The sequence below is a fragment of the Ralstonia sp. VS2407 genome, from assembly GCF_052950655.1.
Genome location: NZ_JBRFVG010000013.1, coordinates 1 through 115,343, shown reverse-complemented (window position 1 = coordinate 115,343; position 115,343 = coordinate 1). Strand labels below are relative to the sequence as shown.

The window sequence follows — 115,343 nt, the reverse complement described above, 5'->3', positions numbered from 1 at the left end:
TTCCGGCGGGAAATCACGCAAGCGATCGCCAAAGCGGCGCAACGCATCGACGCCGCGCCGGCGTGCCGGTTGATCCAGGTATTTATCTTGCGTAAGCCCGGCGGCCAAACGCACGGGTTCGCGCAGCGCATCGACCTGGAATATCTGGGTGCCACCAGGGGTTTCGTCGACGCGGCCGATCATCAGCCGGAAGCTGTTGGAGCCCATGTCGACAGCAGCCAGCAGACGGGGGGTGGGACTCATGAATGAAAACGGGAGAGGAGCAAAATCAGGGGCGCGGAGTATTGTCGTTCGAAACAATGCGCAACAAAATATGTCTTTATTGTGTCCCGAACGTGACAAATCCAATGTGTCACAAATTTGACACTGAATTATGAAAAAGTGGCCGGATCGTCATCCGTCTGAACACAACATGTCGACATTGCCCGCGGGCGATCTGCTCAATCGCGAACTGGGCATCCTGGAATTCAACGCCCGTGTGCTCGCCCAGGCTGCTGACCCGGGTGTGCCGCTGATGGAGCGGCTGAAATTCATCTGCATCGTGTCGAGCAATCTCGATGAGTTCTTTGAAATCCGCATTGCCGGATTGAAGGAACAGATGCGCGACAACCCTTCATCGGTCACGCCTGACGGGCTGTCGGTGCAGCAGGCTTTTGGCGTGGTCTCGGAGCGTGTGCGGCAACTGGTCGCGCAACAGTATGCCATGTTGCAGGACGAGATCCTGCCCTTGCTGGAGAAGGAAGGCGTCTTCTTCCACATGACGACCAACTGGAATGAAGCCCAGCGCGCCTGGTGCCGCAGTTTCTTCCAGCGCGAACTGGTGCCCATCCTGACGCCGATGGCGCTGGACCCGGCTCACCCCTTCCCGCGCGTGCTCAACAAGAGCCTGAACTTCATCATCGAGCTGTCGGGCAAGGATGCCTTCGGCCGTGAGGCTGAACTGGCCATCGTGCAGGCGCCGCGCGCCCTGCCGCGGCTTGTGCAGATGCCGCCGGAACTCTCGGGCTACCAGTACGGGTTCGTGCTGCTGTCGTCGTTCATGCAGGGCTTTGTGCATGAGCTGTTTCCGCAGATCGACGTACACGGCTGTTATCAATTCCGCGTGACGCGCAACTCCGACTTGTTCGTGTCGGAAGATGAAATCACGGACTTGCGCGAAGCGCTTCAGGGCGAACTGTCCACGCGCCATTTTGGCGACGCGGTGCGTCTGGAACTCGCGCACGACACATCGCCGGCACTGGTGGTGCGGCTGCTTCAGGAGTTCGGGCTGACCGATGCGGACTGCTACCGCGTCAAGGGACCTGTGAATCTGGTGCGCCTGCTGCAGGTGCCTGACATGGTCGACAAACCGGTGCTGAAGTACCCGCCGCACGTGCCGGCCACGGTGCGGCAGATCGCCAACAGCTCGAACGTGTTCGACGCCATCCGCCAGGGTGACATCCTGCTGCACCATCCGTACGAAAGCTTCACGCCCGTGCTGGAATTGCTTCAGCAAGCTGCGCGCGACCCGGACGTGGTTGCCATCAAGCAGACTGTCTACCGTACCGGCAACGAATCCACGGTGATGGAAGCGCTCATCAAAGCGGCGCGCAACGGCAAGGAGGTGACCGTTGTCGTCGAACTGCTCGCGCGCTTTGACGAAGAGACGAACATCAACTGGGCGGACCAGCTTGAATCGGCCGGCGCCCATGTCGTGTATGGCGTGGTGGGCCACAAGTGTCACGCAAAGATGTTGCTGGTGGTGCGTCGTGAGGTGTCCGGCAAGGGCAAGGCGGTCAAGCTGCGCCGCTACGCGCACCTGGGCACGGGAAACTACCACCCCAAGACCGCCCGCCTCTACACCGACTTCGGCCTGATGACGGCCAACGAGCAGATCTGCGAAGACGTGCATCACGTGTTCCAGTTGCTCACGGGCACGGGCGCGCAGATCAAGCTGCATCATCTGTGGCACTCGCCGTTCACGATGCACGACAACCTGATCGAGCACATCCGAGCCGAAGCGCGTGCCGCTCGCGCAGGCAAACGTGCGCGCATCATCGGCAAGATGAACGCGCTGCTGGAGCCGGCCATCATCGACGAGCTGTACAAGGCCTCGCGCGCAGGCGTGAAGGTCGACCTGATCGTGCGCGGAGTATGTGGCCTCAAGCCGGGCGTGCCAGGGCTGTCGGAAAACATCAGCGTGCGCTCCATCGTCGGGCGTTTCCTGGAGCACCACCGCGTCTATTACTTCCATGCTGGCGGCGAGGAAGTCGTCTATCTCTCAAGCGCGGACTGGATGGACCGCAACCTGTTCCGCCGCGTGGAAGTGGCGTTCCCCGTGCTCGACCGCAAGCTCAAGGCGCGCGTCATCAGGGAAAGCCTGCAGGTGCATCTGCGCGACAACGCGTCGGCGTGGGTCATGCAGCAGGATGGCAGCTACGTGCAGCGCCAGACGCGTGGCAAGCACGTGCGCATCAGCCAGCTGGAACTGCTGAACCACTTCTCGCCGCAGGCTGCCGCGGCGGCGGAGACGGCTGCCGCAGTGGCGGCGGCAACGGCTGCGGAACCGACGGTGCGCGCGCCGGTGGAGATCTCCGCGGGCTGATCCGCCAGCCCGTGCCTGCAAACAAAAACGCACGCTCAACAGCGTGCGTTTTTTTAGCGTTCAATGGATGGAAAGAACCAGCGTTCAGGCCACGCGCTCATCGGTAACACTGGCACTGCGCACCACCGTGCGTTCCGGCGGGAACACGGCGCGGAAGGTGCTGCCCTTGCCGTGCTCGCTGGTCACCTGCAGTTCCCCACCGTGGCGTGACAGCACGTGCTTCACAATGGCCAACCCCAGCCCGGTGCCGCCGGTGTCGCGTGAACGGCTGCGGTCCACGCGATAGAAACGCTCGGTCAAGCGCGGAATATGTTCGGGCGCAATGCCGATCCCCGTGTCGGTGACGGAGTACACCGCGTGCCCATCACGCACGCCCCAATCCAGGCGGATCGTGCCGCCATCCGGCGTATAGCGCACCGCGTTGGATGCCAGATTGCTGAACGCGGAAAGCAATTCAAGCTCGGCGCCGCACACGCTCACGGCTGGGTCGCATGTCATGCTGACGGTGTGCCGGCCCGCAGACAGCGCTTCGATATCGTGCTGGAGCTGCAGCATCATGCGTTGCATCGGCACGGGCGCCAATGACGGAGGCTCGGAATTGCCTTCCAGCGTGGCGAGCGCCAGCAAGTCTTCCACCAGATGCTGCATGCGCATGGCCTGCGTATGCATCATGTCCAGGTAGCGCCTCTTGTCTTCTTCCGGCAGCGGTAGGTCGCGCACCGTCTCCAGAAAACCCGAGAGCACGGTCAGCGGCGTCTTCAGCTCGTGCGAGACGTTGGCCACGAAATCGCGGCGCATCGCTTCGGTGTTCTCCAACTTGGTGATGTCCTGCGACACCAGCAACTTGCGGTCTTCGCCATACGGCAAAATCTGGGCAGAAATGATGCTTTGCTTGTGCGGGCCCACGTCATGCATGGTGAGCGGCTCCTCGAACTCGCCGCGCGCCAGGTAGCGCACGAACTCCGGTCGGCGAATCAGGTGGGTAATGCGTTGACGCAAATCACGCTTGGCAGACAGGCCGAAGTGCTCTTCCGCCACCGCGTTGCACCATTCGATCTGGTCTTCGCCGTCAAGCATGAGCACGCCGTTGGGCGAGGCCTGGATGGCCTGGATGAAGCGGCTGTGCTGTTGCTCAACCTGCAGCACCTGGGTGCGCCAGGCCTTCATCAACCGGTGCAGGCGGTAGTAGACCTCGCCCCACAGACCCAGCGCGCTGGGGATCTCGCCATAGGCGGGCGAGTCCAGCACGCGCCACAGGCGTTGGATCTGATAGATGTAATAGAGGAGCATCGCCAGCAGCATGGCACTGAGCACGGCCAGCGCAACCACGTGGTCGACGAAGAGATAGAGGCATGCCGTGACAATGCCCATAAGGGCGGCAAAGACGGCAAAGCGGGTCCAGAAGACGTTCATGAAGGCATTCTAAGCGCTGGACCGCGGCGGACGTGTGAACGCGCGATGGATCCCCCGCTCGCGCGCTCGTCTGACTGCTACGTTATTGCCCCGGATTGCGCGCCAGGCGATAGCCGCTGCCGCGCACGGTTTCGATCATGTTGCTGTAGCCACCCGGAGCGAGCGCCGCGCGCAGACGCTTGATGTGCACATCCACCGTGCGCTCTTCCACGAACACATGGTCGCCCCACACTTGGTCGAGCAGCTGCGAGCGGCTGTGCACGCGCTCCGGATGCGTCATCAGGAAATGCAGCAATCGGAACTCCGTCGGACCGAGATCCAGCTTGATCGGGTTTTCTGCCTCGACGTTCGTGGCCGTCACACGGTGCGTGGCCGGGTCCAGCTTCAGACCGTTGATGGCCACCACGTCGTCGGTCAGTTGCGGCGCCCGGCGGCGCAGAACCGCCTTGATGCGGGCCAACAATTCCTTGGGCGAGAACGGCTTCGTGACGTAATCGTCGGCGCCACTGTCCAGGCCCATGATCTTGTCCTGCTCTTCGCTGCGGGCCGTCAGCATGATGATCGGGATCTGGCGCGTGCGCTCGTTGGCGCGCAGCTCCTTGGCGAACATCACGCCTGACTTGCCCGGCAGCATCCAATCGAGCAGGACGAGGTCGGGCAGTACATCGCTCATCAGCGACAGCGCCTGCTCGGCGTTGTATGCGCGGATCGGGTAGTGCCCTGCGTGCTGCAGGTTGACGGCGATCAGTTCAGCGATCGCCGGTTCGTCTTCTACGACGAGAATACTGCTCGGCATGCTCACGTCTCCAGTCCTGCCCTTTTACTCACCCAGGATCTCGCGTTCCAGCGCTTCACGCGAAGCATGCCGGACGTCCGTTCCCTTGACGATGTAGATAATAAACTCGGCGATGTTCTTGGCGTGATCGCCAATACGCTCGATAGCCTTGGCAATGAACAGCAGATCCAGCGCCACCGAAATCGTGCGCGGGTTCTCCATCATGTACGTGATGAGTTCGCGCATGAAGCCGCGGAATTCCTCATCGATGGCCTTGTCTTCCTGCAGGATCGACACAGCAGCAGCGGTATCCAGGCGCGCGAAGGCGTCCAGCGCATGACGCAGGATGGTCGCGGCCATCTCACCCGAGCGCTCCACACCGGCGTAGTTCAGTGCATGTGCCGACGGGTCTTGCATGATGCGCTTGGTGCGCTTGGCGATCTTCTCGGCTTCGTCGCCGGCACGCTCGAGGTTGGTGATGGTCTTGGAGATGGCCATCACCAAACGCAGGTCACGTGCGGTCGGTTGGCGGCGCGCGATGATGTTGTTGCAATCGCTGTCGATCTCGATCTCGAGCGCGTTGATTTCCAGCTCCACGGCCATGACTTGATCGCACATGGCGATGTCGAAATTGGCCAGCGCACGCATGGCGCGTGCAATCTGTGCTTCCACCAGACCGCCCATCTGCAGCACCTTGGTGCTGATGGAGGTCAGGTCGGTGTCAAACTGCGATGACAGATGCTTCTCAGACATCGGTTTCTCCTTGTCGCTTCAGCTTCAGCGTTGTTGCAGGTCAGCCGAAGCGGCCGGTAATGTAGTCTTCTGTTTCTTTGCGCTGCGGCTTGATGAAGATCTTTTCGGTATCGCCGAATTCGATCAACTCACCCAGGTACATGTACGCCGTGTAGTCGGAGCAACGCGCCGCCTGTTGCATGTTGTGCGTGACGATGACGACCGTGTAGTCGTCTTTCAGTTCGGCGATCAGCTCTTCGATCTTGCCCGTGGAAATCGGGTCCAGCGCCGAGCACGGCTCGTCCAGCAGCAGCACTTCAGGGCGGATGGCAATGCCGCGCGCGATACACAGACGCTGCTGCTGACCACCCGACAAGCCGTAGCCCGACTGGTTAAGCTTGTCCTTCACTTCATTCCACAACGCGGCCTTGGTGAGCGCCCATTCCACGCGGTCGTCCATTTCGGAACGCGACAGGCGCTCGAACAGCTTCACACCGAACGCGATGTTGTCGTAGATCGACATCGGGAACGGCGTCGGCTTCTGAAACACCATGCCGACCTTGGCACGCAACAGGGCGATGTCCATGCGCGAGGTCAGCAGGTTCTCGCCGTCCATGTTGATCTGGCCTTCGGCACGCTGCTCCGGATACAGCGCGTACATCTTGTTGAACGTACGCAGCAGTGTCGACTTGCCGCAGCCCGACGGACCGATGAACGCCGTCACCTGCTTCTCGGGAATCTGCAGCGAGATGTTCTTCAGCGCGTGGAACTTGCCGTAGTAGAAGTTCAGGTCGCGAACATCGATCTTCGGGCTTTGCGTGCGCACTTCGAGGGACGTAGCAGTCATGGTCATTTCTTGGTGAACAAGGCACGCGCAAGGACGTTCAGCCCCAGCACACCCAGCGTAATCAGGAACACCCCGGCCCAGGCCAATTGCTGCCACTCGGGGAACGGGCTCATCGCAAACTTGAAGATCACGGTCGGCAGCGTGGCCACCGGCTGATTCAGATCCAGGCTCCAGAACTGGTTGTTCAACGCGGTAAAGAGCAGCGGCGCGGTTTCACCGGCAATGCGCGCGATGGCCAGCAGCACACCGGTAATCACGCCGGCATACGACGCCTTGAGCGTAATCGACAGGATCATCTTCCACTTGGGCGTGCCAAGCGCCATGGCAGCTTCACGCATCGCGTTGGGCACCAGGTTCAGCATGTTTTCGGTGGTGCGTACCACGATCGGAATCTGCAGCAGCGCGAGTGCAAGCACGCCGGCGATACCCGAGAAGTGCTGCACGCGCGCCACCACGACGGCATACACGAACAGGCCGATCACGATGGACGGCGCCGACAGCAGGATGTCATTGATGAAGCGGGTGGCGCTCGCAAGCATTGAAGTCTTGCCGTATTCGGCAAGATAAATGCCCGCCAGGATGCCCAGCGGCGTACCGACCAGCGTGGCCATGCCCACCAGCAGGAACGACCCTGCGATGGCGTTGGCAAGGCCGCCTCCCGGGGTGTTGGGCGCCGGAGTCATCTCAGTGAAGAGCGACATCGACAGGCCGCCCACACCCAGCGAGAGCGTGGTCCACAGAATCCATGCCAGCCACACCAGACCGAAAGCCATGGCGGCAAGCGACAGCGCCAGCGCAATCCCGTTGACGTTGCGGCGGCGGGCCTGCAAGCGTGCCTTGACCTTTTCAGAGTCGGCGCGGACGGCAGGAATGGAAGACGTACGCATGGTGTTGGGTCTCATAGCGTCAGGCAGATCGCGTTGGTTCACTTTTGACCCTCGCTCTTCTGCAGGCGCAGAAGCAGCAACTTGGAGGCCGCCAGCACGATGAACGTGATGACGAACAGGATCAAGCCCAGCTCCATGAGCGCCGCGGTATGCAGGCCCTGCCCCGCTTCCGCAAATTCATTGGCCAGCGCCGACGTAATGCTGTTGCCCGGCGAGAACAACGATGGATCGGACAGCAAGTTGGTGTTGCCGATTACGAACGTCACAGCCATGGTCTCGCCCAGCGCGCGGCCCAGGCCCAACATCACACCGCCGATCACCCCCGCCTTGGTGTACGGCAGCACCACGTTCCACATGACTTCCCACGTCGTGCAGCCCACGCCGTAGGCAGATTCCTTGAGCAGCGTCGGCGTAATTTCGAACACGTCGCGCATCACCGCCGAAATGTACGGGATGATCATGATCGCCAGGATCACCCCAGCGCACAGCAGGCCGATGCCGATCGGCGCTCCTTGGAACAGCACCCCGATGACCGGGATCTTGCCGACGGTCGCGGCCAGCGGTTTTTGAAAGTATTCGCCGAAGATGGGAGCAAACACGAGCAGACCCCACATGCCGTACACGATGGACGGCACTGCAGCGAGCAGCTCGATGGCGGTACCCAGCGGTCGGCGCAGCCACGCCGGCGACAGCTCGGTCAGAAACAGCGCAATGCCGAAGCTCACGGGCACGGCAATGATGAGCGCGATCAGCGACGTGACCAGCGTGCCGTAGACGGGCACCAGCGCGCCATAAATATCGGAGGGTGGATCCCACTCCGAATTCCACAGGAACGACAGGCCGAATTTCTGAATCGTGGGCCAGGAGCTGATGATGAGCGAGATGATGATGCCGCCCAGCAGTAACAGCGTAACGATTGCGGCAAGGCGGGTCAGACCGCCGAACACCAGATCGCCAAGGCGGCTGGGTGCTCGCATACGGGAAGCGCCAGAGGAATCAGAGAGCGTGGCCATGAGGGAAACCGGTCAGCCGGGAAAGAAGCTTTTGAAATGGTGCGGGCGACCGATTCGTACCGCCCTCCCGCACCTTGTGCTGCACCTACTTACGAACCCTGATGCAGCAGGCAACCATCATTGGTTGTAGACAACCTTACCCGACGCATCCTTCACGCTCGACTTCCACGTTGCGCGGATCTGGTTCTTCACAGCGTCCGGCAGCGGCACGTAGTCCAGGCCCTTGGCAGCCTCATCACCACCCTTGTAGGCCCAGTCGAAGAACTTCATGACTTCAGCGCCCTGCGCCGGCTTGGCTTGCGTCTTGTGCAGCAGGATGAACGTCGCACCAGCGATCGGCCATGCGTCCTTGCCCGGTTCGTCCGTCAGGATTTGGTAGTACGACTTGCTCCACTCGGCGCCAGCAGCCGCAGCCTTGAAGGCTTCAGCGGTCGGTTGCACCACGGCGCCCGACTTGTTCTGCAGGTTCACGTACGTCATCTTGTTCTGCTTGGCGTAGGCGTACTCAACGTAGCCCACTGCACCACCCAGACGCTGCACGAACGCAGCCACGCCTTCGTTGCCCTTGCCACCCGTACCGGTGGGCCAGTTCACGGTCGTGCCTTCACCGACCTTGCTCTTCCACTCAGTATTCACCTTCGACAGGTAGTTCGTGAAGATGAACGAGGTGCCCGAACCGTCAGCACGGCGCACCACCAGGATGTCCTGGTCCGGCAGCTTGGCCTTCGGATTCAGCTTGGCGATGGCCGGATCATTCCACTTCTTGATCTTGCCCAGGTAGATATCACCCAGCAACTGGCCGTTCAGCGTCAGCTCGCCCGGCTTCACGCCCGGCAGATTGATCACAGGCACCACGCCGCCGATCACGGTCGGGAACTGGATCAGGCCATCCTTGTTCAACTCCTCGTCCTTCAGCGGCATGTCCGATGCGCCGAAGTCGACGGTCTTGGCGGTGATCTGCTTGATGCCGCCCGACGAGCCGATACCTTGGTAGTTCACCTTGGTTTGGGTCGCCTTGTTGTAGTCGGCCGCCCACTTGTTGTAGACGGGTGCCGGGAACGTTGCACCTGCGCCAGTGATGTCTATAGCAAATGCGGCACCAGCGAAAGCGAGTGCAGCCACGCCAGCGATTGCGGTTTTGACCAGTTTCATGAGTTCTCCAGAGGAGCGGTTGAGCGATGACAGATTTTTGACATCCGAACTTTAGGCGGCTTGGATGACAGTTCTGTGACAACACGAAAACTTCTCATAACTGACCTGCAGAGCATGAAAGTCGGCCCACGCGCATAAAAAAAGCGGCCCGAAGACCGCTTTCTGACTCGCTGACTCGACCGGGCAGGAACTTACTGCAACGTCGCGGCAAGACGCTCCGCATGTTGGTTGGCCAGCTCTGCGTCCTGCGCTTCCACCATCACGCGGACGACCGGCTCCGTACCCGACGGACGAATCAGCACCCGCCCCTTGCCGTCGAGCTCTGCCTCGCTGGTCTTCAGCGCCGCTTGCAGGCCAGCGTGCGATTTCCAGTCGAACCCCTTTTCGACCCGCACATTGATGAGCTTTTGCGGGAACAGGCGCACACCGTCCAGCATCTGGTCCAGCGTCTGGCCACTGCGACGCAATGCCGCAAGCACCTGCAGCGCCGAGATGATGCCGTCGCCCGTGCTGTGCTTATCCAGGCAGAGCAAGTGGCCCGACCCTTCGCCGCCCAGGAGCCAACCATTCTTCTTCAGCTCTTCCAGCACGTAGCGGTCGCCCACCTTGGCGCGCACGAATTCAACGCCCTGCGCCTTGAGCGCCAGCTCCACAGCAAGATTGGTCATGAGCGTGCCGACCGCACCCGGCACCGTCTGGCCCGCCGCGCGGCGCGCCTGCACCATGACGTAGAGCAGTTCGTCGCCGTTGTAGAGTCGGCCATTGCGGTCCACCACCTGCAGGCGGTCGGCATCGCCGTCGAAGGCCAGGCCGATGTCGGCCCCATGCTCGCGCGTGGCCTCGACCAACTTGCCTGGCGCCGTCGCGCCATAGCCGTCGTTGATGTTGCGACCATTCGGCTGGTTGCCGATCGACACGACGTCCGCACCCAACTCATGGAAGACGTGCGGTGCGATGTGATAGGCCGCGCCATGCGCGCTGTCCAGCACGACCTTCATGCCGAACAGGTTCAGGTCGCTGGGGAACGTGCTCTTGCAGAACTCAATGTAGCGGCCAGCGGCATCCTCGATACGACGGGCACGGCCCAACGCGTCTGAGGCTGCGTACTCCATCGGCCTTTCCAGCTCGGCCTCGATCTGCAGTTCGGTTTCGTCCGGCAGCTTGTCGCCGGTGGCTGAGAAAAACTTGATGCCGTTGTCGTAATACGGGTTATGTGACGCAGAAATCACCACCCCCGCCGACAGCCGCAGTGCGCGCGTGAGATACGCCACGCCCGGCGTGGGCAGCGGCCCGCTCATCAGGACGTCAACACCGGCTGCGGTAAAGCCCGCTTCCAACGCGGCTTCCAGCATGTAGCCCGACAGGCGCGTGTCCTTGCCGATCAGCACGGTGGGACGGCCATGGCCGTGCGCCTCTCCGCCATGAGCCAGCACTCGGCCTGCTGCATACCCAAGGCGCAACACGAAATCCGGCGTGATCGGGCTTTCACCGACACGCCCACGGATGCCGTCGGTGCCGAAATACTTCCTGGACATTGGGAGTCTCTCCTGGAGAATGTTTCTTTCTTTGTTTGTAAGGCGCCGGCCATCGCCGGGCAATCCTCTATTTGCTTGACCCCCCGCCGCGTGAGGCCGGGGCGGCTCTCAGGCGACTGGCGGATCGACGCGTTCATGACGCATCGCCCACCACAATTGAATCGCTTCCACCGTTGGCCGCACGTCGTGCACACGCACGATGAACGCGCCTCGCTCTGCGGCCAGCAATGCGGCCGCTACACTGGCCGCCACGCGCTCGGCCGGCGGTTTGCCACCCAGCACCGCGCCGAGCGTCGATTTGCGCGATAAACCAACGAGCAGCGGCAAACCGATCCGATTGAACTCCGCCAAGCGATTGAGCATGGTGAGATTGTGATCCGGCGTTTTGCCAAAACCAAATCCCGGATCGAGTGAAATACGCTCAGCCGCCACGCCAGCGGCCATCAGCGCCTCCGTTTGCGCACGCAGGAAGGTTTCAACCTCGCCCATCAGGTCGGCGTAGCTGGGCGATTCCTGCATCGTTTCAGGGTCACGCTGCATGTGCATGACGCACAGGCCCGCGTCGCCCTTGGCCACTGCTTCAATCGCGCCAGGCCGGCGAAAGCCCCAGATATCGTTGATCAGATCGGCGCCTGCATCCAGCGTGGCGCGCATCACCTCGGGCTTGTAAGTATCGATGGACAACGGTTTGCCGCATTCGCGGAGCGCCTCGACGATGGGCATCACGCGATCCAACTCGGCTTGCAGGCTCAACGGTTCGGCACCAGGCCGGCTCGATTCGCCGCCGATGTCGATCATGTCGACGCCTTCTGCGATCAGTTTTTCAGCATGGCGCAAGGCCGCATCGCGCGTGGCGTGCTGCCCTCCATCGGAGAATGAATCGGGCGTGACGTTGAGAATGCCCATAACCAGCGGACGCCGATCACGTGCGTAACGGAAACGTCCGCACTGGAAGTGCGTTGTGGTGGGATTGAAAGCGGACAAGATAGATAGACGGAAATGCTGCGCAGGACCGGAATGCTACGCCAGGCGTACCGGAAAACGCCAACAAAAAAGCCGGTGCGTTTGCACCGGCTTTTCTGTGTCACCGCCGGGGCGACAAACTAACGGGTCATCATCAGGCCGTGGCAGGCACATTGCCCGGGTTCACACCAGCCGGCGTACCACCACCCGGCGGGGTGCTGCCACCGCCGGTCGAGCCGTAGCGCGGCGGGCGCGGCGGCTTGCCGTCCATGATGTCGTTGACCTGATCGGCGTCGATGGTTTCCCACTCGAGCAGCGCCGCAGTCATGGCTTCAACCTTTTCGCGATTCGCTTCCAGCAGCCCCTTGGCCAGGGCGTATTGCTCGTCGACGATGCGGCGGATTTCCGAATCCACCTTCTGCTGCGTGGCCTCAGACACCGTCTTGGATGCCATACGGCCGAAGAAACCGTCCTGCTCCGTATCGACGTAGACCATGGTGCCAAGCGCATCGCTCATGCCATAGCGCGTCACCATGTCGCGGGCCATCTTGGTGGCACGTTCGAAGTCGTTGGAAGCACCGGTGCTCATCGCACCCAGGAACACCTCTTCTGCAGCACGGCCACCGAACAGAATCGCGACCTCTTCGAGCATCGTGTCCTTATAGGCATAGTGCTTGTCGTGCTCCGGCAGTTGCCATGTCAGACCGCCAGCCCAGCCGCGCGGCATGATCGTGACCTTGTGCACCGGATCAGCCTTCGGCAGGAGCTTGGCCACCACCGCATGGCCCGATTCGTGGTACGCCGTAGCGCGGCGTTCCTCTTCGCGGATCACAGCCGACTTGCGCTCCGGACCCATGAAGATCTTGTCCTTTGCATCTTCGAAGTCCTGCATGTCGACCACGCGCTTGTTACGGCGTGCAGCAAACAACGCAGCTTCGTTGACCAAGTTGGCCAGATCGGCACCCGAAAAGCCCGGGGTACCGCGCGCCAGCACCGATGCATCAACATCGTTGCCGATAGGCACCTTGCGCATGTGCACCTTGAGAATCTGCTCGCGGCCGCGAATGTCAGGCAGCCCAACGTAGACCTGACGGTCGAAGCGGCCCGGACGCAGCAGCGCCTTGTCGAGCACATCTGCACGGTTGGTTGCCGCGATCACGATGACGCCCGAGTTGGCCTCGAAGCCGTCCATCTCGACCAGCATCTGGTTCAGGGTCTGCTCGCGCTCGTCGTTGCCGCCGCCCATGCCCGCGCCACGATGACGGCCAACCGCATCGATTTCATCGATGAACACGATGCAGGGGGCCTGCTTCTTGGCGTTTTCGAACATGTCGCGCACGCGGGCAGCGCCCACGCCAACGAACATTTCAACGAAGTCCGAACCGGAAATGCTGAAGAACGGTACCTTGGCTTCGCCGGCAATGGCGCGAGCCAGCAGCGTCTTACCGGTACCCGGAGGGCCCACCAGCAGTACGCCGCGGGGGATCCGCCCGCCCAGCTTCTGAAATTTCTGCGGATCCTTCAGGAAGTCAACCAGCTCGACGACTTCCTCCTTGGACTCGTCACAGCCTGCCACGTCAGCAAACGTGACGCTGTTGTTGTTCTCATCGATCAACCGCGCTCGCGATTTGCCGAACGAGAAGGCGCCGCCTTTCCCGCCGCCCTGCATCTGCCGCATCATGTAGAACCAGAACACGATGATCAGCAACGTGGGGCCGAGGTAGTAAAGCGCGGTGAGAAGCACACCTTGCTCTTCTTCTGCCTTGCCGGTCACCTGCACGCCGTACTTCATCAGGTCGCCCACCATCCAGATGTCGCCGGGCGAGATGATGGAATATTTGTTGCCTTCGTTGGGCGTGACCAACAGCGTGCGGCCCTGGACTTCGACACGCTTGACCTTGCCGGCCTTCGCGTCATCCATGAATTGCGAGTACGTCACACCCTCTTGGGTGCGCGGCTTGTCGAACTGCTTGAAGACGGTGAACAGCACCAAAGCAATCACCAGCCAGATGGCCGCCTTCTGAAACCAGTTGTTATTCAAGGCGAGACTCCTTTAGAAATGCCTTGACGGGATGCTTGGCATTGTAATGCACGGACACCGCCGCGGGTTGATTGCCCGCAAGACCGAGGCACCACCGTGCTAGCAGGGGGCCCTCTGTGAGTATCGTCCGTCAGCCCGGTTGCTTGAGCTGCCGGCCCAACAGGAATGTTTCGGACGATTTGTCGCGGGAGGCTTTAGGCTTGCGCGGCGCAACGATCTTGAAATGGCGTTTGAACATCTCGACGATCTGACTATAGCCACTGCCGTGAAAACATTTGATCAGCAGTGCGCCCTCAGGTTTCAGGTGCGCCATGGCAAATTCCACAGCCAGTTCAGCGATGTGCTCCATACGCGCGGCGTCTGCCGACGCCACGCCTGAGAGATTGGGGGCCATATCGGACAAAACAAGGTCCACTTTGCCGCCGCCACTAGCTTCCAGCACGATTTCTTCCAACTGCCGGAAAACGTCGTCCTCGCGAAAGTCACCCTGGATGAAAGTGACGTCGGCAATGGCTTCCATTGGGAGGATGTCGATGGCGACGATTGCCCCATCGATACGGCCATCCTTGGCGCGCGGCGATGCGGCCAGCTTGTTGCGCACGTATTGGCTCCAGCTGCCCGGCGCGGCGCCCAGATCAACGATGACCTGGCCCGGCTTGATCAGCTTGTCCTGCTCATCAATCTCTTTGAGCTTGTAGGCAGCTCGTGCGCGATAGCCTTCGCGCTGCGCGAGCTTTACGTACGGATCGTTGATATGGTCGTGCAGCCACGACTGGTTGAACTTGTTCTTTGCCATCGAATTGGTTGCAATTTCGCCCGGATGTCGCGCCAAACATGGCAGCCAGGACTGGTTTTGGCGGATAATACGCGCCGTTTGTCTTTTTGCGCGATTCCGCCCTTATTTATGCCCGCCCTTATCCTCACCCCTGCCCAACGATCGGAACTGCGCTCCGAAGCGCACGCGTTGAACCCGGTCGTCATCATCGGTGCGGAGGGCCTGACCAAGGCCGTTCTGGCCGAAATCGACCGCTCGCTGGCGGCCCACGGGCTGATCAAGATCCGCGTCTTCGGCGATGACCGCGAAGCTCGGATCGAACTCTATGACACCATCTGCGCCCGGCTGCAGGCGGCCCCGGTACAGCACATCGGTAAGCTGCTGGTGATCTGGCGCGAAGGCCCGGCGTACCTGAAGGAAAACCAGCCGCGAGACCTCAAGCCGCCGCGCAAGACGACCGTTGGTGCCGGCCCGCGCTCGGTCACCGTGCGCAAGCCGAACCCGAACAGCGCGCGCCGTCCGAAGCCGGTCCGCCTGAGCGTGCTCGGCAACGAGCGCGTCACGGCCGGCGGCAACGTCAAGCGCGCGAAACCGCGTCAAACCAGCCAGAAAAAGAAAGCGCTGTCCTGATTCAATTCGGCACCGTACAGAAAACGACCGGCTTTCCAGCCGGTCTTTTTTTTGGCAGCAGGCGGCTTACCGAATACCGGCCGCCTTCCAGATCAGCGCCAACCCCAGCAGGCTCTGCACCAGATAGAACACACTCGATACGCCGTGCAGCATGCCAAACTGTGCGCGATAAGGCGAATCCCCCACCGCCACGCCGAGCGCATCGGCCTGTTCGCGCAGCGACGCCATGAAGGGCTGCAGGCCGAAATATCCCACCAGCACGCAAAGCAGCATCGCCAGGACAAGCCAGCGCAGCCGCCGGTATCCGGCCTGACCGCGACGCACCAGCGCCGTGGCAGCCAGCAGCAGCAAGCACCCTGTCGCCAAACCGATCCACGCTTGCGCATGAAACAACCGGCCGGCAATCGAGCCGGCCAACTGGCGATCATTCAGCATCGCAAACAGCGTCGGAGCGACGATGTAACCGATGGTCCAGAGCGAACCGCACCACACCGTGGCAAGCAACTGGAAGAAGCGCTGCGGCATGGCGGTTGCCTCGGATCGGGTTAGAGGTACTTGACGGCCAGGACTTCGTACTCGCGTTCGCCGCCGGGGGCAACCACGGTGGCGACATCGCCTTCGAACTTGCCGATCAACGCACGGGCGATCGGCGAGCTGATCGAAATCTTGCCGGTTTCCAGATCGGCCTCGTCATCGCCGACGATCTGGTACGTGACGGGCTTACCCGAATCCAAGTCTTCGAGGTCGATGGTGGCGCCAAAAACCACACGGCCATCGGCATCCAGCGAAGCCGGATCGATGATCTGCGCAGCGGACAGCTTGCCTTCGATTTCCTGGATACGGCCTTCGATGAAGCCCTGGCGCTCCTTGGCGGCATCATAGTCGGCGTTTTCGGACAGATCGCCCTGGGCGCGTGCCTCGGCGATGGCGTTGACAACGGCCGGACGCTCCTTGGTCTTCAGACGTTGAAGCTCTTCTTTCAGCATCTCGGCACCGCGCTTGGTAATCGGAATGGTGCTCATCGTAAGTAATTCGGAATCACAAAAAAATCAGCCGCTGCGAAGCGGGAGGGCGCGTAGCGCACACCCGCCTGACGGCGGCTGTCGTTGTTTTGACACGGACGCTCTAGTTTAGGCGAACCGTCCGGAGGCGGCAACTGCTCCTCTCCGGCCGGCTCACCGCGACGCTATGCCGCGTCGCGGGCCCTGAGGATGGGCTTACAGGGTGGCGTGCAGACCCTGCAGGTCATACACATCCAGGTGCTGCATGTGCTTCAGGCCTTCCACCGCGGCGCGCGCACCGGCGATGGTCGTGTAGTACGTGACACGCTGCGCCAATGCAGCCTGGCGGATGGAACGCGAGTCGGCAATCGCGGCACGCGTCTCGTCGACAGTCGTGAAGACGAGCGCGATCTCGCTGTTCTTGATCATGTCGACAATGTGCGGACGGCCGTCCTTCACCTTGTTGACCACGCGCACCGGAATGCCGGCGGCTTCAATGGCTGAAGCCGTACCGCGCGTCGCCACGATCGGGTAGCCCAGCGTATGCAGCGCGCGGGCCACTTCCACGGCTTGCGGCTTGTCGCTGTCCTTGACCGTCATGAGCACGGTGCCCTTCTCGGGCAGGCGCGAACCGGCGGCGAGCTGGCTCTTGAAGAGCGCCTCGCCAAAGGTCTTGCCCACACCCATCACCTCGCCGGTGGAGCGCATTTCCGGTCCAAGCACCGGGTCGACACCCGGGAACTTGTTGAACGGGAACACCGCTTCCTTCACGCTGTAGTACGCCGGCACGACTTCCTTTTCGATGCCTTGCGAATCGAGCGACTGACCGGCCATGCAGCGCGCCGCGACCTTGGCCAACGAGACACCGGTCGCCTTCGAAACGTACGGCACGGTACGCGACGCGCGCGGGTTCACTTCCAGCACGTAGACGATGTCCTCACCGCCCTTCTGCTGGATCGCGAACTGCACGTTCATCAGCCCCACCACGTTCAGCGCCTTGGCCATCGCAGCGGTCTGGCGCTTGAGCTCATCAACGGTGGCTTGCGACAGCGAATACGGCGGCAGCGAGCAAGCCGAGTCGCCCGAGTGCACGCCGGCCTGCTCGATGTGCTCCATCACGCCGCCGATGAAGACGCGCTTGCCGTCAGACAGGCAATCCACGTCGCACTCGATGGCGTCATTCAGGAAGCGGTCGAGCAGCACGGGGCTGTCGTTCGATACCTTCACGGCCTCGCGCATGTAGCGCTCGAGGTCGCGCGGCTCATGCACGATTTCCATCGCGCGGCCACCCAGCACGTACGACGGACGCACCACCAGCGGGTAGCCGATTTCTTCGGCCAGCTTGAGCGCTTCGTCTTCGGCACGCGCGGTGCGGTTGGGGGGCTGGCGCAGGCCCAGCTCGTGCAGCAGCTTCTGGAAGCGCTCACGGTCTTCGGCCGCGTCGATCATGTCCGGCGACGTGCCGATGATGGGCACGCCATTGGCTTCCAGGTCGAGCGCGAGCTTCAGCGGCGTCTGGCCACCGTATTGCACGATCACGCCGACCGGCTTTTCCTTGTCGACGATCTCGAGCACGTCTTCTAGCGTCACCGGCTCGAAGTACAGGCGGTCGGACGTGTCGTAGTCGGTCGAGACGGTTTCCGGGTTGCAGTTGACCATGATGGTCTCGTACCCGTCTTCGCGCAGTGCCAGCGCGGCGTGCACGCAGCAATAGTCGAACTCGATGCCTTGGCCGATCCGGTTCGGGCCACCGCCCAGCACCATGATCTTCTTGTTGCTGGTCGGCTCGGCTTCGCACTCGCCGTGCTCGGCCTCATAGGTCGAGTACAGATACGCGGTGTTGGTGGCGAATTCGGCAGCGCAGGTGTCCACGCGCTTGTAGACCGGGCGGACCTTCTCGGCGATACGCTTCTCACGCACGGCCTTGGAAGTCGTCTTCATCAGCTTGGCCAAGCGGCGGTCGGAGAACCCCTTCTGCTTGAGCAAGCGCAGCTCGGCAGCCGACAGGCTATCCAGCGTGCGCGCCTTGACCAGCGCTTCGGTCTTGACGATGTCTTCGATCTGCGCGAGGAACCACGGGTCGATGGACGTCTCTGCGTAGACCTCGTCGATCGACAGGCCCAGGCGGAATGCGTCACCCAGGTACCAGATGCGGTCCGGACCGGCTTCGCCGATCTCTTCGATGATCTCGTCGCGGTCGGTGGACTTTTCGTCCAGGCCGTCCACGCCGACTTCCAGGCCGCGCAGCGCCTTCTGGAACGATTCCTGGAAGGTCCGCCCCATGGCCATCACCTCGCCCACGGACTTCATCTGCGTGGTCAGGTGGCTGTCGGCCTGCGGGAATTTTTCGAACGCGAAACGGGGCACCTTGGTGACCACGTAGTCGATCGACGGCTCGAACGACGCCGGGGTCGCACCACCGGTGATCTCGTTCTTCAGCTCGTCCAGCGTGTAACCCACGGCCAGCTTGGCAGCAACCTTGGCGATCGGGAAACCGGTGGCCTTGGAAGCCAGCGCCGACGAACGCGACACACGCGGGTTCATCTCGATCACGATCATCCGGCCATCCTTCGGATTGATCGAGAACTGTACGTTCGAGCCACCGGTATCCACGCCGATCTCGCGCAGCACGGCCAGCGAGGCGTTACGCAGGATCTGGTATTCCTTGTCGGTCAGCGTCTGCGCCGGGGCCACGGTGATGGAGTCACCGGTGTGGATGCCCATCGGGTCCAGGTTTTCAATCGAGCAGACGATGATGCAGTTGTCGGCCTTGTCGCGCACGACTTCCATCTCGTATTCCTTCCAGCCGAGCAGCGACTCTTCGATCAGCAGCTCGTTGGTCGGCGAGAGGTCGAGACCGCGCTTGCAGATCTCTTCGAATTCTTCGCGGTTGTATGCAATACCGCCGCCCGTGCCACCCAGCGTGAACGACGGACGGATCACGATCGGGTAGCCGCTCGTGCCGGTTTCCTTGGCGATCTGCGACTGCACGGCCACGGCTTCGTCCATCGAATGCGCAATGCCGGACTTGGCCGAACCCAGGCCGATCTTGGTCATCGCGTCCTTGAACTTCTGCCGGTCTTCGGCCTTGTCGATGGCCTCGGGCGATGCGCCGATCAGCTCGACGTTGTACTTCTTCAGCACGCCGTGGCGGTGCAGGTCCAGCGCGCAGTTCAGCGCGGTCTGGCCGCCCATGGTCGGTAGGATCGCGTCGGGGCGTTCCTTGGCGATGATGCGCTCGACGACTTCCCAGGTGATCGGCTCGATGTAGGTCACGTCGGCCGTGTTGGGGTCGGTCATGATCGTGGCCGGGTTGCTGTTGACCAGGACCACCTTGAAGCCTTCTTCACGGAGCGCCTTGCAAGCCTGCGCGCCGGAGTAATCGAATTCACACGCCTGGCCGATGATGATCGGACCCGCGCCGATGATCAGGATGGTTTTGATATCTGTACGTTTTGGCATAACCCGCTCGATTCGATTAATTCAGTGTGGCCGTCGCCAGCTTGGCGGAAAAGCCGATAAACATGGCGCCGACGCCGCTGCTCATACCAGCAGACAAACGTCGTCGCGCGCGGAACGCCGCGGCCAGCCGCGCGCCCACGAAGATGATGGTGGTCAGGTACAGGAAGCTGCAGATCTGGCAGACCAGCCCCAGCACGACGAACGACACCACCGGCAGCGCGTAGTGGGGGTCGACGAACTGGATGAAGAACGAGATGAAGAACAGGATCGCCTTCGGGTTCAGCAGGCTGATAATCAGCGCCTTCTTGAAGGGATGCGATTCATCGGCCGGGACCGCGTTTTGTTCGACGGACCCGCTGGCCTTGCGCGCGCGCCAATTGCGCACCGCGCCACGCAGCATCTGCAGACCGATCCACGCAAGGTACGCCGCACCGATGTACTTCACGACGTAGAACAGCGCCGGACTCGCCTTCAACAGCGAAGCCACGCCCGCTGCCGACAACACCATCAGGATGGCATCGCCCAGAAACACACCGCATGCGCCCTGGTAGCCCGCGCGCACACCGCGTCGGGCCGCCACCGACAGCACGTACATCGAGTTCGGCCCCGGCAGCAGCACGATGAAGATCGTGCCGAGCAGGAAGGTCCAGAACTCGGTGATGCCGAAGTGGGCGAGCATGAAGGCGTTCATGACGATGCGATCTCGTAGGCTTTACTGCTTGGCTGCGTCCATCGCCGCGGTGAAGCGGTCGAACAGATACGCGATGTCGTGCGGACCGGGCGACGCTTCAGGGTGGCCCTGGAAGCAGAATGCCGGACGGTCGGTCAGCTCGAAGCCCTGCAGCGTGCCGTCGAACAACGAAACGTGCGTCACGCGGGCGTTGGCCGGCAGCGATTCCGGGTCCACTGCAAAGCCGTGGTTCTGCGAGGTGATGACCACGCGGCCATCCTGCAGATCCTTGACCGGGTGGTTGGCGCCGTGGTGGCCGGTCTTCATCTTGAGCGTCTTGGCGCCCACAGCCAGGCCCATGATCTGATGACCCAGGCAGATACCGAACGTCGGGAGGCGACGCTCCAGGAATTCCTTGGCAGCGGCGATCGCGTAGTCGCACGGCTCCGGATCGCCGGGGCCGTTGGAGAGGAACACGCCATCCGGGTTATGCGCCAGGACATCGGCTGCGCTGGTTTGCGCCGGCACCACCGTTACACGGCAGCCACGCTCGGCCAGCATGCGCAGGATGTTGAACTTGACGCCGAAGTCGTACGCGACCACGTGATACTTCGGGGCTTCCTGCTTGCCGTAGCCGCGACCCAGCTCCCATTCGGTCTGGGTCCATTCGTACGGCTCGGTCACAGATACGACCTTGGCCAGATCCATGCCCGACAGGCCCGGGAACGAACGCGCGAGGTCGATGGCCTTCTGCACGTTGTCTTCGCCGGCGAGAATGCAACCATTCTGGGCGCCCTTCTCACGCAGAATCCGAGTCAGCTTGCGGGTATCGATTCCGGCAATGGCGACCACCTTCTCACCCTTCAGGTAATGCGAGAGCGAGTGTTCCTTGCGGAAATTGGACGCGAGGATCGGCAGATCCTTGATGATGAGGCCGGCGGCATGGACTTTCGTAGCTTCGACGTCCTCACGGTTCACGCCAACGTTACCGATATGCGGATACGTGAGCGTGACGATCTGGCGCGAGTAGCTCGGATCGGTAAGGATTTCCTGATAGCCGGTGATGGCAGTGTTGAACACCACTTCGCCGATCGTATGACCGGCCGCACCGATGGAATAGCCACGAAAGACCGTGCCGTCTGCAAGCGCGAGGATGGCGGGCGGGAAAGACGGCAACACGGGTAGCTCCTGCTGGATTCACCCTGTGCCGACCTGATCACCTTGTCGCCGAAGCGGAATTCCGGCTGCGCGGAATCCGGGCCGTTCGCGCGTCGCGAGTCGGGCTGGGACAGAACTCACCAGAAATCACCGAGAAACGAGGCAGACGGGGCGGTAGGCGGGAGGTAGGAAGCGGTTGGCGCTAGGGTGATGGGTTTCTGAACTCAAACCCAACAAGTATACCCGGACACCGCAAAAAACTCAATAAAAGGAAGGACTTAACGGCGAGCGCCACCCGCATGGCGCCCTCCCGTCATGCCCTGACGCCCAGCTCCAAGCGGGCGAGAACGTCACGTTTGCAGTGCCCTACTCGCCTCGCATGGCAGCCTGCACCTGAGCCAATGCCGTGGGGTCCTCGATGGTGGTCAGATCGCCCGGGTCACGGCCCTCTGCTACGGCCTGCATTGCGCGGCGCAGCAGTTTTCCGGAGCGCGTCTTGGGCAAGGCCCCGACGAAGAATACGCGCGAGGGCCGCGCCACTGCGCCGAGTTGCGCCTCGACCGTGCGCATCAGTTCTCCCTCCAGGGCCAAGCGCCTCGCCGCCTCAGAAATGCGCGAGGCGTCACGCACGATGGCAAACCCCATCGCCACCTGCCCTTTGAGTTGATCTGCTACGCCGACCACCGCCACCTCGGCGATGGCCGGATGTGACGACAGACTCTCTTCGATCTCGCGGGTGCCGAGGCGGTGGCCTGCAACGTTGATCACATCGTCGGTGCGGCCGAGGATGGTCACGTAGCCCTCCTCATCACGCACACCCCAGTCGAAGCTCGAATAGATGTGCCGACCGGGAAACGCCGACCAGTATGTCTGCAGGAAGCGGGCGTCGTCGCCCCAGACGGTGGTCATGCAGCCTGGCGGCAGGGGCGCGGCAACGGCGAGGAGCCCCTTCTCGCCTGGGGCGCACGGCTCCCCGGTGGCCTCATCCAGGATGTCGAGCTTGTAGCCGTAGACCGGGAAGCCCGGCGAGCCGAGCTTTTGCTCGGAAGGCTCGACCCCTTGCGGAATGGCCAACATCGGCCAGCCGGTCTCGGTCTGCCAGTAGTTGTCAACGATGGGCTTGTGCAGGGCCTCGCCAATCCAACTGGCGGTGGGCTCGTCCAGCGGCTCGCCGGCAAGGAACAGGCGGCGCAGGCTCGACAGGTCATGCCGCTGTAGCAGCGCCGGATCCTGCTTCTTGAGCACGCGAATGGCGGTGGGGGCCGTGAACATCACGTTCACGCGGTATTGCTCGACGATGCGCCACCAGACGGCGCCGTCGGGGCGGATCGGCGTGCCTTCGTACATGACCGTCGTGAGGCCCGCGAGCAGCGGCGCATAGACGATGTAGCTGTGCCCGACCACCCAGCCAACATCCGACGCAGTGAACATCGTGTCGCCGGGCTGCGCACCGAAAATGAGCGGCATCGACGCAGCCAGTGCCACCGCATAGCCGCCGGTGTCGCGCTGCACGCCTTTCGGTTTGCCGGTCGTACCCGAGGTGTAGAGGATGTACGAGGGCTCGCTCGACTCCATCCATTCGCACGGCACATCGGCATTCGCATGCTCTGCCGCAAGCGTTGCGTAATCAACATCGCGCGGGTTGTGCTGCATGGGCGCCAGTTTGCGATCGACGAGCAACACGCGTTCAGGCTTGTGCGCCGCCAAGCCAATCGCCGCGTCAAGCAACGGCTTGTATTCGACTACCTTGCCTGCGCGCGAGCCCGCATCCGCACTGACGATCACACGCGGCGTAGCGTCGTCAATGCGCGTGGCGAGGCTGTTGGATGCGAAACCGCCGAACACCACCGAATGGATCGCACCGATGCGCGCACAGGCCAGCATGGCAAACGCGGCTTCAGGAATCATCGGCAGATAAATCAGCACGCGATCGCCGCGTTTGACGCCCAGCGCCTGCAGGCTCGCTGCCATGCGGTTGACCTCGCGATGGAGCTGGCGATACGTGTAAGTGGTCTCCAGGCCTGTCTCAGTGGAGACGTACACCAGCGCTGCTTGCTCGCCGCGCGTGGCGAGATGCCGGTCGACGGCGTTGTGGCAAAGGTTGGTGCGACCGCCCACGAACCACTTGGCGAACGGCAAGCGCGAATCGTCGAGGACTGCCGAATACGGCGTTTGCCACTCAATGCGCTGAGCCTGTTCGCCCCAAAAGCCTGCGGGGTCGTCAATGGAGCGCTGATACAGCGCGCGATACGCGGCGGACATGGGCATGACGTTGTCTCCTGGCCATCGTGTGCGATGGCTCGATCTTGATTGTGCTTGGATACACCTACTTTGCGGTCGCCAACTTACGCAGGTCTTACCGCCGCCCCAAAACAAAACGGCGCCCCGCAGGACGCCGTTTCTCTTGCCAGCCTCAGCGCTTCTTGCGCTTGGCCGAACTCGATGAGCTTGCCACCGGTTTGGCCTTGACCACCGGCTTGCCGGCCACCTTGGCAGTCGGCACGCGCGTAGTCGCGGCAGTGGAGCGCGCCGTCTTGGCCGACACGCGCATCACGCGCACATGCCCGCCACGACTGCCACCGCGCGCTTGCGGCAGCATCAGCACGACGCTATGCCCCTTGGGGATGGCATCGCCGGGGAGTTGGTTCCACGCACGAATCTGGGCGACGGACACGCCGTAGCGTCGCGACAAACCCGCAATCGTGTCGCGCTTGCCAGCGCGAACCACCACCTTTCTAAGATCAGGCATGTCGGGTTCGACCGCCATGGTGGCGTTCTCAGCCAATTCGGGGCTGATGTCGGGTGCGTTTTCCTGGGCGCCATCGGCACGCGGCACGACCACGGTGGAGCCGGCCTTCAAACGCATGCCCTTCGGAATGCGGTTGATCTCGCGAATGGTGTCGGGATCAACCTTCAGCCGCGCCGCCAACGCTTCCACACGCTCGCGGTTGCCGACCGTTACGGCCGTCCAGCTCGAAAGACCGCCATGATACGTATTCAGGTTGTACTGGAACGTTTCGGCGTTGTCGTAGGGCAGCAGGATCTGCGGGTTGGACGCGCCCAGGATCACCGGCCGGTTGAACGATGGGTTGAGCGCCTTGAACTCATCCATCGGCAAATTGGCCAGCTTGGCGGCCAGCGTCACATCAATATCGCGTGAAGTCGTGACGGTGACGAAGTACGGATGGTTCGGTATCTCGGGCAGAGTGACGCCGTAGCGCTCCGGGTTGGCGATGATGTTCTTCACCGCCTGGAGCTTGGGCACGTACATGCGCGTCTCGGCGGGCATGTTCAGGTTGACGTAATCGGTCGACAGCCCGGCTGCCTGGTTGCGCGCAATCGCCCGCGCCACCGCACCTTCGCCCCAGTTGTAAGCGGCGAGCGCGAGTTGCCAGTCGCCAAACTGGTCGTGCAGCTTGGATAGATAGTCCAGCGCAGCATCGGTCGAGGCAAGCACATCGCGGCGCTCATCCTGGAAGACGTTCTGCTTGAGGTTGTAGGTCTTGCCGGTGCTCGGAATGAACTGCCACATTCCAGCAGCTTTGGCGCTCGATACAGCCTGCGGGTTGAACGCACTTTCCACGAACGGCAGCAGGGCGAGCTCGGTGGGCATATTGCGCCGCTCCAGCTCTTCGACGATGTGATACAGGTACCGGTTGGAGCGGTCCACCATGCGCCGGAAGGCGTCCGGGCGCTGCGCATACCAGTCGGTACGATCGTCCACGGCCGAGCTTTGCAGGTCGGGCATGGAGAAACCTTGGCGAATGCGGGCCCAGAGATCCTTGGCCGGCCCTTTCAGGGACGCCACGGGCTGCTGATCGACATTGACGACCGGCGCTGGGGTCTGGCCGGTGGCAGTGGAGGCGCTGGTGCTGGCTGTGTCGGCGTTCGGCCCGGGGGCCGTTGCACAGGCCGCAAGGAGCAGACTGAGCACAGTTGCCGCAAGAAGTCGCACGGATCGCATCAAGTTCTGTGGGGTTAGGGCTAAAAATTGCCCCAGATAGTAAGAAACGCATCCGACCGCGTCAACCCGCGTTCACCCGGCGTGGCGCCTGCTGGATGCATCACATTGGCCGCGTCGTCGCCGCGCGCCGAGGTTTCTCAACGGAAATCGTTCTTCCACTGGCGCAACGCAGCGAATACCGCAACCGGATCATTCGCGTCGATACCCGCATGGCGTACCACGGCCTGCGTCACATTGGCGTCATCCGATCGCATGAAGGGATTGGTCGCGCGCTCGTGGCCAACGGTAGTGGGTACAGTCGAGCGGCCCTCGGCCCGCAACGCCGTTACCTCATCCTCCCAGGCCGCCAAGTCGGCGTTGCCAGGTTCGACTGCACGCGCAAAGCGCACATTCGATGCAGTGTATTCATGCGCGCAGTAAACACGCGTATCGGGAGCCAGCGCCGCCAGCTTGGCCAGCGACGCGCGCATCTGCGCAGGCGTGCCCTCAAAAAGCCGGCCGCAACCGGTGGCGAAGAGTGTATCGCCACAAAACAGGCTCGCCGATGCGGCATTACCCTGAAGGTGGCCCACATAGGCGACGTGACCGCTGGTATGGCCCGGCACATCGATCACCCGGAATGTGGCGGCCGGCTGCGCGAGCGTAACGACGTCGCCTTCGCGCACGGCCAGCGTGCGGCCCGGAATCGATTCACCCGCTGGGCCGATGACCGGCAGCGGCGCCCCCCCGGGATTCTCCGGATATGCCGCGAGCAGGTCGCGCACGCCGCCAACGTGATCGCCATGATGATGTGTGATTACAATGGCACCGAGCGCAAGCCCGCGTTCCTTCAGGAAACGCAGCACCGGTTGCGCGTCGCCCGGATCGACGACAGCCGCCACCCGACCATCGTGTAGTGCCCAAATATAATTGTCGGCAAACGCAGCGATCGCCTCGACCTCAAGCGCTACACCACGCGGCACACCACCCTGGACCATGTCCGACTCCTCTAACGATCGTCGCATTATAGATTGGCACCACTGGCTCGCCTCGCCGCCCGGGCAATACGTCCTGCGTTGGGAACAGGCCCAGTTCGATCGCACGGTGGCCGACATGTTCGGCTATCACGCGCTGCAACTCGGCCACCCTGGCTTTGGGGCGCTGCGCGAGAACCGCATCCCGCTGATCGCGCGTGTGGTGGATGACATCGACCCGACCGCCCCCACCGAAACGCTCGACCCTATGGACGGCGACCCCGCCGAATCCGCCGATGCGGCCGACGGAGAGCCGGACGCCACCACGCCCCAGCGCCAGGCCACACCGCGCGTCATCTGCCGCTATGACGAACTGCCCTTCGCGTCGCAGAGCATCGACCTCGTCGCCCTGCCCCACGTGCTGGAGTTCACGGACGACCCGCACGAAGTGCTGCGCGAAGTGGCGCGCGTGCTGATGCCCGAGGGGCGCCTGGTCATCACCGGCTTCAACCCGCTGAGCCTGTGGGGCATGCGACAGGGCATGCGGCGACTGGGCACGGAATCGTTCCTGCCTGCGCAGAGCCAGATGATTGCGTTCACGCGCCTGAAGGACTGGCTCAAGCTGCTCGGATTTGATATCGTGCGCGGCCGTTTCGGCTGCTACTGCCCGCCCAATCGCTCGGACAAATGGCTGCAGCGCACCGCGTTCATGGAAAAGGCCGGCGACCGCTGGTGGCCGATCTTCGGCGCGGTTTATATGCTGCAGGCTGTCAAGCGCGTGCGCACCATGCGCCTGGTTGGTCCGGCTTGGAAGACGCGCAAATCCCCGGCGCTGGTGCCAGCCGGTACGCCGGTCGCGACACCTTCGGGCTCGCATTCGACGAAGGCGCCATCGGCCACAGCGCGTGACGGCAAATCGGGCGCCTGATCGCGCCCCTTCCACTCACTGATCACCCATCGTTTTCTCAATGCAGGAAGTCACCGTCTATTCCGATGGCGCATGCAAGGGCAACCCCGGCCTTGGCGGCTGGGGCACCGTGCTCGTCTCGGGCAGCCACGAAAAAGAACTCTTTGGCGGCGAAACGCTGACCACCAACAACCGCATGGAACTGATGGCCGTGATCGAGGCGTTTCGCGCGCTGAAGCGGCCGTGCCGGGTGCAGGTGTACACCGATTCGCAGTACGTGCAGAAAGGCATCAGCGAATGGCTGGCCGGCTGGAAGGCGCGCGGCTGGAAAACAGCCGACAAGAAGCCGGTCAAGAACGACGACCTCTGGCGCACGCTCGACGAACTCGTCGCCGGACATGACGTGAGCTGGCATTGGGTCAAGGGCCATGCCGGCCATCCCGGCAACGAGCGCGCCGATGCGCTGGCCAACAAGGGCGTCGAGATGGCGCGCCAAGCCAGCGCCTGACGCGGCCACACAGTCGCCTACCTGCCCGCACAGCGCTGCGTCGGGATCTGCGGCGCATTCGCGGCGGTGGTCGTGATGTATTGCGGCTTGCCATCCTGCGCGTAGATCAATCGCAGCGGGCCGCGCTTGGAAAGGCCATCGTCAATATCCGCCTGCAGCAGGCCAGTCTGCGCCCATGAATCTCCACCGATGCTGCGCTTCTGCATCATGACGGGGCGATTCGTACCCGGTTCCCAGTTGGCCTGGCGCTCGGGCACGTAGCGGTTGGGCAACGTGCCATAGGCGTAGAGCTGACTCAGCGTGTCGGCGAGGTAACGTCCTGCTTGATCGTTGAACGTCGGCAGATCCTGGTTTCCGAGTTCAGCGCGGATGCGCTGCGCCTCCGCCATGCACGTTGGCGCGGCATTGTCGGCCGCGTGGGCGTAGGACATGCCGATCGCAATGGCTGCGGCGGCAAGCCACGTCAATGCGCGATACAGGCGGCGCGGGCGGGTGGTGGGAATCACGGACATCGGTTCGGTATGCATGCGAGTTTCTCCGGTGAAGTAACGTGGTGGTGAATCAGGACAGGAACAACTTGCGTTCGGCCTGACGACGCTTCGTCAGCCCCTTGAGCGGCTTGCCGCCTGCCTTGTCCCACAGCAGGAACTGGTTGGCCGCGCCGGCGTAGTCGCCGGCGTTGAGCTTGCGCAGCAGCGTTGACGAGCGCAGCCGCCCCGCGCCCAGGTTGAAGACGAACGACGCCAGCGCGTCGAACTGCCCTTGCGTGATCGACACGCGCACGGCCTTGGCAATGCCCTGCTCGGTGTCGGCCAGGTCCTTGCGCAGCAGTGCCTCCGCCTGCTGCTGCGAGATCGGCCCGTTGAAGGTCTCGCCGGGCCGAATCAGGTGGCCGTAGCCGATGGTCGGCTTGCCGACCGCATCCAGATACGTCGACAGACGCAGTCCTTCCGATTCCTTGATCAGCGCGAGGCCTCGCTCGCCGGTGGTACGCGGGTTGTGCTCAGTGCTCATCGCTTTTCTCCTGGGCCGTGCTAGGTGTGCCAGGGCCGTCGGAACCCGCAGCATTGGGCTGCGTGGGCCGTGGCACCAGTCGATTCGTGTATTCGTCGATCACGCGCATCACAGCTTCCGGCGGCTGCAGCGCGGTAAACTTCATCTCGATGTCGATGTGCTCGCTGTCGCGGCCCGTATCCCGCTTGGAATGCGGCGCCAGCGAGACGTAGAACCGGCCAACACCGCCCGTGGCTGCGCCGTGTAAGGGCAACGCTTCGGCGAGGTCGCTGCGCACGGTCATGTTCACCGTCATCTCATCGAGCGCGAGGCCACGCGGCATTGCCAGCGACACCAGCGGCAGCGCAAGCCGGTGCTGACTGTCGAGTGCAAGCTCTACTTCGCGGGCGACCAGCGTGCCGCTCTCGTCGGCATCGAAAAACTGGTCGAGCAACGCGGTGTACTGCTGCGCCAGCATCTGGTTGGCAGACGCGGCGGCGTGCTGCATGCCGCGCGTGATGTCGTCGAGCGTCAGGCCGTTCAAGCCCGGATGACCGTGGCTGTTGCTGCCACCACCACCGGCCCCGCCGCCCGGCGGCGACGAACCTGGCGGCGGCGCAGACGCATCGGACGCAGTCTCTGCAAACGGTGCGGCATCGGAATGCCCAGCGGGCTGCGCCGACACGGGTGGCGCTGGTGGAGCGCTGGCAGGCGGCGCTGGCGGTGTGGCGGGCGCTGACGACGCACGGTTATCGTCACGCCCGCGGCGGCTGAAGAGTTTGAACATGGTGTCGGGTCGGTCGGATCGATCAGATCAATAGGCGGCGCGCGGCGGGCGCGCACCGATCAGGACACCGGCCGTGGGGAGGCCGGCCGGCGTCCGTTACCGTAGCGGCTTAGGGATTGGCCGGAGCCGGGGCCGGCGCGTTGCCGCCAGCGGGCACCTTTTCGCCGATCATCGTGCCGTCGGTCGGCGTGGCCGGCAGCGGCTTGACGTCGTTCTCCTTGCCCTTGACGACCACGGGCTTGGTTGCCGCGTCAGTCAAAAATTCCATCACGCGCATCAGCGCTTCCGGCGGGTTCTGACGCTTGACCTGGGTGTGGAAGGAGTACTTGGCACGCGTGTCGGTACTGCGGGTCTGCTCCGACTTGTGCGAGGCGCGGCCCGACACCGACACACTGAACGGGCCCCAGCCGAGCTTGGCCTGGAACGACCCTTCCGCCTCGGTGCTGGACGACGATTTCTCCGACTGCGAAATCTCCAGCTCGAAGTCGATCGTGCCTTCTTCGATGGCGATCACCGGATGCACGACCGCGCACAGCAGCGGAATGCGCATCGTCTTCTGGATGGTGCCCTGCGACACGCCCTTCTCGTCGACGATGGTCTCGTCGTAGTCAAATTGCACCGCAACGGCTTTGCCGTTCTGAATACACACCTGCAGCAGAAAATCCGCATAGGATTTTGCCGCCGAGGTTTGCGCTGCGATCATTGCCTGCAGCGGCGCAGAGATCATCTTGTCGATCGGCAGCGCATTGATAACCGACCCGATAAGTCCGTTGTCCATTTAAAACTCCTCACATTGAATTATTTGGACGCACAGGTTTGTGTGCCCGAATCCAAAGTAAGAGTTTTTCCTGCGGGGTTCGATGCCTCGAAAGTCCCAGCCAAGGCCACGGAACAGCGGCCCAGTACGTGGCGATAGGCTGCCCGTGACTTTCGGCACTGAACTTCCGTTTCAATGCATCCGGATCGATCCCGCTCTACAAAATAATCGGTTTCACCGAAAACAATTAACTGAAGTACGAGGGGTCGATGAATATTCTGGTAATCGATAGCTTGCCGCTTTTTGCGGCAGGTGTGTCCAATGTATTGAATGCACTCGACGCGCAGGGTGTGTTTATCGATACTCACTACGCCGAGCAAATCGGACCGGCTTGCAGGCAAGCCGAACCCAGCGCTGTCGTGATGGAATGGAGCGCACAGGATGACGACGCACGGCAGCGCCTGTCGGAGTTGAAAGCGGTGTTGCCGGAAGTGCCTGTGCTGTTGACGGTGCAAGCGGTCGGCCGGCACGTGGTGGGCGATGCGCTGCGCTTTGGCGCGGCCGGCGTGGTCGACCGGCAGGCCACGGCCGACGTTCTGCTCGAAGCCCTGCAACGCATTACCTCGGGCGCGGTCTACTTGCCGCCCATCAGCAATCTCTCACCCGACGATCCGCGCCAAAGCCTGGGAGAAAGTCCGGTCGAACTCTGGCGCCGGCTCACGCCGCGGCAGCATGAGGTGCTGCAACTGCTTGCAGAGGGAAAATCCAACAAGCAAATCTGTCGCGTGCTGAACGTGGCCGAGGGCACCATCAAGAACCATCTGTACGCGCTGTTCCGGCAGATTGGCGTCAACAACCGGACTGAGGCCGCGCTCTGGCTCTCGCGCTGCAAGGCGAGCCTCGTCCGCGTGCAGATGTGCGCGATGTAGCGGCGCCCGCCTCCACTCGCCCGTGGCAGCCGGCCGCCTCGTCGGAGGCTACGGGCCCCAGGCTTCGCCCCAGTGAAAACACCGAGCAGACTCCATTGCATTCACGCAACCACGCCATACACTGCTTGGAAGGCAGCGCACGGTGCATCGCCGTTTTTTCATGGAGGCCGCCCATGGAGATCATCGAATTCCACACCAGCCCACCACGCTACTGCGCCGCGGATCTCACCCTCACCTGCACCGCCAGCGTCGACGGCACCCCCGCGTGCTATGCAGTGACGGCTGAAGCGCTCGAAGAGCATTTCGGCGCACGGTCGTGGCGGCGGGAAGATCTGCTGCAAGCGATGGAAACCCACCGTGGCACGATTGAAGACATGGCGCGCTCGCTGTTCAAGCTGACCGACTCGCACAACATCGTGCTGCGCAGCGGCCATTTCCGCTTCGGGATGTAGCTGCGCAGTGAGCAGCATGGCCGACATCTATGTCTGCCGCGAACAAAAAGAAGGCCAGCGCAAAGCTGGCCTTGTGGAAGCAGGCGCGAGCTAGTCAGGCTTGCACTCGTGCTTCATCTCGCGTCGCCCGTCTTCGTAGACCACCTCCAGCCGGCATGTGAAGCCCCATAGGCGTACGACGTGCCGCAGCATCTCTTCGTAGTTCGGCCCAAGCGGGCGTCGGTTGCTCTGCAGGTGACGCAGCGTCAATGAGCGATCGCCGCCCACGTCCACGTTGGTCACCTGGATGTTGGGCTCGATGTTTGAGAGGTCGTACTGCCCTGCCAACAACTCGCGGATCTTGCGATAGCCATCGTCGTCATGGATGGCGGTGACGCGCAGCCTGGCGTCGCGGTCGTCGTCGAGCACGGAGAACAGCTTCAGCTCACGGATCACGCGCGGCGACAGGAACTGCAGCAGGAAGCTCTCGTCCTTGAAGTTACGCATGGCGAAGTCGAGCGTCTTCTGCCAATCACTGCCGGCAATCTCGGGCGCCCAGCGGTAGTCCTCTTCGTCAGGGGATTCGCAAATGCGCCGGATGTCCTGGAACATCAGGAAACCCAGCGTGTACGGGTTCAGGCCGCTGTAGTACGGGCTGTTGAACGGCGGCTGGTAGATCACGTTGGTATGCGCCTGCAGCAGCTCGAGCATGAACGCATCGTTGACGAGTTTCTCGTCGTAGAGCTTGTGCAGGATGGTGTAGTGCCAGAACGTGGCCCAGCCTTCGTTCATCACCTTGGTCTGCCGCTGCGGATAGAAGTACTGCGCGATCTTGCGCACGATGCGCACGATCTCTCGTTGCCACGGCTGCAACTTGGGCGCGTTCTTCTCGATGAAGTACAGCAGGTTCTCTTCCGGCTCCGGCGGAAACTGCGGATCGGGCTCCGGGGCATCGTCGGCAGTTGCCAGCGCGCGTGCGCGGTGCGTGGGCAGCGTACGCCACAGGTCGTTCACCTGTGCTTCAAGATATTTCTCGCGCTCCGCCTGGCGGGCCTGCTCCTCGTTGATCGACAGCTTCTTGGGCCGCCGATAACGATCGACCCCGTAGTTCTGCAACGCATGGCAGGAGTCGAGCAGCAGTTCCACCTCCTGCTCGCCGTAGCGCTGCTCGCATTCGGCCACGTAGTTCTTGGCGAAAAGCAGGTAATCGACGATGGCGTCAGCGTTCGTCCACGTGCGGAACAGGTAGTTTCCCTTGAAGAAGGAGTTGTGGCCGTAGCAGGCATGCGCGATGGTCAGCGCCTGCATCGGCATCGTGTTCTCCTCCATCAGGTAGGCAATGCAGGGGTTCGAGTTGATGACAATCTCGTAGGCCAGCCCCATGAGGCCGCGCTGGTAGCCGCGCTCCGATGCAAGGAAGTGCTTGCCGTACGACCAATGGTTGTAGCCCAGCGGCAGGCCGGACGACGCATAGGCATCCAGCATCTGCTCGGCGGTGATGATCTCGATCTGGTTCGGATAGGTGTCCAGGCCGAAATCTGCGGCAATCTGGGCGATGCTTTGGTCGTAGCGCCTGATCAGCTCGAAGGTCCATTCCGAGCCCGTAGATAGGTAGGCCATGCTCGTTCCCGTTGGTCCATCACACAGGGTCACAGGTGGCGTGCTCGCCATGGCACACGCTGCCTCTGCACGGCGGCAGTGCCCAGCTGGGAGCAACCTGCTGCAGCCCGATCAGCAATCAGGCGGCGCGCTTCTGAAACAGCTCGTGCAACACCGGATAGATTTCGTCCGCCTTGAGAATGCGCTGCATCGCGAAGTTGTCGTGCCCAGCCTTCAACGTAAGATACTCCTCCCACAGGTTCTGCGGCTCCGTGGAGACCACCTCAACATAGGCGTAGTACTGAGTCAGCGGCAGGATCGACTCGCGCAGGATCTTGGCGCACAGCTCCGAGTCCCCAGCCCAGTTATCTCCATCCGAAGCCTGCGCGCAGTAGATGTTCCATTGGCTGGGCGAATAGCGCTCCTGAATCACTTCCGCCATCAGCTTGAGTGCGCTCGACACGACAGTGCCGCCAGACTCGCGGGAGTGGAAAAAATCCTCCTCATCCACCTCCTTGGCCACCGTGTGGTGGCGGATGAAGACGACGTCGATCCGTTCGTAGTTCCGCTTCAGGAACAGGTACAGCAACATGAAGAAACGCTTGGCCAGGTCCTTGCGCGACTCGTCCATCGAGCCGGACACGTCCATCACGCAGAACATCACCGCCTGCGCCTGCGGCCGCTTGCGCAGCACGCGATTGTTGTAGCGCAGGTCGAGCTTTTCAATGAACGGCACGCGATCCAGGCAGGAGCGCAGATGGCGCATCTCCTTCATCAGCTCTTGCGCACGTACGCTGTAAGGGCCGTCGTTTTCCAGTTCTTCGTTGTAGTGGCCTTCCAGCTCATGCAGCCGACGTTGATATGGGCTGGACAACGCAATGCGGCGACCGAGCGAGCTACGCATCGTCCGCAGAATCGACAGGTTGGACGGTGTGCCGTCGAGTGAGAACCCCGCGCGCACCTTGCGCACCTCCGCGATCTTGGCAAGGCTGCGCTTGGCGAGATCGGGCAACGCCATGTCTTCGAAAAAGAAGTTGAGAAAGTCCTCGCGCGAGAGCGTGAAGATGAAATCGTCTTCGCCCTCGCCCGAGTCGCTGGCCTGCGAGCCTGAGCCGCCGCTGCCCTGCTGCGGGCGGTCGAAGCTGTCGCCGCGAATGAACTCTTTGTTGCCCGGGTGAACGCCTTCTCGGCGCCCGCCCGAGCCGTGGTGGAACATGGGCTCGGAGATGTCCTTGACCGGAATGGACACCTGCCCGCTCTGCTCGATGTCCATGATCTTGCGACCCGTCACCGCCTTGGCCACCGCGCGGCGGATCTGGTCTCGGTAACGCTTGATGAAGCGTTGCTTGTTGACGGTGCTCTTGCCGCCACCGTTCTCCCGCCGATCAATGATCGTGCCCATGTGACTGCCCTCGATTGGAAGTTCGCTGGGTGTCCTTGCCCTCTCCTGACCTCCTTACGATGACTTCCTGACGCGCAGATACCACTCGACCAGCAAGCGCACCTGCTTCTGGGTATAGCCCTTCTCCACCATGCGGTTGACGAAGTTCTCGTGCTTCTCCTTGTCGTCATGCGACGACTTGGCATTGAACGAGATCACGGGCAGCAGATCCTCCGTGGTCGAGAACATCCGCTTCTCGATCACCGCGCGCAGCTTCTCGTAGCTGGTCCAGACCGGGTTCTTGCCTCCGTTCTTGGCCCGCGCGCGCAGCACGAAATTGACGATCTCGTTGCGGAAATCCTTCGGGTTGGAAATGCCCGCCGGTTTTTCCACCTTCTCCAACTCGTCGTTCAATGCGCTGCGATCGAGAATCTCGCCGGTGTTCGGGTCGCGATATTCCTGATCCTGGATCCACAGGTCGGCAAACACCACGTAGCGGTCGAAGATGTTCTGCCCGTACTCCGAATAGGACTCCAGATACGAGGTCTGGATCTCCTTGCCGATGAACTCCACGTACGGTGACGTGAGGTATTCCTTGATGTAGGACATCAGCTTGGATTCCGTCTCCGGCGGGAACTGCTCGCGCTCGATCTGCTGCTCGAGCACGTACAGCAAGTGCACCGGATTGGCCGCCACCTCCGTCCCATCGAAGTTGAAGACCTTCGAGAGCACCTTGAACGCAAAGCGCGTCGACAAGCCTGTCATGCCCTCGTCGATGCCTGCAAAGTCGCGGTACTCCTGATACGACTTGGCTTTCGGGTCGACATCTTTCAGGCTCTCGCCGTCGTACACACGCATCTTCGAAAAGATGTTGGAATTCTCGGGCTCCTTGATACGCGTGAGCACCGCGAACTGCGCCATCATCTTCAGCGTGTTCGGCGCGCACGGCGCGGCCGCCAGCGAGCTGTTGCGCAGCAGCTTGTCGTAGATCTTCACCTCGTCCGACACGCGCAGGCAATACGGCACCTTGACGATGTAGATGCGATCAAGGAACGCCTCGTTGTTGCGATCGGACTTGAAGCTCTGCCACTCCGCCTCGTTCGAGTGCGCCAGGATGACGCCATCGAACGGGATCGCGCCAAAGCCCTCCGTGCCCTTGTAGTTGCCTTCCTGCGTGGCCGTCAGCAGCGGGTGCAAGACCTTGATCGGCGCCTTGAACATCTCGACGAACTCAAGCAACCCGCGGTTGGCCAGACACAGCCCGCCCGAATACGAATACGCATCCGGATCGTCCTGCGGATAGTCCTCCAGCTTGCGGATGTCGACCTTGCCTACCAGAGACGAAATGTCCTGATTGTTTTCGTCGCCCGGCTCCGTCTTGGAAATCGCAATCTGCGACAGCACCGACGGATGCAGCTTCACTACGCGGAAACGCGTGATGTCGCCATTGAACTCATGCAGTCGCTTGACCGCCCACGGCGAGGCAATCGAGTTCAGATAGCGTCTTGGTATGCCGTAGTCCTCCTCCAGGATCTTGCCGTCTTCCTCGGGCGAGAACAGCCCGAGCGGGGACTCGTGAATGGGCGAGCCCTTGAGCGCGTAGATGGGGATCTGCTCCATCAACGACTTCAACTTCTCGGCGAGCGACGACTTGCCGCCGCCCGGAGGGCCGAGCAGGTAAAGAATTTGTTTGCGTTCCTCAAGGCCCTGTGCGGCATGCTTGAAGAAGGAGACGATCTGCTCGATCGTGTCCTCCATGCCGTAGAACTCCCGGAAGGCCGGATAGATCTTGATGACCTTATTGAAGAACAATCGCGACAGCCGAGGATCGTGGTGGGTGTCCACCAGTTCGGGCTGACCGATTGCGGTGAGCATGCGCTCGGCGGCGGTCGCATAGGCGGTCGAGTCTTTTTTGCAGATATCCAGATACTCCTGGATGCTGTACTCGTCCTCTTTGCGAGCTTCAAAACGCGTTGCGTAGTGGCGGAAAATATCCATATCTCCCCCGTAGATTTCTTCCCTACTCCACACCAACAAGCGAGAGCCAGGCTAGTTCTTGCGTGCGTTGCTGATTCCACTGTAGACGAATCACCGATGATCACAAGAACGGTTGAGAGCCTGGAACGGTGCACAACCGTTGCAATTGCGTTAGCGCTCGACAGCATGAAGTGCTAAACGGACCTTGCACGATGCATCAACACGCGTGCACCACGACGATCGGCTACCTCGAGCACAGCAGAAAGCGTACCTATGTCGCCTTCTCGGGCTCGCAGGTTGGTACGTAACCGATCCGCGCGAGTTCCCGCGCGCTCGGTGGAATCAGGAGGGGGATATCCCTGCGTTTTCGTGTCTCGCCAACTGTGGTATCGCGCATGGCGCGCAACAGCGACGCGACGCTTGTAGCGGCAGCTTTTCTCCCTGGGAGACAACGAAGCATTGCGCAACGCGTAAGGTGAAATGCGTTCATCGCCTCGCATGTGCCCACAACTCCGAGCCGCAGGACCGAAACGGATCCGACCGAAGGTGTCTCTTTTTTGCGCCAGAGGGAGTTTTGCCCGATGCGACAAAGACGCGGCCCGAAAAGCCCGCACGGAGAACGGACAAAGAAAAAGGCCCTCGGCATTTGCCTGAGGGCCTTTTAAGCGATTTCTCGCCAGTTTGGTGGGTGGTACAGGGATTGAACCTGTGACCCCTGCCGTGTGAAGGCAGTGCTCTACCGCTGAGCTAACCACCCGAATGCGGTGAAAACGAGATTATGGCTAAAAGGTGCGGCCGTGTAAATACCCTGGCCGCACATTTTTTTGATCAGGCAGCCGGCTGCACAGATTCCACAGGTTCACGCGTCCAGACGGTCTTGCCCCCGCTGGCCTTGTCGATCTCCTTGAGCACGCCGGCGTGCGCTTCGGCCTCCGCTTCGGTTGCCAGCAGCACCGGCAATTGCAACGCGCTCAGGTCGACGGCGACGGCCTCGGCCGATGCGCCCTCGCCCGACTCCAGCATGTCGATCACCAGCGTGTTCTGGCCGCGCGTCATGGCGAGGTAGACCTCGGCCAGCAGTTCCGCATCCAGCAATGCGCCGTGCAGCGTACGGTGCGCATTGCTCACGCCCAGACGGTCGCACAGTGCATCCAGCGAGTTGCGCTTACCGGGGAACATCTGGCGCGCCTCGCGCAGCGTGTCGATATGGCCCGACAGGTGCTCGCGGAAGGCAGGCAGGCCCAGGCGCTGGAATTCCATGTCGAGGAAGCCCAGGTCGAACGCGGCGTTGTGGATGATCGCCTCGGCGCCCTGCACGTAGTCGCGGATTTCGTTGACGATGTCGGCAAACTTCGGCTTGTCGGCCACGAACTCGTTGGTGATGCCATGCACGGCCATCGCGCCCGCGTCGATCTCACGTTCGGGGTTGATGTAGAAGTGCAGGTTGCGGCCGGTCAGGCGGCGGTTGACCATCTCCACGCAGCCGATTTCGATCACGCGGTCGCCGGTGGCGGCATTCAGGCCGGTGGTTTCGGTATCGAGAATGATCTGTCGCATCGCGCGCTCCCCTACTCTGACTGGATTACTTGAAGACGACGGTCTTGTGGCCGTTGAGCAGGATGCGGTGTTCGGCATGCCACTTCACGGCGCGCGCCAGCGCCACGCATTCCACGTCGCGGCCGACAGCGGTGAGCTGCTCCGGGTCCATGCTGTGGTCCACGCGCTCGATTTCCTGTTCGATGATCGGGCCTTCGTCCAGGTCAGCCGTCACGTAGTGGGCCGTTGCGCCGATCAGCTTCACGCCGCGCTCATGCGCCTGGTAATACGGCTTGGCGCCCTTGAAGCTCGGCAGGAATGAGTGGTGGATGTTGATGGCGCGGCCTTCCAGCTTGCGGCACAGGTCGTCGGAAAGTATCTGCATATAGCGCGCAAGCACGACCAGATCGATCTGCTGCTCCTGCGCGATTTCCCAGATGCGGGCTTCCTGCTGCGCCTTCTGCGCGTCCGTCGCCTGCAGCAACGGCAGGTGCATGAACGGCACGTCGTAAGACGCCGCCAGTTGGTAGAAATCGCGGTGGTTCGAGACGATGGCTGCAATCTCGATCGGCAGTTGGCCGGCGCGGGCACGGAACAGCAGGTCGTTCAGGCAATGGCCGATCTTCGAGACCAGGATCATCACGCGCGGCTTGACTGCCGCGTCGAACATGCCCCACTGCATGGTGAAACGTTCCCCGATCGGTGCAAAGCGGTCACGCAGCATGGCGAGGCCCAGCGGCTGGCCCTGCGGAACAAAATGCACGCGCATGAAGAAGCGGCCCGTGAATTCGTCGCCAAACTGGTCCGAATCGAGAATGTTGCAGCCCTGCTCGAAAAGCAGGCCCGACACGGCATGGACGATGCCCGGCTGGTCCGGACACGACAGGGTAAGAATGAAACCGGAGTGACTCATGAAGCGTTTTATGTATTGTTGTCGGACGCAAACCGCTGCGGCGCATGTGCCAAACCCAGGCGCGCCAGGGCGTCAAGGGTAACGAGCGTGGCGTCGACCGTCATCGCGAAGTCCGCCATGATATCAAGCGCCGCGTCGGGGCTGGCGCGCAGGTGGCCGGCGACCTCGCCGTCCTGATTGGCGGGGACGAAGCTGGCTGGCAACGTCAGGTCGAAGGCAAAAAGCGTCTCGCACTGGATACCTTCGGGCACTTCGCGCAGCACATCCTGCGTGCCGCGCGGCACCAGACGGGCTGCCAGTTCGGTGCCGATGCCCGCTTCTTCCCAGCATTCCTTTTCCAGCGCGCCACGCGCATCAAAGCCGTGGCCAATGCCGCCAGCAACGAGGTTGTCCCACATGCCGGGGTCGATCGGCTTGGTTTGGGCGCGGCGGGCCAGCCAGAGCGCCGGCTCGGCAGCCTCACCGCCGTCGATCAGGCCGTTCATGTGCGTCGCATAGGTTCGAATGCCGAAGAAGCGCGCGGCGGCGCGTTCGATCAGCGCCAGCGTGGGCGTGCCCCAGCCAGTGTTGACGGCGAAACGCTCGTCGCGCCAACCGCGCACGTGGCCGTCTTCCGCCAGGCGCATGACGACTTCGGCCAGCGCGGCGGTGCGCTCGGCCTCGCTGGCGAGCGTCTCCTGCAAATCGACCCGCTGCGCCGATACGTCGAACCACTGCGGCCAGCGCCCAAGCAGCGCAGCGCGCTCGCGACTCAGCCAGCCGACACGTTGTCCGGCAACAATCCACGGAACGAGTGCGTCAGCGTCGAACGCCTGCCGGGCGGCAAGGCCGTCTCGTATGCGTTGTATTCGCGGGTCGGTCATTTCTGCGCCCCATCATGTCGGGCGTGCATTGTGCTTTCCGTGCAGCACGGGTCGCGCGATAATGCGCCGTTAATACAAGCCGTCATCAGACTGGAGAAACAAGGATGGATGAAATCGACGAGCTGTCGGATCTGCCGACCCCGCGCTTTATCTGGGGCTTCGCCATTGCCGTCACACCGTCCGGCGAAGTGTCGCACGATGAATTCGAATATCTGACGCACACCCGCGCGCCGCGCTTCACCTGCCGCGTGGTCGAACTCGAAGACGCACCGGCCGAGCCGGAAGACGAAGGCGACATCGACGGCCGCATCGTCCACTTCGACAACCCCAAGCGGATGTTCTACATCACGGACTTGGGCCTGGCGCTGATGAACTTCACGCTGTTCGACAAGGTGGATAACAAGTCCAAGCTAAAGGATGCCTGCGACCAAGCCATCGCCGACTGGCTCACCCGCCGCGACTTCCTCGACTCCGAACCGGACGACGACGAGGATTGATCGCCTGATCGCCTAGCCCTGACCTGCGGCGCTGCCATCCTCGGCAAAGCGCAGGTCGGTCAGGCGCACATCGGCGTAGGAGCGCCCGGCATCCAGCAATGCCGAAACCTGCGCCTTCACCCGCTCTTTCTGAGCGCGCAGCGCACGCGGCGGCACGGTCGAATCCTGGCCCGTGTGGTGCAGATACAGCATCTTGTAGGTGAGCTGGCTCACCATCCACTGCCGCAGCACGCGGCGCCGGCCGGCATGGTCGGCTTCCAACCCATCGATCTGCCCAAGCAATGCGGAAAACGCCCGCGCCAGGCTTGCGGGCTCCGCTGACTCGCCAGCGATGCAACGTTCGGCCAGGGCGCGCGCTTCTGCGGGGGACATGGTGTCGTCGGTTTCAACGAAGCGATCTGTCGCCGGGTTCGGGCGCGGCGGTGCAGGCCGGCTTGCCAAGCGGGCAGACACCGCGGACAGCGCTTCCTGAGCACGGCGGATGGACGCGTCCAGCGATTCCGCATTGCCCGGCACGATGCCAATGGTGGTCGGCATGTCGCTGGATTCTTCGTCGCGCTTTTTGACGTCCATCGCTCCCTCCGGTAATCGCCCCCGGCTATGGTGCCGGGCTGGCGAAGCTGGATTGTAGAACGCGGCGCACATTTCACGACAAATGAACACAGAGGTTCCTTATTGCAAAAGCAGCGCAAACGGTAACGTGGCGTCACCAAGCCACCGTGCGCTGTTGGCGACGACCTACGCGATGCGGTCCCGCCACGGGTAAAATGCCAGATTGCGCTGCCAGCGCATGCAATCAATTGCTGACCGCCTCTGTGCGGCAAGGAAATCGCCTTGATCAAGTGGATTATCGTAGCCCTCTATCTGGGCTCCATTCTGTACGTGCACTTTCGCGGCAAGGTGCGCCTGAAATTCTGGCGCCAGATGTTCGACCACTCGGCCGTAGTCGCGCCGGTCAACTGCTTCATGTACGCGTTTTCGGGCGTGCCGCAGACGCCGTATGTGCCGGTCGAGCGCTTTCCGGATCTGGAAAAGCTGCAGGCCGCGTGGCCGCAGATCCGCGACGAAGGCCTGGCGCTCATCAACCTGCGCAAGATCAAGGCTGCCGAGAAGAACGACGACGCCGGCTTCAACTCGTTCTTCAAGAATGGCTGGAAGCGTTTCTACCTGAAGTGGTACGAAGCCCATCACCCTTCAGCTGAACAGCTCTGCCCCCAGACCGTCGCGCTGCTGCGTGACCTACCCAGCGTGAAGGCAGCGATGTTTGCCGAGCTGCCGCCGGGCGGCAAGCTGAATCCGCACCGTGATCCATTTGCCGGCTCGCTGCGCTATCACCTTGGCCTGTCCACGCCCAACGACGACCGCTGCTTCATCGAAGTCGACGGCGAGCGCCACAGCTGGCGCGACGGCCAGGGCGTAGTCTTTGACGAGACCTATCTGCACTGGGCCGAAAACGCCTCCGACAAGGATCGCCTGATCCTCTTCTGTGATATCGAACGCCCGATGAAATTCGGCTGGGCACAGCGCATCAACAAATGGCTGGGCCGCAAGGTCATGACTGCTGCCAGCTCGCCCAACGATGATGGCGACCAAACCGGCGGCATCAACAAGCTGTTCCGCTACGTGTGGGTGATGGGCCAGTATCGCCGCCGCTTCAAGGCATGGAACCGCAAGGTCTATTACGTGGTGAAGTTCGGCCTGATCATTGGCGTGGCAGCGTTGATCATCTGGATCTGACCGCCAACCCTCCCCCTCTCCTGCTTTGCACAAAGAACCGGCCTGAAGCGCCGGTTTTTTGTTGCGCGTGACAAAGCTACCTGCATTGCGGTCGGCTTGCGTTTTTACAAAGCAGTGAAGCAAAAGCGCCACATGGGGCACAAATCTCGCCTAATGTCAGGAATTGAGCGCTCCGGCGCTTATGCGATATGGCGGGCACGCCGCTTGCTCCACCTTGGTCGACACCCTTGCTCAATGCATGGGACCGAGTCAGAGCCGGGATGCGCGTGTGCCTGTGTCCCTCGTCAACAACAAAGACAGTGAGATCAATCGCCATGAAAAAGAACCTCATTAGCCGCCAGACCATCGTCACCCGCGCCGCCGCGCTTGCTGCTGTCGCACTGCTCGGTACCCAGATCGCGGCCTGTACCACGACCAGCCCCAATGCACAGGGCTCCGACGTGATGTCGTCCACCAACAAGCACGCCACCACCAACTCGCAGGCCGATTCCGTGCTCTCGCGCCTGTACACCACGGCCAACGGCTCCCGCGAGCTGGTCGGACGCGCCAAGGGCGTGCTCGTGTTCCCGTCGGTGCTGAACGCCGGCTTTGTGGTGGGTGGCCAATACGGCGAAGGCGTGCTGCGCACCGGCGGCGGGCGTCCGCTGGGCTACTACAACATCGCCTCCGCTTCGGTGGGCTTCCAGGCTGGTGCGCAATCGCGTGCGCTCATCATCCTGTTCATGACGGATGAAGCGCTGCAGAAATTCCAGGCTAGCCAAGGCTGGACAGCCGGCGTGGATGCCACCGTGGCGCTGGCAAAGATCGGCGCGAACGGCGCGGTCGATACCAACACCGCACAGCAGCCGATCATCGGCTTCAACCTGACCAACGCGGGCCTGATGGCCGGCGCGTCGATCGAGGGCACGAAGATCACGAAGCAGAACAACTGACCGGCGCTTCGCTGCACGCCAATGCCGCCGTCTCGTACGGCGGTTTTTTTTTGCGCGGAACCCGCATGAAGCGTTGCAGCAATGTTGCAGCCCTAGGGAAATCCGGAGGGGCGACGCGAGGCTTCTCAGCTAGCATCGTCCGGCCGATGCTGCGGTGCACGCTGCCGTATCGGCATACGACAAAACAATCACCCAGAAAAAAGGGGGAGACATGACAGGTCGCAACGCTGCGTTGCGCAGCGCCATTGCATGCGCGTGGCTGGCGGGATTGTTGCTGGCGTCTGGCCAGGCGATGGCCGAACCGGGCATCACCGACACCAAGATCGTCATCGGCCAGACCGCCGGCTTCACGGGCCCCGCCGGCGAGCAGGTCAAGGAGATGACGCAGGGCGCCAAGCTCTACTTGGATGCCGTGAACCGCGCGGGCGGCGTGAATGGACGCAAGATCGAGCTGATCTCGGAAGACGACGGCTTTGATGCGGCTGCCTCGAAGAAGCACGCGCACGCGCTGCTGCTCGATAAACAGGTCTTTGCCCTCTTCCTGCCGCGCGGCACCCCGAATACCGAGGCGATCATGACCGAAGCCCGGCCGGTGGGCGCGCCGGTGGTGGCGCCGTCCACCGGTGCCTCAACGTTCTTCGATCAGCCCGATCCGCTGCTCTTCGTCGTGCGCGCGAAATACCAGGCAGAGATTGCCGAGCTGGTGCATTACTTCGACACGCTAGGCTTGCGACGCCTCGCGCTGGTCAACGTGAACGACACCTTCGGCAAGGACACCGAGATCGGCTTCAACAACGCCACGAAAAAGCTTCCCGCCGACGCGCACAGCATCCTCACCGTCGACCGCCTGAAACCGGACGTCGCCAAGGCGGCCGCAGACGTTGGCAAGTTCGCGCCGCAAGCGGTGATCCTGGCCTGCCCGGGCACGACTGCGCGCGCCATGATCGAGGCGCTCAACAAGCAAGGCACGGTGACGCAGATTGCGGCGCTGTCCAACAACGCCGGCTTGGCGTTTGCGAAATCGCTCGGGGCGCTGGGGCGCGGCGTTGTGATCTCACAGGTGATGCCGTCACCGGTGCGCTCGACCTCATTGCTGGGACGGGAGCTGGAGTCCAGCGCGAAGTCTGCCGGCGTGACGCCGTCGTACGCGATGATGGAAGGCTACGCAGCCGCGCGCGTGCTGGTCGAGGGGCTCAAGCGTGCAGGCAAGTCGCCCACGCGGGCCAGCTTTGTCTCGGGGCTGGAATCGGCCGGCACGATCGACCTGGGCGGCCTGGAAGTCCACTACGGTCCAAACCTGCGTAAGGGATCGAACTATGTCGAGCTGACAGTGATCGGGCCGAACGGCACCTTCGTGAAATAGATGTGGTTGCGCTGCGGTGCAGCCTGCCTCGGCAGTTGTTGCACCGCAGGAAATAGCGGTTGCCAGCGAAAAACGCATGAGTACATAAGAAAATACTATTTGGAACTCGCATACTGCCTCTACCAGAATGCACGAACTACATGCATGACTGGGATCAAACAGGCGGATGGAACTCCGACAACTCGAAGCGTTTGCCGCGGTCATGTCGACCGGCAGCGTCACCGCGGCGGGCAAGCTGCTGGGACGCTCGCAGCCCGCCATCAGCCGGCTCATCCAGGATCTGGAAGCTGAAATCGGCTATGCCCTGTTCACCCGCGCGGGGCCGCGCGTCTCGCCGACGGAGCAAGGTTTCCTGCTGTACGAAGACGTTGAGCATACGCTGATCAGCTTACGGCAGATCCGCACGCGTGCCGAAGAAATCGCGCGCGGCGAGGCACGCCCGCTGCGCCTGGCAGCGACGTCCGCGTTGGCGGCCGGCTTGCTGCCCGCGGCCTTGGCCGATGAGCCGGAACTCGCGCAGCACATCCAGATTCGCAGCGCCTCGCCCGAGCAGGTTGTGCACGCGGTGCTCACCGGCGCGGCAGACCTTGGCCTCAGCAGCCTGCCGCTGGAGCATCGTGGCGTCACCGTGCACTGGATCGGCGAAGCGGCGTGCGTGGCTGCCGTGCAGACACACGACCCGCTCGCCGCCGGCAAGCGCGTCGCATTGGCCGATTGCGCCCGACAGCGCATCATCACCATGCACAACCCCTATCGATTGCGCCGACGCCTGGACCAAGCGCTGGCGAAGGCCGGCGTGGAACCCACCGCGCTCATCGAGACGAACGCCTCGCTGAATGCGCTGACCGCCGTGCGTGCGGGCCTGGGTGTCGCGTTGCTGGAGCCCGTGACGGCGTACGGCGTGCCGATCGACGGCGTGACCGTGCGCCCGATCGACGCCGACATCCCCTTCTTCTTTGGCGTGATCACGCCTGAGGCCAGGCGGCCCTCGGCGGCGGTGACCTCACTGACCGACGCCCTCGCGCGCGCGGCACAGCGCCTGCTGCCGGACTGCAAGCTGCACGATCCGGCACGCCATGCCAGCATGCTGCAGATGGTGTATGGCGAATCCATCAACGAAACCGAAGGCGCGTCCGCATGACCGTTGCACCACAAGACAACGCGCTGCAAGTCACCGGGCTCGCCGCGCTGGAAGCCCGCTTGCATCAGGACCTCTCGTGGCTCGAACTTCCCGCAAAAAACTGGACGCTGCCCCACACGTTGGAAGGGCAGCCCGTGCTGGATGTGGCCGTCATCGGGGGCGGCATGGCCGGCCTGGCGGCAGCCGCATCGCTCAAGCATCTCGGCATCGGCGTGGTGATATTCGACCGCTCCCCGGCCGGCTTCGAAGGCCCGTGGGCAACGACCGCGCGCATGGAAACGCTGCGCTCGCCCAAACAGCTGACCGGCCCCGCGCTCGGCCTGCCGGCGTTGACGTTTCGCGCATGGTTTGAGGCGCAGTTCGGCACCGATGCGTGGGAGGTGCTCGACAAGATTCCGCGCCTGCAATGGATGGACTACCTGCGCTGGTACCGCCGCGTGCTGCAACTGGACGTGCGCAACGATCATTACGTGAAGGCGATCCACCCGCGCGTGGATGGCGCCGTTGAATTGCTGATCGACGCGCCGGGCCAACTGACGCAGCGTGTGTTTGCGCGCCGCGTGGTGCTGGCTACCGGCCGTGATGGGTTGGGCGGCCCATCCGTGCCCGACTTCGCGCATCGGCTGCCGCGCCGCTGGTGGGCCCATTCGTCTGACGAGATGGACTACGGCGCGCTTGCCGGCAAGCGCGTGGGCGTGATCGGCGCTGGCGCGTCTGCCATGGATTCGGCTGCCACGGCGCTTGAGGTTGGCGCTGCCAGCGTCGACATGCTGATCCGCCGCCCCGACCTGCCGCGCGTGAACAAGGGCAAGGGCGCCGGCAGCCCGGGGCTCGTGCACGGCCACCTGCACCTGCCCGACGCATGGAAATGGCGCATCCGCCATTACATCAATGTCGAGCAGGTCCCTCCGCCGCGCGGCAGCACGCTGCGTGTGTCGCGACATCCGAATGCGCGCTTCAACCTCGGTTGCGGCATCCTGGGCGTGGACGAGCACGACGGCGTGCTGCACGTGGCCACCACAAAGGGCGTATTCCAGTTGGACTTCCTGATCTTCTCGACAGGCTTTCGCACCGACTGGGCCGCGCGCCCGGAATTCAGCGCACTGGCACCGCACATTCGCCAATGGCGCGACCGCTACACCCCGCGCCCCGGCGAGGAAGACGCTGAACTCGCCGATTCGCCCGACCTCGGCCACGCGTTCGAATTTCGCGAGAAGACGCCCGGCACGCTGCCCGGCCTGTCGCGCGTGCATTGCTTCTGTTATCCGGCGTCGGTCACGCACGGCAGTGTCTCGGGCGACATCCCGGCCATCAGCGAAGGTGCGAAGCGGCTGGCGCAGGGCATTGCCGGGTTGCTGTACCAGGAAGACATCGACGCGCACTACGCCGCCATCCAGGCCTACGCCGAGCCGGAGATCTTCGGCGATGAATGGACCCCCGCCCCACCGCCCGGTGTGGAAGCAAATGCCACTTCCGGCCAGGAGGCTGCACGATGACAGGTTGGCTAATCCGCCGCATCGGCCAGGCGCTGCTGGTCGTGCTGGTGATGACGGTGATCGTCTTCATCGGTCTGCACGCCATCGGCAACCCGGTCGACATCCTGATCGGCCAGGACGTGGACCAGATCGACCGCGCACGCATCATTGCCGAGTTGGGTCTGGACAAGCCGCTGTGGGAGCAGTACCTCGCCTTCCTGAACGGCGCGCTGCACGGCAATCTGGGCAAGAGCTTCGTCTACAACGAGCCAGCCATCCAACTGATCCTGCAGCGCCTGCCGGCCACGCTGGAGCTAGCGTTTTCGGCGCTGATCATCGCGGTGGTGATCGGCGTGCCGCTGGGGCTGTTCGCCGGGTTGTATCCGCGCCATCCGGTGTCGCGCCTGCTCATGACGGGCAGTGTGGTGGGCTTTTCGCTGCCGACGTTCTGGGTGGGCCTGATGCTCATCATGGCGTTCAGCGTGAGCCTGGGCTGGCTGCCCGCCAGCGGGCGCGGCGAAACGGCACGCCTCTTCGGCATCGAATGGTCGTGGCTAACGGTGGATGGCCTGCGGCACCTTGTGCTGCCGGCGGTCAACCTGTCGCTGTTCAAGCTCTCGCTGGTGCTGCGGCTGACCTCTGCCGGCGTGCGCGAGGTACTGCCGCAGGACTTCGTGAAATTCGCGCGTGCCAAGGGCCTGTCGCCGCTGCGCGTGGTGCTGGCGCACGTGCTGCGCAATACGCTGATCCCGCTGGTGACGGTGCTCGGCCTGGAGCTGGGCTCGACCATCGCCTTTGCGGTGGTGACGGAGAGCATCTTCGCGTGGCCCGGCGCGGGCAAGCTGATTCTCGATAGCATCAACTCGCTGGACCGGCCGGTCATCGTGTCCTACCTCATCGTGGTGGTGTGCCTGTTCGTGTCGCTCAACCTGATCGTCGACATCCTGTATCGGATGCTGGACCCACGCGTGCGTGCGGCCGATAACGCGGAGGCTGCATGATGAATACGACTTCGCAATCCACGACGGCGACGACGGTGTCAGCCCCGCGCAGGCAATCACCCTGGCGGCGCGTGGCGTCGGATTTCCTCGCCTCCAAGGCCGCTATCTTCGGGCTGGTCGTTGTGGTGGTGCTGATTCTGGCCGCGCTGGCCGCACCCTGGATCACGCCGCAGAATCCGTACGACCTGATGCAGCTCGACGTGCTCGACTCGCGACTGCCACCCGGGTCGCCTTCCGGCACGGGCACGTTCACGTATTGGCTCGGGACGGATGGCCAGGGGCGTGACTTATATTCCGGCATCCTTTATGGCCTGCGCATCAGCCTGGGTGTGGGGATCGGTTCGGCAGCCGTGGCGGCGGTGATCGGTACGTTGATGGGGCTGATTGCGGCGTATGCCGGCGGCCGCGTCGATAGCCTCATCATGCGCACGGTCGACCTGCTGCTGTCGTTCCCATCCGTGCTGGTGGCGATGATGATCCTCGCCTATCTCGGCAAGAGCATCACGAATGTCGTGCTGACGCTGGTGCTGCTGGAGTGGGCGTATTACGCGCGGACTGTGCGCGGGCAAGCGCTGGTCGAGCGTCGCCGCGAATACGTAGAAGCCGCGCGTTCGCTCGCCCTGCCCGGCTGGCGCATCGCGCTCAGGCACATCCTGCCGAACTGCCTGCCGCCGCTGATCGTCGTGGGCACGCTGCAGGTGGCGCGCGCGATCACGCTGGAGGCCACGCTGTCGTTCCTGGGCCTGGGCGTGCCGATTACCGAGCCGTCTCTTGGTCTGCTGATTTCCAACGGATACCAATACATGCTCTCAGGCCAGTACTGGATCAGTTTCTATCCGGGCATCGCGCTGTTGCTGGCGCTGGTGGCCATCAACCTGGTGGGCGACCGCCTGCGTGAAGTGCTGAACCCGAGGACGCAACGATGACGGCGTCCACCAACGCGACCACCCTCGAAGTCCGGAACCTGCGCACACATTTCTTCACGCGCGAAGGCGTGCTGCCGGCGGTGGATGATGTGTCGTTCTCGCTCGCGCGCGGGCGCATCCTCGGGCTGGTGGGCGAGTCGGGCTCAGGCAAGTCCGTCACCGGCTTCTCGATCATGGGCCTGGTGGACCCGCCCGGCCGCGTGGTCGGCGGCGAGATCCTCTACCAAGGGCGCGACCTCACCAAACTGCCTCCGCGCGAATTACGCAAGCTGCAGGGCAACCGCATCGCCATGGTCTTCCAGGACCCGATGATGACGCTCAACCCCGTGCTGCGCATCGATGCCCAGATGATCGAGGCCGTGCGCGCGCACAGCAGCATGAGCCACAAACAGGCGTGGGACCATGCGCGCGACACGCTCGGTCTGATGGGCATTCCGAGCCCCGAAGAACGGCTGCGCGCCTATCCGCATCAGCTTTCGGGCGGCATGCGCCAGCGCGTGGCGATTGCCATTGCGATGCTGCATCGGCCCGACCTGATCATTGCCGACGAACCGACCACGGCGCTGGACGTGACCATCCAAGCGCAGATCCTGTCCGAAGTGCAGAAGCTCGCGCGCATGCACGGCACGGCGCTGATCTGGATCACGCATGACCTGTCTGTCGTGGCCGGGCTGGCCGACGAGGTGGCCGTGATGTACGCCGGGCGCATCGTCGAACACGGGCCGGTGGATGCCGTGCTCGATGCCCCGCTGCACCCCTACACCATGGGCCTGATCGACAGCCTGCCCAGCGAGAACCGCCGCGGCCAGCGCCTGCGCCAGATTCCCGGCATGACACCGAACCTGCTGTCGCTGCCCGCGGGCTGCGCGTTTGCGGCGCGCTGCCCGCGCGCCACCGATGTCTGCGGCGCCGCTCCGGAAATCACCCAACTGATACCTGAGCGCCTCGTGCGCTGTTTCCATCCGGGCGCGCAGCACGCGTCCTCGCGGGAGGTCGCATGAGCACACCTCTCGTTGAACTCAAACAGGTCAGCAAACGCTTTGGCGATCGCAAGGTCGGCGCGGCCGATCGCGTTCTGCAGCGCTTTGGCCTGGCGCATCCGCCGGCGATTGTTCGTGCGGTCGACGGTGTCGACCTTGCGATCCAGCCCGGTGAAGTCGTGGGGCTCGTCGGCGAATCGGGCTGCGGCAAGTCCACACTCGGCCGCATTGCTGCGGGCTTGATGCCGCCCTCGGCCGGCGAGGTGCGCGTGGACGGCAAGGCTGTCGACACGCTTTCCGCAGAAGAAGCCCGCGCGGCGCGCCTGAAGATCCAGATGATCTTTCAGGACCCGTACGCGAGCCTCAACCCGCGCCTGCGCGTGGAAGAGATCGTTGGCGAGGCGGCACGCGTGCATGGCCTGACCGACCGCGCCAACTTTACCGACTACGTCGCTGCGCAGATGCAGCGCGCGGGCCTGGACCCCGCCCTGCGCGACCGCTACCCGCATCAGTTCAGCGGCGGCCAGCGGCAGCGCATCGGCATCGCGCGCGCGCTGGCGGTGCAGCCGTCGATGCTCGTCTGCGATGAGGCGGTGGCCGCGCTGGACGTGTCGATCCAGGCGCAGATCCTGAACCTGTTCATGGACCTGCGCGAGCAGCTCAACCTGACCTACCTGTTCATCAGCCACGACCTTGGCGTGGTGGAGCACCTCTCGGACCGCGTGGTGATCATGTATCTCGGCCGCGTGGTGGAATCGGCGACGGCGGAGGAAGTGTTCCGCCGCCCGAACCATCCTTACACGCAGACATTGCTGGCGGAGATCCCGCGTCTGTCGGCCCGGCACAAGACGTTCACCGCCATTCAGGGTGAGATGCCGAGCCCGCTGCACCCGCCCACCGGCTGCCATTTCCACCCGCGATGCCCGCACGCCATGCCCCGCTGCAAGACCGAAACACCGACGCTGCGCGGCATTGCGGTCAACCACGTCAGCGCCTGCCACTTGAACGACGCGATCTGAACGATCTGCAATAAGCCAACGATTCCAACAAAAAGGGAAAAGGGAAATCAACGTGAAACGCCTCCTCGCTTCATCGCTTGCCGTTGCCGTGCTGACTGCCGCTGGCGCTGTCAGCGCGCAGACGCTGAACATCGCCTTTGCCGATCCGCTGTCGTCGCTGGACCCTCAGTTGAACAACCACGCTGGCGACCGCTCCGTCGACGTGCATTTCTGGGATCTGCTGGTTGAAAACAAGTGGAACAAGCTGCAGCCGGGCCTGGCGCTGTCGTGGAAGACGCTGGACCCGAAGACCTGGGAATTCAAGCTGCGCCCGAACGTGAAATGGCACGACGGCCAGCCGTTTACGGCCGATGACGTCATCTTCTCGTACCAACGCGCGCGCAGCGTGCCGGGCAGCGTGGCAACGTTCGCCGGCTATCTGCGCACGGTGGAGTCCGTCACGGCCAAAGACCCGCTCACGCTGATCATCAAGACGAACATCCCAAACCCGGACCTGCCGCTGAACCTCGCATCCGTGCACATCGTCAGCAAGCACGTGGGGGAAAAATCGTCGACTGAGGACTACAACGCCGGCCGCGCCGTGGTGGGCACGGGCCCGTACAAGTTCGTCTCGTATGTGCCTGGCGACCGCGTGGTGATGGCGCGCAACGACAACTACTGGGGCGGCAAACAACTCTGGGAGAAGGTCAACTACCGCTACATCAACAACGCTGCTGCGCGCACGGCCAACCTGCTCTCAGGCGAAGTGGATGTTATCGACAAGGTGTCGGTGTCTGACCTTGCCCGCCTACGCCAGTCGCCCAACGTGAAGGTGTTCGCCTATCCGGGCCTGCGCGTGATGCTGCTGCAACCGAGCTTCCGCAAGGGGCCGAACGATTACATCACCGGCAACGACGGCAAGCCGCTGCCGAACAATCCGCTGCTGGATGTGCGCGTGCGCCGCGCGCTGTCGCTCGCCATCGACCGCAAGGCCATCGTCGACCGCATCCTGCAAGGCGCCGCCACCGTCGCCAACCAGTGGATGCCGTCGGACACGTACGGCTACAACCCCGACGTGAAGGACATCGCCTACGACCCGGCGCAGGCCAAGAAGCTGCTGGCCGACGCGGGCTTTCCGCAGGGCTTCAACCTCGTGATGCACGTGCCGAACGACCGTTACCCGCAAGGCCCCGAAACAGCGCAGGCGGTGGCGCAGTTCTGGACCCGCATCGGCGTGAAGGCGCGCGTGGAAGTGGTGCCCTGGTCGGTCTACTCCGGCCGCGCCAACAAGAATGAATATGCGATGAGCATGCTGGCGTGGGGCAACGGCACGGGCGAGGCAAGCTACGCGCTGGTCAACGTGCTGGCCACGGTCGACACCAAGAAGGGACTGGGTGCCTCCAACTGGGGGCACTACAGCAACCCCGCCGTGGACAACGCGCTGAACGCCTCCACTGAAGAGTTCAACGTGGAAAAGCGCGCGGCCATCCTGCGCCACTCGGTCAAGCTGGTGTCGGATGACGTGGGCGTGATGCCGCTGTACCACTACCAGAACGTGTGGGCCGCCAAGAAGGGCCTGAAGGTAACGCCGATGACGAGCGATCGCACGGCAGCCCAAATGGTCACCAAGGACGGCAAGTAAGCGCCATGGGAACGCTCGCGCTCAGCGTCACGCCGGCGGATGACCTGATCGACGTATCGCGCGGCATCGTCGTGACGGGGCTTGTGCCCGGCGCCCAGGTCGGCATCGTCGCGCAAACGCGTCGCGGCAACGGCGTGCTGTGGCACAGCCGCGCCGCGTTCGTCGCCGACGCCCAAGGCACCGTGAACCTCACGCGCGACGCTCCCGTCTCGGGCGACTACACCGGCGTCAGCGCGATGGGCCTTATCTGGAGCCAGCGCCCCGACGACGGCAAGGCGCGCGACGTGTTTGCGCTGTCGGCAACAGAGCCGTTGACGACCACGCTCACCGCCACTGCCAACGGTGAGTCGGTCCACGCCAGCTTCCTACAACGGCTGGCCGCGCCGGGCGTGACTCGCCACGATGTGCGCGCGCCGGACAACGAAGAGGGCCTGGTCGGCACGCTGTACCTGCCCGACCCGTACGCGCACCCGGGCCCGCGCCCGGCCGTGCTCATCCTCAACGGGTCGGGCGGCGGCATCAACGAACCGCGCGCGGCGCTGTATGCCTCGCACGGTTATGCGGCATTCGCGCTGGCGTACTTCAAGGCGCCGGGGCTGTCGGACTACATCTCGAATACGCCGCTGGAATATTTCGAGCGCGCGCTCGCCTGGCTGCGCAAACGCGTGGCGCCGCTGCACGACTTCGTTGCCGTGAGCGGGCAGTCGCGTGGAGGTGAACTGGCATTGCTGCTGGGCGCGACATTCCCTGAGGCGGTGTCTGCAGTCATCGGCTACGTGCCGGGCGCCGTCGTGCACAGCGGGCAGAACGCCGCGGACCCTGCTGTCGGCCGCGAAGGCCCGACGTGGCTGTATCGCGGTCAGCCGCTGCCGCACCTGTGGGAAGGCAACCGCACCGCTTCCTGGGCACCGTTTGACGAGGGCCCCGCGCCGCATCGGCATGAACGCGCTATCCGCACGGCGCTGCAGGATGCCGACGCCGTGGCGCGCGCGCGTATCCGCATCGAGCACGCACGCGGGCCGGTGCTGCTGCTCTCGGCCGCGGATGACGGCTCCTGGCCCTCAAGCGACTACGCGCGCATGGTGACGGCCAAACTGGCCGAGGTACGCCACCCCTACCCTGTCCAGCACTTCGATTACGAAGGCGCGGGCCACGCCATCGTGTTCCCGTACGTGCCGACCACGCAGCTCGTCTATGCGCATCCGGTGTCGGGCCGCATCAGCACCGGCGGCGGCGAGCCACGCGCCAACGCCCGCGCGGACGCCCAATCGTGGGCAGCGGTGCGACGCTTCCTCGCCAGCGCGGTGGCTGCGCGCGGCGCCTCCGTACCTGATTCTCGGAGTCTTTCATCGATGGATTTCACGCCCGCACAAGATGTGGTCGACCAGGTTGCCGACCTTGGCGACGGCAGCCCCACGCATGCGCTGCGCCACGCCCGCGAAAAGGTCGCAACGGCCACCCAGGGCAGCTACGACGCATTGTTCGACGCTGCCTTGCCCGGCCTCACGCTGGGCGAACGCTTGCTCGTGGCGCTGTACGCGTGCCGTCTGACGCCCGCGCCGGAACTGGCTGACCACTACCGCGCACGCCTCGCGAACACGCCGGTCGACGCAATTGCGCTGCAAGCGGTGGACCATGGCGATATCGACACGCTGACCGACGCGCGCCTGCACGCCATCCTCACCTTCACGCGCACGCTCGTGGAGCGCCCCATCGAGGGGGACCGAGACGCGCTGTTGCGCTTGCCCGCAGCGGGCCTCGCCACGGCCGACGTGGTAACGCTCGCGCAGCTCATCGCCTTCCTGTCGTATCAGACGCGGCTCGTCGCCGGCTTGCGTGCACTTGGCGAAGCCGCCGGCACCGGCAGCGCCACTGCCTCCACGGAGACCGCAGCATGACCGAGATCATCCGCGCCCACGGCTTCACCAACGAATCGCTGGAGTGGCACGCGTGGCTCGATGTGGTCGACCTCGACCGCGCCACGCCCGAGCAGATCGCCGTGCTGGAAGAAAGCCACCCGAAGGCAAAAACGTCTGACTACTACCGTTTTCTCGTTCACCAGCCAGAGATCCTGCGTCAGCGCTCGGCGGCGTTCAACGCGATCATGTATGCGCCGGGCGGCCTGTCGCGTGCGGAGCGCGAACTCGCCAGCGCCGTGGTGTCGCGCGTCAACGGCTGCGTGTATTGCGCGTCTGTCCACGCGCAGCGCTTCGAGCAGCTTGCCAAGCGCAACGACGTGATCAAGCAGGTTTTTGAAGACCCGCACATCGCAGGCACGAATGCGCGTGAGCGTGCCATCGTGCTGTTCTCGATCGACCTGACACTGCGCCCGGGCGATGTGCGCGGCGAAGACCTGCAGCCCCTCAAGGCCGCTGGCCTGACCGACGCGGAGATTCTCGACCTGATCCACGCGGTGGCCATCTTTGCGTGGGCGAATCGACTGATGCTGAATTTGGGCGAACCCGTGTTTCCGGACGCAACCTGAGCTGGGCAGCACCCCTCCAAAGAGAAAGCCGCAGGCGCGAACCTGCGGCTTTTTCGTTTTCAATGCAGCAGCGTCACACCATCGGTAGTTGCCGCACCGGCTTGCCGGTCAACTGCGCCACGGCATGGGCCACGGCCGGAGCGATTGGCGGCACACCCACCTCGCCCATCCCGCTGGGCTCTGCCGTGCTCGGCACGATGTGCGTTTCGATGACAGGCGTCTCGGCCATCTTGAGCGCCGGATAGTCCGGAAAATTCGACTGCACGACCTGCCCGTTCTTGATATCGATCCGGCCATACAGCGCTGCCGTCAGGCCAAAAATGACCGCGCTTTCCATCTGCTGCGCAACGATGCCCGGATTGACCACCGTGCCGCAATCGACCGCGCACACAACGCGATGCACGCGCGGCTTGCCGTCCTTCATCGACACCTCCACGACCTGCGCGACCACGGAGCCGAAGCTCGGGTGCAAGGCAATGCCGCGTGCACGGGGTGCGCCGTCGGCGGCTGGTGCCAGCGGCTGTCCCCAACCGGCCGCCTGCGCTGCCGTGTCCAACACCTTCAACTCACGCGGATGGGCCTTCAGCAAGTCACGCCGCATCGCCAACGGGTCAAGCTTGGCTGCCGCCGCCACGTCGTTGAGAAAGCCCTCCATGAAGAACCCGTTGTACGAGTGCCCCACGCTGCGCCAGAACCCCACGGGAACCGGCAGATCGACTGCCAGGTGCGCGATGTGCTCGTGCTCGATTTCGTACGGCAGATCGAACAGGCCTTCGGCGGTGTAGCGGTCGATACCCACAGACGGCGCACCGAACAGGCGATCCAGCTCGCCCGCCAGAATCGATTGTCCGGCGCTGCGCGACGCAATCGCCGTGACCTTGCCGTTCTCGACACGCGCCTTGAGCCGTGCGATGGCCTGCGGGCGATAAAAGTCGTGGCGAACGTCCTCTTCACGCGACCAGATGACCTGCACGGGCTTGCCTTCGGTCTTTGTGGCGATGGTGACGGTCTGGCCGATGAAATCCGATTCCAGCCGCCGCCCGAAGCCGCCGCCGATCAACGGGATGTCGATACGCACCTTGTCGCCGCTGACACCCGCCGCGCGCGCCGCCACCAGTTGCGCGAGCGTGGCGACCTGCGTGGGCGCCCAGAGATGCACGCCGTCCGCCGTTACCTGCGCAGTGCAGTTGATCGGCTCCATCGTCGTGTGCGCGAGATACGGCGCGGTGTACTCCGCTTCGACGATGGTGGCGCCATCGGCCTTGTCGAAGGCTTTCAGGCCATCGCCCATCGAGCGGTACGTGAAGCCGCCCTTGTCGCTGTCGAGCGCGCTGACAAGCTGCTGCCGGATGCCTTCGGAATCGAGCTTGGCATGCGGGCCGTTGTCCCACACGGGTTCCAGCGCTGCCAGCGCCTGACGCGCCTGCCAGTAATGATCTGCCACCACTGCCACGCCAGGTGCGCCGCCGGCGGTGCCCTCGAACGGCACCACGTAACGCACGCCCGGCATGCCAAGCGCGGCCTTCGATTGGAAGGTCTTGAGCTTGCCGCCAAACACCGGGCACATCACGACGGCGGCATACAGCATGCCGGGCAGGCGCGTGTCGATGGAGAAACGCGCGCTGCCATCTGTCTTGGCCGCGAGATCGTTACGCGGCGCCGGCTTGCCGATCAACTGGTATTGCGAAGCCGGCTTGAGCGTGACAGTGGACGGCGCAGAAATACCGCGCGCCGACTTAGCCATGCCGCCAAACGTGGATTGCTTGCCGCCGGGGCCAATCAACTGGCCTTCGCGGATGCTGACTTGCGCAGCCGACACGTTCCATTCACGCGCTGCCGCCTCCACCAGCGCCGCACGCGCCGTGGCGGCGGCCTCGCGCACGGGCTGCCAGCCATCGGCGGTGCTGCTGCTGCCGCCGGTGATGATGAGGCCGATCTCGCGCGCACTCTTGGCCATGATCCAATGCAGTGCGCGTGCCCAGGTCTTGTCGGCGCTATCGGGGTGCAGCGGCAGCGAGCTGTCGCCCATGGCGACGACGTTGCCGTAGATGCGCTCCACGGGCGAGCTTTCGATGCTCACGCGCGAGAGCGGAATGTCCAGCTCTTCTGCCGCCAGCATCGAGAGCGCGGTGTGGATGCCCTGCCCCATCTCCACACGCGGCATCGCGAGCACGACATTGCCTTCGGGGGTGATCTTGATCCAGCCGTTCAGCGCAATCTCGCCGTTGTGCTCGGGGAAGACGCCCGGATCGCCCACGCGGCTGCGCGGCGGCATGACGCCCCAACCCACCACCAGTGCGCCACCAATGCCAAGCGCGCCGAGCAGGAAACGGCGGCGTCCGCTACGCGGTTTCGTTGTCTTCGCGTTCATGCGCGGGCCTCCCGCAACGCCTTGGCGGCGCGCTTGATGGCGGCGCGCATGCGCGGATATGTGCCGCAGCGGCAGATGTTGGTCATGGCCGCGTCGATGTCGGCATCGCTCGGATCGGGGTGTTGGGCAAGCAAATCCGCCGCGGCCATCAGCATGCCGGATTGGCAGTAGCCGCACTGGGGCACCTGCTCATCTATCCAGGCTTGTTGCAACGCGTGGCGTTTGCCCTCGGCGCCGGCAAGTCCCTCAATGGTAGTGATGTGCTTGCCGGCGACAGCCGCGACCGGCAGCACGCAGGACCGCACGGCCGTGCCGTCCACGTGCACCGTGCAGGCGCCGCATGCCGCAACGCCGCAGCCGAACTTCGTACCGGTCAGGTTCAGGTGGTCACGCAGCACCCACAACAGGGGCGTGGCCGGGTCGCAATCAACGCTGACCGGCTTGTGGTTGACGTCCAAATCCATGGGGCGGTGGTCTCCTTGGCTTGTGTGATTTTTTTGCTGGCCAAGCGTACGTTCAAACGGCTGAGGTCAGCAATAGTGGTCCACCTCGACATGGCAACGGCCCGGAATGCAAAAAGGCCCGAGCACTTGCGTGCCCGGGCCTTGAATTCCTGGCGGAGAGAGGGGGATTCGAACCCCCGATAGGTTATTAACCTATACACGCTTTCCAGGCGTGCGACTTAAACCACTCATCCATCTCTCCGAAGCCCGCGATTGTAGCACACCGTGCCGGCTCGCCAAGTTCCCTCACAAACAAAAGGCCCGGTCTCCCGACAAGGCCTTTTGCATCCCACCGCCGACACATCTGGCGCGGCCGGCATCCCCTCGCGTAACTCAATGCAGCGTGGCTGGCGTCTCGTTCGTCAGCAGCGTCTGCGTGACCTGATCGCGAATCGACTGCGCTTTGAGCAGCAGGCGCAGGGCAATATCGGCACCGCGGGCGTTGGCCACGTGCTCGATAAAGGCGTTACGTGCGCGTTCATTCAATGTGGCGACATGAGCGGCTTCTGACCACACCCGCCACGCGGCGGGCTGACCAACAAACTGCTCGCGGCGGCGGAGCAGGTCCGAGTCGATGGCAGCGGCAATTTCGACGTCTTGAACGGTGCGATTCATGATGGGCCCCTTGCTGTCTGTGCTGTTGTTGCGCTCTTCGTGTGGCGCCCTGTGCCGGGCGCGCAGCCTGAATACGCAACGTCCATGCCAACACCGATGAGCCGGTCCACACGCACTTTTTGCATGCACGCGTTGTCGTTTTGATCTGTTTGAAACGCCCTGTGGACGGGGCTTGGCGGGCAGCATCCCTCCGTTGGTGGGGTGCGAATTTCTCATCTGAAAACGGCGGCATCAGGCCCCGCGTTACGCGGAACGTTACGTAACGCCGGTAGCGTTCCGAGACCCAACGGACGTGCCACATCGCCGTACAGCGCCATCTGCGGGTATCGCGCCGTGGGCATGCTTGGTGCTTTATCCGTGCGCCCAAGCCCGCTGGCGCGCGGTCGGTCGTGTCACCCACCCCTCTTCTGCGCCGGCCTCTTCGCTTGCTCCGCTTCCGAACCGGAAGCGATCGGCCGCGTGCCGCCACCCTCGGCACGCCGCCCTCCCCCCACACACAACAAAAGCATTCAAGAGGAGACACCCCATGCAAATGGGTAACCCACACGTGCGGCGCGGCCGCATGCTGATGTCGGCGCTGCTGTGCGCGGCGCTGTCACTGTCGGGCTGCGGCGGCGGTGACGGCTCGACCGTCGCCAACAGCATCGCCGCAGATTCAAACACCACGCAGCCGGTGCAGCCAGCCGCAGCCAACTGGACCACGCTGGGTACGCGTGCCACACCGGCGCAACCGGGAACATCCATCAAGAGCAACGCGGGCGCGAAGTGGGTCGACTACAACCCGCCCATGCTTTACGCGGGCGTCGCGCGCCAAGCCACGCAGTACATCACCATGCCCGACGGAACGAAGCTCGCGGCCTATGTCACCTTGCCGGCCGACGCATCGGGCAACGCCGCCGCCGGCCCGTTCCCCACGGTGCTGGTGCAAACCTCGTACAACGGTGGCAACGCGCAATACGAAGCCTCGATTGGCGCTGCGCTCGGCGCGGCCGATCCGTACATCGTCCAGCACGGCTACGCGACGGTGGTGGTGGACGTACGCGGCACAGGCCAGTCGCAAGGTACATGGGACGCCTTTGGCGCCGATGAGCAAAGCGACTACGGCCGCGTGGTCGACTGGGTGACCCAGCAGTCGTGGAGCAACGGCGCCATCGGCCTTTACGGCGTGTCGTACCTCGGCATCACGACGGTCATCACGGCGGCGCAGAACCATCCCGCGGTCAAGGCGGCCTTCCCTATCGTGCCGATCGGTGATGGCTACCGCGACATCGTCTTCACGGGTGGGCAGACAAACCTGACCTTTATCCCGGCGTGGTTCGGTTTGGTATCAGTGCTTAGCCTGACCGATCCGACGCTGGTGACAGACCCCACGATCGGTTTGCCGGCCGTGCTGCAGCACTTGGTGTCTGCGGTCACGACGTTCCAGTTGCCGACCATGCTGCAGGCGCTGCTCGGCACGACCGCCACCGCATATGACGGCGCATTCTGGGCGACGCGTTCGCCGCTGGAAAACGACGGCAAGATCAAGGTGCCGACCTTCGTGGTGGGCGGCCTGCACGATCTCTTCCAGCGCAGTGAACCACTCACGTACGAGAGCATCAAGACGCAGGCACCGGCCAAGCTGCTGATCGGCCCGTGGACACATCTGCAGGCCGCGTTGGGAAGCGGGTTGCCGGTCGATGGCGTGCCGCCGCTGAACCACATTCAGTTGCAATGGTTCGACCAGTACGTCAAAGGCATGAACGTGGGCGCCGATGCGCAGCCCAACGTCACGCAATACGTGAGCGGCCTCGGCCACTACGCCACCGCTACAGACTGGCCGCATCCGCAGGTGCAGGCGCAGCAGCTCTTCCTGCGCGGCGACAAGAGCCTGTCGGCCACCGCGCCTGCGGCAAACGAAGCGTCCAACACGGTCGCACAGCTGCCACTGAACGGCGCATGTTCGATCAGCCTGTCGCAATGGACGGCTGGATTGACGGGTTTCCTCCCGCTGCCATGCCAGACCGACGACACCATCGCCGAAGCCGCCGACGTGAAGTTCGAGACGCCACCCATGCCGGCGGATGTCTACCTCAACGGGCCGATTGAGGCCGATGTTTGGATCTCGACCACCGCTCTGGATGCCGGCGTCTCGGTCCGCATTGACGACGTGGACGCGGCGGGGAACGTCACGCCACTCACCGATGGGCTTCAGACAGCCTCGCTTCGCGCGGTGGACGCCAGCCGTTCCCGCACGATGAATGGTTTGATGATCCAGCCATGGCATCCGTTCACCCCAAGCTCCGTGCAGGCACTCATGCCGGGCCAGGCCGTCATGGTGCCGGTGGAGGTGTTCCCGACGAGTGCGCTCATCGCCAAGGGCCACAAGCTGCGGGTGGCCGTGGGCGCCAGCAACCTGCCGCAAGGCGTGCCGCCACTGCCCACGCTGCTCAACTCGCTCGTCGGCGTGCTGACGATCTACAGCGATGCGGCCCATCCCTCCAAGGTTGTGCTGCCCGTGGTGCCGGCCACGGCGCTGTAGCAAGCGCCCGTCCGCGGTGATCTGACGGCCCGCTTCGCGGGCCGTTTTCTTTGGATATCGGGCACCACCAAAATATGTAATCCGCCAATTGCATCCGTAAAACCGCGCATCGCGAATACTGTAGTGAAAATATCAACATCTGAATATAAATAACGCAAATAGAGTAGGAAAACGTTGGCGCCATCCAGCCTGCATAATCCGTCTCACGATTCGAAAAAATGGCGCCCAGGCCTTGCCAGACAAGGTTTCACCGGCAAAACAAAGGCCCACAATTTGCATTAAGTGAAAACGCTCAGAAAGAATGTTATTCAGGATTTTCTTTTCAATGCCGATAACCCGGTGAAGCTCCAAAAATCCGACGCATACAAATCGGTCATACCGTGACATAACCTGCACCTTTCTCAAGTACGCAGTCGTTGCACATAACAACGTGGTCGCCGACCGTCTTTCTTTCTAAGCCGCTCCGGTGCCCGACCACATCTCAACCCATTCAGCAAACCGGAGGACGCAGTGAACCTTTCTCAGATGACCATCAAAGCCAAGCTCACAACCGGCTTTGGCGTGCTGGCAGCCATTGTTGTCGTGGTATCGGGCATGTCGCTGCGGGCGCTGTCCGAATCGACGGAAGGGTTCTCGAACTACGTGCACGGCATCAGCGCCCGCGCAGATGTGGCAAACGACGTGCGCACGGCGGTGGATCGCCGCGCCATCGCCGCACGCAACCTGGTTCTCGTGGTCACGCAAAAAGACCTGGATCTGGAGAAGGCCGACGTCTTTCAGGCGCACGACGATGTGAAGAACAAGCTCAAGCAGCTCAACGACATGATTGCGGGCGCCAAGGACACCAACGACCGCGCCCGTAAGCTGGTGGAAGACATCAACCGCGTGGAAGCACAGTACGGCCCGGTGGCGACCGACATCGTCGGGCTGGCACTGGCGGGCAAACGCGACGAAGCCATCCAGAAGATGGACAACGAGTGCCGCCCGCTGCTGGCCGCCCTCATCAAGACCACCGACGCGTATGCCACGTACACGCACGAGCGCCAGGAGCAGCTCGTGCAGGCGTATGAGGCGCAGTACGTCATGCAGCGCAATCTGCTGGCCGGCCTGTCGATCGGCGCGGTGCTGCTGGCGGTGATCGCCGGGATCATCATCACGCGCTCGATCACGCAGCCAATCCGCACCGCTGTGGATGTCGCGCGGACGGTGGCACGCGGCGACCTGAGCAGCCGCATCGAGGTACAAGGCAAGGATGAGACAAGCTACCTGCTCTCTGCCCTGCGCGACATGAACGGCCGCCTGACCGAGATCGTCGACAAGGTTCGCGACAGCAGCACCAGCGTGGCCGGCGCAGCCAAACAGATCGCGGCGGGCAATGCCGACCTGAGCCAACGCACGGAAGCACAGGCATCGTCGCTGCAGGAAACGGCAGCCAGCATGGAAGAGCTGACGTCCACCGTGAAGCAGAACGCCGACAACGCCCAGCACGCCACCGCGCTCGCCTCCACTGCGTCTGAAGTGGCGCTCAAGGGCAGCACGGTCGTCAGCCAGGTCGTATCGACCATGCAGGACATCAGCGACCGTTCGAGCAAGATTGCCGACATCACCGGCATCATCGAAGGCATTGCGTTCCAGACCAACATCCTCGCGCTGAATGCCGCCGTGGAAGCCGCACGCGCAGGCGAGCAGGGCCGCGGCTTTGCGGTGGTCGCCAGCGAGGTGCGCAGCCTGGCGCAACGCTCGTCAACGGCGGCCAAGGAGATCAAGGAACTGATCGCCTCGTCGGTGGAGCGCATTCACGATGGCTCCACGCTGGCGGGCCAAGCTGGTGAGACCATGACGGAGGTCACGCAGGCCGTGGCCCGCGTCACGCACATCATGGAAGAAATTGCCGCCGCCTCGGTCGAGCAGAAGCGCGGCATTGAACAGGTCAACCAGGCGATCTCGCAAATGGATGAAGTCACGCAGCGCAATGCGGCGCTGGTGGAAGAAGCCGCAGCCGCATCACAATCGCTGCAGGACCAGGGACAAGAGCTGAACGCTGCGATGTCCTTCTTCCGCGTCGATCCGCACGCTGCACACGCCTGAGCCAGGCACTGTCACCGTAGTAGTTGTCATCTCCAAGCTGTCATTGCGCCCGCCGCCGAAAGGCTGCGGGCGTTTTCTCTTGGTGTCCTGTGTCTTTCGTTAGGCCGTCGTTCGTGACTTCCGCTGCATTGGCGGGCTTGCATGCACGACGCAAAGTGAACTTGCTCCGCTCGACATTCACGGCGGAGCAAGCCGGGGCCGCGCACGGCCCACCTTGCCGACGAAGGCCACCATGCAAGCGAAGACCCCAGACTCGCGGCGCAGTCTGTCCAGCGCCGTCATGCCGCGCATGTCACCCAAGCAATGCCATGACGAGAGGCCGGCATGATCCCGCTTGCCTTCACACGGCGGCTGCTGTCGCGCACGGCGCCGCAGCCGCAACCGAACCCGGCTCTCGCTGAACAGTTGCGTGAAGAGTGCGCGGCCATGGCCCGCTATGCCCTGCATCACGGCTTGCCGGTTGCGCCGGAACTCATCGCCCAGCTGGGCGCGCTCATCGACCGGCAGATGCCGCCGCAGGCCACACCGCACCATGCACTGGCGGCCATCCACCGCAAGCTTGCTGCGGCCATCGCACCGGCCACGCCGCAGGCGGTCACACTGCTCGACGCGCAGCATCGCAGCGATCATCCGTTCGCGTGGCTCGGCCCTGTGCCGCTGATCCGGCTGCTGACCGGCGCTGCAATCGTCTTCCTGATCGCAGTGATTGCCACCGGCATGTCGCCCGACGTGTCGAGCGCAAACATCGACCGGGGCTTCCTGGATTCGGACGGCGCGCCCCTGCTGTGGAACACGCTGTTCCTGCTGTTCTGCGCGGGGCTGGGCGCGTCGTTTGCCACGCTGTTTCAGGCGCATCGCTATGTGGCCGCTTCTACGTACGATCCGAAGTACGACGCCTCCTACGGCGCGCGGTTGATCCTCGGCGTGATAGCCGGGCTGATCCTGGTCGAGATGCTGCCAGCGCAATTGTTCGACCACGGCAGCATGCACAACTTCGGCAAACCGGCACTGGCGATGCTGGGTGGTTTCTCTGCCACCGCTGTGCACCGGCTGCTGCAGCGGCTGGTGGATGCGCTCGAAACACTCGTACGCGGTGACCGCTCGGCAGATGCCGACGCAGCCATGCAGACCTACCGCGCGCGTGCCGCCGGCGAGCGCACGCAATGGCAGAGCGAACTCGCCGCCAACCTGATCGATCTGCAGCAGTCGTTCGACAGCAATGCCTCTCCCGAGGCGATGCGCCAACGCCTGGCCGACTTCACGCGCGCCATGCTGGCCGCCACCGATGCACCCGCCTCTGCGCCTCCCTCTGCCTCCAACCGGCCATCCAAGGAGTGACCTCATGCTGTTCCTCTACAACATCCCCGCATGGGCGATGGGCGCTGTCATCGTCTTTGCCACGCTGTTCGTGGCATTGGGCGGCTACGCGCTGTTCCGCCGCGCGTTTCCCGTCACGCTCGACGCCGAACAGCGCAACATGACCATCGCCATGATGACCGCCGTCACCACCATCAACTCGTTGCTGGTCGCCTTCTCGGCCATCTCGGTATGGGGTGCGTATCAGGCCGCCGCCGATATCGTGGCCGCCGAAGCCGCATGCGCGACGGAACTCGCACGCGACCTGTCGGCGTTCTCACACCCGAGCGCCACGACCGCACGGAACGAACTGATCACGTATCTGGGCCACGTCGTCCACGACGAATGGCCGAGCATGCAGCAGCAAGCGCGCCCAGATGCCGGCACGGAGGCTGCGTTCAACAGCATGTTTGCCACGGCCAACCGCATCACACCCCGCGACGACCGCGAGCGGGTGCTGCTGATTGAAGTGCTCGCCCGCGTCAACGAGATGGTGAAGTACCGGGAGAAACGTCTGCAGAACCTGGAAGCCGCCATGCCCGGCACGCTCTGGGGCGTGATGCTGATCGCCAGCGGCCTGTCGTTGTTGCTGCTCTATGCGCTGCCGGCCACGCGCTTTCATATGGCGCTGGTGGCGGTGTGGGCGACCACGCTGGGCCTGGCGTTCTTCTTTGTGCTGGCCGTGGACCGGCCCTTTGCAGGCGAAGTCAGCGTCAGTGCGGCGCCGCTGGAGCGGGCCATCCAAACGTTATCGAACGACAGACCGCAGACGCACCCCTCACCCGCCTGAGCCCGCGCCGCCTCGCCGCGCTGCCTCACTCGCGTTGTGGGCTGGCGGGAGAGGTCAGCCCTGGGGTCGGAGTCCCCACATTCCGGCCCCGCCCTTTGCCGGCTCGTCGGGAGCCGGTTTTTTTACTGCGGATCGCGAATGTAGCCAACAAGTTTGTCGACCACCGGCCGGTTCGGCCTGGTGAGCAGGCTCACGACAATCGCCGCGACAAAACCCGCTGGCACGCCGAACGCACCCGATGCAATCGGGTCGACGCCAAACCACGGCTGGCCAAGCACACCCGTCATGCGCGTGAAGAACGGGTAGTTAGCGATGATGTAGTACACACTCACAGCCAGCCCCGTCAGCATGCCCGCGATGGCACCGGCACGATTGGTGCGCTTCCAGAACACGCCCAGCACCAATACCGGAAAGAAGCACGAGGCCGCCAATGAGAAAGCCGCCCCAACCAGGAAGAGGATGTTGCCCGGCTTCAACGACGTCACATACGCGGCCAGCAACGCTACGCCCAGCAGCACCACCTTGGCGCTCGTCACGCGCCGCTGGTGGCTGGCCGTGTTGTCGATCATGTGGAAGTACACGTCGTGCGATAAGGCGTTGGCGATGGTCAGCAAAAGACCATCGGCAGTCGACAGCGCGGCCGCCAACGCACCCGCCGCAATCAACCCGGACAACACGTACGGCAGCCCCGCAATCTCGGGCGCGGCCAGCACGACCATGTCCGGCTGCATCATCACCTCTGCCCACTGCACGATGCCGTCGCCGTTGATGTCATGCAGCGCAAACACGGCCGGATCGACCTTGCGCCACGGCACGATCCACTGCGGCAGGTCGGCAAACGGCGCCCCGACCAGATGCTGCAGCAGATCGAGCTTGACGAGCGCCGCCAGCGCCGGTGCCGAGACATACAGCAGCGCCACGAAAACCAGGGTCCAACTCACGGAATTGCGTGTCTCGCGCACCGACGGCGTGGTGTGAAAGCGCGTGAGGATGTGCGGCAGACTGGCCGTGCCCACCATCAGGCAGAACACCAGCAGCACGAAGTTCAGCCGCTCGGTGCCGCGCTCGTTCTCCGACGCCGACGGAAATGGCTCGATGGATGGCGGCGCCATGCGGCTGCGCGCCAGCGCGTCTTCGCGCTGCTGGTTCCACAGGATCGACGCGGCGGTCGCATCCGGCGGAAATTCTTCGCGCTGGCGCTCCAGCGCCTTGATCTCGCGCAGCGGCGCATTGCGTTCACGTGCAAGCTTGAGCTGCGTGTTCAGTGTTTCCCGCGCCTGCTCGAACGACTGCGGTAGCTGCGAGATGCGCTCCTGCAGCGCCTGCGCCTCGCTCAGAAACTGGTCGCGCACGTGCTGCTCTGCAGGGTCGTGCGCGATGCGCTGTTCCTCTTTCTCGATCTGCAGCAGCAGGCGGCCCGTCGACAACTGCGGCACCGGATCGTGATACCGATGCCAGCCGATGATCGACACCACGCCCAGGAACGACACGATCATGATGATGTACTGCGCCACCTGTGTCCACGTCACCGCACGCATGCCACCCAGGAACGAACACACCAGAATGCCCGCCAGCCCGAAGAACACGCCCACCGAAAACTCGACGCCGATAAAACGCGTGACCACCAACCCCACACCCTGGATCTGCGCGACGAGATAGACGAACGAACACAGCGTCGCGCCCAGCACCGCGATGCCGCGCACGACAGAGCTGCCGCCGCGCTCGCCGTTGCCATAGCGGTTGGCCAGGAAATCCGGCACCGTGTAGCCACCGAACTTGCGCAGGTACGGCGCGAGAAGGAAAGCGACGAGGCAGTAGCCGCCCGTCCATCCCATCACATAAGCGAGGCCCTCATAGCCCGAGGCGAACACGATGCCGGCCAGGCCGATGAACGAGGCGGCGCTCATCCAGTCGGCCGCAGTCGCCATGCCGTTGAAGAACGCCGGCACGCGGCGCCCCGCCACGTAATACTCGGTCAGATCGGCCGTGCGGCAGATCAGCCCGATACACGCATAAATGGCGATGGTGACGAACAGGAACACATAGCCGAGCCACACGCCTGGCCCGCGCACGCGTTCAATCGCGCCCATCATCACGATGAACAGCAGCAGCCCTACGGTATAGAGCCCGTAATAGAGAAACAGCCGCTTGCGGAAGCGGCTGTCTTGTTGGGAGTCGGCGGCCAAGGTTGGCGACCAGCGCTGGCGGTTAGCGCGTTTCCTTCAGTTGATCGAGGATGGCCGGGTTCTCAAGCGTGGACGTATCCTGCGTGATGTCCTCGCCCTTGGCCAGCGAACGCAACAGGCGACGCATGATCTTGCCCGAGCGCGTCTTGGGCAGGTTGTCGCCAAAGCGGATGTCCTTCGGCTTGGCGATCGGCCCGATCTCCTTGCCGACCCAGTTGCGCAGCTCGTTGGCGATCTGCTTGGCTTCGTCGCCATCGGGGCGCGAGCGCTTGAGCACCACGAAGGCGCAGATGGCTTCGCCCGTCATGTCGTCGGGGCGGCCCACCACGGCGGCTTCGGCCACGATCGGATTGGCCACCAGCGCCGATTCGATCTCCATCGTGCCCATGCGGTGGCCCGAGACGTTCAGCACGTCGTCAATGCGGCCCATGATGGTGAAGTAGCCGGTGTCCTTGTCGCGGATGGAGCCATCGCCCGCCAGATACAGCTTGCCGCCCAGCTCTTCCGGGAAGTAGCTCTTCTTGAAGCGTTCCGGGTCGCCCCAGATGTTGCGGATCATCGACGGCCACGGACGCTTGACGACCAGGATGCCGCCCTGCCCGTTCGGCACGTCGTGCCCGGTTTCGTCAACAACGGCGGCCATGATGCCCGGCAGCGGCAGCGTGCACGAACCCGGCACCAGCGGCGTGGCGCCCGGCAGCGGCGTCATCATGTGGCCGCCCGTTTCGGTCTGCCAGAACGTATCGACGATCGGGCAACGGCCGCCGCCAATGTTCGTGTGGTACCACATCCAGGCTTCCGGATTAATCGGCTCGCCCACGGTGCCCAGCAGGCGCAGGCTGGAGAGATCGTACTGCTTCGGGTGGACCTTCTCGTCTGCTTCGGCGGCCTTGATCAGCGAGCGGATGGCGGTCGGCGCGGTGTAGAACGTGTTGACCTTGTGACGCTGGATCATGTCCCAGAAGCGGCCGGCGTTCGGATACGTCGGCACACCCTCGAACACGACCTGCGTGGCGCCGGCAGCGAGCGGGCCGTACGCAATATAGCTGTGGCCCGTCACCCAGCCGATGTCGGCGGTGCACCAGAAGATGTCGTCCGGTTTCAGGTCGAACGTCCACTGCATGGTGAGCAGGGCCCACAGCAGGTAGCCGCCCGTGCTGTGCTGCACGCCCTTCGGCTTGCCCGTCGAACCCGAGGTGTAGAGGATGAACAGCGGGTGTTCCGCGCCCACCGGCGTGACTTCGCAGGTGTCGGGCTGGCCGGCTTCGACCTCGTCCATCGCGCGGTCGCGGCCTTCCACCCAGTTCACATTGCCGTTGGTGCGGCGATAGACGATCACGTGCTTGACGGCGTCGGTGCCTTCCATGGCGAGCGCCTCATCGGCGATGGCCTTGAGCGGCAGCGCCTTGCCGCCGCGCATCTGTTCGTCGGCCGTAATGAGCGCCACGGCGCCCACGTCGACGATGCGTTCCTGCAGCGATTTGGCCGAGAACCCGCCAAACACCACCGAGTGCGTCGCACCGATGCGCGCGCACGCCTGCATGGCCACAATGCCTTCGATCGACATCGGCATGTAGATCACCACACGGTCGCCCTTCTTGATGCCCAGGGCCTTCAGGCCATTGGCGAAGCGGCAAACGCGTGCATGCAATTCGCGATACGTGACGCGCGATACCTTGCCATCGTCAGTCTCGAAAATGATGGCGACCTTGTCGGCGTTGCCGTTTTCAAGGTTGCGTTCGAGGCAGTTGTACGAGGCGTTGAGTTCGCCGTCTTCAAACCACTTGTAGAACGGTGCGTTGGACTCGTCCAGCACCTTGCTGAAAGGCTTGTGCCAAAGCAGGTGCTCGTGTGCGAGGCGCGCCCAGAAACCCTCGTAATCTTTCTCGGCTTCGGCACACAGCGCACGGTACGCATCCATGCCGGCGATGTTTGCCTGTTTAACAAAGGATTCGGGCGGGTTGAACACGCGCGTTTCCTGCAGGACAGATTCAATGCCAGCCATGGTGTCTCCTGATAGCGATGTCTGTTGTCGTTTTGCGGCGAATCTAAGGGGCTGACCTGACTCCAGCCTTACGCATTTCTGCACCGCAAGCCGACGTGAAGGGCACTACTATAATGCGTCACTTCACATTACGGCACGCATCGCAACGCAACATGGCCGGCTACAGAGCCGCGCCCCGTGCCGGTTTCCACTGATTCCTCATCGTGCCCATCCACGCCCTTTTCCTGATTGCTGCCATGGCATTGGTCGGCAGCAACGTCGGTTTCGGCAAGTCGATCGTCGCCGTCATGCCGGTGATGCTGTTTGCATTGCTGCGCTTTCTGATTGCCATCGTCTGCATGGCGCCCTGGTACAAGCCGTCGCGCATGCGCCGCGTGACGCGTGGCGAGTGGACCAACCTGTTCCTCCAGGCATTCTTCGGCACGTTCGGCTTCACGCTGCTCATGCTCAACGGCGTGCGGCTGACCTCTGCGCTGGCTGCGGGCATTATCACGAGCACGATTCCGGCCACGGTGGCGCTGCTGTCGTGGCTCGTGCTGCGCGAGAAGCCGTCGGGGCGCACGCTGGTGTCGGTGGCGCTCGCGGTGGCGGGCGTCGCCATTCTCAACGCCTATCGCGGGGGTGAATCTTCAGGCGCTGCGCCCGCCGATGCGGCGCAAGCGCTGCTGGGCAATGCGCTCGTGATGGGTGCGGTGCTCTGCGAATCGATCTACGTCATCCTGTCGCGGCGGCTGACTCAAACATTGCCCGCCATCGAGATCTGCGCATACACGCACCTGATCGGCGGCCTGCTGATGCTGCCGCTGGGGCTGATGCCGCTGCTCACCTTCAATGTGTCCAGCGTGCCGCTGCCCATCTGGGGCCTGGTGCTTTGGTATGCACTATCGGCCAGCATTTTCTCGTTCTGGCTGTGGATGAAGGGCATTCGGCATGTGCCCGCCCACCTTGCAGGCGTGTTCACCTCGGTGCTGCCGATTGCGGCCGCAACGTACGGCATCGTGGCGCTGGGCGAAACGCCGGGCTGGCCCCACGGCATCGCGCTGGCATGCGTGGTGGCGGGCATTCTGGTAGCGAGCTGGCCAGCGCGCCCGCGCCCGGGGATGCAGCGGGGCCGACAGCGGGGCCGTGTGAGCGATCCGCTCGACCCGCTGGACCCGTCGTTGGATCGCGAATGAGGCGCGCCGCAAGCGTTTTCCTGTAAGCAAAATTCTCATCGCGGAACGCTACAATCACGCGGTTTTTCCTCCACCCGCTCCGTTCCGCCCATGAAATCGCCCATCGCCCCGCTGCGCCCGATTCCGCGCCTGATCTTCTTTTCCCGCTGGCTGCAACTGCCGCTTTACCTGGGGCTGATCATCGCCCAGGCAGCGTATGTGTATCTGTTCATTGTCGAGGTCTGGCACCTGGTGTCACACCTGGGTGACCTGGACGAAACCAAGATCATGCTGGCCGTCCTGGGCCTGATCGACGTGGTGATGATCTCCAACCTGCTGATCATGGTGATCATCGGCGGGTACGACATCTTCGTATCCAAGCTCGGCATCGAGGGCCATGAAGATGAGCCTGAGTGGCTGGACCACGTCAACGCGGGCGTGCTGAAGGTGAAGCTGTCGATGGCGCTGATCAGCATCTCGTCGATCCACCTGCTCAAGACGTTCATCGATGCGGCCCAGAAGGACACGCACACGATCCTGTGGCAGGTGCTCATCCACGTGGCATTCCTGGTGTCTGCGCTGGTGATGGCGTGGGTGGACCGCATCGTTTCGCACGCGCATCCGCACGGCGAGGCTGCCGACGCACATTGACGCTGCGCCCTTGTTGGCGCGGCGATTCCGACGAACGCGATCGGACAATCCGCGCCCGACATTGGGTGTATGATCTCAGGCTGTTCTGAGCCTGCGGCGCCCGCCGTCCAGGCCACAGGCGGGGAGTGAAGGTCACCGACCGCTGCCCTGCCGCACCGGCTTTTCATTCCTATACGTTGGTCCCCCACCATGACCGTCATTCGTCAAGAAGACCTCATCCAGAGCGTCGCCGACGCCCTGCAGTACATCAGCTACTACCACCCGATGGACTACATCACTGCTCTGGGCCGCGCCTATGAGCAGGAGCAGAGCCCGGCCGCCAAGGATGCCATCGCGCAGATCCTGACCAACAGCCGCATGTGCGCTGAAGGCAAGCGCCCGATCTGCCAGGACACCGGCATCGTCACCGTGTTCCTGAAGGTCGGCATGAACGTGCGCTGGGACGGCGCCACGATGAGCCTCGAAGACATGGTCAACGAAGGCGTGCGCCGCGCGTACAACGACGTCGACAACAAGTTGCGCGCGAGCGTGCTGGCCGATCCGGCCGGCAAGCGCACCAACACGAAGGACAACACCCCGGCCGTGATCAACATGTCGATCGTGCCGGGCGACACGGTGGACGTGATCGTCGCGGCCAAGGGCGGCGGCTCGGAAGCCAAGTCGAAGTTCGTGATGCTGAATCCGTCCGACTCCATCGTCGACTGGGTGCTCAAGACCGTGCCGACGATGGGCGCCGGCTGGTGCCCACCGGGCATGCTGGGCATCGGCATTGGCGGCACGGCCGAAAAGGCCATGCTGCTGGCCAAGGAAGCCCTGATGGAGCCGATCGACATTCAAGACCTGATCGCCCGCGGCCCGAGCAACCGTGCAGAAGAACTGCGCATCGAGCTGTACGAAAAGGTCAACGCGCTGGGCATTGGCGCGCAAGGCCTGGGCGGCCTGGCCACCGTGCTCGACGTGAAGATCCTGGACTACCCGACCCACGCGGCCAACCTGCCCGTGGCGATGATCCCGAACTGCGCCGCCACGCGCCACGCACACTTCACGCTGGACGGCAGCGGCGTTGCCAAGCTGGAAGCGCCGGACCTGTCGCAATGGCCGAAGGTCGAGTGGGCACCGAACACCGAGACCTCCAAGCGCGTCGACCTGAACACGCTCACGCCGGAAGAAGTTGCCTCGTGGAAGCCGGGCCAGACGCTGCTGCTCAACGGCAAGATGCTGACCGGCCGTGACGCCGCACACAAGCGCATCGCCGACATGCTCGCCAAGGGCGAGAAGCTGCCAATCGACTTCACCAACCGCGTGATCTACTACGTCGGCCCGGTCGATCCGGTGCGCGATGAGGTTGTCGGCCCGGCAGGCCCGACCACGGCCACGCGCATGGACAAGTTCACCGAGACGATGCTCGCCCAGACGGGCCTGATCGCCATGGTGGGCAAGGCCGAGCGTGGCCCGGTCGCCATCGAATCCATCAAGAAGCACAAGTCGGCTTACCTGATGGCCGTGGGCGGTGCCGCGTACCTGGTGTCGAAGGCCATCCGTGGTTCCAAGGTGCTGGCATTCGAAGACCTGGGCATGGAAGCCATCTACGAGTTCGACGTGAAGGACATGCCCGTGACCGTCGCCGTCGATAGCTCGGGCACGTCGGTCCACAAGACCGGCCCGGCGGAATGGCAGGCGAAGATCGGCAAGATTCCGGTCGCAGCAGGCTGATCCGTTCACTCATATTCAATATGACGACACGCGCGCAGGCACCGGTCGGGGTCTTTGATTCCGGCCTCGGAGGGCTCTCTGTCCTGCGCGCGATTCGCGCCGAACTGCCGGCCGAATCGCTTCTCTACCTGGCGGATTCCCGCCATGCCCCGTACGGGGAAAAATCTCCCGAATACATTGCCGATCGCACGCTGCGCGTGTGCGAATGGCTGGTCGACCAGGGCTGCAAGGCGTTGGTGATCGCGTGCAACACCGCCACGGCGCAAGCCGTGCACGTGCTACGCGAAAAACTCGCGGTGCCGGTGATTGGCGTCGAGCCGGGCTTGAAGCCAGCGGTTGCCACATCGAAGAGCCGTGTGGTCGGCGTGCTCGCGACCGAAAGCACGCTGCGCAGCGAGAAATTTGCACGCCTGCTGGCGGCTGCCTCGGGCGATTGCAAAGTGCTGAGCCAACCCGGCTACGGGCTCGTCCCCCTGATCGAACGTGGCGATACCCACTCGCCTGCGGTGCTGGAGCTGCTGCGGGCGTATCTGCAACCGATGCTGGACGCAAACGCCGACACGTTGGTGCTCGGCTGCACGCACTACCCGTTCCTGGAAGACGCCATCCGCGAGATCGCGGGCGATCGTCTGACGTTGATCGACACCGGCCACGCCGTCGCGCGCCATCTGGGCCGCACGCTCGCGGCGGCGGGATTGCAGGCAGCAGGCCCCGCCGCATCGCCCCGCTTCATGAGCACCGGCGACGTGCTTCCGCTGCAAGCCATGGTGGCTGCGTTGCTGGGAGAGGCACCGATGGCACAGCGTGTCGACATCGGCGATGCGCCCCTGAGCCCGGCCGTGGCACCGCTCGCTTCTCAACCGGAATAACGCCGCTCAGATACAACAACGCCGCCCTAAAAGGCGGCGCTGTCGTCTTGGCTTAAAGTCAGCCGACCTGCGGCTGCACTGCGGGTTCTGCGGTCTCTTCCACCGCCTCCTCTTCAGCCGGCTCATACTTCGCCACCACGGCCGTGGCCAGGCTGTTGCCGATCACGTTGGTGGCCGTGCGGCCCATGTCGAAGAACTGGTCGATGCCGATGATCAGCAGCAGACCGGCTTCGGGCAGATGGAACATCGGCAGCGTGGCTGCCACCACCACCAGCGAGGCACGCGCCACACCGGCCATGCCCTTGCTCGTGAGCATCAGGACCAGCAGCAGCGTCAGTTGCTGCGTGAAGCCCATCTCGATGTTGTAGGCCTGCGCGATGAACAGCACCGCAAACGCCTGGTACATCATCGAGCCATCGAGGTTGAACGAGTAACCCAGCGGCAGCACGAAGCTCGAAATGCGCTTGGGCACGCCAAATCGGTCAAGCGCCTCGATCGTCTTCGGGTAAGCGGATTCGCTGCTCGCCGTGGCGAACGCCAGCAGCGTCGGCTCACGAATCAGCCCCAGCAGACGGCCCAGCGAACGGCCCAGCAGCAGGTAGCCGACAAAGAACAGGATCGCCCACAGCAGCGCAAGGCCCAGGTAGAACTCGCCGATCAGCTTGCCGTAGGTCCACAGTACGCCCACGCCTTCCACCGTGATGGCAGCGGCCATGGCAGCAAACACGCCCAGTGGGGCGAAGCGCATCACGTAGTCGGTAATGCGGAACATCAGCTTGGTCAGCTCTTCCAGGCCACGGCCGATCACGCTGTCCATCGGGTTCTTCATCGTCGACAGCGCGGCGCCGAAGAACAGCGAGAACACCAGGATCTGCAGGATCTCGTTGGTGGCCATGGCCTCCACGATGCTGCGCGGGAACACGTGCGTGATGAAGGCCTTGAGGGTGAAGTCACCGGTCTTCAGGCCCGACGTGGCCGACACATCCGGCAGCGCGAGGTTCATGTGCACACCCGGCTGGAAGAAGTTGACCAGCAGCATGCCAAGCGCAAGCGACGTGGCCGACGCGCACACAAACCAGATCATCGCGCGCAGGCCCACGCGGCCCACCGAGCGGCCGCCGCTCATGCTCGCCAGGCCCGTCACCAGGGTCGAGAACACCAGCGGTGCAATGATCATCTTGATCATGCGCAGGAAGATGTCGGTGATGATGCTGAAGTACGAAGCGATGTCCTTGGCCGCCGCAGCGTCCTTGGCATATTCGTGGCAACCCCAGCCGACGGCAATGCCCAGCAGCATTGCCAGCCCGATATGGGAGGTCAGACGTTTGGTGTTCAAGACTTTCTCCAAGGAATATCGTGGCCGGAGGGACGGCGCGCGACAGACGCGGATCTCATGAGGCCAAGGGCTGGCCCAACTTCGTCACGCTTTGTAAAAAGCGACGATATTAGAGAAGCGCATGGCGATCGTTATGTCGATGTTGCATGGCACCATGCAATTTCTGCATACATTGATATGGCGCCGTTGACACCTTGCTGCGATGCCGCACTGGCAGTGGAACTAGCCCCCTCAGAAGCGGATTATTGAGCCGCACGCAATGCCGTCACGGCGTACCAACAAGCGCCGCTTCAAGCACATGAAATGCGACGCGTGGACCACGTAAGCCGCTGATACCATCATGGGCTTACGTCACCCACCCGGAGTCCCGCGATGAAAATGGCGCCCTTCGCCTTTGGCACGACCGACTGGTCCGCCGTTGAACCTACCGAGCACACCGGCGAGACCGGCATGGCGATCTGGCGCACCCGTTACTTCGGGGACGAGTCAAACCGCATCCGTGTACGCATGGTCGAGTACACCCCCGGCTACTTGGCTGACCATTGGTGCAAGAAGGGCCACATCCTGTTCTGCCTGGATGGCGAATTGGAAACCACGCTGGAAGACGGCCGCAAGTTCACCCTCACGCCGGGCATGAGCTATCAGGTGGGCGACGACGCTGAAGCCCATCAGTCCTACACCAAGAACGGCGCCAGGCTGTTCATCGTCGACTGACAGCGACACGACCATTCTGCGTCGCAAATGGCCCCGGTTGACCGGGGTCAAGCGATTTAAAAATCAAGGTCTTTAGGGCTCACCGACCACAATATGTAGTGCTAGTCTGACTCCATACCACTAGATGGAGTACCTCATGACGGGCACACAGGTCACCAGGCAAGTCACCAAGCGCGACGGTTCATTGGCCCCGTTTGACGCGCAAAAGATCCGCCAAGCCATCGCGGCAGCCGGACAGGCCACCGGCGAATTCGACACCGTCGAAGCGCAGCGCCTGACCACGGGCGTGCTCGAGCATCTCGCCTCGCTCCCCAGCCCCGGTATCGAAATCATCCAGAACTGCGTGGAAGAGGTGCTGGTCGACGCCGGCTATTGGCGCACCGCGCGTGCCTACATCGTCTACCGCGAGCAGCACGCCCGGCTGCGTTCGCTCAAGCACACGCTGGTCGATGTCGAGAGCACGATGGACGAATACCTTGAGCAGCGCGACTGGCGGGTCAATGCCAACGCCAATCAGGGGTACAGCCTGGGCGGCCTGATCCTGAACGTGGCGGGCAAGGTCACGGCCAACTACTGGCTTTCGCATGTCTACAGCCCAGAGGCGGGCGCAGCGCATCGCGAGGGCGACCTCCACATCCACGATCTCGACATGCTGTCGGGCTACTGCGCAGGGTGGTCGTTACGGCAGTTGCTGACGGAGGGATTCAACGGCGTGCCGGGCAAGGTGGAGGCGACGCCGCCGCGGCATATGTCCGCAGCGATCGGGCAGATCGTCAACTTTCTCGGCACGCTGCAGAACGAATGGGCCGGCGCGCAGGCGTTCAGTTCGTTCGATACGTACATGGCGCCGTTCATCCGCCGCGACGCGATGTCGTATGCGGCGGTCAAGCAGTCCATGCAGGAGCTGATCTACAACCTGAACGTGCCCAGCCGCTGGGGCACGCAGACGCCGTTCACCAACCTCACGTTCGACTGGACGTGCCCGGCGGACCTGCGCGAGCAGGTTCCGTACATCGGCGGCGAAGAGATGCCCTTCACCTACGGCGACCTCCAGCCCGAGATGGACATGATCAACCGCGCGTACATCGAGGTCATGATGGCCGGCGATGCAAAGGACCGCGCGTTCACTTTTCCGATTCCGACCTACAACATCACGCCAGACTTCGACTGGGAGCACCCCAACACCACGCTGCTGTTCGAGATGACGGCACGCTACGGGCTGCCCTACTTCCAGAACTTCCTGAATTCCGATCTGGAGCCGCACATGGTGCGCTCGATGTGCTGCCGCTTGCAGCTTGACCTGCGCGAGCTGCTCAAGCGCGGCAACGGATTGTTTGGGTCGGCCGAGCAGACCGGCTCCATCGGGGTGGTGACGGTGAACTGCGCGCGATTGGGACACCTCTACGCGGGCGATGAGGCGGCGCTGCTGGCGCGGCTCGATATGCTGCTCGCACTCGGCCGCGACGTGCTGGAAGTCAAACGCAAGTTCGTCCAGCGGTTGATCGACCAGGGGCTGTATCCGTACACGCGGCGCTACCTGGGCACGCTGCGCAACCACTTCAGCACGCTCGGCGTGAACGGCATCAACGAGATGGTGCGCAACTTCACGCACGATGCCGACGACATCACTACGCCATTCGGCCACGCCATGGCGGTGCGCCTGCTCGACCACGTGCGTCAGCGCATGACGGAATTCCAGGAGGCGACGGGGCATCTGTACAACCTCGAGGCCACGCCCGCAGAGGGCACGACTTACCGCTTCGCCCGTGAAGACCGCAAGCGCTGGCCAAACATACTGCAGGCCGGCACGACCGCCCAGCCGTACTACACCAACTCCAGCCAGTTGCCCGTCGGCTACACCGACGACCCGTTCGAAGCACTGGCGCGCCAGGAAGCGCTGCAAAGCAAGTACACGGGCGGCACGGTGCTGCACCTCTACATGAACGAAGCGATCTCCTCGCCGCAGGCGTGCAAGGAACTCGTGCGCCGCGCGCTGGCGAACTTCCGCCTGCCGTACATCACCATCACCCCGACGTTTTCAATCTGCCCGAAACACGGCTACCTGTCCGGCCATCACGCGTTCTGTCCGAAATGCGATGCAGAACTGCTGGCTCAGCAGCCTCATGGCAAGTGCGGCTGCACAACGGCGGACACCCCAGGTTCTTCCACCCACCTCCATCACGAAGGAGCCTCCGTATGACTACCGCTGCACACACCGCCAACCACACCGCTGTACTCGACGACAGCCAGCGCACACGATGCGAAGTCTGGACCCGCGTGATGGGCTATCACCGGCCCGTCAGCTCGTTCAACATCGGCAAGCAAGGGGAATTCTGTGAACGCCGCTTCTTTGTTGAAGACCGCGCCCGCTGAGCCACCGCACTGCCCGCCGCCGGCCATCGGCGGCCTGGCGCCGTTCTCCAGCGTCGACTGGCCCGGGCAGCTTGCGGCGGTGGTATTCGTGGCCGGCTGCCCGTGGCGCTGTCATTACTGCCACAACCCGCACCTGCAAACGCGGGCGCGCACGCTGGATTGGGACGATGTCTTCGCGTTTCTACAGCGTCGCGCGGGCCTGCTTGATGCGGTTGTCTTCTCCGGCGGTGAACCGCTGAGCGAACCGCATCTGCCGCAACTGATGCGCGACGTGCGCGCGCTCGGCTACAAGATTGGCCTGCACACCGGCGGTATTTATCCGGCGCGCCTTGCCGACGTACTGCCGCTGGTGGACTGGGTCGGGCTCGACATCAAGACGAGCGCACCGCGCTACGACGCGCTCACAGGCCGCCGCGGGAGTGCTGCGCCGGTCGAAGCATGCCTGGATCTTCTGCTGCAGAACGGCAGCGGATTTGAGTGCCGCACCACGTGGCACCCCGATTGGCTGCCAGAACCCGAACTTCTTGCGCTGGCGCAAAACCTCAGCCGGCGCGGCGTGAAACACTACGCACTACAAGCCTACCGAAGTGCCCCCGGAACCCCGGCCATCACGCTGCCCAGCGAGGGCACCCAGCGCGCATTGGCCGCCTGTTTTTCTTCTTTCTGTTGCCGGTGACACCATGCACGACCCCCTCGATGTGGGCGCTCTGCTCAAGCACAGCCCGCTGTTCCTGGATTTTGACGATGATGACATGGCCGTGCTTACGCGTGACAGCCACGCAGTGCGCGTGTCGCGACACGACTTCGCGTTTCACCGTGGCGATCGAGCCGATGGCTTCTACGTCGTGGTGGTCGGTGCGATCAAGCTTGTGTTGCCGGGTGCGCACGGCCAATGCAAGGTCATCGAATTCTTTGGCCCGGGCGCGTGTTTTGGCGAGCCCTTCATGTTCCTGAACCGCCCTTACGCGGCAGATGCGCAAGCCATGGAAGACAGCCTGCTGGTCTGGATCGACAAGCGCGCCATCGACGATGCACTGCACGTGCATCCGCGCCTCGCGCGACAAATGCTGGCAGGGCTGTCCGCGCGACTGCACACGTTGATGTGCGACATCGAAACCGTGAACCTGCAAAGCGCCAATGAACGGTTGATCGGGTATTTGCTCTCGCTGCCGCGCAAGTTTGACCGCACGCGGTTTCCATGCAGCAAGAGCCTGGTCGCGTCCAAGCTGGGGCTGGCGCCGGCCACGCTTTCCCGCACGCTGCGTCAGTTGATTCGCGACGGACTGATCCGCGTGGAAGGCCGCGAGGTTGTCATCCCGAACACCACGGCGTTGCAGCGCCAGCTCATCGCGGGATAAAAGCAGGCAATCGACGCAGATCAATCGCCTGCGGTATCAAGGCGATGCTGGAGCGTGTTGACTGCGTCATCGACCAGCGCAGCGGCGGCACTCAATTCGTCGTCACTGCAATCTGCGTGATAGCGCTTCTTGGCGCCGCACTGGTTGAGCACGAGGTGAATATCCGGCGCCACGCCCGCCGTCGCCAGGCAGGCCTTGACGCACGCCAGTGCGCAACCGTCGAGCGCGAGAATGGGCCGCCCGCTGCGTGCTGTCTTGACGAGCGCGCGCACCCCGCCGCCGACACCGCTGATGCAGGACATCTCTGCCCTGCCTGCACGGTCCAGATCGACGGCCAAACGATTTGCCGCCTGCGCCACGCTTGAACAACCCGAGCATGCATAGACGAGCGGCAATGCACGTGATGACATGGCGCCCCTCGCTATCGCGATTGCCAGCGTGCAAGCCACGCCGGGCGTGCAGCCGCATCGAGCCAGTTCTTGACGATCAGCCCAAGCTCCGTGTCGCCTGCAATCTTGAGGCGGCGCTGGAAAAACAGCGTATCTGCGTCGGCAGTGCCCCGAATGAGCGCAACGAAATCGGCCACACCGGCACGCAACTCCAGCTCTGGTTCGGGGCTTGAAGCGGAAAGCGTGTGGAACGCTCCACCGCGGCAGCAAAAGCAGGCGCGCAGGCCGAGGTCCTCCACGGTGATGGCAAAGCGCCGCCCTTCCAGTTCCGGGGGCGGCGTGAGCCACGACAGGCGCCGGGCCAGATCGAGGCCCAGCACAAAAGGGAACGACGTGAGCGGCACCGGCAGGCTGCGCGCCATGCGGACGAACATTTCGGGGGGGCGTAAGCGTGTCATTGCGGCGCCTCCAACCATTCAATGCCGGACTGCCCGTGCCAATAACCATTGCAGCGCCCAATGCCCTCCGGAGGCTGCACTTCCCGCGCAGGCAGACCAAGGCGCAGGGCATCCAGTGCCGCCAGGGCGTCCAGCGTGCCTTGCGATTGTGGGCTGACACGCAGCACCTTCACGCCCAGTGCAGACAGCGCGGGCGCCTGATCGAGAATGTCGAGGCATTGCCCCGATTGCGTCTGGATACCGTTGATGGCGAGAAACTCCTGCCCTTCGCGCGTGCGCACCGCCAGGCCATCGGGATGCTCGATGCAGCGGAAGCCGCAGTCGTCCTTGTTGAGGCGAAAGTGCCGCGCCGTAAAGCAGCGTGCAGAAAATGCCAATGGCAAGCGTCCCCACACCATCGCTTCGATCGCCAACTCGGCAGGCTTCTCGCGCATCAGCTCGGCCAGTGTGGCCTGGCTCATCTCCAGCGGCATGACCGCACGCACCGCACCCAGCCCAGCCAGCCACGCCAGCGTCGCGCCGTGATATGCGTTGCAATGCGGCCCCGCAACGAATGGCCGACCGTTCAGCAACCGCACAGCGCCAAGCTCGCCGGCTTCGACCATCCAGTCGTCCTGCTGACATTGCTTGCGCAACGCCTGCGCCTCGGCACTGGTTTCGATGAGCGTGCGCGTCGACAGCACCACCGATTTGCCCGCCTCGCGCAGCATGGCCGCGATATCGAGCCAGTCGTCCGCCCGCAATTCGTGGCGACGGCTGCAGACCGTCTCGCCCACGTAGACGATGTCGACAGGGCTGGCGGCGACCTCCGTGTAAAAGTCGAATGTCTGTAGCCGCGGCCAGTAATACAGCAGTGGGCCAAGCGAAATTTCGTAAGACATGATGTGCCTTCTATTTCCAGGGCCGATCAAACGCGCCTTGCGTGACATGCGCGCCTTCTGCGTGGCGCACGAGTGCCGCCTGCCAGTCGGGCTTGACGGAGAAGCGCGCCGGGTCTGCCTGTGCCGCATCCAATGCGGCGCGCAATGTGGCCACCACCTGCGCAACGTACGCCGGACTGCGCTGGCGCCCCTCGATCTTGATTGCCGACACGCCCATGGCGATCAACCGGGGCAACAGGCTGAGCGCATTGAGGCTCGTGGGCTCTTCCAGCACGTGGTCGACTTCGCCGTCGACAAGAAAGCGCCCCTTGCACAGCGTCGGGTACCCAGCCGGTTCGCCCGGTGCGTATTGGTCGATCATGATGTTGTTCAGGCGTGCATCCAGGCTGCCGTCTCGCTCCACCCAGCGCACAGCATGCGCAGGCGAACACACGCCCTTGTTGTTGGGCGAATCGCCGGTGGCATACGACGACAACAGGCAGCGCCCTTCGGCCATCACGCACAGGCTGCCAAAGCCGAACACCTCGATCTGCACCGACGTCTGCTGGATCACGCGTTCAACTTCGGTCAAGGTCAGCACACGCGGCAACACAGCGCGGTGGATGCCGAACTGCTCGCGCATCAGCTCGATGGCGCCGGCATGCGTGGCCGAACCCTGCACCGACAGATGCAGCCGAAGATTCGGATAGCGGTCGCGCGCATAGGCCATCAACCCGGGGTCGGCCAGGATGACGGCATCGGCGCCCAGCATGTAGGCGGCATCGACGGCCATGCGCCACTCGATGGCACGGCCAGGCTGCGGAAACGTGTTGATGGCAAACAGCACCTGGCGCCCTTTCCGATGCGCAAATTCGACCCCGGCACGGATGTCGTTCTCGGTAAAGTTCAGGCCGGCGAAGTTGCGCGCGTTGGTCGCGTTCTTCAAGCCGAGGTAGACGGTATCGGCCCCGGCCTCCACCGCCGCCTTGAGTGCGGCCAGGCTGCCTGCGGGCGCCACCAGTTCAATGGGGGAAGCGTTCTGTGTCATGGCGGCCAGTCTGCGACTTGTCCGCCATTGTGGTTTTGCGTTCCGTCAACCGGGCGCAAACGCTCGCGAGACACGGCGAAACGTCAGCAGCGCCCGGCACAGCATCGCACCCAGCCACGCGTGCGACAGCGCGAACAGCACGCCGGCAATCACCGCCATCCGCTCAGGCTGCAACGGCACCAGCAATAACGCCAGCAATACGAGCAGCAGCAAGCGCGCGTGCCAATGCTGCTGCCGCTCGCCGATCAACGTTTGCATGGCCGGCAGCCGCACATGCCGCGGCACGCGTCTGCGCAAGTGCATCCAGATCATGAACGGGATGATCTTGCCGAGCATCGCGTTGACAGGCAGCACGCCCCCGCCCACCAACGCCAACACGCCCATCTCCCACGCGATGGGCCAGTCTGCCGGCAACCACGATGCGGTCAGACCCAACAAGGCAACCACCAGCCAAGCAACGGCAGCCGCCAGCCACAGCCGCCAGCCCGGATCGTGCCGACGACGCGCGCTGCACACGGCGCGCACGCCCGCCATCGCCAGCGCTGCCAGCGCGAGCCATCCCCATGTCTGCCAAAACACCGCACCGCCCGCCCCGCCGGACAGACTCCCAATGATCAGCGGCGCCCACAGCCACCACGGCATCAGCCGATGCCAAGACGCTGGTAGACGCGGTGTCTGCCAGAACATCGGCAGCACGGTCGAGGCCACGCCCGCAACCAACGTTGCCAGCCAGCCGCCGAGGCCCCACCCGGCATGCAAAGCCAGCAGCCCGGGGGATGGCGCGAACCATCCGCTGGCCAATGCCGTGGCGAGCGTTGCACCGCTCGCCAGCGTTGCCAGCAAGGCCCAGCCGATGCGGCGCAGTGTTCGCACCGTCGCGTGCGTGGCGCGCGTCTGCACCACGCGCATCCCCGCGACGGCGATCAACGCAGCGGGCACAGCCAGCAGCGGCGCTCCCAACCATGCAGCCAGCACGAACGCGCGATGGCTTGCGCCCAGGAAACCCGTTGCCAGCGCCGATGCCGTTGCCACGCACCACAAGGCCACCCAAGGTGACACCCGTCTAGCGCCACGGACTGGCACGCCGGCCACCACGGGCAACAATTGAAATAGCGCACCGAGCATCGCCGGCAAGAGCATGCCCACGGCCAAGGCGTGCACCAGCGCGAGCGACAGCGGAGCAAACCGGTCAGGCAAACCCGCAGATGGCCCCAGCGCCAGCAGAAGACCTGCCGCTGAGCCCATCCACGGCACCGGCAGCAGGCAGCCGAACACCACGCCGGCGGGCGGCATGCGTTCGTAGAACAGCGTGGGGGCGGTCGGCATCTGTCAGTCGGACATCTATCCAGCCGACCACGTTAGCGCAGACGCGTCTACCTGCGCTTGATGTGCGTTAAGCGTCAGCGCGGCGTGAATCCAATCGAGCGCCGCTCGCGCAACTCCGGCTTGATGGAATGCTCCTGCCGCAGTTGGGCAAGGAAGGCCTCCGGGTCAAGCGTCTCGCCCAGCAGCACAGATTGCTGCTTGACCACCGCAAAGTCGCCCGGCGTAAGCATGTCGAGCGACGCCAGCATCTCACGCCACACCGGTTTGAGCGCCTCGGCCTTGCCTCCCAGCGCCTCGGCAATGAACATCTGCTCACGCTGGGCACGCATCAGCGGCTTGAAGCGGATCTTGAACGCAAACCGCCGCAGCGCCGCCTCGTCAATCCGATCAAACAAGTTGGTCGTGCAGACGAAGATGCCGTCAAAGCGCTCCATGCCCTGCAGCATCTCGTTGACTTCCGACACTTCGTAATTGCGCACTGCACCCTGGCGGCTCTGCATGAAGCTGTCCGCCTCGTCGAGCAGAAGCAGAGCACGTTCCTCTTCGGCGCGCGAGAACATCGCAGCAATCTGCTGCTCGGTTTCGCCAACGTACTTGCTCATCAAGTCCGACGCGCGGCGAATCATCAACGGCATGTCGAGCTGCGCCGCGATGTGCTCGGCCAGCACCGTTTTGCCCGTGCCCGGCGGCCCGTAGAAGCACAGCGTCCCGCGTCGCCGCGCGCGCAGCGCTTCGATGATGCGCTCGACGGAAAACCGTGTCTCGAGGTTCAAATAGTCCAGCTTGTATTCGGTCACGACGCGGTGCGCCTGCACGTCCGGGCGCAAACCCATCGCCTGATCTGCGTGGTCCAGCTGACGCTCGATCAGCGATTCGGCAGGCTCCTCCATTGCCGGCTGCGTCAGGCGCGCAAAGCGTGCGGCAGAATCGATCTGCGCAGGCGTGAGCGTCTTGCGCGCCGCCAGCTTGGCCATGAACGCGTCCGACACCTCCAGCCCTTCCAGATGCTTGCGGATGATGCTTTCGCGCACCGTCGGCGGCGGCACCTTCAGCTCGAGGTGGAACTGGAAGCGGCGAAGATATGCCGGATCGATCTGGCGGATCGAATTCGACACCCAGATCACCGGCACGGGGTTCTGCTCCAGCGTCTGGTTCACCCACGCCTTGCCGTTGACCGAGCCACGCGGCTCCTCGTGGCCGAAGAGGCTCATCAGCTCGCGCGTCGGACCAGGGAATACGTCTTCCACTTCGTCGAACAGCAGTACCGCGCCGGGTCGCCCGCGCAGGAACGCCTGCGACACCTGCAGCGAGCGATAGCGGTCTTTGCCCGTGAGGCTGTTGCCGTCCTTGTCGAGACAATCCACCTCGTACAGTTCGCAACCAGCGTCACGTGCCAGTACGCGGGCCAGTTCCGTCTTGCCGGTGCCAGGCGCGCCGTACAGCAGGATATTGACCCCCGAGGCACGCTGCTGCGACGCGTTCTCCAACAGCGCGGTCAGGTAGCGCGCATCGGTTTCCACATGCGGGTAATCGGACTGCGACAGCGTGGTCGGCGGGGCAGGCCGCGTGAAGACGGCCATCATGTCCGCCTCGCTCGCGTAGTCGCCCAGCAGCACATGCAGCAGGCGGTCGGAGATGCGCATCAGATCGCCCAGGTCGGTGACGCTGTTCTCCGGCAGAGGCGGCTCGATGAGACCCAGCGTCTCCAGTCGCGAACCGGGCCGCAATGACGCGGCAACTTCGGACGTGCTCGCTCCCGCCAGACTGGCGAGCAGTTGGAACGCTTCCTGGCTGTGCGCAACCTTGCAATCGACCATCACTGCGCGCAGGTCGCGCTTGTACTTCACCAGGGAGGCAAACAGCAGCAGCGCGCGTTCGTGCGGCGGCAGGCCGAGCACGCGGGCCAGCATGTCGATGTTGCCGACGAGCAGGACACGTTCACCGGACAATCGCTCGCCCAGCGCATCGCACGACGCGCCAAACACGGTGAACATGTCCTTGGCGTGATGCTTGACGTACTCGTCGAGGTAATAGAACAGCGAGCCTTCATCGAAGGCGCTGCTCCACTGGCCGTGGCGCTCCATGAAGGTGGGCAAATCGAGCTTGCCGACCGCACGCCAGCCAGGCATGTCGGCGCAGCGCGCAGACAGAAAACGCTGCAGCCGCTGGATAACCGTGACGGGCCAGATCAGCTCCGGCGCGCAAACGGTGAGAATGTCATTGATATTGGTGCGCAGGTTGAAGCGCAGGCCCATCGCACAGACCGTGCGCAGCGCAAACTGTGCGCACATGGAATCGAGCGAGGACAACAGCAGCGCCTGCGGCTGCCTGCCGCCCGTGGGGACGAACGTGCCATCGTCGTCAGCGTCGTCCATGTTGAGGTTGGCTTCATCCATGGTCGCCCCCTTCTTCCCCGTTTCACGGTTGGCCGGCCGGTCACCGTGTTTGAATGGTTTTCATCCTAGCGCGTTTGCGCACACAGCGTACCCCGGGTGGACCCGTGTCTTTGCAAGTTGCGCGCCCGCAGCGCCTTGAATGGCCAACCGCCTGCACAGGCAGTTTCCCGCCATCGGCCGTCTGGACGTGAGTCCCACCCCACGAAAGAGAGGGAATTTTGTGCGCAAATAGGAATCATTATCGTTTATACTTAGCCCATCGGCCCAATAGACTGAACGCAAACTCTGTTCGGTTGTCGCAACACTGTTGCACTTGCAGGCCTACAATACCTGTCACGCTGGCGACGGCCGGCTGGCTTCAACGCTAGGCGCCATGGAATTGCTCCTGAGTCTGCTCATCAGCATTGGGGTTTCACTGATCGTCTTCGGCAAGCGCTGACGCTACGCCGCTTTCGTCGTTCATCCCACCACCATCGCATCGCATTCCTTTTCTCTGCTTTCGATTCACGGTCGTTGATGATTCACCCTCGTACTCTCAAGATCCTGGTGGTCGTGCTGTTGCTGCATGCGGGCGTGCTGATGCTGATTCAGCTTGGCCTGATCGCGCCGCGCCCGACTGTCGAAGAACCACTGGAAATCCAGGCGCACATCATTCCGGCCGCGCCTGAGCCGATCAAGCAGCCGGAGCCGCCCAAGCAGCAGCCGGTCAAGCAAGAGGCGCCCAAGCCCGTCAACATCGTCAAGCCGGTCGCGCAACCCAAGCCCAAGCCCACGCCGATGCCGACGCCCACGCTGCCGCCGTCGGACAATGCCCCCGTGGTGCCCGCCGCACCGCCCACGCCGCCGGCACCGGCTCCGGAACCTGCGCCCGCGCCGGCACCGGTTTCGTCTGGCCCAATCAGCGTCGGCATCAACGACATTCAATGCAGCGATCCGCCGCTCGTCTATCCCAGCATGTCGCAGAAGATGGGCGAGGAAGGCCGTGCCATGGTCAAGATTTCCATTGGCACGGCGGGTGAAGTCACCAACGTGACGGTCACCTCGTCGTCCGGCTCGCCGCGCCTTGACCGTGCCGCCACCGATGCCGCGCGCGCCATCAAGTGCAGCCCTTACAAGCAGAACGGCCACGCCGTGCCCGTGGTGGCCAGCAAGCCGTTCGTCTTCAAGCTCGATAACTGATTCGATCCCGCTTCTCGCTTAGCCTCTCGCTCAATTCAGGACATTCATCATGCAGGAACTCGGTCTTTTCCATCTCTGGACACAAGGCGATATCGTTACCCGCGCCACGGCAATTCTGCTGCTCATCATGTCGCTCGCCTCGTGGATCGTCATCTTCACCAAGGCATGGGACATCGTGCGCCTGAAGTCGATGGCGCAAGGCGCTGAAAAGCGTTTCTGGCACTCGGATGACTTCGATCACGCCATGCAGACGCTGGGCTCAGCCAAGGACAACCCGTTCCACATGTTGGCGCAAACCGGCCGCGAGGCTGCACAGCACCATCGCGCCAGCCAGCCGCAGCTGCACGATGTGATGGACATCTCCGACTGGATCACGCGCTCGCTCAAGAGCGCGATCGACGAGTCGGTGGGCCAGATGCAATCGGGCTTGGCCGTACTGGCCTCGGTCGGCTCGACCGCACCGTTCGTCGGTCTGTTCGGCACGGTGTGGGGCATTTATCACGCCCTGCTCGGCATCGGCGCCGTGGGCGTTCCGACCATCGACAAGGTGGCCGGCCCCGTGGGCGAATCGCTCATCATGACGGCCTTCGGTCTGGCCGTGGCCATTCCCGCGGTGCTCGGCTACAACGCCCTCACGCGCGGCAACAAGGCCATCATCGCCAAGCTCAACCGCTTTGCGCACGACCTGCACGCTTACTTTGTGACCGGCGCGCGCCTGCGCCCGGGCACTTCGCGTGACGACGCCGGCGTGCGTCTGGCGGCGGTCAAGCAGCAGTAAGGAGAGACCATGTCCTTCGGATCTTTCGACAGCGACGACGAGGTGATGAGCGAGATCAACATGACGCCGCTGGTCGACGTCATGCTGGTGCTGCTGATCATCTTCATCATCACCATTCCGGTGATCAACCACGCGGTGAAGATCGACCTGCCGCGCGCGTCCAACAAACCCGACGACGCCAAGCCGCAAAGCGTGAACGTCGAGATCAACGCAGACGGCCAGGTGTTCTGGAACAACCAGCCGGTCGACGAGGCCACGCTGCAGGCCGACATCGCCCAGGCTGCGCAGCAGCAGCCGCAGCCGGAAATGCACCTGCGCGCTGACCGCAACGTGCGCTACGAGCGCGTGGCACAGGTGATGGCCTCCATCCAGCGTGGTGGGCTCTCCCGCATCGGCTTCGTGACGGAGCCGCAGCACTAGGCGGCACGCATCACCGTGCCCAACGAACCTCGTCTTCGAGGGTTTGTCGCTTCAGAACCTAACGCAACCGGGCCACGCGCCCGGTTTTTTTTTCGAGCACGGATCAGCGCATTCTCAGATCACGCTTGTAGTGATAACGATTCTCATTTACTCTATCTGGAATTCGCTGGGCTGACTTCAGCCAGCGCCCCAGCCTCGTTTTTCGCTCGCCAGGACATTGCTATGAATGTTGCCGAACACCAAGACGCAGGACGTACCGTGACGCGTCGTCGTCACGTCATCGTGGCTCGCAAACGCCCCGCCGATCTGAATGCCGCGCCCGCAACGGAGGCCGCATCAGCGGCACCCGAAGCCGTGCGGGATATTCCGTCTGCCATCGGTGACACGCGGGTGATGACTTCCGAGCAACTCTTTGCCGGCCAAAATGCCGTGGCCATCCGCCACAACGGCGCGATCTACACGCTGCGCGTCACGCGCTTCGGCAAGCTGATTCTGACCAAGTAACACCGCAACACGCACCGGCTTTTGTGGGGACGTCTCTCTCAGGAGACATTCGGCCCTAGCCAGCCGTCGTCGTTTCGCATGGCCGTTTCGCATGGCCAGACGACCGCCAGCCACGCCGCTCTTTCCCTGCATCGCGCGCCCAAAGAAAAAGGGCGCGCCCCCTGCCGCGCCCTTCCCTTTGCTGATTCGTCCAGCGTGATTGCGTATCAGCAGATCACGTTCACAGCGGCAATGCCCGCCTTGGCGATCACCACATCTTCCGTGGACTTCACGCCCGACACACCCACCGCACCGGCGCACACGCCTTCCACCATCACCGGCACACCGCCTTCGAGCATGCCCTGCAGATGCGGCGCAGACAGGAACGAGATACGACCGTTGTTGATGATGTCTTCGTAGATCTTAGACTCGCGACGGCCCAGCGCTGCGGTACGGGCTTTTTCCGGGGCGATGTACGCCGAGATGGTGGCGCAGCCGTCCATGCGGCGCAGGCCCATCAGATGGCCGCCGTCGTCCACCACGGCGATCGTCACGTTCCATTGGTGCGCGCGCGCTTCTTTCTCGGCAGCGTCCAGGATCTTGGTGACATCGTCCTGGCACAGGCACGGTTTCGTTTTCATGACGTTCTCCTTGGTGGTTGTAATGCAAAGGCGCAAGGGCTGTGTAAAGCCCGTATCAGGCAAAAGTATGCCATCGGCAGTGAGCGCTTCCACAGCATGATCCCGCACCCATGACGCAAAAGAGCCGATACATTCCTGCGCTTCAGTATCGTCGAGTATCGTTGCGCTTGCGCCGTACGCCAGCGTTTCCTGAGTCCCTTGGGAGCCTACGTTAACACGCGGCATGCATCATAAAGATGCACAAAGAAAAAGCCCGGGTATGGCCCGGGCTTGATGTTGCGATGCGGCAGCAACCCTGCCGCTCTCGGTTTATGACGGACGGCCGCTGCAGGCGCCATCGGTGTAGGGATCGGCGCGCCCCATCTTCGCCCCGTCGGTATAGGGGTCGGTGCGGCCCATTTTTGCGCCATCGGTGTAGGGATCAGCACGGCTGACCTTGGCCCCATCGGTGTAAGGATCGGCGCGGCTCACCTTGTGGGTGGCCTGATACGGATCGATCGAGCCGGCGTGCGCGACCGCCGCGCCTAGCGCCAGGGCCAAGCCGCTTGCGGCTGCAACCAAGGTGCGCGTTGCAAAGCGTTGCGTGGTGACTTGCATGAGGACTCCTTCGGTCAGGACACTGCGAACATGACGTGCGCCGCTGTGACACACGTGTCCGCGTAATTCACGCGGACGTCATATCGACCGGGTGAGCGAGGCGCCAGTTCTCCACCGCGCTGCTTTGTCACGGGGCTGGCTACTCGATTACCCGTCATCCAAATTGACGCACGTGCCATGCCACCCGGGCTCGTGCCGCCAAAGAAAAAAGCTCCCGAAGGAGCCTTCTCTTGGCAGATGCCCGCTTAACGCCAGTGGCGCCAGTGACGGCCGTCGTACCAGCGATAGCGAGGACCCCAACGGTACCAGCCGGGGCCCACCACAACCGGGGCCGGGCCATACGCAGGCGGACCGTAATACACAGGCGCCGGGGCGTAATACGCCGGAGGCGGCGGGGGCGGGTAGTAGACCGGAGGCGGCGGCGGATAGTACACCGGCGCAGGTGCCACATACACAGGCGCCACCGGCACGCCAAACCCGATGCCGACGCTCACATGCGCCGACGCCATCCGCGGCACGGCCAGCACTGCCAGTGCGGCTGCACCTGCAATCCACAGCACATTGCGTCGAATCATCTTGATCACCTGCAGCTAGAGCGCCGAGCGAGTCCGTAGCCGGCGCGGAATACGGTATCTGTATTGTATTCAGGGCCGCTAACACAGGTGATACGGCGCTGGCGAATTAGTAACAGAACGTAACACCACTCCGCGCATCACGCTCGCCTCATCAGTCGAGCGCGGGGCTGCAGTCGAACTCGCCTGCGGCGATCATCGCTTCGGCATACGCTCGCGCGGCTTCCAAGGCCCTGGCGGCGCTCGAATACGTGTTGGCGGATTCGCGCACGGTGGTGCGGGCTAACAGGGTCTCACCGTTACTGGCGCGCAGGATGCTCACTTCTGCGCGCCATGCTTGCGGTGAAAGCTCATAGGCGGATACCTCGATTTTGCAGTCGTCTCGGAAAGTCATGTGGCCTCCGGTTCGTATTGGATAGGTCGAGCTCCGTGTCAATGCACGAAGAGCCAGATCACCAGCAACACAAGCGCGGGAACACCCAAGAGCCACGCAACGAGATAGGGCATGAGAACCTCCCACATGTTGATAGGCATGTAGGAAGTGTAGAGACGCGCGCACCGGCGGACTGTCGAGTTCCGCCCGCGCCGTTTTGTAGGACTGTACCGAAATGACTGTCGGCCCACGCCGACGCTTCTCACCCGTACAGAGGAGGCCTAGTGTGCAGTGCCGTCCTTGGCGGTTACGTCACTTGGGCTCAGGATCCGGCTCGTACCGGCATCTTCGGCCGCCTCTGCGGCGGCCACCTCCAGGCCGACCGATGCTTTGAAAAAATTCACGGCCGCCTCGGCACCAGGAGGCGCGGCGTCCACAAGGTTTTCCGCGAGGAAGCCCCATTGGCGGCGCACTTCGTCACCGTGGCGTTGCAAGGCGCGGGCAATTCCGTTCTGTGTCTCGACGCCGATTTCAACAAAGTTGCGGGTATAGCCAGAGACACGTTCGCCAGCCGGTTGCAGATAACGCGCTTGTGCGTTCCACCATTCGCCGGCGTCGTGCGCACCGGCGGCGTCGTGCAGGCAGTGCTCCGTTTCGCCAAGACCGGTCTTGAGGGCCTGCAGATTGAGCCCGATCAAGCGATTGACGCCGTTCACGGCCTCTTCCGTGACCGCCATCCAGGTTTCGAGCTGCGATCGTTGCAGAACGCCGAGTTGCTCCAGAGTCATCATGTCGGTTACTCCCTCGTGAGATCGGTGAATACGTCCAGCATGTGCCGGGCGTTTCAGTGTAGCCGCGCAGGATGCCGATTTCCTTGACCTCAACCGTTTGTCCTACAGGTGTTTCGGACGCCATCGCCTGCGGTGCCGCCCGTGTGCGCGTTAGAGTGAATCGCATCCTTCACCAGACCACGGAGTCACGATGAAACGTCTCGCCGCCGCCCTGATCGCTAGCGCCACCATTGCCGCCACACCGCAGGCTTTCGCGCAGGTCGCGGGCCACGCTGCGCTGGGGGTGTCCGTTACTGAACTCGATGCCGTCATCAAGGGCGTGAGTGTGAAGAAGCAGGTGCTTGGCAAGCCGGTCTACAACGAGGCCAAGGAGAAGGTCGGCAATGTGCAGGACTTGATCGTGACGCCGGAAAACGCCGTGTCGTTTGCCATCGTGGGGGCGGGCGGCTTTGTGGGCCTGGGCCGGCATGACGTGGCCATTCCTGTGAATCAGTTCCAGTACGATCAAGGCAGAATCGTGCTGCCTGGCGCGACCAAAGACGCCATCAAGGCGCTGCCGGAATTCAAGTACGAGCGTCAGCAAAAGCCGGCCAAGGCCTGACGAGCCGGGGAACTTTGTCCTCTGCAGCCACGCTGAAGGTGTGGGAATCGGCTGACAAGCCTTTCAGGCAACCTGCCCTGCACATAGCGGCGTGCATGCTCTTGAATGAAGTTACACAGACGACAAAAGGAGTTTGTTATGCGTGCCTTCGTATCCTTGATCCTGGCGGCCGCATTGGCATCCGTCAGCGGATGCGCGGACATGACGCCCAAGCAGCGCAACACTGCGCTAGGCGCAGCCGCAGGTGGTGTCGCCGGGGCGGCCATCTGGGGCGGTCCGGGCGCCACGCTGGGTGGTGCGGCACTGGGTGGCGTGGTCGGTAACGCCGTCACCAAGTAACCTCGCCAGAGCGCGCAGTGATGCGCGCGCTGCAAGCTCGGGCCAGGCATGTCGCCTGGCCCTTTTTGTTGCCTGAGAGCCGCGCAATGTCGTCGCAGATTCCCCCCATACGCGTATGCGGATGCCGGCGCATAATCGGCGTTTTGCAACGGAGGCAATGTGCGATACGAGCAAGAAGGTTTTGGCGTGAGCAGCACACCGATCCTCAGCGTCGAAGGCCTGCGCAAACGTTACGGCGACCAGACTGTCGTCGACAACCTGAGCTTCAGCGTGCGCCGCGGCCAGTGCTTTGGCCTGCTCGGCCCCAACGGTGCCGGCAAGACCACCACGCTGCGCATGCTGCTCGGCATGACGATGCCCGATGCGGGCAGCCTGAGACTGTGCGACGAGCCCGTCCCCGAGGCCGCGCACCGCGCGCGCATGCGTGTGGGCGTCGTGCCGCAGTTCGACAATCTCGATCCTGATTTCTCCGTCTCGGAAAACCTGCGGATCTTTGGGCGCTACTTTGGCCTCTCGTCTGCGACCATTCGCGAGCGCATTCCTACCCTGCTGGAGTTCGCGCGGCTCGAACAGAAGGCCGATGCGCCCGTACGCGCCCTCTCGGGCGGCATGAAGCGACGGCTGACGGTAGCGCGCGCGCTGATCAACGATCCCGACATCCTCGTCATGGACGAGCCCACCACGGGGCTCGACCCGCAAGCGCGACATTTGATCTGGGAGCGCCTGCGCTCATTGCTCGCAGCAGGCAAGACCATCTTGCTGACCACGCATTTCATGGAAGAAGCCGAGCGCCTGTGCGATGAGCTTTGCGTGATCGACAACGGCCGGAAGATCGCGCAAGGCAAGCCACAAGAACTCATCGCACGCGAAATCGGTTGCGACGTCGTTGAAGTCTACGGCGACGACCTCAACGCCCTGCGCGCGCTGCTGACACCGCTCGCAGATCGCGTCGAAACCAGTGGCGAGACGCTCTTCTGCTATGCACGCGATCCGCAGCCGCTGGTGGCCGCGCTGCGCACGCAGGCAGAAACGCACACCATGCCCGGGCTGCGCTATCTGCACCGCCCGGCCAATCTCGAAGATGTGTTCCTGCGCCTGACCGGCCGCGAAATGCGCGACTGAGAGAACCGCCCATGTCCACTGAAACCGCACTCACCCCAACGCAGAAACGCGCCTTTCCGCAGCCCCTGCTACCGCTGAACTTCCGCAACTGGCAGTACGTCTGGCTGCGCAACTTCATGGTGTGGCGCAAGCTGGCCATTCCGTCGATGGCCGGCAATCTGGCTGACCCGATGATTTACCTGTTCGGCCTTGGGCTCGGCCTGGGCCTGCTGGTCGGGCGCGTCGACGGCGTGTCGTACATCGCATTCCTGGCAGCCGGCACGGTGGCGTCCAGCACGATGATGTCGGCGAGCTTCGAGGCGATGTATTCCGCGTTTTCGCGCATGCACGTGCAACGTACCTGGGAAGCAATTCTGTACGCGCCGCTCAGCCTGGGTGACGTGGTCCTTGGGGAGCTGCTCTGGGCCGCCAGCAAGTCGGTGCTCTCGGGCCTGGCGATCATGCTGGTTGCCGGTGCTCTCGGCTATGCGTCGATGCCGCAAGCACTGCTCGCCCTACCCGTCATCGTGCTGACCGGTTTTACCTTTGCCTGCCTGGCGATGAACATGACGGCGCTCGCGCCCAACTACGACTTCTTCATGTTCTACCAGACGCTGGTGATCACGCCGATGATGCTGCTCTCGGGCGTGTTCTTTCCGCTCTCGCAACTGCCGGCGCCCGTGCGCGCAGCGACGAGCGTGCTGCCATTGCCGCACGCGGTGGACCTGATCCGCCCGCTGATGCTGGGCCGCACGCCGGAGAACATCCTGCTGCACCTCGGCGTGCTGCTTCTCTACGCCGTTGGCGCGCTGCTGCTGTGCCTGTGGCTGCTGCGTCGTCGCATGCTCAAGTAAGGCGCGATCGCAACGCCCAACAAAAAAGCCCGTCGCGATGACGGGCTTTTCTTTTGCTGCGCTCGAGATTTACTCGTTCACGGCAGAGCGCTGCAGATGCAATTGCGTACGCGGATCATCGTTCTGCGCATTCTCACGATCGGCCTTGGCCGAGTTGTTGCGCGCAGCCTCCAGGCGATCAAGGTAAGCCTCGTCAATGTCGCCGGTTACGTATTTGCCGTCAAAGCATGACGCATCGAAATCCTTCAGCGCCGGATTGACGTCGCGCACGGCGCGCTTCATGTCTTCCACGTCTTGGTACACGAGCTGGTCGGCGCCGATGATCTTGGCAATCTCTTCGTGCGTGCGGCCATAAGCCACCAGTTCGCCGCGCGTCGGCATGTCGATACCGTACACGTTCGGGAACTTCACCGGCGGCGCGGCCGAAGCGAAGATCACCTTCTTCGCACCGGCATCGCGCGCCATCTGCACGATCTCCGACGAGGTCGTGCCGCGCACGATGGAGTCGTCGACGATCAGCACGTTCTTGTCCTTGAACTCGATCGCCATGGCGTTGAGCTTCTGACGCACGGACTTCTTGCGCACCGCCTGGCCCGGCATGATGAAGGTACGGCCCACGTAGCGGTTCTTGAAGAAACCTTCGCGATACGGCACGCCCAGGTGGTTGGCCACTTGCATTGCGGCCGGACGCGATGAATCCGGGATCGGCATCACCACGTCGATCTTGTCGGTGACCTCGCGCTTGATCTTTTCGGCCAGGTAATCGCCCATGCGCAGGCGCGCGTCGTACACCGACACGCCATCCATGCGGGAGTCCGGGCGGGCGAGGTACACGTATTCAAAAATGCACGGCGAAAGCACAGGGTTGGCGGCGCACTGCTTGGTGTGCAGCTTGCCCTCGAGGTCGATGAAGATGGCTTCGCCCGGGGCCACATCGCGCTCAAACTTGAAGCCGATGCCCTCCAGCGCCACGGACTCCGAAGCGACCATGTATTCGATGTGGCCCTCCGGCGTTTCCTGGCTACCCAGTGCGAGCGGGCGGATGCCAAACGGGTCGCGCACAGCCAGCACGCCGTAGCCGGAAATCTCGGCAGCGATGGCATACGAACCGCGCACGCGGCGGTGCAGGCCTTCCACGGCCGTGAAGATGGAATCGCGATTCAGCGGGATGTCGTTACTGGCGCGTTGCAGCTCGTCGGCCAGCACATTGAGCAGCACTTCCGAGTCGGACTGCGTGTTGATGTGGCGGCGGTCGCGCCGGAACATCTCGTCGCGCAGCTGATCGGAGTTCGTCAGGTTGCCGTTGTGTGCCAGCACGATGCCGAACGGCGCGTTGACATAGAACGGTTGGGCCTCTTCTTCGCTGGAGGAACCCGCGGTCGGATAGCGCACTTGGCCGATGCCACTCGTACCTGGCAGGCCGCGCATGTTACGGGTGCGGAACACGTCCCGAACCATGCCGTTGGCCTTGTGCATGTGGAAAGTGCTGCCTGATGCGGTGGCAATGCCCGCCGCGTCTTGCCCCCGGTGTTGCAGGAGCAACAGACTGTCGTAGATCAGCTGATTGACGGGCGTGGCTGAAACCACCCCAACGATACCGCACATGTCGAACTCCAGCGAGAACGTATTTGGTGGCGCCCACACCCGTTGCGGGCGCCGAAAAAGCTTTCCGGATCGCCTAGCTCGTGGCCAGGCGCTCCAGATCAATAGTGAACATACTTCGCGACGTCCGGGGGCAACAACGGCTTGGCCGCTTGTGCTGCCTGCTCCGCATAGGGTCGGGTAATCGAATCGCGCCAGAACGGTTGCTCAGGCAGACTGGTAAAGCCCGCCACCGTCATCAACACGAGGATGATCACGCCACCGCGTGCCAACCCGAACACCATACCCAAACCGCGATCTGCCGGCTTGAGCCCCGCGCTCGCCAGGGCCGCCGAAAGCAGTGCGCCCACCAGCGAAGTTGCAATCACCGTCACGATAAACAGTAGGACGAAACCGAGAATGGTGCGTGCGACCGGCCCACCGGGCAGCGATTCCGGCATCCAGCCCGCCGCCACACCAGAAAACGTGTATGCCACCCACGCGGCAAACAGCCACCCGAGCAGCGCCAGCACTTCGCGGATCAGCCCGCGAAACAACCCAATCAGCGCCGACGTGACGATGATGAACAGCACACCGTAGTCAAAGAAAGTCGGTTGCATCGGGCAGCGGCTTAGATTGACTGTGGCGGAGTGCGGGGTGATGAATCAGCAAATCTGACGAGCGCGCTGAGTCCACGTTCGGCCGCATCATCATTGCTGCACGAGTTTGGGCGTCAGGCCAATCTGCTCTGCACGCTTCTGCGCCGCTTCCGCAGACGCACGATCGTTGAACGGCCCCGCTCGCAGCAAGGCCAGATCGCCCTTCTCAGGCACCTTCTTGTGTTCGATGTAACCCGGAATCTTCTCGCCCTTGAGCTTGCCCAGCCAATTGCGGGCGCGGTCCTCTGAAGCGAATGCGCCAATCAGGAGAATGAACTTGCCGCCGTTGGCATCGGTGCTCGGTGCAGCCGCTTGCTGTGGGGGCTGGGCGGCCGGTTGGGCAGGTTTCGCTGCGGGCTTGGATTCAGCAGGTGGCGTCGGACTGGCGACGGGCTTGGGCGGTGTCGCGGGCTTGGCTGCAGCCGGCGGGTTCTGGGCTGCGGGCGGCGCGTCATTGCTTGCGACAACCTCTTCGCCCTGGTCAAGCGCCTGCGCCTGATCCGTCGACGAGGCTGCGGGACGCGACGCAGAACGCCGGCTGGCGACCTTCGGCTCGTCGGTCGAGGCCTTGGCGCCACGATCGACCGGCTGATCCTGGATCTGCACGGCCACGGCATCGGTCACGGGGCGCGGCTTGGAATCAAACACGAGGGGCAGCACGATCACGGCGGCGCCAACCAGCACCACGGCACCGATCAGCCTGCGGCGAGCGCGTTGTTTTTGCGGGAGTTCAGGGTCAAGACCGTCGTCGTCATCGTCGGAGCGACGGGAAGCGCGGCTGCGAGCATTCGACGATGCGCGCGAACCCCGCACCGCATCGCGAGCCACATCGGCAGCACTACCGGCGGCTGCGCCGCGTGTGCGTTGGCCTTCAGCGTTCTTGCGGGAGGAAAAGATGGAAAACAGTCCCATGAGGGCCCCGGTTTTAGTGCGCGCGACTCTTGCGCTCCGCCAGCACGCCGGCAACGGTGTAGAACGATCCGAAGACCACGATTCTATCATCCTCGGTGGCCCGCTCCATGGCGTTGCGATAGGCTGTGGTGGGATCGCTGAATGTGCTCACGCTCGATTCCTTGCCTGCGCGGAAACCGGCGTCGGCCAGCACCTGCGCCAGGCTTGCGGCAGTCGCCGCGCGCGGCGTCGGCAAGTCGGTCAGGCACCAGTGATCGACCTTGTCGAGCATGTGCCGGAGCACACCTTCGATGTCCTTGTCCTGCATCGCACCGAACACCGCGTAGGTGTAGCGGTAGAAGCCCATGTTCTCGAGGTTCTGGCCCAGCGCGGCCGACGCGTGCGGGTTGTGTGCGACATCCAGGATCACGGACGGACGCCCGGGAAGAACCTGGAAGCGCCCCGGCAGCACCACCTGCGACAGCCCCAGACGCACGTCCTGCGCCGAGATCGGCAACCGATCGCGCACTGATTCCAAAGCAGCCAGCGCCGCCGACGCATTGAGCAGTTGATTTGCCCCGCGCAATGCGGGATAGCCCAGGCTCGGCCAACGGCGCCCGCGGCCGCTAAAGCCCCACTGCTGCTTGTCGCCCTGGAAGTTGAAATCGCGACCGACCAGCCAGAGATCTGCGCCAATGGCCTCGGCGTGTTTCACTAGGGAGATCGGCGGCACCGGGTCAGAGCAGATTGCCGGCTTGCCTGCACGGAAGATGCCGGCTTTCTCAAAGCCGATCGCCTCGCGGGTATCGCCCAGGTAGGCCATGTGGTCGAGATCGACGCTGGTGATGATGGCGCAATCCGTGTCGACAATGTTGACCGCGTCCAACCGGCCACCCAGGCCGACTTCGAGGATCACCGCATCAAGACCCGCGTTGGCGAACAGATGCATGATCGCCAGCGTGGTGAATTCGAAATAAGTCAGGCTGACGGGCTCGGGGAAGCTGCAGCGCGCGCGCTCTACGGCCTCGAAGTGCGGCAGCAGCATCGCGTCGGTGGCGATCTCTCCATTCACGCGAGCGCGCTCGTTAAAGTCGATCAGGTGTGGCGAGGTATGGCAACCGACCTTGTAGCCGGCGGCCAGCAAGATCGCCTCGAGCATCGCGCAGGTCGAGCCCTTGCCATTGGTGCCGCCCACCGTAAAGACGACTGACTTGAATTCCAGCCCGAGCGCATCGCGCACGCGACTGATGCGGGCCAAGCCCATGTCGATGCCGACCGGGTGTGCGGTTTCCAGGTGGGCCAGCCAGTCGGGCAGCGTGTCGAATGTAGGCATGCGAAATAGGTGGCGCGACGTCAGGGAAACGGGCCGCGCAAAAACAAGAAGCGCGGACTCACGCCCGCGCTTCGGTTCAACAGATGTGCTGCATCAGGCCAGTGCGTCGGCCGGTTGCTTCTGCAGGAGCGCAAGAAGCTCTGCGATCTCGCGGCGCATGTTGCGGCGGTCGACAATCATGTCGATGGCGCCCTTCTGCAGCAGGAACTCAGCGCGTTGGAAGCCTTCCGGCAGTTTCTCGCGAACGGTCTGCTCGATCACACGCGGACCGGCAAAGCCGATCATTGCCTTGGGCTCGGCGATCACCACGTCGCCCATGAAGGCGAAGCTGGCGGACACGCCGCCCGTGGTCGGATCGGTTAGCACGCTGATGAACGGCAGCTTGGCTAGCGCCAGCTTCTGGACCATCGCAGTGGTCTTGGCCATTTGCATGAGCGACAGCAGGCTTTCCTGCATGCGCGCGCCGCCAGAGGCCGTCACACAGATGAACGGCACCTTCTGTTCCAGCGCCATCTGCGCACCACGCGCGAAACGCTCGCCTACCACCGAGCCCATCGAGCCCGTCATGAATTCGAACTCAAAGCAGGCCACCACCACGGGCAACGCATGGATGGCGCCGCCCATCACGACCATGGCATCGGTCTCGCCGGTGTTGTCCATGGCGGCCTTGATGCGGTCGGGGTACTTTTTGCTGTCCTTGAACTTGAGCGCGTCGACCGGGAGGATCTCCTGACCCAACTCATAGCGCCCTTCGGCGTCCAGCAGCGCGTCCAGGCGAGCACGGGCGCCGATGCGCATGTGGTGGTCGCACTTCGGGCAGACGTGCAGGTTGGCCTCGACGTCGGTCCGATACAGCACCGACTCGCAGGCCGGGCATTTGACCCAGAGGCCCTCCGGAATGCCCTTGCGTTGCGACGGGTCGGTCTGTTGGATCTTGGGCGGAAGCAGTTTGTCCAGCCAGCTCATGCGTGCTCCTTGAATGCGGTGTCGCCGAGATCAGGCGTCGAGCGCCTGGCGAATCTCCGCGATGAAATCAGTCAAGTATTGTACCGCTTGTTCGCGAGGTGCTTCTTCAAGCAATTGCACAATGCGGGATCCGATGACCACCGCATCCGCCACACCGCTGATCGCACGTGCCGTTGCAGCATCACGAATGCCGAACCCGACGCCCACCGGCAGCCGCGCGTGCTGGCGGATTTGCGGGATGCGTGCCGCCACAGCGTCGAGGTCGATGGTGGCCGCGCCAGTCACGCCTTTGAGCGACACGTAGTAGATGTAGCCACTCGCCACGCGCGCGATCTGCGCGATACGCGTTTCGGTGGACGTGGGCGCCAGCAGGAAGATCGGATCAATGCCAGCGGCGCGCATGGTGTTGGCAAAAGCCTCGCACTCTTCGGGCGGATAGTCGACCACGAGCACGCCGTCCACGCCGGCTTCGGATGCAGCTTTGGCAAAAACCTCCACGCCCATGCGCTCGATCGGGTTGGCGTAGCCCATGAGCACCACGGGCGTCGTTGAATCGGTGGTGCGGAATGCACGCACATACTCCAGCACCGTGCGCAGACCGACCTTTTTGGCCAATGCGCGCTCCGAAGCACGCTGAATAACTGGGCCGTCCGCCATCGGGTCGGAGAACGGTACGCCCAGTTCGATGACGTTGGAACCGCCCTTGACCAGCGCGTGCATCAGGTCGACGGTCATCTCGGGGTACGGATCACCCGCCGTGATGAACGGAATCAGGCCCTTGCGGCCCTGTGCGGACAACTGCGAAAAAGTTTGAGCGATGCGGGACATAGGGGGATCAGGTTTCAGGCGACCTTGATAGTCTCAGGCGCCTGCGATTCAGTCGGTTGGACGTTGGCGGCAGCGGCGGCATGCACAGCAGCCACCCGCTCGCGCGCCACGCGGCAATAGTCGGCATTGATCTCGAAGCCGGCGAAGCGGCGGTCAAGCCTTGCACACGCGGCCGCCGTGGTGCCGCTGCCCAGGAACGGGTCCAGCACCAGACCGCCCGGCGGGCAGCTTGCCAGAATCATGCGTTCCACCAGTTCCAGCGGCTTTTGGGTTGGATGCTCGGCGCGCTCCGGGTCTTGCCGGTGCAGGCGCGACACGCTCCACACGTCCTTCGGGTTATAGCCGACTTCCAGCCACTTCTTGCCCTCGAAACGCTTGCGGCTGCGCGCTTTTTTCGTCTCGGCATCGTACGGAATGCGCACGGCGTCGACATCGAAGTAGTAATCGCGTGAAGCGGCAAAAAAGCCGATGTTGTCGTGCACCGACGAGAACTTGCGCGTGCTGCCGCCCATACTCGGCACTCGGCGGTCCCAGATGATCTCGTTGACCATCGTGAGGCGCCGCTTGAGCATCACGAACAGTTCCGGCGCGTATTGCCACGTGCAAAACAGGTAGAACGATCCGTTGCGCGCCAGCTTCGGCCGCACCGCATCGATCCAGCGTTCGGACCAGGCGAGGTATGCATCGCCCGACAGTTTGTCGGAGTCGTTGCCGTAATCCTTGCCCAGCCCGTACGGCGGATCGGCGATCACGAGGTCCACACTGCCATCGGCCAGATGCTCGACCCCGGTAATGCAGTCCTCGTTGAAGATGCCGTCGATGGCGCGCTCGGTCATGCGTGTGCCAGTGCCGTTAGAGTTTGATGCCGGAAAATTCGGCGACGGTATGCATATCCTTGTCGCCACGGCCGGACAGGTTCACCAGCAGGATCTTGTCCTTGGGCAGCGTCGGCGCCAGCTTGCACGCATACGCCAGCGCATGGCTCGATTCCAGCGCCGGGATGATGCCCTCCATGCGGCACAGGTCGTGGAAGGACTGCAGCGCTTCCTTGTCGGTAATGCCGACGTATTCCGCGCGCCGCACGTCCTTCAACCAGGCGTGCTCCGGACCGACACCCGGATAATCGAGCCCGGCCGAGATCGAATGCGTCTCGATGATCTGGCCGTCTTCATCCTGCAGCAGATAGGTGCGGTTACCGTGCAGTACGCCCGGTGAGCCGCCCGTAAGCGACGCGGCGTGGCGACCGGTCTCGATGCCCTCGCCCGCCGCCTCCACGCCGATCAGCTTCACGTCGGTGTGGTCAATGTACGGATAGAAGATGCCCATGGCGTTGGAGCCGCCGCCCACACAGGCGATCACCGCGTCCGGCTGGCGGCCGGTCATCTCCGGCATCTGCACTTTGCATTCCTCGCCGATCACGGCCTGGAAGTCGCGCACCATCATCGGATACGGGTGCGGGCCTGCCACCGTGCCGATGATGTAGAAGGTGTCGGCCACGTTGGTCACCCAGTCGCGCATCGCTTCGTTCAGCGCGTCCTTGAGTGTGCGCGAGCCCGACTCCACCGGCACCACGGTCGCGCCCAGCAGCTTCATGCGGTAGACGTTGGCGGCCTGGCGGCGCACGTCTTCGCTGCCCATGTAGACGACGCATTCCATGCCGTAGCGCGCGGCAATCGTGGCGGTGGCAACACCGTGCTGGCCGGCGCCCGTTTCGGCAATCACGCGTGGCTTGCCCATGCGGCGCGCGAGCAATGCCTGGCCGATCACGTTGTTCACCTTGTGCGCGCCGGTGTGGTTCAGGTCCTCGCGCTTGAGGTAGATCTGCGCGCCGCCGCAGTGTTCGGTCAGGCGGCGTGCGTGATAGATGGGCGACGGCCGACCGACGAAATGCTTCAGCTCGTATTCGTATTCCTTGATGAACTCGGGATCGTGCTGATAGCGCGCATAGGCGTCGCGCAGCTCATCCAGCGCGTGGGACAGCGTTTCGGCAACGAAGGTGCCGCCGTAGGGGCCGAAATGGCCGTGGGCGTCGGGCAGGTTGTACATGGCAATCTCTCGAGGCGTCCGCCGAGGTCAGGGTGAAGCCCCCGTCGGCGGAGATATTCAGGAAGGCGTGCGTCACGAAAGACCTGCCGGATCGGCTCAGGCCTGCACCGATGCAGCCAGGGCTGCATCGGCCTCGCGGACCGCACGCACAAATGCGGTCATCCGGGCGTGGTCTTTCACGCCCCGTGCGGCCTCGATCCCGCTGCTGACGTCAACAGCGTATGGCCGCACGCGTTCAATCGCGCCAGCGACGTTTTGCGCGCTCAACCCACCACTCAAAACGAGCCGAGGAGCGGCGCTTGTGGTTGGCAAGGATGGCGATTGCGGGAGCCATTGCGGAGGAATGAGAGTCCAGTCGAAGACGTGGCCGCCGCCGCCATACCCCTCAACAAATGCGTCGAGCAGCAGGCCTTGAGCAGCGGCAAACCGATTGCCGAATTCTACCAAATCGGCCCCGGGCTGAACACGCAGGGCACGCAGCCACGGCAGCCGCACCTTCGCTGCAACCTCGGCGCACAGCTCTGCCGGCTCGTCACCGTGGAACTGAAGCAGCGTAAGCGGCACTTTGTCCAGCACACGCGCCACGTCGTCCGCGCTGGCGTTGACGAACAGGCCCGTCACGGTGACGAACGGACCGGCGCGGCGAGCCAGCTCGGCAGCGCGTTCGGTGGCGACGTAACGCGGGCTGGGCGGATAGAAGACGAGCCCGATCGCATCGGCGCCGAGCTCGACGGCGTGGTCGACGTCGGCCGGCTGGGTCAGGCCACACAGCTTGATACGGGTACGGTGCAACGGCATGGTGGAAGCGGAGTTCACGGGCCGACGTGTTCGTCGAACACGCCACGAAACAGGCTGGACGATGCCGGAGATGCCGGCAACGAGAAGACATCAGGATAGCCGACCTCGGCCAGATACAACCCGTCGGGCATGAAGGTCGGGGCGGCGGCGACGCGGCTGCGTGCTGCCAGTACATCGCGCATCCAGGAAGATGGTTGCCGGCCCCGCCCGATCGCCACCAGGCAGCCCATGATGTTGCGCACCATGTGGTGCAGGAATGCACTGCCACGAATACGGACGAATACCCACTCGCCCTCGCCTCGCACCTCGATCGAGTACATCGTTTTGACGGGCGACTTGGCTTGGCATTCGGCCGCGCGGAACGACGAGAAATCGTGCTCACCGACCAAGACCTGCGCAGCCTCGTTCATGGCTGCCACGTCAAGCGCTTGGCCAGGCGGCAGCATCACGTAGCCGGCCTTGTCTTCGAGCAATGGTGCGCGCGTCGGGCCGAAGGTCAGCGCGTAGTAATACGTGCGGCGATGCGCGGAGAAGCGCGCGTGGAAGTCCTCCGGCATTTCCTGCGCCCATCGCACGGCCACCGTGGGGGGCAGAAACGCGTTGGTGCCGCGCACCCACGAAAACGGCTCGCGCACGAGGTCGGTATCCAGGTGGACGACCTGGCCCAGCGCATGCACACCCGCATCGGTGCGGCCGGCCACCGTGGTCGGGAGCGCCACGCCGGCAAACTGTCGCAGGGCCGCCTCCAGTGCGTCCTGCACGGTGTTGCCGTGCGGCTGCGATTGCCATCCCGAAAACGCGGCACCGTCGTACTGAATGCCAAGCGCGATGCGCGTCATGCCGTGTGAATCCCCATGCGGAAAGAAAAACGCCGGCAGGATACCACCCTGCCGGCGCTGTCGATGGCGTAAAACGCGTTGCGTCAGCCGATCTGGCGCATCAAGGCTTGCGCCTCGGCGTGGAACGACGGATCGCCCAAATCCAGCACTTCCTGCAGCAGTTCGCGTGCGCCTTCCTTGTCGCCAATCTCGATGTAGGCCTTGGCCAGATCGAACTTGATCTGCAGATCGCGCACACCGTCGGCACCGTGCTCACCGGACAGCGTGTGCGGCAGGTTGGTGTCCAGGCGGATAGCCGATTGCGGTTCGTCGTTCGCGACTTCCGCGTGCTCTGCGTGGTGCGGCTCGGATTCGAAGTGCATCGGGGCCTGCGACAGGTCGGTCGGCTGAGCCCAGCTCGGCAGGCTTTCCTCTGCAGCAACCGAGGCTGCCGGAGCAGCCGTTTCTGCGGCAGGCGGCGTCGGGTTCAGATCCAGCGACAAGTCCGACAGGTCCATGTGCAGCGGGGGCGCGGCGACGGGCTGATAAGCCTCGCCAGCGTGCGCGTTGAATTGGGGCAGGTCCGCTTCAGGTTCGGCATGCACCTTGAAGATGTCCGAGGCTTCTTCGGGCGCAGTGATCGGCTCCCCTGCTGCCGGCGCCGGGAACGACTCTAGCGGCAGATCGAAATCGGCCAGTTGCGGCGCTTTGGTCGACGGTGCGGACGGGTCCAGATCCGGAGACAGCGTGGTCCAGTCGTCCCCGCGACGGGTGGTTTGACCGGTCACCGTCGGGCTGAAGGCCTCGGCAGCCACTGCGGCGCCCACACCGGCCAGGGCAGCGGCACCTGCCACTGCGGCGCCAGCGTGACTCGGTTCCGCATGGGCTTCGGCACCAACATGGCTCCCATCACCCTGCACCGTCAGGTACAGCGGGTTGGCGGGATCAAACTTGCGGCCCATCGCAGCCGCCTCTGCCCATTCCGACGAGGCCGCGCCGACTTGCGCCAGCATCTCTTCAGCAATGGTCTGGAAGCCATGGGCGTCCTGACGATTGGCGTAAATTTCCATCAACTTCAGACGAATGGCTTGGCGCTCCGGATGCTGCTCCAGAGCCTCGCGCAGGATTTCTTCGGCTTGTACGTCGCGACCGTAGGCGATGTAGACATCGGCCTCGGCAATCGGGTCGACTTCATTGCTCTCGTTGCCGCCACCAATGCGGAAATCCGCACCGAACACGCTGTGCTGCGAAGTGTCGACGCTTTGACCACCGGCCGCGCCAAATAGCGAGTTGGCACCCGCCATCACAGTGCTTTCCTGCGACAGCAGGCTGTCCTGGAAGCCATGCGCCTGCTCAGGCTTCTGCTGGCGACGGCGATACACCACCAGACCACCCAGCAGGGCGACCACCAAGCCACCCAGGCCCAGAGCCATCGGGTTGCCCAGCAGCGACGAGAGGAACGATTCTTCCTGGATCGGCGGCGGCGGGGCCACAACCACGGGCGCCTTCTTCGGCGCGGCAGCGGGAGCCGACGCAGCAGCAACCGGTGCGCTGGCAGTTGCTTGCGGTGCAGAGGCTGCCGCCAACGGCGCCGATGCGGCCTCCGGTGCGGAAGCCGACGCTGCAGCCGTCGCCGACGAAGCCGGGGCGGCGGCCGTTTCCGCCGGCGCAGCGGCAACAGGGGCCGGGGCAGACGTGGACGCTGCTGACGGTGCGGGAGCGGGCGCATTGGCAGCCGCCACTGCCGGAGCCGCCGTCGACGGTGCAGCACCAGCGGCCGGCTTGGCAGCGCTGGCGGCCTTGGCCAGTTCAGCGTTCTTCAATTCAACCAGGCGTTGCATGTCAGAGAGATTCTTCTCCAACTGTGCAACGCGTGACTCCATCTCCTTGAGCGCGCGCTCCTTGGCGACGAGTTCCTCGTCGCGGGCGGCTGCCGCGCCAGCCTTGCCGGCACGGTCAGCCTTGGACAGACGCAATTCGTCACGGCCGCTGGCAGCGGGCGTAGCTTGATCCTGCACACGGGCCGACACGCTGCCGCTTTGCTGGCGGGCGGAATCGGTATCCGTGGCCGCGTTGGCTTCCGCTGCCGTTGCGAGGCGATTGCGGTAGCCAGCGAAGCCGGACGTTTGCGCAATGACCTCGCGGCGTGCTTCACGCGCAGGCGTTTTCTGCGCTTCGGCCTGCGACGGCACTTTCAGCACCGAACCGGTGCGCAGCCGGTTGATGTTGCCGCCAATGAAAGCGTTGGGGTTGTTCCGATACAGGGCAAGCAGCATCTGGTCGAGCGACACGGCATCCTGACCTTGAGCGGCCGTCGATGCCACGTCATACAGGCTATCGCCGCGCTGCACGGTGTACGAGCCACCAGGCGTAGCGTCCGGCGCGGCAGCAGCAGGAGCAGCTTGCTGGGCACGCGCGGCTTGGCGAGCAGCACGGGGCTGGCGTGCCGGTGCCGGTGCGGCCGCAGTCGGGGCTGCAGCTTGCGGTTGAGCTGCCGAGGCAGCCGACGTCGATTCAGCGGCGCCCGGCGTGGTGGCCTGCACCACCGGCGTCGGCGCGAAATTCTGTGCGGTATTGCTGGAGCCCACCGGGTCCAGCAAGAACGTATAGGCGCGCGAAACGTGGCCGCTCGCCCAGTTCAAGTCGACCAGAACATCAACGAACGGCTCGGCGACGGGCTGCGTCGAGCGCAGACGCACCACGTAGTTACCATTCGACTGGCGCTCCAGCGAGGCACGCAGCGAGGAGACGATCGGGTTGTAGGTCAGGCCGGCACGCGAATAGGCATCCGGCGCGGCCAGTTTGGCGACCAGGTTTTGCGCCTCTTCGGGCGTCACGCCGGTTAGATCGATTTCGGCCTGCAGCGGCTGGCCGAGGCTGGAACGCACGTGCAGCGCGCCGAAACCGGCCGCTTGCGCAGCGGGCTGAATCAGCAGCAGGCTCGCCGCAGCAAACGCGACGGCCGACCAGCGAGGACTGCGATGGGACGATTCTCTCCGGCGGTATTGGCTCACCCTCACCTTCGACTCCGTTATCTTTTAATGTGCAAACGAACTTAACATCAACGAGTTAGCGCAGCAAGTTCACCCAAAAAGTGAAATGCTGGATAAGAACCGCCGTCAATCTTTATGAAAACGACACAATTGGCGAGATTCTGAAGCACCCGACGTACCCCCCGGAATGCGTGTGCTTCATGCGGCGCTACCCCTTCCCCGTGCCCCGTCCACCCCACGAATGGGCGGACAGCGTTCCGGCCGCTATTGTGTACCAACGTTACAGACCGTGGGCGTCCAGATGGCACAACGCCGCGCAGGCCGCGCGGCGTTGGTAGAAAAAGCGCACTTTCTGTTGTCAGGCCGCAACGACAGCCGTCGATGCCCGGTCTGACAAGGAAAGCAAAGGCCGAATCACTTGCCCAGCAGGATACGCAACGTACGGCGCAGCGGCTCGGCGGCGCCCCACAGAAGCTGATCGCCGATCACGAAGGCGCTCACATACTCGGGCCCCATGTTCAGCTTGCGCACACGGCCCACGCCGATTTCCAGGCCACCCGTGATGGAAGCCGGCGTCAGTTCCTTCTCGGTGATGCTGCGGTCGTTCGGCACCCACTTCACCCAGGGGTTGCCCGAGCGGATGATCTGCTCGATTTCGTCGAGCGGCAGGTCGCGCTTGAGCTTGAGCGTCAAGCCCAGGCTGTGGCAGCGCATCGCGCCGATCCGCACGCACAGGCCATCAACCGGAATCGTCTGCGCCGTGCCCAGGATCTTGTTGACCTCGGCCTGACCCTTCCACTCTTCCTTGGACTGACCGTTGTCGAGCTGCTTGTCGATCCACGGGATCAACCCACCAGCCAGCGGCGCCGGGAAGAATTCGGTCGGCACGTCTTCGCGGATGGTCTTGGCAACCTTGCGGTCGATGTCCAGGATGGCGGAGGCCGGGTTGGCCAGCTCATCGGCCACAGCACCGTGGATCACGCCCATGCCCTTGAGCAGTTCGCGCATGTGGTTCGCACCACCGCCCGAGGCTGCCTGGTAGGTCATCGAGCTGACCCATTCGACCAAGCCTTCGCGGAACAGACCGCCCACGCCCATCAGCAGGATGGAGTTGGTGCAATTGCCACCGATGAAATTCTTGGTGCCGGCCGCCACCGCATTCTTGATGAGCGACAGGTTGACCGGGTCCAGCACGATCACGGCATCGTCTTCCATGCGCAGCGTCGAGGCGGCGTCGATCCAGTAGCCATTCCAGCCGGCCGCGCGCAGCTTCGGGAAGACTTCGGTCGTGTAGTCGCCGCCCTGGCACGTGATGATCGTGTCGCACGCCTTCAGCGCTTCGATGTCATTCGCGTCGGCCAGGGGCGCATCCGTCTTGGCGAATGCGGGTGCCTTGCCGCCAGCGTTGCTGGTGCTGAAAAACACGGTGTCGATCAGGTCGAAATCCTTTTCTTCCTGCATGCGCTGCATCAGCACGCTACCGACCATGCCGCGCCAACCGACGAGACCTACCTTCATGATTGTGAACCTCTAGTGATTTTCCCCGCCTCGGTCGCCCGGCGTGACCGCGCGGGGAAGGCGAACGGGCACGACGGACGATCTACGAGATCGTTTTTTTGGTAATGATTTTCGTGGTCGTGCGAATCTCGACAGGCGTCATGCGAGTGCGCGCGGCGGTGCCCTTGGCGGCAATGGCCAGGGTGCCCAGAATGCCCAGTACGAGGACGGGGAGCGCGATCGAGATCATCTGCAAAAATATACACGATTTGGCGGCCACACAATGCACTGCAACATGTGTCCACCGAAAAAACGACGATTGCGGTGCCGCATGTGATGGCACCGCAACGCATGGTTTGATTTACAAGGCAGCGACCACCGCGTCGCCCATCTCCACAGTGCCGACCTGCTTGCAGCCCGGCGTCAGGATGTCGCCGGTCCGGTAGCCCTGTGCCAGCACCTTCTTGACAGCCGTTTCGATGCGATCAGCCTGCTCGGCCTTGTTCAGCGAGTAGCGCAGCATCATCGCCGCCGACAGGATAGTCGCCAGCGGGTTGGCAACGCCCTTGCCCGCGATGTCCGGCGCGGAGCCGTGCGACGGCTCATACAGGCCCTTGTTGTTCGCATCGAGCGACGCCGACGGCAGCATGCCGATCGAGCCCGTCAGCATGGCAGCCTCGTCCGAAAGGATGTCGCCGAACATGTTGCCGGTAACGATCACGTCGAAGTTCTTCGGCGCCTTCACGAGTTGCATGGCCGCGTTGTCGACGTACATGTGCGACAGCTCGACTTCCGCATATTCCTTGTGCACATCGGTGACGATGTCCTTCCAGAACTGGAATGTCTCAAGCACGTTGGCCTTGTCGACGCTGCACAGCTTCTTGCCGCGCTTGGCGGCAGCCTGGAAGGCGACGTGCGCGATGCGGCGGATTTCCGGCTCGGCGTAGCGCATCGTGTCGAAGCCTTCGCGCGCACCGGCAAACGCGCCGTCCGGGGCCGAACGCACGCCGCGCGGCTGGCCGAAGTAGATGTCGCCGGTCAGTTCGCGCACGATCAGGATGTCGAGGCCGGAGACGATCTCGGGCTTCAGGCTCGATGCGCCGGCCAGTTCCGGATAGCAGATCGCCGGACGGAAATTGGCGAACAGCTGCAGGTGCTTGCGCAAGCCGAGGATGGCCTGCTCCGGGCGCAGCTCGCGCGCCAGCGTGTCGTACTTCCAATCGCCCACGGCGCCGAACAGGATGGCGTCAGCCTCCTTGGCGAGCTTGAGCGTGTCTTCCGGCAGCGGATGGCCCTTGGCCTCGTAACCGGCGCCGCCCACCGGGGCGAATTCCATCTCGAAGGGCTCGCCCAATACCTTGAGCACCTTCACGGCCTCGGCGACGATTTCCTTGCCAATGCCGTCACCCGGCAACACTGCAATCTTGGTCATGTAGTTGTCCTTGTTGTTCTGGTATCCGCTCAGCCGACGAGCTTGTGCGCGAGCCACGGCATCCTGGCCAAGCGCTGCGCTTCGTAAGCCTTGATCTGGTCGGCGTAGCGCAGGGTCAGACCGATGTCGTCGAAGCCGTTGAGCAGGCAGTATTTGCGGAACGCCGTGATGTCGAATGGGTACGCCGTACCGCCCGGCGTGACGACGATCTGCTTGTCCAGATCGACAGTCAGCTGGTAGCCGGTAAAGGCTTGCGTCTCGTTGAACAGATGGTCGACTTGCGACTCTGTCAGCACGATCGGCAGCAGGCCGTTCTTGAAGCAATTGTTGAAGAAGATGTCGGCAAAGCTCGGCGCGATGATGGCGCGGAAGCCGTACTGCTGCAGCGCCCACGGCGCGTGCTCACGCGAGCTGCCGCAGCCGAAATTCTTGCGCGCCAGCAACACCGAGGCGCCCTTGTAACGCGGCTGGTTCAGTACGAAATCCGGGTTCAGCGGACGCTTGCTGTTGTCCTGCCCAGGCTCGCCGACGTCCTTGTAGCGCCACTCGTCGAACAGGTTCGGGCCGAAGCCCGTGCGCTTGATCGATTTGAGGAATTGCTTCGGGATGATGGCGTCGGTGTCGACGTTTTCGCGGTCGAGCGGCGCCACGAGGCCGGTGTGGATGGTGAATTGTTCCATGATTGCTCTCTCTATCCTGCCGCTCAAGCGAGCTTGCGCACGTCAACGAAGTGGCCTTCCAGCGCAGCCGCAGCGGCCATCGCCGGGCTGACCAGATGGGTGCGGCCACCCGCGCCCTGACGGCCTTCGAAGTTGCGGTTGGACGTGGATGCGCAGCGCTCGCCCGGGTCGAGGCGGTCGGCATTCATTGCCAGACACATCGAGCAACCCGGCTCGCGCCATTCAAAACCCGCCGCCTTGAAGATCTTGTCGAGCCCTTCGCGCTCGGCCTGTTCCTTCACGAGGCCCGAGCCCGGCACGACCATCGCCAGCTTCACGTTCGAGGCAATGCGCTTGCCCAGCTTCTGCACGACCCACGCGGCAGCGCGCATGTCTTCGATGCGGCTGTTGGTGCACGAGCCGATGAACACCTTGTCGATGTTGATGTCGCTGATGGCGACGTTCGGCTGCAGGCCCATGTATTCGAGCGCACGCTCCATGGCGTTGCGCTTGTTCGGGTCTTTTTCCTTTTCAGGATCCGGCACGCGGTCTTCAATGCTGACCACCATTTCCGGCGACGTGCCCCAGCTCACCTGCGGGCGAATCTCTTCAGCACGCAGCTCGACCACCTGATCGAAGTGCGCACCTTCGTCGGAATGCAGCGTGCGCCAATAGGCGACGGCCTGTTCCCACTCCACGCCCTGCGGCGCGAACGGACGACCCTTGATGTATTCGAGCGTGACATCGTCCACGGCGACCATGCCTGCGCGTGCGCCGCCTTCGATCGCCATGTTGCACACCGTCATGCGGCCTTCCATCGACAGCGCGCGGATGGCCGAGCCACCGAATTCCATGGCATAGCCCGTGCCTCCGGCCGTACCGATCTTGCCAATGATGGCAAGCACGATGTCCTTGGCGGTGCAGCCGCGCGGCAGCGTGCCTTCCACCTTCACGAGCATGTTCTTGCTCTTCTTGGCGAGCAGCGTTTGCGTAGCCAACACGTGCTCGACTTCCGACGTGCCGATGCCATGCGCAAGCGCGCCAAACGCACCGTGCGTGCTGGTATGCGAATCGCCGCACACGACTGTCATGCCAGGCAGCGTCGCGCCCTGCTCCGGCCCGATCACGTGCACGATGCCCTGACGCTTGTCATTCATCTTGAATTGCGTGATGCCGTAGCTGTCGCAGTTGGCATCGAGCGTATCGACTTGCAGCTTCGAAACCGGATCGGCAATGCCGTGCGAACGATCGGTGGTGGGCACGTTGTGATCCGACACAGCCAGGTTGGCGCTGATGCGCCACACCGGACGCTCGGCCATCTTCAGGCCTTCGAAGGCCTGCGGGCTCGTCACTTCGTGCAGCAGTTGACGATCGATGTAGAGGACGGTCGTGCCGTCTTCTTCGGTATGAACGACGTGATCGTCCCAGAGTTTGTCGTAGAGCGTCTTGGCCATGATGCGATCCGTGCACAACGCGCCCTTTCTTATTTCAGGGCCGCCGCGCGAGCAGTTTCGTGGGGAGTGATCGATTATGCCACCCGGTGCATTGGGCACCGGACGTGACTGACGAAAGGGGGTTTCGCCATTATGCGAAAGCCCTTCTGGCGGCTGCGGGCAACAAAAAGCCCCGCTGGTTTCCCGAGCGGGGCTTCTGTAAAGCAAACAGCCTGGCTTAGCGCTTGTCGATCGACGGCACTTCGCGGGTTGCAGCACCGTTGAACAACTGGCGCGGACGGCCGATCTTGTATTCCGGATCCGTGATCATCTCTTCCCACTGTGCAATCCAGCCCACCGAGCGGGCCAGCGCGAAGATGCAGGTGAACATCGAAGTCGGGATGCCCAGCGCGCGCTGAACGATGCCCGAATAGAAGTCGACGTTCGGGTACAGCTTGCGGCTGACGAAGTACTCGTCTTCCAGCGCGATCTTTTCCAGCTCCATGGCCAGCTTGAACAGCGGGTCGTTGTGCAGGCCCAGTTCGTTCAGCACTTCATGGCAGGTTTCGCGCATCAGCTTGGCGCGCGGATCGTAGTTCTTGTACACGCGGTGGCCAAAGCCCATCAGGCGCACGCCGCTGTTCTTGTCCTTCACCTGCTTGATGAACTCGGGCACCTTGTCGACGGTTCCGATTTCTTCCAGCATGTTCAGCGCAGCTTCGTTCGCGCCGCCGTGCGCCGGGCCCCACAGGCAAGCGATACCGGCCGCAATGGCAGCGATCGGGTTGGTGCCCGATGAACCGGCCAGACGCACCGTCGAAGTCGAGGCGTTCTGCTCGTGGTCTGCGTGCAGGATGAAGATCCGGTCCAGTGCCTTCTCCAGCACCGGGTTCACCTTGTAGTCTTCGCACGGCGTGGCAAACATCATGCGCATGAAGTTACCCGTGTACGACAGGTTGTTCTGCGGATAGATGTTCGGCTGGCCGATGTTGTACTTGTACGCCATGGCCACCAGCGTCGGCAGCTTGGCGATCAGGCGGATCTGCGAGATTTCGCGCTCGCGCGGGTCGTTGATGTTGGCAGCGTCCGGATAGAAGGCGCTCATGGCACCAACCAGGCCAGTCAGCACGGCCATCGGATGGGCGTCACGACGGAACCCGCGCAGGAAGAACTGCATCTGCTCGTGCACCATGGTGTGATTTGTCACCACATGGTTGAACTCTTCCTTCTGCTTGGCATTGGGCAGCTCACCCTTCAGCAGGAGATAGCAGATTTCCATGAAATCGCACTTGCTGGCCAGATCGTCGATGGCGTAGCCACGGTACAGCAGCTCACCTTTGTCACCATCAATGTAGGTGATCTTGGAATTGCACGACGCGGTCGACATGAAGCCGGGGTCGTACGTGAACTTGCCCGTCTGACCGTACAGCTTGCGAATGTCGATCACGTCCGGGCCAACCGTGCCCTTGTAGATCGGCAGCTCGACGCTGGGCGAGCCATCGGAAAACGATAGGGTGGCTTTCACTTCGGACGGCGTCATGTCGGTTTCCTTCTCTGCTGTTTATAAAAATAAAGTCGGGAGACTCCCGCCAGACGGATCAAGGGGCGCCGGCCGGGGGCGGCTGGACTGATTCGTCTTGCGGCAACCTCTCGCGCGCCGGTTTAGACCGAGCGCAGCAAGGTCAGGACGTGCTGGATGTGAGGCACGTCGAGTTCGCCCTCCGGCTCCTTGCGTGCAAGCAGGAGATCCATCAGGTCGTTGTCGGGTAGCTCGAACAACTGCGAGAGTGCGGCAACGTCGTCATCCGACAGTTCCGTCTCGTAGCGGTTGAAGAAGCGCTCGACGATGATGTCGTTCTCGAGCAGGCCGCGTCGGGCACGCCAGCGCAAACGGGCTCGCTTGTGCGGATCGGACTGATGGGAGAACGTCGGAGTGTTCACAGCAACCATACTTCCTAAAAATGCGTCGCCGGAGAAACCGCTCCGGCGACACACAATGCCAAAGTGCGCTGACTCGCGGCTTACACCGCGCGACGCACCATCAATTCCTTGATCTTGCCGATGGCCTTGGTCGGGTTCAGACCCTTCGGGCACACATCGACGCAGTTCATGATGGTGTGGCAGCGGAAGAGGCGATACGGATCTTCCAGGTTGTCCAGGCGCTCGCTGGTGGCCTGATCGCGGCTGTCGGCGATGAAACGATACGCCTGCAGCAGACCGGCGGGGCCAACGAACTTGTCCGGGTTCCACCAGAACGACGGGCACGACGTCGAGCAGCTCGCGCACA

The 115,343-nt window shown here is 63.4% G+C and carries 107 protein-coding genes and 2 tRNA genes (1 of these 109 running past the window's edge); 40 read left to right on the top strand and 69 right to left on the bottom strand.

Going from position 1 to position 115,343, the window contains the following annotated elements; all coding sequences use genetic code 11:
• On the bottom strand, positions 1-243 hold the 5' end (the start) of the coding sequence (gene ppx / locus ACU8YE_RS19860; protein ID WP_232040325.1) for an exopolyphosphatase. The gene continues 1,281 nt to the left of window position 1, outside the view; only the first 243 of its 1,524 coding nucleotides appear in the window; the start codon lies at positions 241-243; its stop codon lies off the left edge, out of view.
• Between the two features lie 169 nt (positions 244-412).
• Here ppx and ppk1 point away from each other — a divergent pair, with 169 nt between their 5' ends.
• Positions 413-2,584, top strand: a complete 2,172-nt coding sequence (gene ppk1, locus ACU8YE_RS19855; protein ID WP_232040326.1) for a polyphosphate kinase 1 — start codon at positions 413-415, stop codon at positions 2,582-2,584.
• An 84-nt stretch (positions 2,585-2,668) separates the two neighbouring features.
• Here ppk1 and phoR read toward each other — a convergent pair whose 3' ends face one another.
• From phoR to ACU8YE_RS19800, 11 genes are all read right to left on the bottom strand, one after another.
• Positions 2,669-3,997, bottom strand: a complete 1,329-nt coding sequence (gene phoR, locus ACU8YE_RS19850; RefSeq protein WP_260802313.1) for a phosphate regulon sensor histidine kinase PhoR — start codon at positions 3,995-3,997, stop codon at positions 2,669-2,671.
• A gap of 82 nt (positions 3,998-4,079) precedes the next feature.
• Positions 4,080-4,793, bottom strand: coding sequence for a phosphate regulon transcriptional regulator PhoB (gene phoB, locus ACU8YE_RS19845; RefSeq protein ID WP_004634238.1), 714 nt, complete (start codon positions 4,791-4,793; stop codon positions 4,080-4,082).
• A 24-nt stretch (positions 4,794-4,817) separates the two neighbouring features.
• A complete protein-coding gene (gene phoU / locus ACU8YE_RS19840; protein WP_232040328.1) occupies positions 4,818-5,525 on the bottom strand; it encodes a phosphate signaling complex protein PhoU in 708 nt (235 codons plus the stop codon).
• Between the two features lie 40 nt (positions 5,526-5,565).
• Positions 5,566-6,357, bottom strand: a complete 792-nt coding sequence (gene pstB, locus ACU8YE_RS19835) for a phosphate ABC transporter ATP-binding protein PstB (protein ID WP_004634243.1) — start codon at positions 6,355-6,357, stop codon at positions 5,566-5,568.
• On the bottom strand, positions 6,354-7,238 hold the full coding sequence (pstA, locus tag ACU8YE_RS19830; RefSeq protein WP_232040329.1) for a phosphate ABC transporter permease PstA: 885 nt from the start codon (positions 7,236-7,238) through the stop codon (positions 6,354-6,356). Before pstA ends, pstB begins: the two co-directional genes overlap by 4 nt.
• Positions 7,239-7,276: 38 nt before the next feature.
• Positions 7,277-8,251 carry a phosphate ABC transporter permease PstC gene (gene pstC / locus ACU8YE_RS19825; RefSeq protein WP_414560750.1) on the bottom strand — a complete coding sequence of 325 codons (975 nt, stop codon included), beginning with the start codon at positions 8,249-8,251 and terminating at the stop codon, positions 7,277-7,279.
• A 117-nt stretch (positions 8,252-8,368) separates the two neighbouring features.
• Positions 8,369-9,403 carry a phosphate ABC transporter substrate-binding protein PstS gene (pstS, locus tag ACU8YE_RS19820; RefSeq protein ID WP_446929411.1) on the bottom strand — a complete coding sequence of 345 codons (1,035 nt, stop codon included), beginning with the start codon at positions 9,401-9,403 and terminating at the stop codon, positions 8,369-8,371.
• A gap of 191 nt (positions 9,404-9,594) precedes the next feature.
• A complete protein-coding gene (gene glmM / locus ACU8YE_RS19815) occupies positions 9,595-10,938 on the bottom strand; it encodes a phosphoglucosamine mutase (protein ID WP_260802311.1) in 1,344 nt (447 codons plus the stop codon).
• Between the two features lie 108 nt (positions 10,939-11,046).
• A complete protein-coding gene (gene folP, locus ACU8YE_RS19810; RefSeq protein WP_446929410.1) occupies positions 11,047-11,844 on the bottom strand; it encodes a dihydropteroate synthase in 798 nt (265 codons plus the stop codon).
• A gap of 211 nt (positions 11,845-12,055) precedes the next feature.
• A complete protein-coding gene (gene ftsH / locus ACU8YE_RS19805) occupies positions 12,056-13,942 on the bottom strand; it encodes an ATP-dependent zinc metalloprotease FtsH (RefSeq protein WP_232040334.1) in 1,887 nt (628 codons plus the stop codon).
• A 130-nt stretch (positions 13,943-14,072) separates the two neighbouring features.
• Positions 14,073-14,738, bottom strand: a complete 666-nt coding sequence (locus ACU8YE_RS19800) for an RlmE family RNA methyltransferase (RefSeq protein ID WP_232040335.1) — start codon at positions 14,736-14,738, stop codon at positions 14,073-14,075.
• 108 nt (positions 14,739-14,846) lie between these two features.
• Here ACU8YE_RS19800 and ACU8YE_RS19795 point away from each other — a divergent pair, with 108 nt between their 5' ends.
• Positions 14,847-15,347: a YhbY family RNA-binding protein gene (locus ACU8YE_RS19795; RefSeq protein ID WP_004634261.1), complete on the top strand. Its 501-nt coding sequence runs from the start codon at positions 14,847-14,849 to the stop codon at positions 15,345-15,347.
• 66 nt (positions 15,348-15,413) lie between these two features.
• Here the strand turns inward: ACU8YE_RS19795 and ACU8YE_RS19790 are convergent, their stop codons facing one another.
• The 8 genes from ACU8YE_RS19790 to gloB form a co-directional block, all read right to left on the bottom strand.
• On the bottom strand, positions 15,414-15,872 hold the full coding sequence (locus ACU8YE_RS19790) for a DUF4149 domain-containing protein (protein ID WP_232040336.1): 459 nt from the start codon (positions 15,870-15,872) through the stop codon (positions 15,414-15,416).
• A 20-nt stretch (positions 15,873-15,892) separates the two neighbouring features.
• Positions 15,893-16,369 carry a transcription elongation factor GreA gene (gene greA, locus ACU8YE_RS19785; protein ID WP_027681156.1) on the bottom strand — a complete coding sequence of 159 codons (477 nt, stop codon included), beginning with the start codon at positions 16,367-16,369 and terminating at the stop codon, positions 15,893-15,895.
• A gap of 195 nt (positions 16,370-16,564) precedes the next feature.
• On the bottom strand, positions 16,565-19,810 hold the full coding sequence (carB, locus tag ACU8YE_RS19780) for a carbamoyl-phosphate synthase large subunit (RefSeq protein WP_232040337.1): 3,246 nt from the start codon (positions 19,808-19,810) through the stop codon (positions 16,565-16,567).
• A gap of 16 nt (positions 19,811-19,826) precedes the next feature.
• Positions 19,827-20,501, bottom strand: coding sequence for a leucine efflux protein LeuE (leuE, locus tag ACU8YE_RS19775; RefSeq protein WP_232040338.1), 675 nt, complete (start codon positions 20,499-20,501; stop codon positions 19,827-19,829).
• Positions 20,502-20,522: 21 nt separating this feature from the next.
• Positions 20,523-21,659, bottom strand: a complete 1,137-nt coding sequence (carA, locus tag ACU8YE_RS19770; RefSeq protein ID WP_252691290.1) for a glutamine-hydrolyzing carbamoyl-phosphate synthase small subunit — start codon at positions 21,657-21,659, stop codon at positions 20,523-20,525.
• 345 nt (positions 21,660-22,004) lie between these two features.
• The gene (gene prpE, locus ACU8YE_RS19765) at positions 22,005-23,906 is read right to left on the bottom strand and encodes a propionate--CoA ligase (RefSeq protein ID WP_446929409.1); all 1,902 of its coding nucleotides are present in this window, start codon (positions 23,904-23,906) and stop codon (positions 22,005-22,007) included.
• A gap of 145 nt (positions 23,907-24,051) precedes the next feature.
• On the bottom strand, positions 24,052-25,602 hold the full coding sequence (locus ACU8YE_RS19760) for a transglycosylase SLT domain-containing protein (RefSeq protein WP_260802307.1): 1,551 nt from the start codon (positions 25,600-25,602) through the stop codon (positions 24,052-24,054).
• A 137-nt stretch (positions 25,603-25,739) separates the two neighbouring features.
• Positions 25,740-26,579 carry a hydroxyacylglutathione hydrolase gene (gene gloB, locus ACU8YE_RS19755; RefSeq protein ID WP_316871440.1) on the bottom strand — a complete coding sequence of 280 codons (840 nt, stop codon included), beginning with the start codon at positions 26,577-26,579 and terminating at the stop codon, positions 25,740-25,742.
• Here gloB and ACU8YE_RS19750 point away from each other — a divergent pair.
• On the top strand, positions 26,578-27,483 hold the full coding sequence (locus ACU8YE_RS19750; RefSeq protein WP_232040343.1) for a class I SAM-dependent methyltransferase: 906 nt from the start codon (positions 26,578-26,580) through the stop codon (positions 27,481-27,483). The genes gloB and ACU8YE_RS19750 overlap by 2 nt on opposite strands.
• A gap of 40 nt (positions 27,484-27,523) precedes the next feature.
• Positions 27,524-27,970, top strand: coding sequence for a ribonuclease HI (gene rnhA / locus ACU8YE_RS19745; protein ID WP_232040344.1), 447 nt, complete (start codon positions 27,524-27,526; stop codon positions 27,968-27,970).
• Positions 27,971-27,987: 17 nt separating this feature from the next.
• Here rnhA and ACU8YE_RS19740 read toward each other — a convergent pair whose 3' ends face one another.
• From ACU8YE_RS19740 to ACU8YE_RS19725, 4 genes are all read right to left on the bottom strand, one after another.
• Positions 27,988-28,497 (bottom strand): hypothetical protein, encoded by a 510-nt coding sequence (locus tag ACU8YE_RS19740; protein WP_446929408.1) that lies wholly within the window; start codon positions 28,495-28,497, stop codon positions 27,988-27,990.
• 34 nt (positions 28,498-28,531) lie between these two features.
• Positions 28,532-28,984 (bottom strand): lysozyme, encoded by a 453-nt coding sequence (locus tag ACU8YE_RS19735; RefSeq protein ID WP_012762196.1) that lies wholly within the window; start codon positions 28,982-28,984, stop codon positions 28,532-28,534.
• A complete protein-coding gene (locus tag ACU8YE_RS19730; protein ID WP_446929407.1) occupies positions 28,974-29,750 on the bottom strand; it encodes a DUF2589 domain-containing protein in 777 nt (258 codons plus the stop codon). The genes ACU8YE_RS19735 and ACU8YE_RS19730 overlap by 11 nt, the downstream gene beginning before the upstream one ends.
• Positions 29,751-29,859: 109 nt before the next feature.
• On the bottom strand, positions 29,860-30,528 hold the full coding sequence (locus tag ACU8YE_RS19725; RefSeq protein WP_232040347.1) for a DUF2589 domain-containing protein: 669 nt from the start codon (positions 30,526-30,528) through the stop codon (positions 29,860-29,862).
• 248 nt (positions 30,529-30,776) lie between these two features.
• Here ACU8YE_RS19725 and ACU8YE_RS19720 point away from each other — a divergent pair, with 248 nt between their 5' ends.
• Positions 30,777-31,436, top strand: coding sequence for a LuxR C-terminal-related transcriptional regulator (locus tag ACU8YE_RS19720; RefSeq protein WP_232040348.1), 660 nt, complete (start codon positions 30,777-30,779; stop codon positions 31,434-31,436).
• Between the two features lie 173 nt (positions 31,437-31,609).
• Complete coding sequence (locus ACU8YE_RS19715) at positions 31,610-31,888, top strand: DUF1488 domain-containing protein (RefSeq protein ID WP_446929406.1); 279 nt, start codon at positions 31,610-31,612, stop codon at positions 31,886-31,888.
• 90 nt (positions 31,889-31,978) lie between these two features.
• On the opposite strand, the gene ACU8YE_RS19710 is transcribed toward ACU8YE_RS19715, so the two are convergent.
• The 7 genes from ACU8YE_RS19710 to ACU8YE_RS19680 all read right to left on the bottom strand — a co-directional run bounded on the left by ACU8YE_RS19710 (position 31,979) and on the right by ACU8YE_RS19680 (position 40,136).
• Complete coding sequence (locus ACU8YE_RS19710) at positions 31,979-33,487, bottom strand: SpoVR family protein (RefSeq protein WP_232040350.1); 1,509 nt, start codon at positions 33,485-33,487, stop codon at positions 31,979-31,981.
• A gap of 118 nt (positions 33,488-33,605) precedes the next feature.
• Positions 33,606-34,868, bottom strand: a complete 1,263-nt coding sequence (locus ACU8YE_RS19705; protein WP_446929405.1) for a YeaH/YhbH family protein — start codon at positions 34,866-34,868, stop codon at positions 33,606-33,608.
• Between the two features lie 54 nt (positions 34,869-34,922).
• Positions 34,923-36,845 (bottom strand): PrkA family serine protein kinase, encoded by a 1,923-nt coding sequence (locus ACU8YE_RS19700; RefSeq protein ID WP_004634293.1) that lies wholly within the window; start codon positions 36,843-36,845, stop codon positions 34,923-34,925.
• A 661-nt stretch (positions 36,846-37,506) separates the two neighbouring features.
• Positions 37,507-37,581 (bottom strand) — tRNA-Val (locus tag ACU8YE_RS19695).
• A gap of 71 nt (positions 37,582-37,652) precedes the next feature.
• The gene (dnaQ, locus tag ACU8YE_RS19690) at positions 37,653-38,381 is read right to left on the bottom strand and encodes a DNA polymerase III subunit epsilon (RefSeq protein ID WP_232040352.1); all 729 of its coding nucleotides are present in this window, start codon (positions 38,379-38,381) and stop codon (positions 37,653-37,655) included.
• Between the two features lie 25 nt (positions 38,382-38,406).
• On the bottom strand, positions 38,407-39,273 hold the full coding sequence (purU, locus tag ACU8YE_RS19685) for a formyltetrahydrofolate deformylase (protein ID WP_322016850.1): 867 nt from the start codon (positions 39,271-39,273) through the stop codon (positions 38,407-38,409).
• Positions 39,274-39,281: 8 nt separating this feature from the next.
• Entirely contained in the window at positions 39,282-40,136 is an 855-nt protein-coding gene (locus ACU8YE_RS19680; protein ID WP_446929404.1) for a DUF4743 domain-containing protein, read from the bottom strand.
• Between the two features lie 104 nt (positions 40,137-40,240).
• On the opposite strand from ACU8YE_RS19680, the gene ACU8YE_RS19675 reads away from it, so the two are divergent.
• The gene (locus tag ACU8YE_RS19675; protein WP_232040355.1) at positions 40,241-40,633 is read left to right on the top strand and encodes a hypothetical protein; all 393 of its coding nucleotides are present in this window, start codon (positions 40,241-40,243) and stop codon (positions 40,631-40,633) included.
• A 12-nt stretch (positions 40,634-40,645) separates the two neighbouring features.
• Here ACU8YE_RS19675 and ACU8YE_RS19670 read toward each other — a convergent pair whose 3' ends face one another.
• The gene (locus ACU8YE_RS19670) at positions 40,646-41,206 is read right to left on the bottom strand and encodes a hypothetical protein (RefSeq protein ID WP_316871406.1); all 561 of its coding nucleotides are present in this window, start codon (positions 41,204-41,206) and stop codon (positions 40,646-40,648) included.
• 261 nt (positions 41,207-41,467) lie between these two features.
• On the opposite strand from ACU8YE_RS19670, the gene lpxO reads away from it, so the two are divergent.
• The 12 genes from lpxO to ACU8YE_RS19610 all read left to right on the top strand — a co-directional run bounded on the left by lpxO (position 41,468) and on the right by ACU8YE_RS19610 (position 55,313).
• Positions 41,468-42,370, top strand: coding sequence for a lipid A hydroxylase LpxO (gene lpxO, locus ACU8YE_RS19665; protein WP_232040357.1), 903 nt, complete (start codon positions 41,468-41,470; stop codon positions 42,368-42,370).
• A 314-nt stretch (positions 42,371-42,684) separates the two neighbouring features.
• Complete coding sequence (locus tag ACU8YE_RS19660; protein WP_024975409.1) at positions 42,685-43,302, top strand: BPSL1445 family SYLF domain-containing lipoprotein; 618 nt, start codon at positions 42,685-42,687, stop codon at positions 43,300-43,302.
• A 211-nt stretch (positions 43,303-43,513) separates the two neighbouring features.
• Positions 43,514-44,665, top strand: coding sequence for an ABC transporter substrate-binding protein (locus ACU8YE_RS19655; RefSeq protein ID WP_316871403.1), 1,152 nt, complete (start codon positions 43,514-43,516; stop codon positions 44,663-44,665).
• 166 nt (positions 44,666-44,831) lie between these two features.
• A complete protein-coding gene (locus ACU8YE_RS19650) occupies positions 44,832-45,806 on the top strand; it encodes a LysR family transcriptional regulator (RefSeq protein WP_446929403.1) in 975 nt (324 codons plus the stop codon).
• On the top strand, positions 45,803-47,302 hold the full coding sequence (locus ACU8YE_RS19645; RefSeq protein WP_446929402.1) for an FAD-dependent oxidoreductase: 1,500 nt from the start codon (positions 45,803-45,805) through the stop codon (positions 47,300-47,302). Before ACU8YE_RS19650 ends, ACU8YE_RS19645 begins: the two co-directional genes overlap by 4 nt.
• A complete protein-coding gene (locus ACU8YE_RS19640; protein ID WP_260802294.1) occupies positions 47,299-48,282 on the top strand; it encodes an ABC transporter permease in 984 nt (327 codons plus the stop codon). Before ACU8YE_RS19645 ends, ACU8YE_RS19640 begins: the two co-directional genes overlap by 4 nt.
• Entirely contained in the window at positions 48,279-49,208 is a 930-nt protein-coding gene (locus tag ACU8YE_RS19635) for an ABC transporter permease (protein WP_232040361.1), read from the top strand. The genes ACU8YE_RS19640 and ACU8YE_RS19635 overlap by 4 nt, the downstream gene beginning before the upstream one ends.
• Entirely contained in the window at positions 49,205-50,209 is a 1,005-nt protein-coding gene (locus ACU8YE_RS19630; protein ID WP_446929401.1) for an ABC transporter ATP-binding protein, read from the top strand. The genes ACU8YE_RS19635 and ACU8YE_RS19630 overlap by 4 nt, the downstream gene beginning before the upstream one ends.
• Positions 50,206-51,207, top strand: coding sequence for an ABC transporter ATP-binding protein (locus ACU8YE_RS19625; protein WP_232040363.1), 1,002 nt, complete (start codon positions 50,206-50,208; stop codon positions 51,205-51,207). The genes ACU8YE_RS19630 and ACU8YE_RS19625 overlap by 4 nt, the downstream gene beginning before the upstream one ends.
• Positions 51,208-51,259: 52 nt before the next feature.
• Complete coding sequence (locus ACU8YE_RS19620; protein ID WP_446929400.1) at positions 51,260-52,828, top strand: ABC transporter substrate-binding protein; 1,569 nt, start codon at positions 51,260-51,262, stop codon at positions 52,826-52,828.
• A gap of 5 nt (positions 52,829-52,833) precedes the next feature.
• Positions 52,834-54,726 carry a CMD domain protein gene (locus tag ACU8YE_RS19615; protein WP_446929399.1) on the top strand — a complete coding sequence of 631 codons (1,893 nt, stop codon included), beginning with the start codon at positions 52,834-52,836 and terminating at the stop codon, positions 54,724-54,726.
• Complete coding sequence (locus tag ACU8YE_RS19610) at positions 54,723-55,313, top strand: peroxidase-related enzyme (RefSeq protein WP_446929398.1); 591 nt, start codon at positions 54,723-54,725, stop codon at positions 55,311-55,313. The genes ACU8YE_RS19615 and ACU8YE_RS19610 overlap by 4 nt, the downstream gene beginning before the upstream one ends.
• Before the next feature lie 73 nt (positions 55,314-55,386).
• Here the strand turns inward: ACU8YE_RS19610 and ACU8YE_RS19605 are convergent, their stop codons facing one another.
• From ACU8YE_RS19605 to ACU8YE_RS19590, 4 genes are all read right to left on the bottom strand, one after another.
• Complete coding sequence (locus tag ACU8YE_RS19605; protein ID WP_446929397.1) at positions 55,387-57,684, bottom strand: molybdopterin cofactor-binding domain-containing protein; 2,298 nt, start codon at positions 57,682-57,684, stop codon at positions 55,387-55,389.
• A complete protein-coding gene (locus ACU8YE_RS19600) occupies positions 57,681-58,148 on the bottom strand; it encodes a (2Fe-2S)-binding protein (RefSeq protein WP_260802287.1) in 468 nt (155 codons plus the stop codon). The genes ACU8YE_RS19605 and ACU8YE_RS19600 overlap by 4 nt, the downstream gene beginning before the upstream one ends.
• A 150-nt stretch (positions 58,149-58,298) precedes the next feature.
• Positions 58,299-58,389 (bottom strand) — tRNA-Ser (locus ACU8YE_RS19595).
• Between the two features lie 131 nt (positions 58,390-58,520).
• Entirely contained in the window at positions 58,521-58,802 is a 282-nt protein-coding gene (locus ACU8YE_RS19590; RefSeq protein WP_232040369.1) for a DUF7696 family protein, read from the bottom strand.
• Between the two features lie 526 nt (positions 58,803-59,328).
• Between ACU8YE_RS19590 and ACU8YE_RS19585 the strand changes: the two genes are divergently transcribed.
• From ACU8YE_RS19585 to ACU8YE_RS19570, 4 genes are all read left to right on the top strand, one after another.
• Entirely contained in the window at positions 59,329-61,323 is a 1,995-nt protein-coding gene (locus tag ACU8YE_RS19585) for a CocE/NonD family hydrolase (RefSeq protein WP_446929396.1), read from the top strand.
• Positions 61,324-61,848: 525 nt separating this feature from the next.
• On the top strand, positions 61,849-63,411 hold the full coding sequence (locus ACU8YE_RS19580) for a methyl-accepting chemotaxis protein (RefSeq protein WP_446929420.1): 1,563 nt from the start codon (positions 61,849-61,851) through the stop codon (positions 63,409-63,411).
• Positions 63,412-63,735: 324 nt separating this feature from the next.
• A complete protein-coding gene (locus tag ACU8YE_RS19575; RefSeq protein ID WP_446929395.1) occupies positions 63,736-64,749 on the top strand; it encodes a hypothetical protein in 1,014 nt (337 codons plus the stop codon).
• 4 nt (positions 64,750-64,753) lie between these two features.
• Positions 64,754-65,557: a bestrophin-like domain gene (locus tag ACU8YE_RS19570; protein WP_446929394.1), complete on the top strand. Its 804-nt coding sequence runs from the start codon at positions 64,754-64,756 to the stop codon at positions 65,555-65,557.
• Positions 65,558-65,679: 122 nt separating this feature from the next.
• Here the strand turns inward: ACU8YE_RS19570 and ACU8YE_RS19565 are convergent, their stop codons facing one another.
• Entirely contained in the window at positions 65,680-67,743 is a 2,064-nt protein-coding gene (locus tag ACU8YE_RS19565; protein ID WP_322016867.1) for a sodium:solute symporter family protein, read from the bottom strand.
• Positions 67,744-67,765: 22 nt separating this feature from the next.
• Positions 67,766-69,748 (bottom strand): acetate--CoA ligase, encoded by a 1,983-nt coding sequence (gene acs, locus ACU8YE_RS19560; RefSeq protein ID WP_232040374.1) that lies wholly within the window; start codon positions 69,746-69,748, stop codon positions 67,766-67,768.
• Positions 69,749-69,951: 203 nt separating this feature from the next.
• On the opposite strand from acs, the gene ACU8YE_RS19555 reads away from it, so the two are divergent.
• From ACU8YE_RS19555 to murI, 4 genes are all read left to right on the top strand, one after another.
• Positions 69,952-70,923, top strand: a complete 972-nt coding sequence (locus ACU8YE_RS19555; RefSeq protein WP_316880236.1) for a DMT family transporter — start codon at positions 69,952-69,954, stop codon at positions 70,921-70,923.
• A 90-nt stretch (positions 70,924-71,013) separates the two neighbouring features.
• Positions 71,014-71,553 (top strand): TIGR00645 family protein, encoded by a 540-nt coding sequence (locus tag ACU8YE_RS19550; RefSeq protein WP_232040375.1) that lies wholly within the window; start codon positions 71,014-71,016, stop codon positions 71,551-71,553.
• 189 nt (positions 71,554-71,742) lie between these two features.
• Complete coding sequence (locus ACU8YE_RS19545; RefSeq protein ID WP_004634356.1) at positions 71,743-73,266, top strand: fumarate hydratase; 1,524 nt, start codon at positions 71,743-71,745, stop codon at positions 73,264-73,266.
• A 20-nt stretch (positions 73,267-73,286) separates the two neighbouring features.
• Positions 73,287-74,135 (top strand): glutamate racemase, encoded by an 849-nt coding sequence (gene murI, locus ACU8YE_RS19540; protein ID WP_316871378.1) that lies wholly within the window; start codon positions 73,287-73,289, stop codon positions 74,133-74,135.
• 58 nt (positions 74,136-74,193) lie between these two features.
• Here the strand turns inward: murI and ACU8YE_RS19535 are convergent, their stop codons facing one another.
• Complete coding sequence (locus tag ACU8YE_RS19535; protein WP_440838094.1) at positions 74,194-75,471, bottom strand: cation:dicarboxylate symporter family transporter; 1,278 nt, start codon at positions 75,469-75,471, stop codon at positions 74,194-74,196.
• Between the two features lie 372 nt (positions 75,472-75,843).
• Between ACU8YE_RS19535 and ACU8YE_RS19530 the strand changes: the two genes are divergently transcribed.
• From ACU8YE_RS19530 to ACU8YE_RS19510, 5 genes are all read left to right on the top strand, one after another.
• On the top strand, positions 75,844-76,185 hold the full coding sequence (locus tag ACU8YE_RS19530) for a DHCW motif cupin fold protein (protein WP_232040378.1): 342 nt from the start codon (positions 75,844-75,846) through the stop codon (positions 76,183-76,185).
• 136 nt (positions 76,186-76,321) lie between these two features.
• Positions 76,322-78,385 carry a ribonucleoside triphosphate reductase gene (locus ACU8YE_RS19525; RefSeq protein ID WP_446929393.1) on the top strand — a complete coding sequence of 688 codons (2,064 nt, stop codon included), beginning with the start codon at positions 76,322-76,324 and terminating at the stop codon, positions 78,383-78,385.
• On the top strand, positions 78,382-78,558 hold the full coding sequence (gene nrdD / locus ACU8YE_RS19520; RefSeq protein ID WP_260802279.1) for an anaerobic ribonucleoside-triphosphate reductase: 177 nt from the start codon (positions 78,382-78,384) through the stop codon (positions 78,556-78,558). The genes ACU8YE_RS19525 and nrdD overlap by 4 nt, the downstream gene beginning before the upstream one ends.
• Positions 78,521-79,234, top strand: coding sequence for an anaerobic ribonucleoside-triphosphate reductase activating protein (locus tag ACU8YE_RS19515; protein WP_446929392.1), 714 nt, complete (start codon positions 78,521-78,523; stop codon positions 79,232-79,234). Before nrdD ends, ACU8YE_RS19515 begins: the two co-directional genes overlap by 38 nt.
• A 4-nt stretch (positions 79,235-79,238) precedes the next feature.
• Positions 79,239-79,916: a Crp/Fnr family transcriptional regulator gene (locus ACU8YE_RS19510; RefSeq protein ID WP_232040380.1), complete on the top strand. Its 678-nt coding sequence runs from the start codon at positions 79,239-79,241 to the stop codon at positions 79,914-79,916.
• A gap of 20 nt (positions 79,917-79,936) precedes the next feature.
• Here ACU8YE_RS19510 and ACU8YE_RS19505 read toward each other — a convergent pair whose 3' ends face one another.
• The 6 genes from ACU8YE_RS19505 to ACU8YE_RS19480 all read right to left on the bottom strand — a co-directional run bounded on the left by ACU8YE_RS19505 (position 79,937) and on the right by ACU8YE_RS19480 (position 86,393).
• On the bottom strand, positions 79,937-80,326 hold the full coding sequence (locus tag ACU8YE_RS19505) for a putative zinc-binding protein (protein WP_112184419.1): 390 nt from the start codon (positions 80,324-80,326) through the stop codon (positions 79,937-79,939).
• Between the two features lie 11 nt (positions 80,327-80,337).
• Positions 80,338-80,763 carry a ubiquinone anaerobic biosynthesis accessory factor UbiT gene (gene ubiT, locus ACU8YE_RS19500; RefSeq protein WP_446929391.1) on the bottom strand — a complete coding sequence of 142 codons (426 nt, stop codon included), beginning with the start codon at positions 80,761-80,763 and terminating at the stop codon, positions 80,338-80,340.
• Positions 80,760-81,644: a U32 family peptidase gene (locus ACU8YE_RS19495; RefSeq protein ID WP_316871370.1), complete on the bottom strand. Its 885-nt coding sequence runs from the start codon at positions 81,642-81,644 to the stop codon at positions 80,760-80,762. The genes ubiT and ACU8YE_RS19495 overlap by 4 nt, the downstream gene beginning before the upstream one ends.
• A 10-nt stretch (positions 81,645-81,654) precedes the next feature.
• Positions 81,655-82,671 (bottom strand): ubiquinone anaerobic biosynthesis protein UbiU, encoded by a 1,017-nt coding sequence (gene ubiU, locus ACU8YE_RS19490; RefSeq protein ID WP_253540058.1) that lies wholly within the window; start codon positions 82,669-82,671, stop codon positions 81,655-81,657.
• A 45-nt stretch (positions 82,672-82,716) separates the two neighbouring features.
• A complete protein-coding gene (locus ACU8YE_RS19485) occupies positions 82,717-83,997 on the bottom strand; it encodes a hypothetical protein (protein ID WP_446929390.1) in 1,281 nt (426 codons plus the stop codon).
• Between the two features lie 74 nt (positions 83,998-84,071).
• Positions 84,072-86,393 carry an AAA family ATPase gene (locus tag ACU8YE_RS19480; protein ID WP_446929389.1) on the bottom strand — a complete coding sequence of 774 codons (2,322 nt, stop codon included), beginning with the start codon at positions 86,391-86,393 and terminating at the stop codon, positions 84,072-84,074.
• 516 nt (positions 86,394-86,909) lie between these two features.
• On the opposite strand from ACU8YE_RS19480, the gene ACU8YE_RS19475 reads away from it, so the two are divergent.
• The 4 genes from ACU8YE_RS19475 to hemP all read left to right on the top strand — a co-directional run bounded on the left by ACU8YE_RS19475 (position 86,910) and on the right by hemP (position 89,274).
• A complete protein-coding gene (locus tag ACU8YE_RS19475; RefSeq protein ID WP_446929388.1) occupies positions 86,910-87,572 on the top strand; it encodes a TonB family protein in 663 nt (220 codons plus the stop codon).
• Positions 87,573-87,621: 49 nt separating this feature from the next.
• A complete protein-coding gene (locus tag ACU8YE_RS19470) occupies positions 87,622-88,350 on the top strand; it encodes a MotA/TolQ/ExbB proton channel family protein (protein ID WP_446929387.1) in 729 nt (242 codons plus the stop codon).
• A 9-nt stretch (positions 88,351-88,359) separates the two neighbouring features.
• The gene (locus ACU8YE_RS19465) at positions 88,360-88,770 is read left to right on the top strand and encodes an ExbD/TolR family protein (protein WP_024975369.1); all 411 of its coding nucleotides are present in this window, start codon (positions 88,360-88,362) and stop codon (positions 88,768-88,770) included.
• 222 nt (positions 88,771-88,992) lie between these two features.
• On the top strand, positions 88,993-89,274 hold the full coding sequence (gene hemP / locus ACU8YE_RS19460; protein WP_232040387.1) for a hemin uptake protein HemP: 282 nt from the start codon (positions 88,993-88,995) through the stop codon (positions 89,272-89,274).
• A gap of 206 nt (positions 89,275-89,480) precedes the next feature.
• Here hemP and ACU8YE_RS19455 read toward each other — a convergent pair whose 3' ends face one another.
• The 5 genes from ACU8YE_RS19455 to ACU8YE_RS19435 form a co-directional block, all read right to left on the bottom strand.
• Positions 89,481-89,894 (bottom strand): GlcG/HbpS family heme-binding protein, encoded by a 414-nt coding sequence (locus ACU8YE_RS19455; RefSeq protein WP_024972523.1) that lies wholly within the window; start codon positions 89,892-89,894, stop codon positions 89,481-89,483.
• Positions 89,895-90,203: 309 nt separating this feature from the next.
• Positions 90,204-90,491 carry a hypothetical protein gene (locus tag ACU8YE_RS19450; RefSeq protein ID WP_260802271.1) on the bottom strand — a complete coding sequence of 96 codons (288 nt, stop codon included), beginning with the start codon at positions 90,489-90,491 and terminating at the stop codon, positions 90,204-90,206.
• A gap of 245 nt (positions 90,492-90,736) precedes the next feature.
• Positions 90,737-91,066, bottom strand: coding sequence for a hypothetical protein (locus ACU8YE_RS19445; RefSeq protein WP_232040389.1), 330 nt, complete (start codon positions 91,064-91,066; stop codon positions 90,737-90,739).
• 151 nt (positions 91,067-91,217) lie between these two features.
• Positions 91,218-91,457 carry a hypothetical protein gene (locus ACU8YE_RS19440; protein ID WP_232040390.1) on the bottom strand — a complete coding sequence of 80 codons (240 nt, stop codon included), beginning with the start codon at positions 91,455-91,457 and terminating at the stop codon, positions 91,218-91,220.
• Between the two features lie 260 nt (positions 91,458-91,717).
• Entirely contained in the window at positions 91,718-92,227 is a 510-nt protein-coding gene (locus ACU8YE_RS19435) for a phasin family protein (RefSeq protein WP_260802269.1), read from the bottom strand.
• A 190-nt stretch (positions 92,228-92,417) separates the two neighbouring features.
• Between ACU8YE_RS19435 and ACU8YE_RS19430 the strand changes: the two genes are divergently transcribed.
• The 4 genes from ACU8YE_RS19430 (at position 92,418) to ACU8YE_RS19415 (ending at position 95,122) form a co-directional block, all read left to right on the top strand.
• Positions 92,418-92,828, top strand: a complete 411-nt coding sequence (locus tag ACU8YE_RS19430; protein WP_316871362.1) for a PRC-barrel domain-containing protein — start codon at positions 92,418-92,420, stop codon at positions 92,826-92,828.
• 138 nt (positions 92,829-92,966) lie between these two features.
• Positions 92,967-93,167, top strand: a complete 201-nt coding sequence (locus ACU8YE_RS19425; RefSeq protein ID WP_004634401.1) for a glycine zipper 2TM domain-containing protein — start codon at positions 92,967-92,969, stop codon at positions 93,165-93,167.
• Between the two features lie 159 nt (positions 93,168-93,326).
• Entirely contained in the window at positions 93,327-94,289 is a 963-nt protein-coding gene (gene nodI, locus ACU8YE_RS19420) for a nodulation factor ABC transporter ATP-binding protein NodI (protein ID WP_260802267.1), read from the top strand.
• 11 nt (positions 94,290-94,300) lie between these two features.
• On the top strand, positions 94,301-95,122 hold the full coding sequence (locus tag ACU8YE_RS19415; protein WP_232040394.1) for an ABC transporter permease: 822 nt from the start codon (positions 94,301-94,303) through the stop codon (positions 95,120-95,122).
• A 69-nt stretch (positions 95,123-95,191) separates the two neighbouring features.
• Here the strand turns inward: ACU8YE_RS19415 and purF are convergent, their stop codons facing one another.
• The 19 genes from purF to ACU8YE_RS19320 form a co-directional block, all read right to left on the bottom strand.
• The gene (purF, locus tag ACU8YE_RS19410) at positions 95,192-96,727 is read right to left on the bottom strand and encodes an amidophosphoribosyltransferase (protein WP_232040395.1); all 1,536 of its coding nucleotides are present in this window, start codon (positions 96,725-96,727) and stop codon (positions 95,192-95,194) included.
• A 98-nt stretch (positions 96,728-96,825) separates the two neighbouring features.
• A complete protein-coding gene (locus tag ACU8YE_RS19405) occupies positions 96,826-97,323 on the bottom strand; it encodes a CvpA family protein (protein WP_446929386.1) in 498 nt (165 codons plus the stop codon).
• A 90-nt stretch (positions 97,324-97,413) separates the two neighbouring features.
• Positions 97,414-98,274 carry an SPOR domain-containing protein gene (locus tag ACU8YE_RS19400; protein ID WP_260802266.1) on the bottom strand — a complete coding sequence of 287 codons (861 nt, stop codon included), beginning with the start codon at positions 98,272-98,274 and terminating at the stop codon, positions 97,414-97,416.
• A 13-nt stretch (positions 98,275-98,287) separates the two neighbouring features.
• Positions 98,288-99,586, bottom strand: coding sequence for a bifunctional tetrahydrofolate synthase/dihydrofolate synthase (gene folC, locus ACU8YE_RS19395; RefSeq protein WP_446929385.1), 1,299 nt, complete (start codon positions 99,584-99,586; stop codon positions 98,288-98,290).
• 93 nt (positions 99,587-99,679) lie between these two features.
• A complete protein-coding gene (gene accD / locus ACU8YE_RS19390) occupies positions 99,680-100,552 on the bottom strand; it encodes an acetyl-CoA carboxylase, carboxyltransferase subunit beta (RefSeq protein WP_232040399.1) in 873 nt (290 codons plus the stop codon).
• Between the two features lie 30 nt (positions 100,553-100,582).
• A complete protein-coding gene (gene trpA, locus ACU8YE_RS19385) occupies positions 100,583-101,380 on the bottom strand; it encodes a tryptophan synthase subunit alpha (protein WP_414560777.1) in 798 nt (265 codons plus the stop codon).
• A 14-nt stretch (positions 101,381-101,394) separates the two neighbouring features.
• Entirely contained in the window at positions 101,395-102,216 is an 822-nt protein-coding gene (locus tag ACU8YE_RS19380; protein WP_232040401.1) for a DNA-methyltransferase, read from the bottom strand.
• A 16-nt stretch (positions 102,217-102,232) separates the two neighbouring features.
• Entirely contained in the window at positions 102,233-103,426 is a 1,194-nt protein-coding gene (trpB, locus tag ACU8YE_RS19375; RefSeq protein ID WP_232040402.1) for a tryptophan synthase subunit beta, read from the bottom strand.
• Positions 103,427-103,522: 96 nt separating this feature from the next.
• Positions 103,523-104,242 (bottom strand): phosphoribosylanthranilate isomerase, encoded by a 720-nt coding sequence (locus ACU8YE_RS19370; RefSeq protein ID WP_316871356.1) that lies wholly within the window; start codon positions 104,240-104,242, stop codon positions 103,523-103,525.
• Entirely contained in the window at positions 104,239-105,063 is an 825-nt protein-coding gene (truA, locus tag ACU8YE_RS19365; RefSeq protein ID WP_232040403.1) for a tRNA pseudouridine(38-40) synthase TruA, read from the bottom strand. Before truA ends, ACU8YE_RS19370 begins: the two co-directional genes overlap by 4 nt.
• Before the next feature lie 83 nt (positions 105,064-105,146).
• The gene (tapV, locus tag ACU8YE_RS19360) at positions 105,147-108,062 is read right to left on the bottom strand and encodes a FimV/HubP family polar landmark-like protein TapV (protein ID WP_446929384.1); all 2,916 of its coding nucleotides are present in this window, start codon (positions 108,060-108,062) and stop codon (positions 105,147-105,149) included.
• A gap of 387 nt (positions 108,063-108,449) precedes the next feature.
• On the bottom strand, positions 108,450-109,553 hold the full coding sequence (asd, locus tag ACU8YE_RS19355) for an aspartate-semialdehyde dehydrogenase (RefSeq protein WP_004634424.1): 1,104 nt from the start codon (positions 109,551-109,553) through the stop codon (positions 108,450-108,452).
• An 82-nt stretch (positions 109,554-109,635) separates the two neighbouring features.
• On the bottom strand, positions 109,636-109,812 hold the full coding sequence (locus ACU8YE_RS19350) for a hypothetical protein (RefSeq protein WP_232040405.1): 177 nt from the start codon (positions 109,810-109,812) through the stop codon (positions 109,636-109,638).
• Between the two features lie 81 nt (positions 109,813-109,893).
• A complete protein-coding gene (gene leuB / locus ACU8YE_RS19345) occupies positions 109,894-110,964 on the bottom strand; it encodes a 3-isopropylmalate dehydrogenase (protein WP_446929383.1) in 1,071 nt (356 codons plus the stop codon).
• Between the two features lie 29 nt (positions 110,965-110,993).
• Positions 110,994-111,644: a 3-isopropylmalate dehydratase small subunit gene (gene leuD / locus ACU8YE_RS19340; protein ID WP_260802259.1), complete on the bottom strand. Its 651-nt coding sequence runs from the start codon at positions 111,642-111,644 to the stop codon at positions 110,994-110,996.
• Positions 111,645-111,667: 23 nt separating this feature from the next.
• Positions 111,668-113,077, bottom strand: coding sequence for a 3-isopropylmalate dehydratase large subunit (leuC, locus tag ACU8YE_RS19335; RefSeq protein WP_260802258.1), 1,410 nt, complete (start codon positions 113,075-113,077; stop codon positions 111,668-111,670).
• Positions 113,078-113,294: 217 nt separating this feature from the next.
• Positions 113,295-114,596, bottom strand: coding sequence for a citrate synthase (gene gltA, locus ACU8YE_RS19330; RefSeq protein WP_232040409.1), 1,302 nt, complete (start codon positions 114,594-114,596; stop codon positions 113,295-113,297).
• Between the two features lie 122 nt (positions 114,597-114,718).
• A complete protein-coding gene (locus ACU8YE_RS19325; protein WP_009241006.1) occupies positions 114,719-115,006 on the bottom strand; it encodes an FAD assembly factor SdhE in 288 nt (95 codons plus the stop codon).
• Between the two features lie 71 nt (positions 115,007-115,077).
• On the bottom strand, positions 115,078-115,343 hold a 266-nt coding region (locus ACU8YE_RS19320), incomplete at its 5' end, for a 4Fe-4S dicluster domain-containing protein (protein ID WP_446929103.1).

Bases quoted from the DNA above. Each gene is read 5' to 3' on its own strand.
- purU (WP_322016850.1), bottom strand. From the start codon at position 39,273: ATGAGTCACTCCGGTTTCATTCTTACCCTGTCGTGTCCGGACCAGCCG.
- ACU8YE_RS19610 (WP_446929398.1), top strand. From the start codon at position 54,723: ATGACCGAGATCATCCGCGCCCACGGCTTCACCAACGAATCGCTGGAG.
- pstB (WP_004634243.1), bottom strand. From the start codon at position 6,357: ATGACCATGACTGCTACGTCCCTCGAAGTGCGCACGCAAAGCCCGAAG.
- ACU8YE_RS19485 (WP_446929390.1), bottom strand. From the start codon at position 83,997: ATGCCGACCGCCCCCACGCTGTTCTACGAACGCATGCCGCCCGCCGGC.
- ACU8YE_RS19720 (WP_232040348.1), top strand. From the start codon at position 30,777: ATGAATATTCTGGTAATCGATAGCTTGCCGCTTTTTGCGGCAGGTGTG.
- nrdD (WP_260802279.1), top strand. From the start codon at position 78,382: ATGACTACCGCTGCACACACCGCCAACCACACCGCTGTACTCGACGAC.
- glmM (WP_260802311.1), bottom strand. From the start codon at position 10,938: ATGTCCAGGAAGTATTTCGGCACCGACGGCATCCGTGGGCGTGTCGGT.
- asd (WP_004634424.1), bottom strand. From the start codon at position 109,553: ATGAAGGTAGGTCTCGTCGGTTGGCGCGGCATGGTCGGTAGCGTGCTG.
- purF (WP_232040395.1), bottom strand. From the start codon at position 96,727: ATGTGCGGTATCGTTGGGGTGGTTTCAGCCACGCCCGTCAATCAGCTG.
- ACU8YE_RS19480 (WP_446929389.1), bottom strand. From the start codon at position 86,393: ATGGATGAAGCCAACCTCAACATGGACGACGCTGACGACGATGGCACG.
- carB (WP_232040337.1), bottom strand. From the start codon at position 19,810: ATGCCAAAACGTACAGATATCAAAACCATCCTGATCATCGGCGCGGGT.
- rnhA (WP_232040344.1), top strand. From the start codon at position 27,524: ATGCAGGAAGTCACCGTCTATTCCGATGGCGCATGCAAGGGCAACCCC.
- ACU8YE_RS19630 (WP_446929401.1), top strand. From the start codon at position 49,205: ATGACGGCGTCCACCAACGCGACCACCCTCGAAGTCCGGAACCTGCGC.
- ACU8YE_RS19675 (WP_232040355.1), top strand. From the start codon at position 40,241: ATGGATGAAATCGACGAGCTGTCGGATCTGCCGACCCCGCGCTTTATC.
- ACU8YE_RS19440 (WP_232040390.1), bottom strand. From the start codon at position 91,457: ATGACTTTCCGAGACGACTGCAAAATCGAGGTATCCGCCTATGAGCTT.
- ACU8YE_RS19800 (WP_232040335.1), bottom strand. From the start codon at position 14,738: ATGGCAAAGAACAAGTTCAACCAGTCGTGGCTGCACGACCATATCAAC.
- gltA (WP_232040409.1), bottom strand. From the start codon at position 114,596: ATGACGCCGTCCGAAGTGAAAGCCACCCTATCGTTTTCCGATGGCTCG.
- ACU8YE_RS19510 (WP_232040380.1), top strand. From the start codon at position 79,239: ATGCACGACCCCCTCGATGTGGGCGCTCTGCTCAAGCACAGCCCGCTG.
- dnaQ (WP_232040352.1), bottom strand. From the start codon at position 38,381: ATGCGACAGATCATTCTCGATACCGAAACCACCGGCCTGAATGCCGCC.
- accD (WP_232040399.1), bottom strand. From the start codon at position 100,552: ATGAGCTGGCTGGACAAACTGCTTCCGCCCAAGATCCAACAGACCGAC.
- ACU8YE_RS19415 (WP_232040394.1), top strand. From the start codon at position 94,301: ATGTCCACTGAAACCGCACTCACCCCAACGCAGAAACGCGCCTTTCCG.
- leuB (WP_446929383.1), bottom strand. From the start codon at position 110,964: ATGACCAAGATTGCAGTGTTGCCGGGTGACGGCATTGGCAAGGAAATC.
- ACU8YE_RS19655 (WP_316871403.1), top strand. From the start codon at position 43,514: ATGACAGGTCGCAACGCTGCGTTGCGCAGCGCCATTGCATGCGCGTGG.
- ACU8YE_RS19525 (WP_446929393.1), top strand. From the start codon at position 76,322: ATGACGGGCACACAGGTCACCAGGCAAGTCACCAAGCGCGACGGTTCA.
- ACU8YE_RS19475 (WP_446929388.1), top strand. From the start codon at position 86,910: ATGATTCACCCTCGTACTCTCAAGATCCTGGTGGTCGTGCTGTTGCTG.
- ACU8YE_RS19730 (WP_446929407.1), bottom strand. From the start codon at position 29,750: ATGTTCAAACTCTTCAGCCGCCGCGGGCGTGACGATAACCGTGCGTCG.
- ACU8YE_RS19600 (WP_260802287.1), bottom strand. From the start codon at position 58,148: ATGGATTTGGACGTCAACCACAAGCCGGTCAGCGTTGATTGCGACCCG.
- ACU8YE_RS19455 (WP_024972523.1), bottom strand. From the start codon at position 89,894: ATGAAAACGAAACCGTGCCTGTGCCAGGACGATGTCACCAAGATCCTG.
- ACU8YE_RS19325 (WP_009241006.1), bottom strand. From the start codon at position 115,006: ATGGTTGCTGTGAACACTCCGACGTTCTCCCATCAGTCCGATCCGCAC.
- ACU8YE_RS19635 (WP_232040361.1), top strand. From the start codon at position 48,279: ATGATGAATACGACTTCGCAATCCACGACGGCGACGACGGTGTCAGCC.
- ACU8YE_RS19450 (WP_260802271.1), bottom strand. From the start codon at position 90,491: ATGCAAGTCACCACGCAACGCTTTGCAACGCGCACCTTGGTTGCAGCC.
- prpE (WP_446929409.1), bottom strand. From the start codon at position 23,906: ATGCCCATGTCCGCCGCGTATCGCGCGCTGTATCAGCGCTCCATTGAC.
- ppk1 (WP_232040326.1), top strand. From the start codon at position 413: ATGTCGACATTGCCCGCGGGCGATCTGCTCAATCGCGAACTGGGCATC.
- ACU8YE_RS19795 (WP_004634261.1), top strand. From the start codon at position 14,847: ATGCCCGCCCTTATCCTCACCCCTGCCCAACGATCGGAACTGCGCTCC.
- ACU8YE_RS19760 (WP_260802307.1), bottom strand. From the start codon at position 25,602: ATGCGATCCGTGCGACTTCTTGCGGCAACTGTGCTCAGTCTGCTCCTT.
- ACU8YE_RS19400 (WP_260802266.1), bottom strand. From the start codon at position 98,274: ATGGGACTGTTTTCCATCTTTTCCTCCCGCAAGAACGCTGAAGGCCAA.
- ACU8YE_RS19545 (WP_004634356.1), top strand. From the start codon at position 71,743: ATGACCGTCATTCGTCAAGAAGACCTCATCCAGAGCGTCGCCGACGCC.
- gloB (WP_316871440.1), bottom strand. From the start codon at position 26,579: ATGGTCCAGGGTGGTGTGCCGCGTGGTGTAGCGCTTGAGGTCGAGGCG.
- murI (WP_316871378.1), top strand. From the start codon at position 73,287: ATGACGACACGCGCGCAGGCACCGGTCGGGGTCTTTGATTCCGGCCTC.
- ACU8YE_RS19735 (WP_012762196.1), bottom strand. From the start codon at position 28,984: ATGAGCACTGAGCACAACCCGCGTACCACCGGCGAGCGAGGCCTCGCG.
- ubiU (WP_253540058.1), bottom strand. From the start codon at position 82,671: ATGACACAGAACGCTTCCCCCATTGAACTGGTGGCGCCCGCAGGCAGC.
- ACU8YE_RS19605 (WP_446929397.1), bottom strand. From the start codon at position 57,684: ATGAACGCGAAGACAACGAAACCGCGTAGCGGACGCCGCCGTTTCCTG.
- ACU8YE_RS19505 (WP_112184419.1), bottom strand. From the start codon at position 80,326: ATGTCATCACGTGCATTGCCGCTCGTCTATGCATGCTCGGGTTGTTCA.
- ACU8YE_RS19590 (WP_232040369.1), bottom strand. From the start codon at position 58,802: ATGAATCGCACCGTTCAAGACGTCGAAATTGCCGCTGCCATCGACTCG.
- ACU8YE_RS19380 (WP_232040401.1), bottom strand. From the start codon at position 102,216: ATGACCGAGCGCGCCATCGACGGCATCTTCAACGAGGACTGCATTACC.
- ACU8YE_RS19405 (WP_446929386.1), bottom strand. From the start codon at position 97,323: ATGCAACCGACTTTCTTTGACTACGGTGTGCTGTTCATCATCGTCACG.
- leuC (WP_260802258.1), bottom strand. From the start codon at position 113,077: ATGGCCAAGACGCTCTACGACAAACTCTGGGACGATCACGTCGTTCAT.
- ACU8YE_RS19530 (WP_232040378.1), top strand. From the start codon at position 75,844: ATGAAAATGGCGCCCTTCGCCTTTGGCACGACCGACTGGTCCGCCGTT.
- ACU8YE_RS19570 (WP_446929394.1), top strand. From the start codon at position 64,754: ATGCTGTTCCTCTACAACATCCCCGCATGGGCGATGGGCGCTGTCATC.
- ubiT (WP_446929391.1), bottom strand. From the start codon at position 80,763: ATGACACGCTTACGCCCCCCCGAAATGTTCGTCCGCATGGCGCGCAGC.
- ACU8YE_RS19425 (WP_004634401.1), top strand. From the start codon at position 92,967: ATGCGTGCCTTCGTATCCTTGATCCTGGCGGCCGCATTGGCATCCGTC.
- acs (WP_232040374.1), bottom strand. From the start codon at position 69,748: ATGGCTGGCATTGAATCTGTCCTGCAGGAAACGCGCGTGTTCAACCCG.
- ACU8YE_RS19705 (WP_446929405.1), bottom strand. From the start codon at position 34,868: ATGGGCACGATCATTGATCGGCGGGAGAACGGTGGCGGCAAGAGCACC.
- folC (WP_446929385.1), bottom strand. From the start codon at position 99,586: ATGCCTACATTCGACACGCTGCCCGACTGGCTGGCCCACCTGGAAACC.
- ACU8YE_RS19495 (WP_316871370.1), bottom strand. From the start codon at position 81,644: ATGTCTTACGAAATTTCGCTTGGCCCACTGCTGTATTACTGGCCGCGG.
- ACU8YE_RS19550 (WP_232040375.1), top strand. From the start codon at position 71,014: ATGAAATCGCCCATCGCCCCGCTGCGCCCGATTCCGCGCCTGATCTTC.
- ACU8YE_RS19660 (WP_024975409.1), top strand. From the start codon at position 42,685: ATGAAAAAGAACCTCATTAGCCGCCAGACCATCGTCACCCGCGCCGCC.
- phoR (WP_260802313.1), bottom strand. From the start codon at position 3,997: ATGAACGTCTTCTGGACCCGCTTTGCCGTCTTTGCCGCCCTTATGGGC.
- trpA (WP_414560777.1), bottom strand. From the start codon at position 101,380: ATGTCCCGCATCGCTCAAACTTTTTCGCAGTTGTCCGCACAGGGCCGC.
- pstS (WP_446929411.1), bottom strand. From the start codon at position 9,403: ATGAAACTGGTCAAAACCGCAATCGCTGGCGTGGCTGCACTCGCTTTC.
- phoU (WP_232040328.1), bottom strand. From the start codon at position 5,525: ATGTCTGAGAAGCATCTGTCATCGCAGTTTGACACCGACCTGACCTCC.
- ACU8YE_RS19625 (WP_232040363.1), top strand. From the start codon at position 50,206: ATGAGCACACCTCTCGTTGAACTCAAACAGGTCAGCAAACGCTTTGGC.
- pstC (WP_414560750.1), bottom strand. From the start codon at position 8,251: ATGGCCACGCTCTCTGATTCCTCTGGCGCTTCCCGTATGCGAGCACCC.
- folP (WP_446929410.1), bottom strand. From the start codon at position 11,844: ATGGGCATTCTCAACGTCACGCCCGATTCATTCTCCGATGGAGGGCAG.
- ACU8YE_RS19700 (WP_004634293.1), bottom strand. From the start codon at position 36,845: ATGGATATTTTCCGCCACTACGCAACGCGTTTTGAAGCTCGCAAAGAG.
- ACU8YE_RS19585 (WP_446929396.1), top strand. From the start codon at position 59,329: ATGCAAATGGGTAACCCACACGTGCGGCGCGGCCGCATGCTGATGTCG.
- ACU8YE_RS19670 (WP_316871406.1), bottom strand. From the start codon at position 41,206: ATGGACGTCAAAAAGCGCGACGAAGAATCCAGCGACATGCCGACCACC.
- ACU8YE_RS19680 (WP_446929404.1), bottom strand. From the start codon at position 40,136: ATGACCGACCCGCGAATACAACGCATACGAGACGGCCTTGCCGCCCGG.
- ACU8YE_RS19430 (WP_316871362.1), top strand. From the start codon at position 92,418: ATGAAACGTCTCGCCGCCGCCCTGATCGCTAGCGCCACCATTGCCGCC.
- ACU8YE_RS19740 (WP_446929408.1), bottom strand. From the start codon at position 28,497: ATGCATACCGAACCGATGTCCGTGATTCCCACCACCCGCCCGCGCCGC.
- leuD (WP_260802259.1), bottom strand. From the start codon at position 111,644: ATGGAACAATTCACCATCCACACCGGCCTCGTGGCGCCGCTCGACCGC.
- ACU8YE_RS19435 (WP_260802269.1), bottom strand. From the start codon at position 92,227: ATGATGACTCTGGAGCAACTCGGCGTTCTGCAACGATCGCAGCTCGAA.
- ACU8YE_RS19750 (WP_232040343.1), top strand. From the start codon at position 26,578: ATGTCCGACTCCTCTAACGATCGTCGCATTATAGATTGGCACCACTGG.
- greA (WP_027681156.1), bottom strand. From the start codon at position 16,369: ATGAGCACCATTCCGATTACCAAGCGCGGTGCCGAGATGCTGAAAGAA.
- ACU8YE_RS19575 (WP_446929395.1), top strand. From the start codon at position 63,736: ATGATCCCGCTTGCCTTCACACGGCGGCTGCTGTCGCGCACGGCGCCG.
- truA (WP_232040403.1), bottom strand. From the start codon at position 105,063: ATGACGCGCATCGCGCTTGGCATTCAGTACGACGGTGCCGCGTTTTCG.
- ACU8YE_RS19580 (WP_446929420.1), top strand. From the start codon at position 61,849: ATGACCATCAAAGCCAAGCTCACAACCGGCTTTGGCGTGCTGGCAGCC.
- ACU8YE_RS19615 (WP_446929399.1), top strand. From the start codon at position 52,834: ATGGGAACGCTCGCGCTCAGCGTCACGCCGGCGGATGACCTGATCGAC.
- leuE (WP_232040338.1), bottom strand. From the start codon at position 20,501: ATGAACGCCTTCATGCTCGCCCACTTCGGCATCACCGAGTTCTGGACC.
- ACU8YE_RS19465 (WP_024975369.1), top strand. From the start codon at position 88,360: ATGTCCTTCGGATCTTTCGACAGCGACGACGAGGTGATGAGCGAGATC.
- trpB (WP_232040402.1), bottom strand. From the start codon at position 103,426: ATGTACAACCTGCCCGACGCCCACGGCCATTTCGGCCCCTACGGCGGC.
- ACU8YE_RS19445 (WP_232040389.1), bottom strand. From the start codon at position 91,066: ATGATTCGACGCAATGTGCTGTGGATTGCAGGTGCAGCCGCACTGGCA.
- ACU8YE_RS19640 (WP_260802294.1), top strand. From the start codon at position 47,299: ATGACAGGTTGGCTAATCCGCCGCATCGGCCAGGCGCTGCTGGTCGTG.
- ACU8YE_RS19725 (WP_232040347.1), bottom strand. From the start codon at position 30,528: ATGGACAACGGACTTATCGGGTCGGTTATCAATGCGCTGCCGATCGAC.
- pstA (WP_232040329.1), bottom strand. From the start codon at position 7,238: ATGCGTACGTCTTCCATTCCTGCCGTCCGCGCCGACTCTGAAAAGGTC.
- ACU8YE_RS19470 (WP_446929387.1), top strand. From the start codon at position 87,622: ATGCAGGAACTCGGTCTTTTCCATCTCTGGACACAAGGCGATATCGTT.
- ACU8YE_RS19650 (WP_446929403.1), top strand. From the start codon at position 44,832: ATGGAACTCCGACAACTCGAAGCGTTTGCCGCGGTCATGTCGACCGGC.
- ACU8YE_RS19710 (WP_232040350.1), bottom strand. From the start codon at position 33,487: ATGGCCTACCTATCTACGGGCTCGGAATGGACCTTCGAGCTGATCAGG.
- ACU8YE_RS19645 (WP_446929402.1), top strand. From the start codon at position 45,803: ATGACCGTTGCACCACAAGACAACGCGCTGCAAGTCACCGGGCTCGCC.
- phoB (WP_004634238.1), bottom strand. From the start codon at position 4,793: ATGCCGAGCAGTATTCTCGTCGTAGAAGACGAACCGGCGATCGCTGAA.
- ACU8YE_RS19715 (WP_446929406.1), top strand. From the start codon at position 31,610: ATGGAGATCATCGAATTCCACACCAGCCCACCACGCTACTGCGCCGCG.
- hemP (WP_232040387.1), top strand. From the start codon at position 88,993: ATGAATGTTGCCGAACACCAAGACGCAGGACGTACCGTGACGCGTCGT.
- ACU8YE_RS19790 (WP_232040336.1), bottom strand. From the start codon at position 15,872: ATGCCGCAGCGCTTCTTCCAGTTGCTTGCCACGGTGTGGTGCGGTTCG.